Origin of the sequence: Rhodococcus sp. 2G (genome assembly GCF_001886355.1) — a bacterium.
In the GTDB taxonomy this organism is placed as follows: domain Bacteria; phylum Actinomycetota; class Actinomycetes; order Mycobacteriales; family Mycobacteriaceae; genus Rhodococcus; species Rhodococcus pyridinivorans.
In genome coordinates this window covers 1,493,523-1,608,865 of sequence record NZ_CP018063.1, presented here as the reverse complement: position 1 = coordinate 1,608,865, position 115,343 = coordinate 1,493,523, and the positions used below count along the sequence as shown (strand labels likewise).

At 69.2% G+C, this 115,343-nt stretch carries 96 protein-coding genes, 2 pseudogenes and 1 riboswitch (1 of these 99 only partly in view); of the genes and pseudogenes, 33 read left to right on the top strand and 65 right to left on the bottom strand.

The genetic code is table 11. From position 1 onward, the window contains the following. The 6 genes from BO226_RS07540 to BO226_RS27990 form a co-directional block, all read left to right on the top strand. Positions 1–873: the 3' portion of an SDR family oxidoreductase gene (locus tag BO226_RS07540; RefSeq protein WP_071934914.1), read on the top strand. 597 nt of this gene lie to the left of the window's left edge; the window shows 873 of its 1,470 coding nt (coding positions 598–1,470); its start codon lies beyond the left edge, outside the window; it ends in the stop codon at positions 871–873. A 123-nt stretch (positions 874–996) separates the two neighbouring features. Then, entirely contained in the window at positions 997–1,365 is a 369-nt protein-coding gene (locus BO226_RS07535; protein WP_071934913.1) for a universal stress protein, read from the top strand. Between the two features lie 61 nt (positions 1,366–1,426). Next, positions 1,427–1,807: a DUF2784 domain-containing protein gene (locus tag BO226_RS07530; protein ID WP_024100850.1), complete on the top strand. Its 381-nt coding sequence runs from the start codon at positions 1,427–1,429 to the stop codon at positions 1,805–1,807. A 14-nt stretch (positions 1,808–1,821) separates the two neighbouring features. Beyond that, positions 1,822–3,057 (top strand): saccharopine dehydrogenase family protein, encoded by a 1,236-nt coding sequence (locus BO226_RS07525; RefSeq protein ID WP_033096643.1) that lies wholly within the window; start codon positions 1,822–1,824, stop codon positions 3,055–3,057. Positions 3,058–3,350: 293 nt separating this feature from the next. After that, positions 3,351–4,388 carry a sulfite exporter TauE/SafE family protein gene (locus BO226_RS07520; protein WP_006551542.1) on the top strand — a complete coding sequence of 346 codons (1,038 nt, stop codon included), beginning with the start codon at positions 3,351–3,353 and terminating at the stop codon, positions 4,386–4,388. Positions 4,389–4,684: 296 nt separating this feature from the next. Next, positions 4,685–4,942: a hypothetical protein gene (locus BO226_RS27990; RefSeq protein ID WP_024100846.1), complete on the top strand. Its 258-nt coding sequence runs from the start codon at positions 4,685–4,687 to the stop codon at positions 4,940–4,942. Between the two features lie 164 nt (positions 4,943–5,106). On the opposite strand, the gene BO226_RS07505 is transcribed toward BO226_RS27990, so the two are convergent. The 4 genes from BO226_RS07505 to BO226_RS07490 form a co-directional block, all read right to left on the bottom strand. After that, positions 5,107–5,451 (bottom strand): lysoplasmalogenase family protein, encoded by a 345-nt coding sequence (locus BO226_RS07505; RefSeq protein WP_071934912.1) that lies wholly within the window; start codon positions 5,449–5,451, stop codon positions 5,107–5,109. Between the two features lie 126 nt (positions 5,452–5,577). After that, positions 5,578–6,627 carry a methylmalonyl Co-A mutase-associated GTPase MeaB gene (meaB, locus tag BO226_RS07500; protein ID WP_006551539.1) on the bottom strand — a complete coding sequence of 350 codons (1,050 nt, stop codon included), beginning with the start codon at positions 6,625–6,627 and terminating at the stop codon, positions 5,578–5,580. Between the two features lie 7 nt (positions 6,628–6,634). After that, positions 6,635–8,881: a methylmalonyl-CoA mutase gene (scpA, locus tag BO226_RS07495; protein WP_006551538.1), complete on the bottom strand. Its 2,247-nt coding sequence runs from the start codon at positions 8,879–8,881 to the stop codon at positions 6,635–6,637. Continuing rightward, complete coding sequence (locus tag BO226_RS07490) at positions 8,882–10,747, bottom strand: methylmalonyl-CoA mutase family protein (RefSeq protein ID WP_071934911.1); 1,866 nt, start codon at positions 10,745–10,747, stop codon at positions 8,882–8,884. 278 nt (positions 10,748–11,025) lie between these two features. Between BO226_RS07490 and BO226_RS07485 the strand changes: the two genes are divergently transcribed. Beyond that, positions 11,026–11,697, top strand: coding sequence for a TVP38/TMEM64 family protein (locus tag BO226_RS07485; RefSeq protein WP_006551536.1), 672 nt, complete (start codon positions 11,026–11,028; stop codon positions 11,695–11,697). Here the strand turns inward: BO226_RS07485 and BO226_RS07480 are convergent. Continuing rightward, positions 11,676–25,424, bottom strand: coding sequence for a non-ribosomal peptide synthetase (locus BO226_RS07480; RefSeq protein ID WP_071934910.1), 13,749 nt, complete (start codon positions 25,422–25,424; stop codon positions 11,676–11,678). The genes BO226_RS07485 and BO226_RS07480 overlap by 22 nt on opposite strands. A gap of 577 nt (positions 25,425–26,001) precedes the next feature. On the opposite strand from BO226_RS07480, the gene BO226_RS07475 reads away from it, so the two are divergent. From BO226_RS07475 to BO226_RS07465, 3 genes are all read left to right on the top strand, one after another. Beyond that, positions 26,002–26,706, top strand: a complete 705-nt coding sequence (locus BO226_RS07475) for a DUF6875 domain-containing protein (protein ID WP_006551533.1) — start codon at positions 26,002–26,004, stop codon at positions 26,704–26,706. An 81-nt stretch (positions 26,707–26,787) separates the two neighbouring features. Next, a complete protein-coding gene (locus tag BO226_RS07470; RefSeq protein ID WP_033096639.1) occupies positions 26,788–27,369 on the top strand; it encodes a SatD family protein in 582 nt (193 codons plus the stop codon). Then, complete coding sequence (locus BO226_RS07465) at positions 27,366–27,881, top strand: hypothetical protein (protein WP_071934909.1); 516 nt, start codon at positions 27,366–27,368, stop codon at positions 27,879–27,881. Before BO226_RS07470 ends, BO226_RS07465 begins: the two co-directional genes overlap by 4 nt. A gap of 17 nt (positions 27,882–27,898) precedes the next feature. Here the strand turns inward: BO226_RS07465 and BO226_RS07460 are convergent, their stop codons facing one another. Together BO226_RS07460 and BO226_RS07455 are read right to left on the bottom strand one after the other, a co-directional pair. Further along, positions 27,899–28,108 (bottom strand): DUF2945 domain-containing protein, encoded by a 210-nt coding sequence (locus tag BO226_RS07460; protein ID WP_006551530.1) that lies wholly within the window; start codon positions 28,106–28,108, stop codon positions 27,899–27,901. A gap of 74 nt (positions 28,109–28,182) precedes the next feature. After that, positions 28,183–29,504 (bottom strand): annotated as a pseudogene (locus BO226_RS07455) (DUF2254 domain-containing protein). Between the two features lie 132 nt (positions 29,505–29,636). Then, positions 29,637–29,726, top strand: a riboswitch (glycine riboswitch). Positions 29,727–29,868: 142 nt separating this feature from the next. Here BO226_RS07455 and BO226_RS07450 point away from each other — a divergent pair. Then, positions 29,869–30,936 (top strand): DMT family transporter, encoded by a 1,068-nt coding sequence (locus tag BO226_RS07450; RefSeq protein WP_071934908.1) that lies wholly within the window; start codon positions 29,869–29,871, stop codon positions 30,934–30,936. Between the two features lie 77 nt (positions 30,937–31,013). Here the strand turns inward: BO226_RS07450 and BO226_RS07445 are convergent, their stop codons facing one another. The 4 genes from BO226_RS07445 to BO226_RS07430 form a co-directional block, all read right to left on the bottom strand. After that, positions 31,014–32,255, bottom strand: coding sequence for an SPFH domain-containing protein (locus BO226_RS07445; protein WP_024100834.1), 1,242 nt, complete (start codon positions 32,253–32,255; stop codon positions 31,014–31,016). Between the two features lie 2 nt (positions 32,256–32,257). Beyond that, a complete protein-coding gene (locus BO226_RS07440; RefSeq protein ID WP_006551526.1) occupies positions 32,258–32,698 on the bottom strand; it encodes an NfeD family protein in 441 nt (146 codons plus the stop codon). A 224-nt stretch (positions 32,699–32,922) separates the two neighbouring features. Then, complete coding sequence (locus BO226_RS27985) at positions 32,923–33,306, bottom strand: hypothetical protein (RefSeq protein WP_232238072.1); 384 nt, start codon at positions 33,304–33,306, stop codon at positions 32,923–32,925. 23 nt (positions 33,307–33,329) lie between these two features. Further along, the gene (locus tag BO226_RS07430; RefSeq protein WP_006551524.1) at positions 33,330–34,163 is read right to left on the bottom strand and encodes a DUF3097 domain-containing protein; all 834 of its coding nucleotides are present in this window, start codon (positions 34,161–34,163) and stop codon (positions 33,330–33,332) included. Positions 34,164–34,245: 82 nt separating this feature from the next. Between BO226_RS07430 and BO226_RS07425 the strand changes: the two genes are divergently transcribed. Next, entirely contained in the window at positions 34,246–35,055 is an 810-nt protein-coding gene (locus BO226_RS07425) for a hypothetical protein (RefSeq protein ID WP_033096634.1), read from the top strand. A gap of 35 nt (positions 35,056–35,090) precedes the next feature. Here BO226_RS07425 and BO226_RS07420 read toward each other — a convergent pair whose 3' ends face one another. After that, positions 35,091–35,921: a class I SAM-dependent methyltransferase gene (locus tag BO226_RS07420; RefSeq protein ID WP_024100830.1), complete on the bottom strand. Its 831-nt coding sequence runs from the start codon at positions 35,919–35,921 to the stop codon at positions 35,091–35,093. A 169-nt stretch (positions 35,922–36,090) separates the two neighbouring features. Here BO226_RS07420 and BO226_RS07415 point away from each other — a divergent pair, with 169 nt between their 5' ends. Next, positions 36,091–36,771 carry a winged helix-turn-helix transcriptional regulator gene (locus tag BO226_RS07415; protein ID WP_024100829.1) on the top strand — a complete coding sequence of 227 codons (681 nt, stop codon included), beginning with the start codon at positions 36,091–36,093 and terminating at the stop codon, positions 36,769–36,771. Positions 36,772–36,784: 13 nt separating this feature from the next. Here the strand turns inward: BO226_RS07415 and BO226_RS07410 are convergent, their stop codons facing one another. From BO226_RS07410 to BO226_RS07375, 8 genes are all read right to left on the bottom strand, one after another. Continuing rightward, positions 36,785–37,861 carry a ferrochelatase gene (locus tag BO226_RS07410; RefSeq protein ID WP_006551520.1) on the bottom strand — a complete coding sequence of 359 codons (1,077 nt, stop codon included), beginning with the start codon at positions 37,859–37,861 and terminating at the stop codon, positions 36,785–36,787. Positions 37,862–37,883: 22 nt separating this feature from the next. Further along, positions 37,884–38,690, bottom strand: coding sequence for an NADH-dependent enoyl-ACP reductase InhA (gene inhA / locus BO226_RS07405; protein WP_006551519.1), 807 nt, complete (start codon positions 38,688–38,690; stop codon positions 37,884–37,886). Positions 38,691–38,736: 46 nt separating this feature from the next. Beyond that, positions 38,737–39,486 (bottom strand): 3-oxoacyl-ACP reductase FabG1, encoded by a 750-nt coding sequence (gene fabG1, locus BO226_RS07400; RefSeq protein ID WP_024100828.1) that lies wholly within the window; start codon positions 39,484–39,486, stop codon positions 38,737–38,739. Between the two features lie 65 nt (positions 39,487–39,551). After that, complete coding sequence (locus tag BO226_RS07395; protein WP_006551517.1) at positions 39,552–40,532, bottom strand: VWA domain-containing protein; 981 nt, start codon at positions 40,530–40,532, stop codon at positions 39,552–39,554. After that, positions 40,529–41,488, bottom strand: a complete 960-nt coding sequence (locus BO226_RS07390; RefSeq protein WP_071934907.1) for a DUF58 domain-containing protein — start codon at positions 41,486–41,488, stop codon at positions 40,529–40,531. The genes BO226_RS07395 and BO226_RS07390 overlap by 4 nt, the downstream gene beginning before the upstream one ends. Further along, a complete protein-coding gene (locus tag BO226_RS07385) occupies positions 41,485–42,765 on the bottom strand; it encodes an AAA family ATPase (RefSeq protein ID WP_033096632.1) in 1,281 nt (426 codons plus the stop codon). The genes BO226_RS07390 and BO226_RS07385 overlap by 4 nt, the downstream gene beginning before the upstream one ends. Before the next feature lie 171 nt (positions 42,766–42,936). Continuing rightward, positions 42,937–44,928 (bottom strand): NlpC/P60 family protein, encoded by a 1,992-nt coding sequence (locus tag BO226_RS28380; RefSeq protein WP_071934906.1) that lies wholly within the window; start codon positions 44,926–44,928, stop codon positions 42,937–42,939. Positions 44,929–45,294: 366 nt separating this feature from the next. Next, entirely contained in the window at positions 45,295–45,843 is a 549-nt protein-coding gene (locus tag BO226_RS07375) for an Rv1476 family membrane protein (protein WP_232238070.1), read from the bottom strand. A 341-nt stretch (positions 45,844–46,184) separates the two neighbouring features. Here BO226_RS07375 and acnA point away from each other — a divergent pair, with 341 nt between their 5' ends. Continuing rightward, entirely contained in the window at positions 46,185–48,989 is a 2,805-nt protein-coding gene (acnA, locus tag BO226_RS07370) for an aconitate hydratase AcnA (protein ID WP_071934904.1), read from the top strand. Between the two features lie 105 nt (positions 48,990–49,094). After that, positions 49,095–49,661: a TetR/AcrR family transcriptional regulator gene (locus BO226_RS07365; protein WP_016691734.1), complete on the top strand. Its 567-nt coding sequence runs from the start codon at positions 49,095–49,097 to the stop codon at positions 49,659–49,661. Positions 49,662–49,678: 17 nt separating this feature from the next. Here BO226_RS07365 and BO226_RS27970 read toward each other — a convergent pair whose 3' ends face one another. Next, positions 49,679–49,930 (bottom strand): helix-turn-helix domain-containing protein, encoded by a 252-nt coding sequence (locus BO226_RS27970; protein ID WP_026061044.1) that lies wholly within the window; start codon positions 49,928–49,930, stop codon positions 49,679–49,681. Between the two features lie 120 nt (positions 49,931–50,050). Continuing rightward, the gene (locus tag BO226_RS07355) at positions 50,051–51,682 is read right to left on the bottom strand and encodes an ABC-F family ATP-binding cassette domain-containing protein (RefSeq protein ID WP_071934903.1); all 1,632 of its coding nucleotides are present in this window, start codon (positions 51,680–51,682) and stop codon (positions 50,051–50,053) included. Positions 51,683–51,848: 166 nt separating this feature from the next. Between BO226_RS07355 and BO226_RS07350 the strand changes: the two genes are divergently transcribed. Next, a complete protein-coding gene (locus BO226_RS07350; protein WP_071934902.1) occupies positions 51,849–52,964 on the top strand; it encodes a lycopene cyclase family protein in 1,116 nt (371 codons plus the stop codon). 97 nt (positions 52,965–53,061) lie between these two features. Continuing rightward, positions 53,062–54,096 (top strand): non-homologous end joining protein Ku, encoded by a 1,035-nt coding sequence (gene ku, locus BO226_RS07345; protein WP_019289299.1) that lies wholly within the window; start codon positions 53,062–53,064, stop codon positions 54,094–54,096. A 56-nt stretch (positions 54,097–54,152) separates the two neighbouring features. On the opposite strand, the gene BO226_RS07340 is transcribed toward ku, so the two are convergent. From BO226_RS07340 to BO226_RS07310, 7 genes are all read right to left on the bottom strand, one after another. Further along, positions 54,153–54,572 carry a metal-sulfur cluster assembly factor gene (locus BO226_RS07340; RefSeq protein WP_006551506.1) on the bottom strand — a complete coding sequence of 140 codons (420 nt, stop codon included), beginning with the start codon at positions 54,570–54,572 and terminating at the stop codon, positions 54,153–54,155. Next, on the bottom strand, positions 54,572–55,063 hold the full coding sequence (gene sufU, locus BO226_RS07335) for a Fe-S cluster assembly sulfur transfer protein SufU (protein WP_026061042.1): 492 nt from the start codon (positions 55,061–55,063) through the stop codon (positions 54,572–54,574). Before sufU ends, BO226_RS07340 begins: the two co-directional genes overlap by 1 nt. Positions 55,064–55,067: 4 nt before the next feature. Continuing rightward, entirely contained in the window at positions 55,068–56,321 is a 1,254-nt protein-coding gene (locus tag BO226_RS07330; RefSeq protein WP_064060314.1) for a cysteine desulfurase, read from the bottom strand. A 4-nt stretch (positions 56,322–56,325) separates the two neighbouring features. Then, on the bottom strand, positions 56,326–57,114 hold the full coding sequence (sufC, locus tag BO226_RS07325; RefSeq protein WP_016691727.1) for a Fe-S cluster assembly ATPase SufC: 789 nt from the start codon (positions 57,112–57,114) through the stop codon (positions 56,326–56,328). Between the two features lie 51 nt (positions 57,115–57,165). Continuing rightward, complete coding sequence (gene sufD, locus BO226_RS07320) at positions 57,166–58,377, bottom strand: Fe-S cluster assembly protein SufD (protein ID WP_071934901.1); 1,212 nt, start codon at positions 58,375–58,377, stop codon at positions 57,166–57,168. Next, positions 58,378–59,823, bottom strand: coding sequence for a Fe-S cluster assembly protein SufB (sufB, locus tag BO226_RS07315; protein ID WP_024100815.1), 1,446 nt, complete (start codon positions 59,821–59,823; stop codon positions 58,378–58,380). It lies immediately after the preceding gene. 115 nt (positions 59,824–59,938) lie between these two features. Then, positions 59,939–60,757, bottom strand: coding sequence for a helix-turn-helix transcriptional regulator (locus tag BO226_RS07310; protein WP_064851633.1), 819 nt, complete (start codon positions 60,755–60,757; stop codon positions 59,939–59,941). A 73-nt stretch (positions 60,758–60,830) separates the two neighbouring features. Between BO226_RS07310 and mptB the strand changes: the two genes are divergently transcribed. The 4 genes from mptB to BO226_RS07290 all read left to right on the top strand — a co-directional run bounded on the left by mptB (position 60,831) and on the right by BO226_RS07290 (position 65,342). Beyond that, positions 60,831–62,558 (top strand): polyprenol phosphomannose-dependent alpha 1,6 mannosyltransferase MptB, encoded by a 1,728-nt coding sequence (gene mptB / locus BO226_RS07305; RefSeq protein WP_371850703.1) that lies wholly within the window; start codon positions 60,831–60,833, stop codon positions 62,556–62,558. Positions 62,559–62,569: 11 nt separating this feature from the next. Next, entirely contained in the window at positions 62,570–63,514 is a 945-nt protein-coding gene (locus BO226_RS07300; RefSeq protein WP_071934900.1) for an ABC transporter ATP-binding protein, read from the top strand. Continuing rightward, positions 63,511–64,308: an ABC transporter permease gene (locus tag BO226_RS07295; protein WP_071934899.1), complete on the top strand. Its 798-nt coding sequence runs from the start codon at positions 63,511–63,513 to the stop codon at positions 64,306–64,308. The genes BO226_RS07300 and BO226_RS07295 overlap by 4 nt, the downstream gene beginning before the upstream one ends. 68 nt (positions 64,309–64,376) lie before the next feature. Then, positions 64,377–65,342, top strand: a complete 966-nt coding sequence (locus BO226_RS07290; RefSeq protein ID WP_024100811.1) for a COX15/CtaA family protein — start codon at positions 64,377–64,379, stop codon at positions 65,340–65,342. 71 nt (positions 65,343–65,413) lie between these two features. Here BO226_RS07290 and BO226_RS07285 read toward each other — a convergent pair whose 3' ends face one another. Then, the gene (locus tag BO226_RS07285; protein WP_006551494.1) at positions 65,414–65,755 is read right to left on the bottom strand and encodes a hypothetical protein; all 342 of its coding nucleotides are present in this window, start codon (positions 65,753–65,755) and stop codon (positions 65,414–65,416) included. A 23-nt stretch (positions 65,756–65,778) separates the two neighbouring features. Here BO226_RS07285 and BO226_RS07280 point away from each other — a divergent pair, with 23 nt between their 5' ends. Then, positions 65,779–66,744, top strand: coding sequence for a quinone oxidoreductase family protein (locus BO226_RS07280; protein ID WP_006551493.1), 966 nt, complete (start codon positions 65,779–65,781; stop codon positions 66,742–66,744). 64 nt (positions 66,745–66,808) lie between these two features. Here BO226_RS07280 and BO226_RS07275 read toward each other — a convergent pair whose 3' ends face one another. Further along, a complete protein-coding gene (locus BO226_RS07275; protein ID WP_006551492.1) occupies positions 66,809–67,786 on the bottom strand; it encodes a heme o synthase in 978 nt (325 codons plus the stop codon). A gap of 212 nt (positions 67,787–67,998) precedes the next feature. Here BO226_RS07275 and tkt point away from each other — a divergent pair, with 212 nt between their 5' ends. From tkt to pgl, 5 genes are read left to right on the top strand one after another with little or no spacing between them, the layout of a single operon-like run. After that, positions 67,999–70,101: a transketolase gene (gene tkt, locus BO226_RS07270; RefSeq protein ID WP_006551491.1), complete on the top strand. Its 2,103-nt coding sequence runs from the start codon at positions 67,999–68,001 to the stop codon at positions 70,099–70,101. Positions 70,102–70,105: 4 nt separating this feature from the next. Continuing rightward, entirely contained in the window at positions 70,106–71,251 is a 1,146-nt protein-coding gene (tal, locus tag BO226_RS07265; RefSeq protein ID WP_071934898.1) for a transaldolase, read from the top strand. 2 nt (positions 71,252–71,253) lie between these two features. Continuing rightward, positions 71,254–72,795, top strand: coding sequence for a glucose-6-phosphate dehydrogenase (gene zwf, locus BO226_RS07260; RefSeq protein WP_006551489.1), 1,542 nt, complete (start codon positions 71,254–71,256; stop codon positions 72,793–72,795). After that, positions 72,792–73,700 carry a glucose-6-phosphate dehydrogenase assembly protein OpcA gene (gene opcA, locus BO226_RS07255; protein WP_024100808.1) on the top strand — a complete coding sequence of 303 codons (909 nt, stop codon included), beginning with the start codon at positions 72,792–72,794 and terminating at the stop codon, positions 73,698–73,700. The genes zwf and opcA overlap by 4 nt, the downstream gene beginning before the upstream one ends. After that, positions 73,693–74,454, top strand: coding sequence for a 6-phosphogluconolactonase (pgl, locus tag BO226_RS07250; RefSeq protein ID WP_071934897.1), 762 nt, complete (start codon positions 73,693–73,695; stop codon positions 74,452–74,454). The genes opcA and pgl overlap by 8 nt, the downstream gene beginning before the upstream one ends. Before the next feature lie 370 nt (positions 74,455–74,824). Here the strand turns inward: pgl and BO226_RS07245 are convergent, their stop codons facing one another. Next, complete coding sequence (locus BO226_RS07245) at positions 74,825–76,594, bottom strand: GMC family oxidoreductase N-terminal domain-containing protein (RefSeq protein WP_033096622.1); 1,770 nt, start codon at positions 76,592–76,594, stop codon at positions 74,825–74,827. Continuing rightward, positions 76,595–77,383: a hypothetical protein gene (locus BO226_RS07240; protein WP_232238069.1), complete on the bottom strand. Its 789-nt coding sequence runs from the start codon at positions 77,381–77,383 to the stop codon at positions 76,595–76,597. It lies immediately after the preceding gene. Positions 77,384–77,471: 88 nt separating this feature from the next. On the opposite strand from BO226_RS07240, the gene BO226_RS26930 reads away from it, so the two are divergent. The 3 genes from BO226_RS26930 to BO226_RS28645 all read left to right on the top strand — a co-directional run bounded on the left by BO226_RS26930 (position 77,472) and on the right by BO226_RS28645 (position 78,853). Further along, a complete protein-coding gene (locus BO226_RS26930; protein WP_156895127.1) occupies positions 77,472–77,750 on the top strand; it encodes a hypothetical protein in 279 nt (92 codons plus the stop codon). Positions 77,751–78,162: 412 nt separating this feature from the next. After that, positions 78,163–78,651 carry an SRPBCC domain-containing protein gene (locus BO226_RS07230; protein WP_019289288.1) on the top strand — a complete coding sequence of 163 codons (489 nt, stop codon included), beginning with the start codon at positions 78,163–78,165 and terminating at the stop codon, positions 78,649–78,651. Between the two features lie 79 nt (positions 78,652–78,730). Further along, positions 78,731–78,853, top strand: coding sequence for a DUF2235 domain-containing protein (locus BO226_RS28645; protein ID WP_198040614.1), 123 nt, complete (start codon positions 78,731–78,733; stop codon positions 78,851–78,853). A 250-nt stretch (positions 78,854–79,103) separates the two neighbouring features. Here the strand turns inward: BO226_RS28645 and BO226_RS07220 are convergent, their stop codons facing one another. The 17 genes from BO226_RS07220 to rpe all read right to left on the bottom strand — a co-directional run bounded on the left by BO226_RS07220 (position 79,104) and on the right by rpe (position 97,103). Then, complete coding sequence (locus BO226_RS07220) at positions 79,104–80,354, bottom strand: RNA polymerase sigma factor (protein WP_071934893.1); 1,251 nt, start codon at positions 80,352–80,354, stop codon at positions 79,104–79,106. Between the two features lie 3 nt (positions 80,355–80,357). Then, complete coding sequence (locus BO226_RS07215) at positions 80,358–80,696, bottom strand: YciI family protein (RefSeq protein WP_019289286.1); 339 nt, start codon at positions 80,694–80,696, stop codon at positions 80,358–80,360. 88 nt (positions 80,697–80,784) lie between these two features. After that, entirely contained in the window at positions 80,785–83,547 is a 2,763-nt protein-coding gene (ppc, locus tag BO226_RS07210) for a phosphoenolpyruvate carboxylase (protein WP_071934892.1), read from the bottom strand. A gap of 64 nt (positions 83,548–83,611) precedes the next feature. Continuing rightward, complete coding sequence (gene secG, locus BO226_RS07205) at positions 83,612–83,845, bottom strand: preprotein translocase subunit SecG (RefSeq protein ID WP_006551479.1); 234 nt, start codon at positions 83,843–83,845, stop codon at positions 83,612–83,614. Between the two features lie 161 nt (positions 83,846–84,006). Continuing rightward, the gene (tpiA, locus tag BO226_RS07200) at positions 84,007–84,792 is read right to left on the bottom strand and encodes a triose-phosphate isomerase (RefSeq protein WP_064256299.1); all 786 of its coding nucleotides are present in this window, start codon (positions 84,790–84,792) and stop codon (positions 84,007–84,009) included. A gap of 5 nt (positions 84,793–84,797) precedes the next feature. Further along, positions 84,798–86,009: a phosphoglycerate kinase gene (locus BO226_RS07195; protein ID WP_006551477.1), complete on the bottom strand. Its 1,212-nt coding sequence runs from the start codon at positions 86,007–86,009 to the stop codon at positions 84,798–84,800. 26 nt (positions 86,010–86,035) lie between these two features. Beyond that, positions 86,036–87,052, bottom strand: coding sequence for a type I glyceraldehyde-3-phosphate dehydrogenase (gene gap / locus BO226_RS07190; protein ID WP_006551476.1), 1,017 nt, complete (start codon positions 87,050–87,052; stop codon positions 86,036–86,038). Positions 87,053–87,175: 123 nt separating this feature from the next. Continuing rightward, complete coding sequence (gene whiA, locus BO226_RS07185) at positions 87,176–88,159, bottom strand: DNA-binding protein WhiA (protein WP_006551475.1); 984 nt, start codon at positions 88,157–88,159, stop codon at positions 87,176–87,178. Then, positions 88,150–89,217, bottom strand: a complete 1,068-nt coding sequence (locus BO226_RS07180) for a gluconeogenesis factor YvcK family protein (RefSeq protein WP_071934891.1) — start codon at positions 89,215–89,217, stop codon at positions 88,150–88,152. Before BO226_RS07180 ends, whiA begins: the two co-directional genes overlap by 10 nt. Continuing rightward, positions 89,214–90,128 carry an RNase adapter RapZ gene (gene rapZ, locus BO226_RS07175; protein WP_006551473.1) on the bottom strand — a complete coding sequence of 305 codons (915 nt, stop codon included), beginning with the start codon at positions 90,126–90,128 and terminating at the stop codon, positions 89,214–89,216. Before rapZ ends, BO226_RS07180 begins: the two co-directional genes overlap by 4 nt. Before the next feature lie 23 nt (positions 90,129–90,151). Continuing rightward, positions 90,152–92,365, bottom strand: coding sequence for an excinuclease ABC subunit UvrC (gene uvrC / locus BO226_RS07170; protein WP_064256301.1), 2,214 nt, complete (start codon positions 92,363–92,365; stop codon positions 90,152–90,154). A 9-nt stretch (positions 92,366–92,374) separates the two neighbouring features. Then, entirely contained in the window at positions 92,375–92,929 is a 555-nt protein-coding gene (locus BO226_RS07165; RefSeq protein WP_071934890.1) for a PH domain-containing protein, read from the bottom strand. Continuing rightward, complete coding sequence (gene ribH / locus BO226_RS07160; protein WP_006551470.1) at positions 92,926–93,408, bottom strand: 6,7-dimethyl-8-ribityllumazine synthase; 483 nt, start codon at positions 93,406–93,408, stop codon at positions 92,926–92,928. The genes BO226_RS07165 and ribH overlap by 4 nt, the downstream gene beginning before the upstream one ends. Then, positions 93,408–94,658: a bifunctional 3,4-dihydroxy-2-butanone-4-phosphate synthase/GTP cyclohydrolase II gene (locus BO226_RS07155; RefSeq protein WP_006551469.1), complete on the bottom strand. Its 1,251-nt coding sequence runs from the start codon at positions 94,656–94,658 to the stop codon at positions 93,408–93,410. Before BO226_RS07155 ends, ribH begins: the two co-directional genes overlap by 1 nt. Before the next feature lie 74 nt (positions 94,659–94,732). Next, positions 94,733–95,338, bottom strand: a complete 606-nt coding sequence (locus tag BO226_RS07150; RefSeq protein ID WP_024100797.1) for a riboflavin synthase — start codon at positions 95,336–95,338, stop codon at positions 94,733–94,735. A gap of 65 nt (positions 95,339–95,403) precedes the next feature. Further along, entirely contained in the window at positions 95,404–96,423 is a 1,020-nt protein-coding gene (ribD, locus tag BO226_RS07145) for a bifunctional diaminohydroxyphosphoribosylaminopyrimidine deaminase/5-amino-6-(5-phosphoribosylamino)uracil reductase RibD (protein ID WP_071934889.1), read from the bottom strand. Continuing rightward, on the bottom strand, positions 96,420–97,103 hold the full coding sequence (gene rpe / locus BO226_RS07140) for a ribulose-phosphate 3-epimerase (protein ID WP_006551466.1): 684 nt from the start codon (positions 97,101–97,103) through the stop codon (positions 96,420–96,422). Before rpe ends, ribD begins: the two co-directional genes overlap by 4 nt. A gap of 170 nt (positions 97,104–97,273) precedes the next feature. On the opposite strand from rpe, the gene BO226_RS07135 reads away from it, so the two are divergent. Further along, positions 97,274–97,831, top strand: coding sequence for a VOC family protein (locus BO226_RS07135; RefSeq protein WP_071934888.1), 558 nt, complete (start codon positions 97,274–97,276; stop codon positions 97,829–97,831). Positions 97,832–97,862: 31 nt separating this feature from the next. Here BO226_RS07135 and BO226_RS07130 read toward each other — a convergent pair whose 3' ends face one another. From BO226_RS07130 to BO226_RS07090, 9 genes are all read right to left on the bottom strand, one after another. Further along, the gene (locus BO226_RS07130; RefSeq protein WP_006551464.1) at positions 97,863–98,792 is read right to left on the bottom strand and encodes a 1-phosphofructokinase family hexose kinase; all 930 of its coding nucleotides are present in this window, start codon (positions 98,790–98,792) and stop codon (positions 97,863–97,865) included. Positions 98,793–98,837: 45 nt separating this feature from the next. Beyond that, the gene (locus tag BO226_RS07125) at positions 98,838–100,073 is read right to left on the bottom strand and encodes a glycerate kinase family protein (protein ID WP_071934887.1); all 1,236 of its coding nucleotides are present in this window, start codon (positions 100,071–100,073) and stop codon (positions 98,838–98,840) included. A 79-nt stretch (positions 100,074–100,152) separates the two neighbouring features. After that, on the bottom strand, positions 100,153–101,655 hold the full coding sequence (locus BO226_RS07120) for an SLC13 family permease (RefSeq protein WP_071934886.1): 1,503 nt from the start codon (positions 101,653–101,655) through the stop codon (positions 100,153–100,155). Next, complete coding sequence (locus BO226_RS07115; protein ID WP_006551461.1) at positions 101,652–102,314, bottom strand: response regulator transcription factor; 663 nt, start codon at positions 102,312–102,314, stop codon at positions 101,652–101,654. Before BO226_RS07115 ends, BO226_RS07120 begins: the two co-directional genes overlap by 4 nt. After that, on the bottom strand, positions 102,311–103,900 hold the full coding sequence (locus BO226_RS07110) for a sensor histidine kinase (RefSeq protein WP_071934885.1): 1,590 nt from the start codon (positions 103,898–103,900) through the stop codon (positions 102,311–102,313). Before BO226_RS07110 ends, BO226_RS07115 begins: the two co-directional genes overlap by 4 nt. Then, positions 103,890–104,294, bottom strand: a complete 405-nt coding sequence (locus tag BO226_RS07105) for a hypothetical protein (protein WP_232238068.1) — start codon at positions 104,292–104,294, stop codon at positions 103,890–103,892. The genes BO226_RS07110 and BO226_RS07105 overlap by 11 nt, the downstream gene beginning before the upstream one ends. A gap of 105 nt (positions 104,295–104,399) precedes the next feature. Then, entirely contained in the window at positions 104,400–105,881 is a 1,482-nt protein-coding gene (locus BO226_RS07100) for an RsmB/NOP family class I SAM-dependent RNA methyltransferase (RefSeq protein WP_071934883.1), read from the bottom strand. Beyond that, positions 105,878–106,798, bottom strand: a complete 921-nt coding sequence (gene fmt, locus BO226_RS07095) for a methionyl-tRNA formyltransferase (RefSeq protein ID WP_071934882.1) — start codon at positions 106,796–106,798, stop codon at positions 105,878–105,880. The genes BO226_RS07100 and fmt overlap by 4 nt, the downstream gene beginning before the upstream one ends. Positions 106,799–107,008: 210 nt before the next feature. After that, positions 107,009–108,040 (bottom strand): esterase/lipase family protein, encoded by a 1,032-nt coding sequence (locus BO226_RS07090; protein WP_006551456.1) that lies wholly within the window; start codon positions 108,038–108,040, stop codon positions 107,009–107,011. A gap of 344 nt (positions 108,041–108,384) precedes the next feature. Between BO226_RS07090 and BO226_RS27965 the strand changes: the two are divergent. Both BO226_RS27965 and BO226_RS27960 read left to right on the top strand, forming a co-directional pair. Continuing rightward, positions 108,385–108,600, top strand: a pseudogene (locus tag BO226_RS27965) (hemerythrin domain-containing protein); the annotation flags it as partial. A 124-nt stretch (positions 108,601–108,724) separates the two neighbouring features. Further along, positions 108,725–108,931, top strand: coding sequence for a hypothetical protein (locus BO226_RS27960; RefSeq protein ID WP_232238155.1), 207 nt, complete (start codon positions 108,725–108,727; stop codon positions 108,929–108,931). 37 nt (positions 108,932–108,968) lie between these two features. On the opposite strand, the gene BO226_RS07080 is transcribed toward BO226_RS27960, so the two are convergent. The 6 genes from BO226_RS07080 to mihF form a co-directional block, all read right to left on the bottom strand. Further along, entirely contained in the window at positions 108,969–110,987 is a 2,019-nt protein-coding gene (locus BO226_RS07080) for a primosomal protein N' (protein WP_071934881.1), read from the bottom strand. A 17-nt stretch (positions 110,988–111,004) separates the two neighbouring features. Next, complete coding sequence (gene metK / locus BO226_RS07075) at positions 111,005–112,219, bottom strand: methionine adenosyltransferase (protein ID WP_024100789.1); 1,215 nt, start codon at positions 112,217–112,219, stop codon at positions 111,005–111,007. A 134-nt stretch (positions 112,220–112,353) separates the two neighbouring features. Then, the gene (gene coaBC, locus BO226_RS07070; RefSeq protein ID WP_071934880.1) at positions 112,354–113,637 is read right to left on the bottom strand and encodes a bifunctional phosphopantothenoylcysteine decarboxylase/phosphopantothenate--cysteine ligase CoaBC; all 1,284 of its coding nucleotides are present in this window, start codon (positions 113,635–113,637) and stop codon (positions 112,354–112,356) included. Further along, complete coding sequence (gene rpoZ, locus BO226_RS07065) at positions 113,634–113,936, bottom strand: DNA-directed RNA polymerase subunit omega (RefSeq protein WP_006551452.1); 303 nt, start codon at positions 113,934–113,936, stop codon at positions 113,634–113,636. Before rpoZ ends, coaBC begins: the two co-directional genes overlap by 4 nt. A 76-nt stretch (positions 113,937–114,012) precedes the next feature. Next, on the bottom strand, positions 114,013–114,564 hold the full coding sequence (gene gmk, locus BO226_RS07060; protein ID WP_041803328.1) for a guanylate kinase: 552 nt from the start codon (positions 114,562–114,564) through the stop codon (positions 114,013–114,015). A 64-nt stretch (positions 114,565–114,628) separates the two neighbouring features. Then, a complete protein-coding gene (mihF, locus tag BO226_RS07055) occupies positions 114,629–114,949 on the bottom strand; it encodes an integration host factor, actinobacterial type (protein ID WP_006551450.1) in 321 nt (106 codons plus the stop codon). Between the last annotated feature and the right edge of the window lie 394 nt (positions 114,950–115,343).

The following is a 115,343-nucleotide window of genomic DNA, read 5'->3' as shown; positions in this document are numbered from 1 at the left end:
AGCGGCGACTGGCTGCACCGGCTGCGCATCGTCGGCATCGACCTGCGTGATCCCGCCCAGGTGGTCGCCCTCGCCGACGATGTGGCCGCGCAGGGTCCGCTGGACATCCTCATCAACAACGCCGCGCAGACGGTGCGCCGCTCCCCCGGTGCCTACTCGGCGCTGGCCGAGGCGGAGGCCGATCCGCTGCCCGCCGGTCCGCGCCCCGAGGTCCTGACCTTCGGCAAGCCCTCGGACGCCCATCCGGCCGCTCTGGCCGGGTCGCTGCCGGCCGAGTTGTCGGCGCACTCGTTGACCTCGCTGGCACTGGTGGCCGGATCGGCGACACCCGAGCGGGTCGCGGCCGGCGTCGCCGTCGACGCCGGTGGCCTGCTGCCGGATCTCGTGCACACCAACAGCTGGGTCCAGACCGTCGGCGAGGTCGAGCCGCTGGAACTGCTCGAGGTGCAGCTGTGCAACTCGGTGGCGCCGTTCATCCTCGTCAACCGTCTGCGTCCGGCGCTCGCCGCGTCCCCGGCCCGCCGCAAGTACGTCGTGAACGTCTCCGCGATGGAAGGGCAGTTCGGGGGTCGCCGCTACAAGGGCGCCGGGCATCCGCACACCAACATGGCCAAGGCCGCGCTGAACATGCTCACCCGCACCAGCGCCGAGGAGATGCTCACCGACGGCATCCTCATGACCGCCGTCGACACCGGGTGGATCACCGACGAACGGCCGCACCACACCAAGATGCGGCTGGCCGAGGAGGGATTCCACGCCCCGCTCGATCTCGTGGACGGCGCCGCCCGCGTCTACGACCCGATCGTCCAGGGCGAGGCCGGCACGGACCTGTACGGATGCTTCCTCAAGGACTTCCGCCCGGCACCCTGGTGATCCGGACCCGGTGATCCGGACCCCGTGATTTGGGGAGACCGGTTCCACACCGTGGATCGTGGCCCACTCTCCGGGCCGCGGCGATAATGGATAACGTCCCCGCAGGCCCGCACGAGGAGAGTCATGACTGTCGCTGTCGTTCACGCCGATACCCTCGAAGGCCGGATCGCTCTGCAGGCCGCGGTGCGGGAGGCCGCCGACCGGCAGCAGTCGCTGGTGGTGCTCCACCCGCTCGACGAACCCGACGAGGTGGAAGGCGTGCGGGCACAGGTGAGCGAGGTGGCCGGTACCGACGGCTGGGAGTTGCTCTCGGCCGTCCACGACGGCGATCCGGTCGGCACGACCGTCGAACTGCTTGCGCGCAGCGGCGCCGAACGCGTGGTCATCGGCAGCCGCGGGCGCACCGCGACCGGCAAGTTCCTCGTCGAGCGGGCGGTGCAGCGGCTGATCACCGAGTCGTCGGTGCCGGTGCTCGTCATCAAGGCCGGCTGAGGCACCGCCCGCCCTCCGGCAACCGCGTTCGTTCCGAGGCCGTTCGTTCTACCCTGGGCACATGGCGTTCCGGGTGGTCGCCGACCTCACGGCCTTCGTGCATCTGCTCTTCGTGCTCTACGTCGCGTTCGGTGGTTTCCTCGCGTGGCGGTGGCCCCGCACGATCGTCGCGCACGTCGTCGCGGTGGTGTGGGGAGCGACCTCGGTGGCCGTGGGGTTCGACTGCCCGCTGACCGCGGTGGAGAACTGGGCACGCCGCGAGGCCGGCCAGGAAGGTCTGCCGCCGAGCGGATTCATCGATCACTACCTCACCGGGGTGATCTACCCGGAGTCCGCGCTCGGCGCGGTCCGCGCCCTCGCCGCGCTCGCCGTACTCATCTCGTGGGTGGTGCTGTGGCGCCGGATCCGTGTGACGAAGGTCGCCCCCGAGACTTACTCCTGAGTAGGGTGAGGGGCATGACTGTCTCCCGGGATCTCGACATCGTTATCTACGGCGCCACCGGCTTCGTCGGGCGCCTCACCGCCGCCTATCTCGCCGAGAACCTCCCCGACGGCGTCGCCGTCGGACTCGCAGGACGTTCACGCACCAAACTCGAGAAGCTCGCCGCCGACCTCGGAACCGACTGGCGGCTGATCGAGGCGAACGCCGACGATCCCGCCTCGCTGACCGCGCTCGCCGAGTCCACCCGCGTGGTGATCACGACCGTCGGTCCCTACGCCACGTACGGGCTGCCGCTCGTGCAGGCGTGCGCCGAGGCCGGCACCGACTACGTCGACCTCACCGGCGAGGTGCTCTTCCACCGCGAGAGCATCGACCGCTTCGACGACGTGGCCCGGCGCACCGGCGCCCGCATAGTCCACTCGTGCGGTTTCGACTCCGTCCCGTCCGACCTCGGCGTCCATGCGCTCTACCGCGCCGCGGAGGCCGACGGCAACCTGCCGCTCACCGACACGACCTTCGTGCTCGGCTCCTTCCGCGGCGGGGTGAGCGGCGGAACCATCGATTCGCTCCGGCAACAGCTCGACGCGGTCCGCAAGGATGCCGCCGCACGGAAGATCGCCGCGCGCCCGTACTCGCTGTCCCCCGATCGGGCTCGGGAACCCGATCTCGGTCGCCAGAACGACTTCGCGTTCGTCGACGGCAAATCCGTGGCGCCGGAGATTTCGGGGCGGCTCGCACCGTTCGTGATGGCCTCCTACAACACCCGCATCGTGCGACGCAGCAACGCGTTGCGCGACTGGGCCTACGGACGCCGGTTCCGCTACCGGGAGGTGATGAGTGTCGGCTCCTCACCGCTCTCCCCCGTCCTCGCCGGGCTCGTCGGACTCGGCACGGGAGCCCTCGCCGCCGGCCTGTCGTTCCCGCCCACGCGGTTCGTCCTCGACAAGCTCCTGCCCGCGCCCGGTGAGGGACCGTCGGAGGAGACCCGCGAGAACGGTTACTTCACGGTGGATCTGTACGCTTCGACCGAATCGGGAGCTCGCTACACCGCGCGGTTCTCCGCGCAGGGCGACCCAGGTTACAAGGCCACGGCCGTGATGCTCGGCGAGTCCGCCCTCTCGCTCGCCCTCGGCGGCGCGGCCCTGCACGCCGGTGGCGGTGTCCTCACCCCCGCGGTGGCCTTCGGGGACGTGCTGACCGAACGGCTCCGCACGGCCGGTTTCGAGATCTCCGCGCGCCGCCTCGGCTGACCTCGCCTCCGGCGCGCCCGATCGGCGCGCCGGGCCCGCCGAGTGTGGCTCCGTCGCTTCGACGGGCTATGCTCGACCGGACCGAACGATCCGCGCGCGGAACGAGACCTGAGGACGTGACCATGGCTGCGACGAGTACCGAGATGGCTCCGGCCGCTCGTCTCGCGCTCATGCCGTTCTGGCCGACCCGTCGCGGCGCCTGCTTCGATTGTCTGTGTTGCACCCGGGAGTGTTGCTGAGCGCTTCGCCGCTCGTCCAACTTTTCGGGTTCTTCCAGCTTTCGGAGCCAACGCATGTTCAATCTGCTCATCTTCACGCTCGTCGGTGTCGGCGCACAGCTCGTCGACGGCGCACTCGGCATGGCCTTCGGTGTCACCGCGACCACCCTGCTGCTGTTCAGCGGTGTCGGTCCGGCGCACGCGAGCGCCGCCGTGCACCTCGCCGAGGTCGGAACCACCCTCGTCTCCGGTGCCTCGCACTGGCGGTTCCGCAACATCGACTGGAAGGTCGTGCTGCGACTCGGTGTTCCCGGTGCCATCGGCGCCTTCCTCGGCGCGACCGTGCTGTCGGGACTGTCCACCGAGGCCGCCGAACCGGTGACCGCCGGAATCCTTCTGGCCATCGGCGTATACGTCGCGTTGCGCTTCTCGGTACGACCCCCTGCGGTCGCCCACGCCCGCACCTCCCCGCACACCGCGAAATTCCTGTCGCCTCTGGGCTTCTTCGGCGGCTTCATCGACGCGAGCGGTGGTGGCGGCTGGGGACCGATCACCACCAGCACCCTGCTCTCCCGCGGTAAGACGGCACCGCGCACCGTGATCGGTTCGGTGAGCGCGTCGGAGTTCCTCGTCGCGGTCGCGGCGAGCGTCGGCTTCCTGTTCGGGCTCGGCCACGACTCCCTCGGCAATCTCGTTATCGTCGCCGGTCTCGCGCTCGGCGGTGCCCTCGCGGCGCCGGTCGCGGCCTGGCTGGTCAGCCGCGTCCCTGCGACGCTGCTCGGTACCGGCGTCGGCGGTGTCATCGTGCTGACCAACGCGCACAAGCTCGCCAAGACTGTCGACCTCTCCGGCGCGGCGCTGGCGGTGCTCTACCTCGCCATCGTCGCTGCGTGGCTCACGCTGCTGATCGTGTCCTGGAAGCGTTCGCGCCTCACCCCCGCGGAGAAGAGCGGTTCGCTCGAACCGCTGGCGCAGCCGACGCCGGCGGCACTGCTCGAAGGTACCGACGCGACGCCTCTCCCCGGGGCCCGTCCGGAGCCTCGGGAGGTGCCCGGACACAACGAAACTCGCCTGAATTCCACCACGTCACCACGGACTCCCGACGGGGCCTGATATCGCGGTTATGCCCGCGTGCGGTGGTGCTTCCCGATCCCGCCATCGAAGCGGCCGGCGGATTCGCGCACAGCATGCCGATCGACATGGCCCGGCACCGCCTTCACCGCGGCCGGCGTCGAACTCCCCCAGGCATGCGTGTCGATCACCGTCGGCGGCCGCGATGCCGCGATGGTCCTCGATCCGGCAGTGCCGTGACGGTCGCCAAGCAGCTTCTCGGGCTGTAACGCACGCTGTCGCAGCCCTCGACCGCCCGGGCAGAACCAAGATCACGTACAACTCGTACGGACGCTACGATGCGCCGTGGGAATCTGCCCCGATACGCCGTCGCATCCGCGACCCTCGCCGGCGCCCTGCTCCTCGGAGCGTGCTCCTCCGGCGACGACGCCACCTCCGACACCGCCTCGGACGCCGACTCCGCAGCCTCCGACACCACCACCTTCGACGCCGACACCGTCAGCGAACCGACCGGCCTCGGCAGCGACATCCTCGCCCGCTTCGACTCGTGCGACGATGTCGCGCCCGCCGTCGCCCCCTACATCGAGCGGCACTGAGCCTGCGCTCCTCGAGCGGCGTGGACGAGTACAGCGTCTACTGCGCATGGGAGACCCCGGACAGCGTCACCAACCTCGACGAGATCCGGTCGGTGGAGATCGTCCTGCCACCGGGATCCGGCAACGTCCCGTCGGCGAGCGACCTCGAAACCGGCGGTCTCGAACTACTCCCCGACGCACGACGCGTAGATCGCCACCGGGACGACGAGAATCCCTGCCGCCGAAGCGCACACGGCGACCATGGCGAACACTGCGAAGGTGTAGAGACCGACCACCCATGGGCGGGTCCGCAGCACGCTCGACCGCCGGTGCGGCCGGAACGCGACGATGTAGGTGAGCTGGGCGCACAGGACGAGACCCACCAGCACCAGGAACGCGGCATCACCGTCGACGAGGTCGGGTGCGCTGTCCCCCAACCATGAGACTCCCAGTGCCACAAGCGTGCCCACGACCAGCCGGTCGCGCGGTGCGGACGTGACGAGAACGAGTCCGAGCGCGAGCAGCGGCATGAGGAACCACTGCGAAACGTCGGTGAACGCCGAATCGGGCGCGAGAACCTGAAAACGAGATGAGCCGCCGCGACGATCGCGAACGCACCGAGAACGGTGACGGCGATCGTGCGGCGGCTCACGGGATCAGGAGTCCTCGCCGGACGTTCCTGGGTCGTGCACCCCGTCGAAGGCGTCGAGCAGGCGTTGCGCGGCGAGTGCGGCGGTCAGCGAACCGTCGCGCACCCCGGCCTCGACGTCCTTGCGGATCGCCCGCACGCGCGGGGAGGTCTCGAGACGACGCAACAGCTGGTCGTGCACCATCGTCCACGTCCAGTCCACCTGCTGACGGCGCCGGTTCTCGTCGAACATGCCCGCCTCGGTGAGCACTTTCTTGTGCTCGAGCACAGTGTCCCAGAAGGTGTCCAGACCGTTGCCGGTCATGCCGCTCATGGTGATCACCGGCGGCTTCCAGATCGCGTCGTGCGGATGCACCATGCGCATCGCGCCGGCGAGTTCGCGGGCGGCGACCCGCGCGTCGCGTTCGAACTCCCCGTCGGCCTTGTTGACGGCAACGAGGTCGGCGAGTTCGAGCACGCCCTTCTTGATGCCCTGCAGCTGGTCGCCGGTGCGGGCCAAGGTCAGGAAGCAGAAGGTGTCGACCATGTTCGCGACGGTCACCTCGGACTGTCCGACACCGACGGTCTCGACGAGGATCACGTCGAAACCGGCAGCCTCGAGCAGCACCATCGTCTCGCGGGTGGCCTTCGCGACCCCGCCGAGCGTGCCGGCCGAGGGCGACGGGCGGATGTAGGCGTCCCGCTGCACCGCGAGCCGCGCCATCCGTGTCTTGTCGCCGAGGATCGAACCACCCGTGCGGGTCGACGACGGGTCGACGGCCAGCACCGCGACCCGATGCCCCTGCTCGAGCAGATGCATGCCGAGCGCGTCGATGAAGGTCGACTTGCCGACACCGGGCACACCGGTGATACCGACACGAATCGCGTTGCCCGCGTTGGGAAGCAGGCGCAGCAGCAACTGCTGCGCCCGCTCCCGATGGTCGTCGCGGGTCGACTCGACCAACGTGATGGCCCGCGCGAGGCCGGCCCGCTCGTTGGCGAGCACGGCCTCGGCGAGGGCGTCGACGTCGATCTGCCGTCGGCGGGTCTGCGCGGCGCCGACCGAGGAGTCGCTCATGCCGCCGTCAGCCTCCGAGGTGGTGGCCGAGCTGCGCGGCGAGCTTGGTCAGCAGACCGGTCGCCGCATCCGCGATCACGGTGCCGGGCGGGAAGATCGCCGCCGCACCCGCCGCGTAGAGCTCGTCGAAGTCGCCCGGCGGGATGACACCACCGACGACGATCATGATGTCCTCGCGGCCCACCTCGGCCAGCGCCTGCTTGAGGGCAGGGACCAGCGTCAGGTGACCCGCGGCCAACGACGACACGCCGACGACGTGCACGTCGTTGTCGGCCGCCTGCTGGGCGACCTCTTCGGGGGTCTGGAACAGCGGTCCCACGTCGACGTCGAATCCGAGGTCGGCGAAGGCCGTGGCGATCACCTTCTGGCCTCGGTCGTGACCGTCCTGGCCCATCTTCGCGACGAGGATGCGGGGGCGACGACCCTCCTCCTCGGCGAACTTCTCGACCAGTTCGGTTGCGGCGGTGATGTTGGTGGCCTTGCCGGCCTCGTCGCGGTACACGCCGCTGATCGTACGGATCTCGGCCTGGTGGCGGCCGTAGACCTTCTCCAGGGCGTCCGAGATCTCACCGACGGTGGCCTTCGCGCGGGCCGCGTCGATGGCCAGCGCGAGCAGGTTGTTGTCGAGACCCTGGCTCTGCGCACCGGCGGCGCGGGTGAGCGCGTCGAGGGCGGCGCGGGTGGCCTCCTCGTCCCGGTCGGCGCGCAGTTGCTCGAGCTTGGCCAGCTGCTCGGCCCGCACACGCGAGTTCTCGACCTTGAGGACCTCGATCTCGTGGTCCTCGGTCACCTGGTACTTGTTGACGCCGATGACGGGCTGACGACCGGAGTCGATGCGCGCCTGGGTGCGGGCGGCCGCCTCCTCGATGCGCAGCTTCGGGATGCCCTCCGAGATCGCCTGCGCCATACCGCCGGCGGCCTCGACCTCGGCGATGTGGGCGCGGGCCTTGTCGGCCAGCTCGTGGGTGAGCCACTCGACGTAGTGCGAGCCGCCCCACGGGTCGATGGGCCGCGTGGTGCCCGACTCCTGCTGCAGCAGCAGCTGGGTGTTGCGGGCGATGCGCGCCGAGAAGTCGGTGGGCAGTGCCAGCGCCTCGTCGAGCGCGTTGGTGTGCAGCGACTGGGTGTGGCCCTGGGTCGCGGCCATCGCCTCGACGCACGTGCGGGCGACGTTGTTGAAGACGTCCTGTGCGGTGAGCGACCAGCCGGAGGTCTGCGAGTGGGTGCGCAGCGATTTCGACTTCGGGTTCTTCGCCCCGAACTTCTCGACGAGCTCGCTCCACAGCAGGCGACCTGCGCGCAGCTTCGCGACCTCCATGAAGAAGTTCATGCCGATCGCCCAGAAGAACGACAGGCGCGGCGCGAACTTGTCGACGTCCATGCCGGCGTCGAGTCCGGCGCGGATGTACTCCATGCCGTCCGCGAGGGTGTACGCGAGCTCGAGGTCGGCCGTCGCGCCGGCTTCCTGGATGTGGTAGCCGGAGATCGAGATCGAGTTGAAGCGCGGCATCTTCGCCGAGGTGTACGCGAAGATGTCGGAGATGATCCGCATCGACGGCTTCGGCGGGTAGATGTAGGTGTTGCGGACCATGAACTCCTTCAGAATGTCGTTCTGGATGGTTCCGGCCAGCTGCTCGGGCTTGACGCCCTGCTCCTCCGCCGCCACGACGTACAGCGCCAGGATCGGCAGCACCGCGCCGTTCATGGTCATCGACACAGACACCTGCGACAGATCGATGCCGTCGAACAACTGACGCATGTCGAGGATCGAGTCGATCGCGACACCGGCCATACCGACGTCACCCTGTACACGCGGGTGATCGGAGTCGTAGCCGCGGTGCGTGGCCAGGTCGAAGGCCACCGACAGGCCCTTCTGACCGGCGGCGAGGTTGCGCCGGTAGAAGGCGTTGGACTCGGCGGCGGTGGAGAAGCCGGCGTACTGCCGGATGGTCCACGGCTGGTTCACGTACATCGTCGGGTACGGCCCGCGCACGAACGGGGCCAGACCCGGGTAGCTGCCGAGCGGGTAGCCCTCGGCGACGACGGCGTCGCGGTCGGCCTTGGTGTAGACCGGCTTGACGTCGATGCCCTCGGGCGTCGACCACACGACGTCCTCGGTGCTGTAGTTGTTCGCCTCGGCGACGGACTCGACGAGCGCGGCGGCCTGCTCCGCGGTGGGAGCGGTGGGCGCCGGCGCGGCCGGGTCCGTCAACGGGACGTCGGCGAAGCTGCCGATTTCGTGTTCGATGCTCACTTACGCTCCCAGAGTGTTCAGCAGGTCGGTGAGGGCGGCGACGGCGTCGATGCGCGCGGTGAGGAAGCCGTCCGGACGATCGTCCCCCTGCGCGTCCTTCACGGCCTTCTCGGGTCCGGCCAGCAGCACCGTCGTGATCCCCGCCGCACGCAGCGCAGAGGTGGCCGTACCGGCCTGCTCGCCGTAGCGGGTGTCGGTGCCGCACAGCACGGCGACGGACGTTCCGGTGTCGCCCACCAGGGACGACAGGTCGGCGTCGAGATCGAGCGGTCCGGGATTGACCGCTTCGATGCCACCGGCGGCGAGCAGGTTCGTCGCGAAGGTCGCCCGTACGTTGTGTTCGGCGATCGGCCCGAGCGGGGCGAGCAGCACCCGCGGGCGGGCACCGTGCGAGGCCAGGTAGGTGTCCGAGCGGTCGCGCAGCGCCTCGAACGGTGCGGCGTACCGCGCGGGGGACGCGCCGGCCTCGGCGACACCGACCGGCAGCGGCTTCTCGGCCAGGTTCGGGAACTCGTTGACCCCGGTCACCGAGAACGTGCGGTGCGCGATGTCGGACTCGCGGCGGGCACGCGTCTGCGCGACACGCTCGGCGATCAGCCCTGCCTCGAGAGCGGCGCGGTAGCCACCGGCCGCCTCGATCTCCTGGAAGAAGCCCCATGCCTTCTCTGCGATCTGCGCGGTCAGTTCCTCGACGTACCAGGAACCAGCGGCGGGATCGAGAACGCGCCCGAGGTTGGACTCCTCGAGCAGCAGCAGCTGGGTGTTGCGGGCGATCCGGGCGGAGAACGCCTCGGACACCTCGAGCACACCGGCCGGCAGTGCGGAGTCGAACGGCAGGACCGTGACGGCGTCGGCGCCACCGACACCCGCGCCGAACGCGGCGAGGGTCGTGCGCAGCATGTTCACCCACGGATCGCGCTGGGCCATCATCGCCGCGGAGGTCACGGCGTGCTGCGGAGCGTTGCCGGCCTCGGGGGCACCGGCGACCTGGGCGACGCGCGCCCACACCTGACGACCCGCGCGGAACTTGGCGATGGTCTGGAACTGGTCGTCGGTCGCGGCGAGACGGAACTCGAGCTGACCGAGCGCGGCCGCAACGGGAACCCCGGCGTCGACGAGTGCTCGCACATAATCGAGGCCGGCGGCGATCGCGGCACCGAGTTCTTCGGCGTCGGACGAACCGGCGTTGTGGAAGGCGGTGCCGTCCACGGTGAGGGCACGCATCGCTTCGGTGCGGTCGGCGGCGGCCCGTGCCAGCTCGACGGCCTCGTCGAGAGATACGTCGGGACGCTCGGAGAACGCGCTGGTGAGCGGCGCTGCACCGAGGAAGATGCGCACGGCGGCGCGGTCCTCGATATCGGTGCGATTGTCGAGCACGGAGTACACGGCGGTGGTCGCTGCGACCGCGTCGGCACCGGCGTCGAGACGGACCGGCGCGAGGTCGAGGAGCACACCGTTGAGCGCGGTGTCGAGCGCGTCCACGGGGACCGCGCCGGCGCCGAGACCGAGCCACACCGAGCTGACGCCGTTGTTCAGCGCGTCGAGGATGCGCTCGTTGACCGAGGCCGCGTCGGTGCCGGTGAACCGGACGTCGACGAGCCAGCCGGTGTTGACGTCGCGCGTGGACGAGCCGCCGCGGACGAACGGGAACTCACCGGGCAGCGGCGCTTCGTCGCGCTCGTCGCGGACGCCGTACAGCGGCGCGACGGTGACGTCGTCGTAGGTCGTGGTCTCGAGCAGACGCTGCGGCTCGGGTCCGAGTTCGGCCGGGTCGACACGTCGGGACTTGGCCAGCACCCCCGCCACCGCGTCCTGCCACTGCGCATATGCGCGCGCGGCATCCTCGGCTTCTGCAGCTAATGACACGGGCGATTCCTCCTACTGCGGGTTTGCAGGCTTTGTACGGACGGCGTTGTCGGCCGGAGGTGGGCGACCTCGAAATGGGTAGGTTGCCTTCGGTGTGATGCTATCCCCGCACATCGCGCGATCGTTGTGGGGATCACCACAGTTTTTCTAGCGCTCGATAACGACGTCCTCGATCGGAACGTTATCGTGCCGCCTTCGTCACTCTGCTCGCGGGGATGCAAGAGACCGCCCGGCCGGTAGTGTGGACGCTCGTGACGAGGCTTGCCGCAGACCGCAGAGTGCTCGGCATCCTGGGCCTGGTGGCGGCTCTCGTCGTCGTAGCTCTCGTGGTGCCGCATCCGACGATCGCCCAGATCCGGGAGTGGTCGGAATCGGTGCACGGCCCGGCAATTGTCCTGGCGTTCTTCGCCGTCCACGCCCTGGTCACGATCGCCCCGATTCCGCGCACGGTGTTCACCCTCAGCGCCGGCGTGCTGTTCGGCAGTGCCGTCGGTATCGGCGTAACGGTCGCCGCCTCCACGGTCAGCGCCGTCCTGGCGTTCCTGCTCGTGCGGGCCGTCGGACGCAAGGCCGTGGAATCGCGCCTCACGCACCCGGCGGCGAAAGCGATCGATCTGCGGCTGGCACGCCGCGGATGGCTCGCGGTCGGCTCCCTGCGGCTGATCGCCGCCGCCCCGTTCTTCGTCGTGAACTGTTGCTGCGCCGTCTCGGCGGTCCGTCTCGTCCCCTACACACTCGCGACGGTCGTGGGCATCCTGCCGGGCACCGTGGCGGTCGTACTCCTCGGCGACGCCCTGACCGGGCAGACCGATCCGCGGCTGATGGTGATCACCGGGGTGTGCATCGCGCTCGGTCTCGCCGGGCTGTTGCTCGAGGCTCGACTCCCCGAGCCCGCCGGTTCGGCGCTCGACGCCGTCGTCGAGCCGGATCAGGATCCGGCGACGAGATAGTCGGCCAGAATCGGGCCGAGGACGGCGAGCACGGCCGGGGTCATCATCTCCAGATGGTCGCAGTCGATCGTGTGCTCGGTGATCGTGCCGGACACCCACGGCCGCCACAGGGCCGGTGACGCACCGTCGTCCGTGCCGAGCGATCGCGCCGCGGCGACGAACAGCAGGTCGCCGTCGAAACATCGCAGATCGAGTGTCGGCGCGGCCCGATGGACGTGCGCGTAGGCCGTGAGGATCCGCTCCAGGTCGGCGGTGGACAGTCCGGTCTCGTGCCCGAGACTGCGGTTCACCGCGTCGAGCAGCTGTTCGGAGGTCATCTCGTCCGGCGTCGCGCTGGGCAGTTCGATGCCCAGGCCCGCCAGCAGTTCCGCGTGGGTGTGGACACGTCGTTCGCGTTCGAGGGGGTAGTAGTCGAGGACGACCAGGTCGACGGTCTCCCCCGCGGCGCGCAGTTCGACACCCATGTGGTGGGCGATCAGTCCGCCCTGGGACCAGCCGAGCACGGTGTAGGGACCTTGCGGTTGCACGGCCCGCATCTCCTCGACGTAGCGGTGCGCCAGTTCGGCGGGCGTCGCGTCGAGGGGTCCGCCCGAGAGGTACGGCAGTTGCAGCCCGTACACCGGCCGATCCGGCAGGTGGCGCAGCAGTCCCGCGTACACCCAGGACAAGCCGATCGCGGGATGTACGCAGAACACCGGTGGGCGGTGACCGTGCCCTCGCAGGGGGATCAGCACATCGAACATCCCGGTCGTCGGGGCAGTGGTCGCCGTCGGCTCGTCGAGGCGATCCGCGAGGCCGGCCGGTGTGGGGTCGAGGAAGACCAGGGACAGGGGAACTTCCCGGCCCAGCTCGCTGCGCAGCTTCGATGCCACGGCGGTCGCGGCGAGCGAGTTGCCGCCGAGGTCGAAGAAGTTGTCGTCGATCCCGATCCGGTCGCGTTCGAGGACGGAGGCGAACGCGCGGGCCACGGCACCTTCGGTCGGTGTGCGCGGCGCCCGGTAGGCAGCCCCGACCGGCGCGGCCGCCGGTAACGCCGACCTGTCCACCTTCCCGCTCGGGGTGACGGGCAGGCCCGGTAGCACGACGATCACCGACGGGACCATGTACCGCGGCAGCCCGGTGGCCGCGAAATGCAGGATCTCGGGCGCCTCGATCGGAACGGTCCCGGTGGGCACCACATATCCGACCAGCCGGTCGCCGCTACCGTCGTCACGCACCATGACCACCGCTTGGGCGACGGCCGGATGCCGGAGCAGTGCCGCCTCGACCTCCTCGAGCTCGATGCGCAGACCGCGCAGCTGGATCTGGAAGTCACTGCGCCCGACGTAGACGGGCTCGGCGCCCGCCGCGGTGCGGGTCCAGCGCATCAGGTCCCCCGTGCGGTACATCCGGCGCCCCGGTGCGCCGAGGGGGTCGGCGACGAAACGCGTCGCGGTCAGGCCGGGTTGTCCCGCATACCCTCGCGCCAGACCCGGTCCGGCGAGGTACAGCTCCCCCACCGCGCCGCCGGCGACGGGTTGCAGGTACGAGTCCAGCAGGTACTCGTCGAAACCGGGCATCGGCGGTCCCACGGTGGGATTCTCGCCGGGGACGAGCGGATCGAGCAGGTTCGACATCACCGTGGCCTCGCTCGGACCGTAGCCGTTGACCATGTGACGGCTCCGGGCCCACGTCTCCACCAGGGACGGCGGGCACGCCTCGCCACCGACGCTCACGAAGGTCAGAGCCGGCAGCGCGTCCCGATCCAGCGTCGCCAGCACCGCGGGTGTGGTGTACAGGTGCGTGATCTCCTCGTCGGCGAGCACACGCTCGAGGTCGTCGCCGGCGGCGATACCGGGTGGCACCACGACGAGCCGCGCCCCGGCCGAGAACGCGACGATCGTCTCCAGCAACGAGGCATCGAACACCGGAAGCATCGACTGCGCGACACGCGACTCGCGGTCGGCGACCGTCGAAAGCCGATCGACCAGCTCGGCGATACCGCGATGCGTCACGGTCACCGCCTTCGGCGTGCCCGTCGATCCGGACGTGAAGATCACGTACGCCGCGTTGTCGGCGCGCACCGGCGCGCGGCGGTTGATATCCGGCACCGGCGTTGCCGGCGCACCGTCGAGGTCGAGGTCCCGGACGGGCACGACGGATACCCCGTCGGGCACCGCCGCTTCGGGTCCGTCGACGAGCACGCAGAGCGGTGTGACCGTCCGGATCATCGCGGTGACGCGGTCGCGGGGTTGGTCGGGGTCGGCGGGCGCGTAGACGGCACCGGCGCGGACGACGGCGAGCATCGCGACGACCCGCAGGAACGATCGCCGGAGCGCCACCACGACCGTGGTCTCCGGTACTGCTCCGCGGGAGACGAGCAGATGCGCGAGCCGCTCGACCCGCTCGTCCAGCTCCGCGTAGGTCCACTGCCTGCCCGCATCGACGACGGCGACGGACTCCGGGGACCGTGACATCCAGTCGTCGAGGATCTCCGTCCACATCCGTGAAGGGGCGGTGCCGGGAGCGGACACGACCGGCACCTCGTCCCCGAACAGGCGGAGGCGGCCGAGCGGCACCTCCGGCCGGTCGACGACGGCCTCGAGGACCTGGGCGACCTGCGACACGATCGCGTCGGCCGCGGCCCCGTCGAACAGGTCCGGACGGTAACTCAGTCGCAGCTGCAGCGCGTCGTCGACGTGTGCGATGAGGGTCAGCGGATAGTGGCCGGAATCGTGTCCGGTGACCTCGCGCACCTGCATGCCCGCGATGTCGACCGCGCCGGACAGAGCCGCACGGTCGACCGGATACGACTCGAACACCGTCAGGGTGTCGAACCCGGCGGCAGGTCCGGCGACCTGCTGGATCTCGGTGAGGCCGAGGTGATGCCGGTCGAGCAGCGCGGTCTGCTCGGCACGGATTCGCTCGACGAGCACGGCGAGCGTCTCGTACGGGTCGAGCCGGACCCGCACGGGAACCGTGTTGACGAACAGGCCGATCATCTCCTCGACCCCGTCGACCTCCGCGGGCCGCCCGGAGACGGTCGATCCGAACACGACGTCGCGCTGCGAGGTGAGCTTCGCCAGCACGATCCCCCACGCGACCTGCACCACCGTGCCGACGGTGAGTCCGCGGTCCCGGACGAAGGCCTCCAGGCGCCGGGTGTCCGCAGGATCGAGCGCCCGTGTGGTCTCCTCGGACAGGGCCTGCACGGAGGACTGCTCGGCGTCCGGGGCGACCAGCGTGGGCCGATCCGGACCGGCCAGATACCGCGACCAGGCGTCGCGGGCGGGCGCCGGGTCCTGCTGCACAAGCCACCGCACGTAGTCCCGGTAGGGACGTACCGGCGGGAGAACCCCGGTGTCCGCCTCGGTGCCGTACAGCACGAGGAGTTCCTTCAGCAGCAACGGCGCCGACCAACCGTCGAGCAGGATGTGGTGGTTGGTGAACACCAGCCGGTGATCGTCCGGTCCCATCCTGATCAGGCTCAGGCGCACCAGCGGTCCGTGCGCCGTGTCGAAACGCTGCGTCCGGTCCTCGGTCTGCAGTCGGACCAGTGCCACCACACGATCCTCGGGGTCCAGATCGCTCAGATCCCGCTCACACAACGGCAGTTCGACCGACGCCTGCACGACCTGCACGGGCGGGGACTCCCCGTCGAAGACGAAGTTCACCCGCAGGTTCGGATGCCGCGCCGCCAGGGCGGCCACCGCCCGCCGGAGGCGTCGCGGATCGACGACACCGCCCAGGTGCAGGGTCAGTTGCACCGTGTACGCGTCGATCGAATCGTTCCGGAGGGCATGGAACAGGAAGCCGGTCTGCAAGGGGGTGAGAGGCCACACGTCCTCGAGGCCGGGATAACGGCGCTCGAGCTCGTCGAGGCGCTCCTGGCTCAACGGGACCAGCGGCAGATCCGACGGGGTGTGCCCTCCCGCGCCCGGTTCGGCGACGTGACGGGCGAGGCCGCTCAGCATGCGTCGCCACCGTTCGGCCAGATCCGACACCTCCGGGCGGGCGATCACCCCGGTCGCATAGGCGAGATCCGCGCGCAGCACCGGACCGTCAGCGGTGTCGACGACCATGGCGTTGACGGAGATCACCGCCGGTACCGGCTGAGCGGGATCGAGGCCACCGCCGAAGTCGATGTCCGTGACGGCGTCCGGCAGCGTGCTCCGGCCGTGGAAGTTGAAGGCGAGCCGGGGTGCCGGCAGGGGCTCGAGCGCGGCGCGGCCCTCGTCGTCGAGATACCGCAGCATCCCGTATCCGATCCCATGGTCGGGAACGGCACGCAGGTGTTCCTTGACGGTCTTGATCGCGGTTCCCGCTGCGGTGCCGCCGCGTTCCACGGCCTCCACGTCGATACCGGTCAGGTCCAGTCGCACCGGATAGGCCGCGGTGAACCATCCGACCGTCCGGGACAGATCGGCTCCCGGCACGACCTGCTCCTCCCGGCCGTGCCCTTCCAACGCCACGAGCACCCGAGCGAGGTCGATCCCGCGCTCGGCGCGCTGCGCGACGACGGCTCCGGCCAGGGCTGCGAGGAGACCGTCCACGATGCTCCCGTGGAAGGCCACCGGGAGGACGCTCAGCAGCGCGGTGGTCGCGGGAGCGGGAACCTCGACGGTGACGGTGTCGACGGTGGCCCCGACGTCGACCGCGGGGTCCAGCTCTCTGGCGCCGAGCAGCGCATCCGGACCCGACAGGGTCGAGATCCAGAACGGTAGTTCGGCCGCGCGCGTGCCGCGGCGGGTGACCTCGACGAGACCGTGCGCCCAGCGGCGCATCGAGGTGCCCGTCGGTGCGGGATCCGGGTCGAGTCCGTGTTCGAGTCGAGCCGCCGCAGCAGCGAGGTCGCCCAGCAGGATCCGCCAGGAGACACCGTCGATCACGGCATGATGTGCCACGAGCAACAGCCGCGACGCGGGTCCCGCCTCGAATCGCACCGCCTGCAACATCACTCCCCTGCCGGGATCCAACCGTCCGGTCGCGGCAGCGTGCTCGGCGGCGGCGATCGCGGTGAACTCGGGCCCCGCCAGATCGTCCACCTTGACGCGACGCAGGAACGACGACGCCGAGACGGATCCGATCGCCCGTGTCTCCAGGCGCAACTCGTCAGGCGCTCCGGGCTCCGCGTAGAGCCGCGCCCGCAGCATGTCGTGCCGATCCACGACCGCCTGCAGGGCCTCGAGAAGGTCGGCCTCGCGGAGTCGGTCCGGCAGCGGAACCGACACCGATTGGCAGAAGCGCGGATACGTTCGGCCGTGCCCGACCAGCCACCGCAGTATCGGGGTGAGCGGAACGTCGCCGACGCCACCGCCCGGCAGTTCCTCGAGCGTCGGCGCGGCCCGTCCGGCCAGGGTGACCGCCGCGGCGAGCGCTGCAACGGTCTTGTGTTCGAACACATCTCGGGGCGAGAGCACCAGTCCCTCAGCTTTGGCCCGCGCGACCAGCTGGATCGACATGATCGAATCGCCGCCGAGAGCGAAGAACGAATCCTGTGTTCCCACCCGGTCGACGCCGAGCACGTCGGCGAACACCCGAGCGAGGGCCCGTTCGGTGTCGGTGGTCGGTGCGATGTAGCTGTCGCTCCGCGTCGCGACCTCCGGGGCCGGCAGCGCGCGGCGGTCGAGTTTGCCGTGCACCGTCACCGGCAGGTCGGCCATGTGGACGAACGCGGCCGGAACCATGTAGTCGGGCAACCGCTCTCGGACGAAGCGACGGACGTCGTCGAGTCGCTCCTCTGCGGCGGGGTCGTTGACATAGCGGGCGAGGCTGCCGATGTCATCGGCCGGACGGTACACATCGGTCAGCGCTGCATCGGCCTTGTCGTCCGGGTCGTCGCGGAAGACGATCACCTCCATCGATCCCGGTTCCTGCGACCACGTCACGGCGACCCGGTAGCCGAGTTCGGCGCCGAGCAGATCGAAGTCCGCAGGACTGATGCCGTCCGATCGTGGCCGGAGGTCCGGTTCCGGTACGAGCGTGTGGCCGGGCATCGCATCGAGGGAGGTCGTCGCGGCGATCACGGACTGCAGGGCGGTGTGCGGTACGCCGGTCACGCGCAGGGCGTCGGGACGGTCGGTCCGTAGCCGGTCGGCGAACGCGGCGAGTGTTCCGAATCCCGCCCAGGTCCGGCACGGAACATCGGCGAGCGACCTGGGTCCGGTACCGGTGTGCAGCACCACGCTGTAGCGGTACAGGCCGAGTTCGTTGGCCGTCCGCATCCGGCCGAGTTCGATGTCGACCCCGGTGACACCGGGCAGACGACGGAGCAGACCGGTGAAGAACTCGGGGGCGAGCAGCAGTTCCCGTTCGGAGAGCGCGGCACGGCGGACGCGTTCGCGGATCGTGTCCGCGGTCTCGGTGCCGTCGGCACGGGCGAGTTCCACGGAGGCGGCGAAGTACGGCAGCAGCGCCAGGTTCCGGACATCGCCGAGATGGATCGATCGGCCGGGTGCGAGCAGCGGCAGGATCTTCCGGAGCACCTCGAGCAGATACGCCGCATCCGGGAAGTACTGGATCACAGAATTGAGCACGACGGTGTCGAAGTACCGCTGGGGCAACCCCTCGGTCGCGTGCGCCGGTTGCGTCCTCAACGTCACCCGATCGGCCCACGGCTGCGATCGCACGGCGGAGTGCAGCGTCTCGAGCGTCGGGGCCGAGAAGTCCGTGCCCCAGTACTCGGCACAGTCGGGGGCCAGTTCTCGGAGCAGGAGACCGGAGCCCACGCCGATCTCGAGCAGACGCCGGGGCCGGAGCCGCCGCACGGCCCGCACTGCGGCGTCGCGCCAGTCCCACATCTGCTCGACCGGGATGGGCTGCCCGGTGTCGGTGGCGTTCCAACCCGCGAAGGCGCCGGTGTCGCCGCTGTCCTCGGGCGGCGGCGCGGAGTACACGTCGTCGTACAGTGCCCTCCACCGCTCGACGGTGCCGGTCGCGCGGGTCGGGTCGGCGAGCAGTGTCTGTTCCCGGTCGAGCACCACATACGCGACCAGTCGTCCGGTCTCGTGGTGGCCCGGAGTCTCCCGCACGACCACGGCGGCGCGGGCCACCGCCGGATGCGCACCCAGGACCGCTTCGATCTCACCGGGTTCGACCCGGAAGCCGCGGACCTTGACCTGATCGTCGCAGCGGCCCACAAATTCCAGGTGCCCACCCGGGCCCTCGGCATCGCTCGTCGAGCGGATCCACCGCACGACGTCGCCGGTGCGGTACATCCGCTCCCCCGGCCCGCCGAACGGAGATGCCACGAATCGTGCCGCGGTCGTGGCCGGACGACCGGGATATCCGCGGGAGACCCCGTCCCCGGCGATGTACAACTCGCCGGGGACACCGGGAGGCACCGGCAGCAGTCCGGCGTCGAGGACGAGGACCGCCACTCCCGAGATCGGCGTGCCGATCGGGACCGACGCGCGGTCTCCTCGGGCGAACGCGTCCTCGACGAGGTACATCGTCGCGCACACCGTCGTTTCCGTCGGTCCGTACGCGTTGACGAGCAACGTCGAGGGATGCGATTCGTGAAAGCGGCGTGCGACCTCCGGGGACAGCACGTCACCGGCCGTGACCACCTGGTCCACACCGTCCCACACCCGCTCCGGAACGACGGCGGGGTCGGCGAGGGCGTGGAACAGCGGTGTCGGGACGAACATCGTCGTCACACCGTGTTCGGAGATCATCCGCGCGACCGTCGACGGATCGAGCAGACCGGGTGGCGCGAGCACCAGTTCGGTACCGCCGATCAGGGCGGGCCAGATCTCGTACACCGACGCGTCGAAACCCGGTGAGGACACCAGCGACATCCGGTGTCGCGGTCGCGAACCGGTCCATCCGTGCTCGACGAGGTGCACGAGATTCCGATGCGTGACGGCCACGCCCTTCGGGACACCCGTGGAACCGGACGTGTAGATCGTGTACGCGGTGTTCGACGGGTGCAGCAGCGCGATCCTGTCGAAGTCGGTGAGCGGTCGCGCATCGTCGGGCAGGGCGTGGGACGTCGGGCGGCCCGCCTCGTCGACGACCACGACGACGGCGGGGGTCGCATGTGAGGTGAATCGACTGTCGGTGACCAGCACGCGGGGCGCGGCGTCGGCGAGGACGAAGGCGGTGCGTTCGCTCGGATAGGCGGGGTCCAACGGCAGATAGGCGCCACCCGCCGCCGACACCGCGAGAAGAGCGACGACCAGTGCCGGGGACCGATCCAGGGCGACGACCACCACGGACTCGGGCCCCACACCCAACTCGACAAGCAGACGAGCCAGCCGGTTGGCCCGGGCATCGAGGTCGCGGTAGGTCCATCGGCCGGCGACGCTGGTCAGCGCCGGTGCGTCCGGTGTCGCCGCGACCCGTTCGGCGAGCACGGCCGGAACCGTCCGGTCATCGGTGGTGGCAGCCGGGCCGTTCCACGCGTCGAGGAGCAGGTCGCGCTCCGATCGATCGAGCAGGTCGACAGCGTCGACCCGTCGGTGCGGCGATCTCACGAGGGAGTCGAGGACACGGAGATACCGGTCCGCGAATCGTTCGACGGTGTCGCGCTCGAACAGATCGCTCGCGTATTCGATGCTGCCGAGCAGCCCGCCGTCCTCGGCGGACGCGCGCTCCGACACGCTGATGTACAGGTCGAACCGCGCGATGTCGGTCGCGACGGGCAGCATCTCGACGTGGATGTCCGGATGGTCCAGGCTCGGCAACGGGTTGTTCTGCAATGCGAATGCGACCTGGAACAGCGGGTGATGGGCGGTCGAGCGCGCCGGGGCGAGCAGTTCCACCAACCGTTCGAAGGGCGCGTCCTGGTTCTCGTAGGCGGCCAGCGCCTTGGCCCGCACGCGGTCGAGGACATCGGCGAGCGTCCATCGTCCGGTGATGCCGTCCACGCGCAGCACCCAGGTGTTGACGAAGAATCCGACGAGATCGGCGAGAGCCTCATCGGTCCGCCCGGCCACCGGACCACCGATCGTGATGTCGTCTCCCGCACCGAGCTTGTGCAGGAGCACCACGAGTGCCGACTGGAAGACCATCGACGCGGTGGCCCCGTGCTCGGCAGCCAGGTCGTCCGCCGCGAGGCGCAGCTCCGCGGGGATCGTGAACTCCACCCGGCCACCGCGGAAGGACTGCACCGCGGGGCGGGGACGGTCGAGCGGAAGAGAAAGGCATTCCGGGACCTCGGCGAGTTCTTCTCGCCAGTAGGAGAACTGCCCGTGCAGGATGCTTCCCGTCTCGTCCTCGTCCCCCAGCACGTCCCGTTGCCACAGGGTGTAGTCGGCGTACTGCACCGGCAATGGATCCCACCGTGGTTCGGTCCCCGCCGACCGGGCCGCGTATGCCAGCAGCATGTCGCGCACCAGCGGCACCATCGACGCGCCGTCGCCGGCGATGTGGTGCAGCACGAGCACCAGCACGTGGTCGTCGGAACCGGTCCGCAGCAGTGTGGCCCGCACCGGAATGTCGGTGGACAGGTCGAAGGGCCGCCGCGCCTCGGCGCGCACGGCCGCGTGCTCCTCGTCGGCGGTCACTGCCTGCACAGGCAGCGACAATGAGGTCCGCTCGACCGGCAGGATGCGCTGGAAGGCGACTCCGTCGGATTCCTCGAAGACCGTGCGCAGGGACTCGTGGCGTGCCACGACATCGGCGAACGCCGCCCTCATCGCGTCGATGTCCACCCGTCCGGTCAGGCGTGCCGCCATGGGGATGTTGTAGGTCGGCGACGGACCTTCGTAACGGTGGATGAACCACAACCGGGACTGCGCGTAGGACAACGGGATCCGGTCCGGCCGGCGTCGGGATGTCAACGGCGTCCGGGCGACACCGCACTCCGCGAGGCGCGGTGCCAACTCGGCGATCGTCGGTGCTTCGAAGAGCATCCTGATGGGTGCTTCGACGTGCAGTGCGGACCGGATCCCCGCCACGACGCCGGTCGCCGACAGGGAATCGCCTCCGAGTTCGAAGAAGTTGTCGTCGACGCCGACCCGATCCGGGGACAGATGCAGAACGTCCGCGAAGACCCCCGTGAGAGTCCGTTCCAGCCCCGTGCGCGGAGGACGATGGAGTACGCCCCGGCGGTCCGGGGCCGGCAGCGCGGCACGGTCCAGCTTGCCGTTGGCCGTGATCGGCATAGTTGCCAGCGGCACCACCGCAGCCGGGACCATGAAATCCGGGAGTTCCGCCGCGAGCGCATCACGAATCGTCGAGGCATCCGGGACCGAACCGGTGCGCGGCACCACGTACGCCACGACCCGGTCGGATCCGGTCTCGCGCCGGACCACCGCCGCGGCCTGCTCGACGTCGGGGTGGCGGAGCAGTGCTGCTTCCACTTCGCCGAGTTCGATGCGCCGCCCCCGCACCTTGACCTGCAGGTCGGCGCGCCCCGCGTAGATCAGCCGCAGACCCGAGGTGGCCGCTGCGCTGTCGTTCTCTGCGCTGTCGTCGTTCGTCGACCACCGCACGAGATCGCCGGTGCGGTACATCCGCGACCCCGCCGGCCCGAACGGGTCGGCGACGAACCGCGTCGCCGTCGTCCCCGGTCGCCGGTGGTATCCCCGCGCCAGGGCAGGTCCTGCCGGATACAGCTCGCCGATCACCCCGGGCGGCACCGGATTCAGGCGTGTGTCGAGCACGACGGACCGGAATCCGGGTCCGAGAGTGCCTGCGGTGACCGGTCTGCCGGGCACGAGGTCCTCCGACGCCATCTGCACGGTGATCTCGCTCGGCCCGTACCCGTTGACCATGCGGCGGCCCGGCGCCCATTTCTCCACGAGCCATGCCGGGCAGTCCTCACCGCCGACGCTCACGAAGGACAGGTCCTCGGGGACCGCCGGATCGATCGTTGCAAGGACCGCAGGAGTGGTGCAGAAGTGGGTGATCCGCTCGGCGCGCAATGCATGTGCGAGGTCGTCACCGGCGGACGCATCGGGCGGGCCGATCACCAGGTGCGCCGCCGAGCCGAACGCCACGAGCAACTCCAGTACCGCCAGGTCGAAGCTCGGGGATGTCCCGTGCCAGACCCGCGCGTCGTGGTCGGCGAGGGTGCGGGTGTGCGCGACGAGGTTCGACAGTCCCCGATGGGTGACGACCACGCCTTTCGGCTGTCCCGTCGATCCGGAGGTGTAGATGAGGTAGGCGGGTTGATCCGAACGCGCGGGCGCGCACCGGTCCGCGTCGGTCACCCGAGACGCGGCGTATCGCGTCGTCTCCGCGACCACGTCCGGATCGTCGACCGCCGTCCACGGCACGGTGCCCGGAAGCAGCGGCCGTTCGCTGGTTGTGGTGAGTCCGAGCACGGCGTCGCAGTCGCGCAGCATGTACTCGATCCGGGCGGGCGGATAGGCGGGGTCCACCGGGACGAAGGCCGCGCCCGTCTTCGCCACGGCCCAGATAGAGACGATCGAGTCGACGGACCGGGCCATGCCGATCGCGACGAAACGTTCCGGTCCTGCGCCGCGCTCGGCGAGCATGCGGGCCAGCCGATTCGATCGTTCGTCGAGTTCCCGGTAGTCGATCCGGGTCTCGCCGCACGACACTGCGGTGGCCGCGGGGGTGCGGAGTGCAGCGTCGGTGAGGATTTCCGGCAGCAGGCGTTCGGTCACCGGCGGCGGACCCGTCACGGGAGCGAGTGCGGTCCGTTCGGCTGCGTCGAGCAGATCGATGTCGCCGACCCGTATCTCCGGATCCTCTTCGACCGTCAGGAGGATACGTTCCAGTCGGCGGGCGATGCGCTCGACGGTCGGCGCGGTGTAGACGTCCGTGGCGTATCGGATGCGGAGCACGTCCGTGGACGTCGACTCGCGCCCGGCACCGTCGCCGGATCGCGGACGCTCCAGATCGATACGCAGGCCGACGTCGCCGAGGACGGCGTTCTCCACCTCCCTGTCCGCATCGCCCCGTCCTTCGACGGTGACGCGGAAGAGTGGGGCGCGCGATCCGTTCCGTGTCGGCGCCAGCGCGTCGAGCAGTGTCGCGGCAGGTATGTCGGCGTGTGCGAGAGCGTCCCGAGTCCCCCGGGAGATGTCCTCGAGGAGATCTCGGAACGGCTCGTCGAGGCGCACCCGGGTGCGTAGGGGCAGAACCGTGCGAGCAGGAGCGGTACCGGCCGGGGCAGGGACACCGAGGACGACGTCGTCGGTACCACTCGACCTGGCGACGAGGATCGCGGTGGCAGCCTGCAGGATCGGGACACGATCGTCGGCACATTCGGCGCTCGCTCGACCCGATCCGATGCCGAGGGGATGGACGAACTGCGCCCACGCCGAAGCAGATCCCGCGTTGCCCGCCCGTCCACCGGCAGGTGCCTGCGTGGACGGTGACAGGGCGGGCGGGGTAGGTGCACCGGCCAGAAGGTGCCGCCAGTGATCGAGCACGGTGTTCCGCCGGTAACGAGGTGCGGCCGCTCCGGCGCTCGGCGGGTGGATCGAACCGACCGGCGTTCGAGGGTCGGCTGCGACGAACTGCTCGAGGATCTCGGTGAAACAGATGCACTGCGCCTGTATCTCGTTCTCCTCGTATCGGTTCGGATTCGCCCGGAACTCGATCGCGGTGCCGACCGGCACACTGCGGCGGTGGACGGTGATCAGCCGGTCCCCGACGGGCCCGCGCGACAGGACATGTGGTGTTCCCACGATGTCGCCCAGTACGGGTTGCTGATCGAACAGCATGACGTTGACCAGGGGGACCGAGAATCGGGACACCGGTTCGGATGTCGCCCGGCGGATGTCGTCGAGTCCGCACGCCTGGTGTCGGAGGGCTCCGACGAGCTCGACCTGCATCCGCCGGACGAGATCCTCGACGGGTTCGCTCGGATCCACCCGGATCCGCAGGGGAACCACGTTGACGAGCATTCCGGCGGACCGTCGCAGCTCGGCCGTCGTCCGCGCCGACACCGGGATGTTCACGAGCACGTCGTACCGTCCCGACCGCCGCGAGAAGAAACAGGCGGCGGCCGCGAGTACCACTGCGGCCGAGGAGGCGTCCCGCGGCGGCGGGGACCCCGACAGGTAGACGTCCGCAGTGTCCGACAGATCCGTCTCCGCCGTGATGGTCCGGACCGCCGGGGGCACCTCGGTGGTGTCGACATGGGGCAGGTCGCGGATCCGCTCGCTCCAGTACTCACGGTCCGCGACGAATCGGTTCGACGCGCGATACTGCCGGTCCTTCTCGTACAACGTCCGCAGATCCGCCGGCGGCTTGTCCGGCGGCGGCTTGTCCGGCGGGGCCCCGTCCTGGCCGGAACTCCGGGAGGCGAGTGCCCTGGAATAGAGTTCGGCTCCCCTGCGAACGATGATCATCGCTCCGAACCCGTCGAGCGCGATGTGATGGGCTTTGACGTACACGAGGCAACTGGCATCACCTGTGCGCAGAACCACTATGCGGCACAACCGGTCTGCCATCAGGTCGACGGGTGCTTCCACATCCCGCCGGAGCCACTCCTCGGCCACCCCCCGCGGATCGGATTCGTCACGGAGGTCGACGACCTCGGTGGGTACATCGAGGTCCCGGTCGACGACCTGGTACGGACGGCCGTCCACGTCGACGAGGCGCAGGAGGACGGTCTCGAACTCCCGACCGGCGGTCGTCGACGCCCACTTCAGCAACTCGAGATCGAGTTCTCCACGGAACTCCACGTATTGGGCAATGACGAAAGGGACTTCGGGTACGAGTTGCTGGGCGAGCCAGATACCGTACTGGGCCGGAGTCAGCGGAAACGCACCCGCGCGCGCGTCGTCGGAGTTCTGCGCGGTGCCTACGACGGGAGTGGCCACAGCGCCCCCTTCACGAGGATGTGTGCAGCGGCAGCGGCGAACGGGAGCGCCTCGTCGAGCCGGATGCCCTCGAGCATCGTGCACAGCTCGCGAGCGGGAACGACCGAGTCTGCACGCCGCTTCGAGAATGTATGCGTCAGCGTAGGACGGGGACGGGGTTGCTGCAATGCCGTGCAGCAGAACGAGATCGAGATGCGACCAGGACATCTCGCAGAGGACGACGCTCGCACATCCCGACATTCGGCATTTTCACACCATAAACCTTAGGTTTGTTTGATGGGATGGATAGAAACCTTCTGTCCGCGCTATGCTCGTTTTACAAACTTAGAATGCAAAACTCTCGGTAAACTCCGGACGAAGGGGAATTCACGCCCGGCCCGACGGTCGCACGAGTACTGAATCCACGAGAGCGGACGATGCACGAGGCCGGACCGGTGCAGTCGATTATGTTGCACTGCAACAATTTCCACTTCTTTCATGTCTATTGCTCGAAACAGCCTTCCGACAATCCTTCCCGGGAACCCTCCCCAGTTCCCACGAACACGCGACATCCATCCCCTGGAGGGAGGAAGCGCAGATGCCGATCCAGAGACGAATCGGACCTCGTTCGGGCACGGTCTGGGTGGACCTGTTCGGTGAAACCTCCGAGTACGCAGACGAAGCGAGCGCCCACCTGTTGAGAAGGTGGGCGAGCGGGTATCTCACCGAACCCAACCCCGACCTCGGCCGCAGCGGGCCCGTGTGCCCGTTCGTTCGCCCGTCGATCGGCAAGCAGCTCTTCGGAGCTGCATTCGTCCACGGATCCGGAATCGACGCCGGGGCACTCGGCACGATCGTGGAGGACCAGTTCGACCTGTACACGACGCTCTCACGCGAGGACGATCGCGACCGGAGCCTGAAGACGCTCGTGACCGTACTGCCCGACCTCACCGGCTTCGAGGTGATCGACGTCGTCCACACGGAATTCAAGTCGCGGTTCGTCGAACACGGTTTCATGCTCGGCCAGTTCTACCCGGGCTGCACCCAGCCGGGTCTGTGGAATCACGACTTCCATCCACTCGACGCCCCGTTGCCGATGCTGGTCGCCCGCCACATGATGACGACCGATTTCCCGTTTCTCGTTGGTCGCCAGGAATGGCTGTGCGCCTACTTCAAGAAGTTCGCCCCGGCACTGCCGTCGACGCTCCGCCTCACCATCGCGAAACGGATGAAGTACGACGGCGATGCGGTGGACGCGATCACCGCCCATCATGAGCTGACGGGGAACGAGCCGGGCCGATAGGCTGTACGCGTCCCTGTCCCACATTCCGGTCGTCAAGCTTCAGGTCTTGATTATCGACAATCAAGCCCTCACACTTGACGCATGTTCGTCTTGACGGTCGACCAGCGGAGCAGCCGCCGAGACATCGACCGCGTGGCGGACCTCCTCACCGAACTGCAGGATGTTCCGCTGGTACGGCCCTTCGATCGCACCGCGGGCGACGAGGTCCAGGCCGTCGCGGACGATCCCGCCCTCGTCGTCGATCTCGTCCTCGACCTCCTCCGGAGGGAACGCTGGAGTATCGGGGTGGGAATCGGCCCGGTAGAGACCCCGCTCCCCGAACAGACACGCGCCGGCCGCGGACCCGCCTTCGAACACGCCCGCACCGCCGTCGAACGCGCCAAGAACGCCCCTGGGCAGGTCGCGGCCGAAGGCGACGACACCGAGGCCACCGCCGACGTCGACGCCGCGCTCACCCTGCTCGCCACCGTCGTCCTGCGCCGCACAGACCAGGGGCACGAGGCGGTCGACCTCGCTCGTCAGGGCCTGTCGCAGGCGCGGATCGCCGAGCGTCTCGGCATCAGCAAACAAGCGGTGTCCCAGCGCCTCGCCACCGCCGGGTGGCAGGCCGAACTGGCCGGACGCGAACTCGTGCGGCGACTCCTGGAAAGGGCCGACCGTTGACCGTCCTCTCACTGGTGTGCCTGGCCGTGGCTGCTCTCGGACCCGCACTCGCGCTGCGCCCGAGCATGCCGGTGTGGCCGGCCGCCTCGTTGAGCATTGCGGGTCTCGCCGGTTCAGCCCTCGCCGCCACCGCGACCACACCGGTTCAGGGAGTCGCGCTCGCGGCCACGCTGATTCTCACCGCCACGGCGGCGATCACCGGGGGCGGACCCGCGGTCCTCGTGGCGTTCCGGATCGCGCGCCGGCAACCCGATGCCGGTCCCGAGCCCACCCCTCCCCCTGGCCCGCTCCGCGGCGGACGCGTCATCGGCGTGCTCGAACGCGGAGCGGTCACCGCCTCGATCCTCGCCGGATGGCCTGAAGGGATCGCCGTCATCATGGCGGTGAAGGGTCTCGCCCGTTATCCCGAACTACGCGAGCCGAACGCCTCCGAACAGTTCATCATCGGCACGTCCACCTCGGTGCTGTGGGCGGTCGCGGTGTGCGGAGTCGGGCAGGCGCTGATCACCTGACGCCGGGATCTCCACCGTCAGGTCTTCTTCAGCGCACTCCCCTTGTGCATCGCGACGTGATCGGTCTTGTCGCTCCGGATCTCGTACTGCGGCTCGTCCTCGCTGCACCGCCGCGTGCGCCCCTTGAACTCCACGTCCTCCGTGTGCTTCGCGATGATCACACCCTCGACGTATCCGGCTTCGGAGTTCCATCGGACGTGGTCACCGACAGAGAAGTGGGTCGCCATGTCGTCCTCCCGATCGGCTCGCTTCCTGTGGCAGTCGGATAGCCGTCTCCCATCGGTCCTACACCCCAGGACGATCAGTCCGTCCGATGCTCCGCGGGATCCGCGGACCCCTCGGCGACGGCACGGAAACGTTCGAGGTCCTCCGGACGGAACTCGGGCCGGGCGACCACCGCGTCGACGAGCAGACGCAACTGGTGCTGCAAGGCCGGCACCGACCCGGTGCGCCCCTGCTCGGAGAGATGATCGATGAGCATGCGCAGCACCCGGGCGAGCGCCGTGGCCACGTGCAGCTGCGCCGAGCCGGCCTGCCGGATCTGTTCGAAGGCGTGCTCGATGTACTCGTCGGGCGACAGGATCCACGGACGCAGCAGAATCCGGCCGTCCGCACCCCCGATCGCCGGCACGGACTGTCGGTGACCAGCAGGGTGCGCAGCAGACTGCCGAGCCGGAGCACCACCTCGGTGGCGGTCGTCGGGTCGTTGATCGTCTGGCTCAGTGCGCGCAGCGCGATGTCGACGAGTTGCCGCAGCGCGAAGTCCACGTCCTGTTGCATGGTGCGTATTCGAGATCTCCACGGCCGCCTCGAGCCGCCGCAGGACCACCGCCCGTTCCGGCTTCGGATGGATCCGTAGCAGCGGTTCCCCGCAGTGAATGTACGCGCCGGGACGCGTCTCCATCCGCACGACCGAACCCGGCGGTACCACGGCGAGAACGAGCTCGGCCGGCGCCTGGGTCACCCAGCCGTCGCGCCGGGCGTACACCGTCGCCCCCTCGGTGAAATCCGGCTCCGGCACCCGGTCGACGTGGATCTCGCCGCGCGAACTCCGGCTCGTGTTCGAGATGACCTTCTCGGCCTCCGAGGCGATGCTGCGCACCACCTCCCGACCTGCAGACCGTGGGCCAGCCGGTTGAGATAGGCGATGATGAGCACCACGGTCGACACCGCGAGGACCACAGCGAGGGTGGTCGACAGTGTCGGGGCAGGTGCGGCGTCGTCCGCGCCGATGTGGCGCAGTGTCGGCACGCAGTAGACGAAGGTCGCCACCAGCACCCCGATCACCGTCTGGCTGGCCCGATCCCGGATGAAGGACCGCATCACCCGCGGCGAGAACTGGCTGCTCGCCAACTGCAGGCTCACGACGGTCAACGAGAAGACGACACCGGCGGTGGTGATCGTGGCACCCGCCACGGTGCTCAGCAGCCAGATCGCGGCGTTGCTGTTCATCTTCATGCCCCACGCGAAGGGGCCGAAGGCCCGATCGATGTAGCCGCTCACCTCCGCGAGCACGGCTCCGGCGACGACGACCAGCGCGGGCAGCGCGGGCAGACTCTCCCGGAATCGGTATACGCCCGCGGCGATCCGCAACTGCATCCACGGTCTCGGCAGAGCACTCATGTCGACCAAGCTAACCATCCGGTCTCCGCACCGCGGGCACTCGCAGCGAACTGTGGGCACGCGCACCGGATGTCCCCTGCGGCGCGGTCACGACGAGTCCATGAGATACTCGACGGACAATTGAACAGCCACCGAACCGCGGCGGGAGAGTCCCGCACACAGCGGGCGCCGAAGGAGCAACCTCCCCGGGAATCTCTCAGGCCCCCAGACCGCCGCGGCGAGGCTCCTCTGGAAAGTAACTCTTCCGGGTTCACCGAAGGTGTAAGCGGCTCCGTCCGCGAAAGCTCTCAGGTCCGATGACAGAGCGGGGAACGACAACACCCGCTGGTGCTCGTTTCGTGCACCCTGGACCCGAGGTAGACGTGTGACCGTTTCCCTGGGCGCGCCCCTGCGCGCCGATGATGCCCTGGGCGCGCCTTCGCGAGCCGATCATGCCCTGGATGCGCCTTCGCGAGCCGATCATGCGCTGCTCGAGCAGCGCGCCGAAATTGCACCGACCGAGTCGCGTGGCACTGTTCTCCCTTCCTCCCCCGCCCCGAAGTCGCCGCCGCGTACGAACCGGCGACTCGGGATCGCCGCGATCGTGCTGTCCGCGACCGCGATGGGCGCCGCAGGATTGTTCGGCCGCAAGGCCACTCCCGAAGGCGCGGTGCTCGGTGAAGCACTGACGCTCGGGCGGATGGCGGTCGGAGCGATCGGCATGCTCGTCCTGATCGCGCTGTCCCGCCGCCTCGGACAGTTGCGCCGGACCCGCCTGTCCTGGTCGGTCGTCGGTGGCGGTGTGCTCCTCGGACTGTCCCTCGCGACCTATCTGTCCGCCACGGTGTTGACCGACCTGTCCCGTGCCGTGGTTCTCCATTACCTCGGCCCCGTCGTCGCGACGGCCCTCGCCCGGGTGTTCCTGAAGGAGAGGGTCGGTCGCCTCGACGCCCTGTCGATCGGCACGGCGTTCGCCGGCATGTTGCTCGCCGCCGGCCTGGTGGGCGGTGAATCGTCCGGGGGCGAGCACGAGACGCTGGGTACCGTGCTGGGCGCTGCCTCGGGAGTCTTCTACGGCGGGGCCCTGCTGTGCTACCGCTATCGCACCGACATGCCGTCCGACGTCCGGTCCCTGTGGAACTTCGTCTTCGGCGCCGTCGCGGCAGGTGGGATGGTCGCGGTGACTCGACCCGACCTGTCGGGGATGACCGCGACGCACTGGTTGTGGGCCGGTGGGTTCTTCGTCGTCTGTGGTCTGTTCGCGCTGGGGTTGCTCGTCGTCGCAGGCAAGCACCTCCGCGCCGCGGAACTGTCCGGCCTGTCCTACCTCGAAGTCGTGGTCGCGCTGATGATCGGCATGGTCGCCTTCGGAGAGTCCGTGACCGTGCTCGCCGCCGCGGGCGCCGGTCTCATCGTGGTGGCGATGGCACTGCCGATGCTCGGCCGCCGATGACACTGCCGATGCTCGGCCGCCGATGACGAGTGGGAGGGCGCGCCGGTCGGCGCGCCCTCCCACTGAACCGGTTTCCGTTACTGCTGTTGCGGCGGCTCGGCCGGCTGCTCGGATGCGTCGTTCGTCATCCAGCGCTGCGCCGGCGGCGTTGCGGGCAACGCCGACTGTCCTTCACCGGCACCCCCCTGCGTCCCCTCCGTGGCGAGACCCGTCCGCACTGCGGGGTCGACCGGCTTGCGCGCGACCGCCTCGGCTTCGGCGACGGCCTGGGCCACCTCGGGGTCGCGTTTGGTCGCGAACCAATCCTCGACCTCGGCACTGTCGTCCTCGGGTCGTTGCAGTTCCTCGTCGACAGGACTCGGCTCGAAGCGGAAGACGCCGTCCTCGCCGGGCGCGCCGAGCGTCCGCGCGAATCCTTCGAGCGCCTTGCCGAAGTCGCTCGGCACCACCCACATCTTGTTCGCATCGCCCTGGGCCATCTGCGGCAGGGTCTGCAGGTACTGGTAGGCGAGCAGCTCCGGAGTGGGCTTGCCGGCCTTGATCGCGGCGAAGACCTTCTCGATGGACTTCGCCTCGCCCTGGGCCTCGAGGTAGCGCGCCGCGCGATCACCCTGCGCGCGCAGGATCCGCGACTGCCGGTCGGCCTCGGCTTCGAGGATCGCGGCCTGCTTCGCACCCTCGGCGGAGAGGATGCGCGACTGCTTGTCGCCCTCGGCGGTCTTGATCGCGGATTCACGGTGACCCTCGGCCGTGAGGATCATCGCGCGCTTCTCGCGGTCGGCCTTCATCTGCTTCTCCATCGATTCCTGGATCGACGGCGGCGGATCGATGCTCTTGAGTTCGACCCGGGCGACACGCAGGCCCCATCGGCCGGTCGCTTCGTCGAGCACACCGCGGAGCTGACCGTTGATGGAGTCGCGGGAGGTGAGCGTCTCCTCGAGGGTCATTCCGCCGACGACGTTGCGGAGCGTGGTGACGGTGAGCTGCTCGACCGCGGCGATGTAGTTGCTGATCTCGTAGACCGCCGCCTGCGGGTTCGTCACCTGGAAGTACACGACCGTGTCGATGCTCAGCGTCAGGTTGTCCTGGGTGATGACCGGCTGCGGCGGGAACGAGACGACACGTTCGCGTAGATCGACCTTCGCGCGGATGCGGTCGACGAAGGGCACCAGGAAGGTGAGCTGACCCGACGCCGTCCGGTAGTACCGGCCGAGACGTTCGATGACCGCGGCCTCCGCTTGCGGTACCAGCGATACCGATTTGGCCACGACCACCACGACCAGTGCCACCACTACGGCGAGCACGATCAGAGCTTCCATCCTCAGACACCCCTCCACACGACGGCAGTCGCGCCGTCTATCTGCATCACTGTCACTGTCGTTCCCGGCCCGTACACCTCGGTGGCGTCCAGCGGCCTGGCGGTCCACACCTCACCGTCGATCTTCACGCGCCCGGAATGCTCCCCCACCTGCTCGAGGACCAACGCGTGCTTGCCCGGGAGAGCGTCGATCCCGGTGGGCAGAGCGGGCGGCTGGGAGTACCGGCGCCTCAGCATCGGCCGGACACCGAGCAGCAGAACCAGCGAGGCCACGGCGAAAATCACCGCGTCGATCCAGACGGGCAGATCGGTCACCGCGGAGACACCGCCGGTGACGAGCGCTGCACCGCCGAGCATCAGCAGCGCGAAATCGCCCGTGAGCGCTTCGCCGGCCGCCAACGCCACTCCGGCGATCAACCAAATCAATGCGGCCACGATCACCATCGAACCACAAATCGGACATCCTGGCAGATGCCCTGGTGGAGGAAGCGGTCTTGGTCCCTCGTCCTCGAGGCTGCTTTCCGCAGGGAAGATCTCAGGTCGGTAATTCTATATTCTTCGGCTTTCCGTCCCGACCGGAATGTCACCCCGGCTTCATAAGTGGAGGCAACCGAAACGCATCCTCTTGCCGTTGTGAAATCGGTGATACCGTCCCCGAACTACCGGCATCACCCCCGCGCGTTCGCTCCTCTTGGGAGCTCGATCAGCTCGTCACGCGGTTCCACGCGGCCATCGACGACATCGAGGACCCGTACGAGCGCGCCGTCGAATGGATCGTCGAAGCGGTCCGCACCGTTCGCTACCACCCGGTCGCACGACGATTCGTCGACAACGAAGCCGCCCTCCCCCTCCACCGACAGCTGATGTCCGCATCCGTTCCCCAGGCTTCGCACCCGAGGAGTCCGGCAATGGAAGTCACTCCCGCACAGCGCGTTCGCGCAAACATCGAGGACGATGTACCCGTCGCCGACCGCACCTTCGTCCGGTCGCCGGCAGACCGCCGCATCCGGCCGATGTTCCTGTTCCGGGCGCTGTCGCTCCATGGCACCCACCCCACCGTCATGGTTGCGCTCGGTCAGCCCTCGTCGGGTTCGGTGACGAAGTCGACGAGGCGCTCCACGGCGCCGATGAGGTGCGATTCGAGATCGCGGAAGGAGTTCACGGCGTTGTAGACGCGCCGCCAGCCGTCCTGCGGCGTGCCCCAGCCGAGTTCACGGCAGACGCCGGTCTTCCAGTCCTGTCCGCGCGGAATGGAGGGCCAGGCGTCGATGCCCACGGCCTTCGGTTTCACGGCCTGCCACACGTCGATGTAGGGATGGCCGGTGACCATCACGTGCGGACCTAGATTCGCGGTGAGATGCTCCTCCTTGGACCCGGTGACGAGGTGGTCGGCGAGCACACCGACGCGTCGGCCCGAGCCGGGTTCGAACTCGGCCAGCCTGGCGCCGAGATTGTCGAGGCCCTCGAGTTGTTCGACGACCACGCCTTCGACCCGCAGGTCGTGCCCCCACACCCGTTCGACGAGGGCGGCGTCGTGCACGCCCTCCACCCAGATCCGGCTTCCCCGCGCCACGCGTGCGCGCAAACCCTCCACCCGGGTGGATCCCGAGGCGGATCTCGTCGGTGCGGAGGCGGGACGGATCTTCGGTTTGACGAGGGTGACGGGTGCTCCGTCGACCAGGAAGGCCGCGGGGCGCATCGCGAACAGACGGGTGCGTCCCTGCGCGTCCTCGAGCCGCACGAAGTCGCCGTCGTGGGTCTTCTCGATTCCCACGATCGCGCCGCACCAGCCGGATGCGGCGTCCTCGACGACGACGCCGCGCTCCGCTGCGAGTTCGGGAACGGCCTTCTTCTTGGTGCGGGCGTGACCGGCGTAGATGTCGCCGCCGTAGATATCGCGTGGGCTCACGCCAGTCCACCCTAGGACATTGCGCGGGACCGCTCGCGCTGCCACGCCGGACCGCCGTGCGCGGTCGCCGTATGCTTTCGGGGTGAGTTCTCCGAGCCTGACGCTGACCGTGTGGGCGGGGTCGTGGCTGTCCGGTCACGCCTCCCCCGACGATGTGATCGATGCGCTGCACGAGTGGGCGCCGATGCATCTCGTGGGTGCCCACGATGCGGCGACGGCCTCCGCGGCGGATCTGCCCGACAAGGGTGTCGCCGACGGTGCCGCCCTGCTGCTCACCCTGATCCGCCGCGTCGATTCCGCCGCCGGCGCCGGTCTGCATCTCGTCCTTCCCGCCCCGGGCGACGTCCGCGCGTTGCCTGCCGGTACGGCGTTCGCCTCCGCGGCGCTGGCTGCCGGTGAAGGCGTCGTCGTGGGAGCGCCCGGAACCCCGGGGCTGGGTCTGGTACCCGTGATCGAGGGTCCGGACGTCCTACGGTGGAACGTCTTCACGCTGCCGGCGGTACCCGAGATCGCGGTCGACGGTGGTCTCGGTGCGGCCGAGTTCGCGATCCGCGAGGCCGTTCGTGATGCCGCCTCCGCGTTGAGCGGAATCCCGACGGTGGGCACCGACGGGCGCCGCACCGATCCGCGGACGGAGATCGCCGAGAAGGTCGCCGAACTCGCGCGGCACCGCTATCCCCCGTCACTGCCCGCACGTGCCGTGCGCGTCCTCGACACCGCAGACCAGGTCGCGGCGATCCTCACCGTGGCCGGTCGCGGAGGGGGTCTGCGGGCCGGTTCGGTGTCCGCCGCCACCGGCCGCGAGGGCGCGCTGCAGCCGCTGTGGGCCGCGGTCCGCGAGGCCCGCACCGGTGCGGTCGCGGCGGCTCTGCGGGCCGAGCACCATCACTGACCGCGGCCGACAGTGCGCGTCGACTCCAGTGCGCGTCAACTCCGTTGCGCGGTGACCAACAGGTACTCCCAATTCATCGCTCCCCCACCGAGATCGTGACGTTGGGCGAGTTCGAGCAGGTCGAGATCGAGAGCCGCGACCCGATCGTGGTCGTCCGCGATGTTGCGGTACACCGCGATGGTGGGGCCGTAGGCGGACTTGAAGAACTCGCGGAAGTCCTCCCCGGTCGCGAAGCGTTCGACGCGCAGGTTCTCGGTGCGTGCCTGCAGGTCGGTGACACGGTCGCCGATCAGCTCGCGCACGTGCACCTCGTCGCCCCACAGCGGCGGCGGCTGTGCACCCGGCGGGGGCGGTGGCGCATACGGTTTCATCGTCGCGAACATCTGCCCGATGAAGCCGGTGGGGGTCCAGCCCAGTAGCCCGATACGTCCGCCCGGGCGGGTCACCCGGAGCAGTTCGTCGGCCGCGGCCCGGTGGTGGGGCGCGAACATCACACCCACGCAAGAGATCACGGCATCGAAGCTCGCATCGTCGAACGGGAGCGCTTCGGCATCGGCTTCCTGCCAGTCGAGCGTCGCACCTGCCGCTTCGGCGTCACGGCGGCCGACCTCGAACAGTTCCGGGGTCAGGTCGGTCGCGAGCACCGTCGCACCGGTGAGCGCGGCGGGGATCGACGCATTGCCCGATCCGGCGGCGATGTCCAGGACACGGTCGCCCGGACCGATTCCGGTCGCGGCCACGAGAGCGGGGCCGAGTTCGGCGATGACCTCGGTCGCCACCGCTGGATAGTTGCCGAGTGCCCACATCGCCCGGTGCTTGGCCTTCAGGGCGAGATCGGCGTCGTGTGTCGTGGAGATGTCGGTCATCAGAGGATTCCTCCTGTCGAGGGACCCGGCTTCGGCACCGTCTCGGAAGCGGCCCGGGTCACAAATCGACTGTAGGAACGCGGACGCGGTGTCCTCCAGTACACAATCTGTACTGCACCGCCGCTCATCCGTGCTGGTCGCGGCGGTCCGACCGGCCTACGATCCGATCATGGGCCCGCCCTACCACCAGTTCTGTCCCGTCGCCAAGGCGATGGAGTTGTTCGACGAGAGGTGGACGCTGCTCGTGGTGCGCGAACTCGTGCTCGGCAGCGAACGGTTCAACGACCTCCGACGCGGCCTGCCCCGCATGTCGCCGACGCTGTTGTCGAAGCGGATGCATCAGCTCACAGCGGCGGGCATCGTGCAGCGCCTCGAGGACGGAAACGACGTCCGATACGTGCTCACCCCGGCGGGACGCGATCTCGAGACCGTCGTCGACGCACTCGGTGCGTGGGGCACGCGGTGGACCGGGAAACTCGGCGAGGTCGACCTCGATCCGCGACTGCTGATGTGGGACATGCACCGGCACGTCGACCATGCGGCCCTGCCGGAATCCCGGGTGGTCGTGGAGTTCGTCTTCCCGACGGTCACTCACGCGTCGCGCCGGTGGTGGATGGTCATCACGCCGCACGACGTCGACGTGTGCGACGAGGACCCGGGATTCGAGGTCTCGATCCGGGTGACGACGGGACTGCGGGAGCTGACCGAGATCTGGCGTGGCGAAGCGACCTGGCCGGACGCGTTGCGCTCGGGCGCCGTAGTCGTCGACGGTCCGAGCGCCCTGCGCCGATCGCTGCCCCGCTGGTTCGACTCCCCTCTGGCCTCACCGGCCGGGCACTCCGCCCGGTGAGGCTCGGAGGCATCTATCCGTTCGCGGCGGGCCGGGACGGGCGTTTCGGCGGCTCACAGCACCCGACGGCGCACAGGCTCCCGTTGCACGCGGACCCGAGCAGCGGTTCGGTGCCGCAGCGACGGGCGGTGACCCCCTCCCGCTGTTCCTCGACGAGCTCGCGGACGAGTTGCGCGAAGCGCGGGTCGGTTCCGGCCGTCGCCGCACGAGAGAAGCCCATGCCCAGCTCAGCGGCCCGATCGCGAGCCTCGGTATCGAGATCCCACACGACCTCGAGATGATCGGAGACGAACCCGACCGGCACGACCACGACGGCTCGGACTCCCCGTTCGTGCAGCGCATCGATGTGGTCGACGATGTCGGGTTCGAGCCACGGCACCTGCGGCGGACCGGACCGCGACTGCCACACCAGGTCGTAGTCGCCCTCGCCGAGCGCCTCGGCCACCAACCGCGCCGCTTCGGCGACCTGCCGGCTGTAGAGACGGCCGCCCTCCTCCGGCGGACCACCGGTCGCGTCGAAGGAGGTCGGAACGGAGTGCGCGGTGAACACCACGCGCGCGGAATCGCGCACGTCGTCGGCGAGTTCGACGCGGGCCGCGCGCACGGCGTCGGTGACGGCATCGAGGAACAGCGGGTGGTCGTAGAAGTGCCGCAGCTTCGTCAGCTGCGGGGCGTCCTCGACGGCGTCCCGCGCCCGCGCGATGTCCTCGTGGTACTGCCGGCAACCCGAGTAGCCGCCCCAGGCGGAGGTCGCGAACACCAGGGCGTTACGGATCCCTTCGTCGCGCATCCGCGCGACGGTGTCCTCGACCATGGGATGCCAGTTGCGGTTGCCGAAATAGATCGGCAGATCGATACCGTGCACGTCGAACTCCGCGCGGACGGCATCGATGATCGCCCGGTTCAAGGCGTTGATCGGCGAGACACCCCCGAAGTGCAGATAGTGCTGCGCGACCTCGTCGAGTCGTTCCGGCGGGATCCCTCGTCCGCGGGTGACGTTCTCGAGGAACGGCCGCACGTCGTCGGGTCCTTCCGGTCCGCCGAACGACAGCAGCATCAGCGCGTCGTACGCCCCGGGGGTGTTCGTCATGGGAGTGCCTTCCGTCGTACGGTCAGCTGCCGAAGCCGACCTGGGAGTGGAAACCACCGTCGACGTAGACGATGGATCCCGTTGTCCCGGGTAGCCAGTCGGACAGCACCGCACACACGGTCTTCGCCACGGGCGTCGGATCGTCGACGTCCCAGCCGATCGGGGACGCCGCCGACCAACCCTCGTTCAGACGGTTCATCTCCGCGCCCGGGCCGGTCGCGTCGCCCGCGATGGCCTTGGCCGCGAGCGTCTTGATCGGGCCGGCGGCGACGAGGTTCGAACGGATACCGCGCGGGCCGACTTCCTTGGCCACGTAGCGGTTCACCGACTCGAGCGTCGCCTTGGAGACACCCATCCAGTTGTAGAACGGCACGGCCCGGGACGGGTCGAAGTCCATTCCGACGATCGAACCGCCCTCGTTCATGACGGGTAGGACGGCCTTGGCGAGCGCGCCGTAGGAGTAGGCCGACACCTCGAGCGCCACCGCGACGTCCGTCCAGGGCGCGTCGAGGAACGGGCTGCCCAGGCAGGACCGGGGTGCGAAACCGATGGAGTGGACGACACCGTCGATCCCCTCCGGTGCGAGTTCGCGGATCTTGTCGGCGAGACCGTCGAGATCCTCCTGGTTCTGCACGTCGAGGCAGATCGCCGGCGGCACCGGCTGCGGGAGACGCTGCGCGATCCGGTCGATCAACCGGAGTCGCTCGAAGCCGGTGATGATCACCTTCGCGCCCTGTTCCTGCGCGGCCTTCGCGGTGTGAAAGGCGATCGAGGCATCGGTGATGATGCCGGTGACGAGAATGGTCTTGCCCTCGAGCAGTCCGCCCATGAGTGTGTCGGTCCTCCAGTGAGATTCGGATGTGGTCGCGAGACCGTCAGTGGCCCATGCCCATGCCGCCGTCGACCGGGATCACGGCGCCGGAGACGTAGGCGGAGTCGTCGGAGGCCAGGAAGCTGACGACGGCTGCGACGTCCTCGGGCTTGCCGAGTCGCTGCAGCGGGATGAACTTCTTCGCCGTGTCGCGCAGGTCGTCTGACAGATCCGCAGTCATGTCGGTCTCGATGAAACCGGGAGCGACGACGTTGGCCGTGATCGATCGCGAACCGAGTTCGCGGGTGACCGAACGGGCGAGCCCGATGACACCGGCCTTCGAGGACGCGTAGTTGATCTGACCGGCCTGACCGGCGAGGCCGACCACGGAGCCGAGGAAGATCATGCGGCCCCAACGGGCACGGAGCATCGCACGGTTGGCGCGCTTGGCGCACCGGAAGGCGCCGGTGAGGTTCGCGTCGATCACCGAGCTGAACTGGTCCTCGGTCATGCGCATCAGCAGGGTGTCGTCGGTGATGCCCGCATTCGCGACGAGCACCTCGACGGGACCCTGATGCTCCTCGACCTCCTTGAACGCGGCGTCGACCGAGTCGGCGTCGGTGACGTCGCACCGCACACCGAACAGGTCGTCGGGCGCGCCCGAACCGCGGTGGGTCACGGCGACCCTGTGGCCGTCCGCCTGCAGGCGACGGGCGACGGCGAGGCCGATCCCGCGGTTTCCACCGGTGACGAGGACGGATCGGGGGGTGGCACCCGCGCGCGTGGACGCTGCGGCACTATCTGCGTCAGTCATGCATTCCAACCTATCTGGTTGCCTGGCCGGGACGGAAAACGCTCCGTGAGCGTGCACAAGGTGGATCAGGGCAGCCGCTGGCGCAACACCATCGCCGCGCCGAGCCCCGCGATCACCGAGAGCGCTCCGAGCATGAGCCACGGACGGCTGGCGTCGCCGCGGGTCGTCTCGAAGCCGATCTGCTCCTCGAGCGTGTTGTAGGCGTCCTCGAGTTCTTCGAGGCTTGCCGCCGTGAAGAAGCTCCCGCCCGAGAGATTCGCGATCTCCTTGAGCGACGGATCGTCGACGGGCACGGGGATCCGATCATCCTCGATGGTGACGGTGCCCGTCTGGGTGCCGAACGAGATGGTCGAGACCGGGATTCCCTTCTCCGCCGCCTGCCGCGCCGCGGTGAAGCCCCCGCGGGGATCGTCGGGACTCTCGGGGACGGTCTGTTTGCCGTCGGACAGCAGCACGATCCGCGCGGGCGGCGCCTGGTCGCTACCGCCGAGCACGGCGGCGAGCGTGTCGATCGACTGCATCGCCGTGAAGATCGCCTCGCCGGTCGCAGTGCGCTCGCTGAGCTGCAGGTTGTCGATCGCGGACTTGCTCGCCTCCCGGTTGGTGGTCGGCGAGACCAGGACCGAGGCGGTACCCGAGAACGCGACGAGACCGAGGTTGATGCCGGGCGTCAGGTCGTCGGCGAACTGCTTGGCCGCCTCCTGTGCGGCGGCGAGTCGTGTGGGCGCGACGTCCGTGGCCTCCATCGACAACGACACGTCGATGACAAGCACGACCGTGGCCCGGTTGCGCGGCACCCGCTGTTCGGCGGTCGGGCCGGCGAGCGCCACGGTGAGGAAGACGAGCCCGACGAGCAACAGTGCGACGGGAATGTGCCGAGCGCGTCCTGGGCGGGCGGGCGCGACCTTCTCGAGCAGCTCGAGATTGGTGAAGCGCAGCGTGTTCGTCTGGCGCCGGCGCTGGACCAGCACGTATGCGCCGCCGAGGGCGGCGACGACGAACAACAGCAGCAGCCACCACGGTGAAGTGAAACCGGACAGGCTCATCGTCCCCCCTGCCGTGCGGGTGCGCCGAAGCTGTGCCGCCGGGCCGCGACGAATCGGACGACATCGCCGATCCAGTCGCGGTCGGTGCGCAACGTCAGCACCGGTGCACCTGAACTGCGCAGCGCCTGGTGCACGGCCGCGCGATGCTCGACGGCGGCCTGCGCATAGTCGGCCCGCAGTTCGGGAGTAGTCGTGAATTCACGGGTGCGGCCCGTTTCCGGGTCGTGCAGCACCACGTCGCCCAGATCGGGCAGTTCGAGGTCGCGGCGATCGACGATCTCGACAGCGAGCAGTTCGTGCCGGCCGGACAGTGCCCGCAGGGAGCGCTCCCAGTCGAGAGGGCCGAGGAAATCGCTCACCACGACCGCCAGACCGCGGCGGCGCTGGGGACGTCGCAGCGACTCGACGAGCCCCTGGAGATCACCGCGGGTCCCGTCGGGTGCGTGCGGGGTTGTCGCGACGGTACGCAACAACGATTGGGCGTGCAGCCGCCCACCACGCGCGGGGACGCGGGCCGTCTCGTTGCCGGTGGAGATCACCGCGCCGATCCGATTCCCGCTGCCGGTGGTCAGATGCGCGAGCGCGGCCACCGCTGCGATCGCCAGGTCGCGCTTCTCACACATGCCGGTACCGAAGTCCAGGCTGGCCGAGAGGTCGACCGCGAGCCACGTCTCGAGTTCCCGGTCGGCGACGGTCTGCCGCACGTGCGGGTGCGTCGTGCGCGCGGTGACCGACCAGTCCATCTGCCGCACGTCGTCACCCGGCTGGTACTCGCGGGCGTCCCCCGGCTCGGAACCGGGGCCCGGGATCAGACCGAGATGGTCGCCGTGCAGGACGCCGTCGAGACGGCGCCGCACGGTGAGCTCGAGGGTGCGGAGCGCGGCGGTGAGCGCGGGATCGCGCAATTCACCGGTCCGGAACCGCGGTGGCGACCCGTCGTGAGGACGTGTGCTCACCGCGCGCCCGCACCTCCCTGCGGATCAGGTGCACCGATGGGCGCCTGCTGACCGGCAGCGGCCCGCGGATCGGCAGGCGCCGGGCCGGGGGTCGCGGTCGGCACGGGTGCGTTCGCCTGGGGCGCGACCTGCGGAAGACCCACGGTCTGCAGGATTCGGGTGATGATCTGGTCCGGGGAGACGTCGTCCGCGAGCGCGTCGTAGGACAGCACCAGGCGGTGGCGGAGCACATCGGGGATGACGTCGACGATGTCCTGCGGCACCACGTAGTCGCGACCGCGCACGAGCGCCAGGGCACGCGCCGAGGAGATGATGCCGAGCGTCGCGCGGGGCGAGGCGCCGTAGGCGATCCAGCCCTGCACGTCGTGCAGGCCGAGCTCGGCGGGCCGACGCGTCGCGAAGATGACCCTCACCACGTAGTCGACGAGCGCGTGGTGCACGAACACACGGCCGGCGATCTTCTGCAGGCGCAGGAGCTGCTCGTTGTCGAGCACCTGCTTCGGCTCGGGAGCGGCGACACCCATCCGGTAGACGATCTCGCGTTCCTCCTCCACCGACGGATAGTCGACGAGGACCTTGAACAGGAAACGGTCGCGCTGCGCTTCCGGCAGCGGATAAACGCCCTCGTTCTCGATGGGGTTCTGCGTCGCCATCACGAGGAACGGCTCGGGCATCGGGAAGGTCTTGCCACCGATCGTGACGTGGCGTTCGGCCATCACCTCGAGCAGCGCCGACTGCACCTTCGCCGGGGCGCGGTTGATCTCGTCGGCGAGCACGAAGTTCGCAACGACCGGTCCGAGTTCTGTGTCGAACTCCTCGCGTCCCTGCCGGTAGATGCGGGTACCGACGAGGTCCGTCGGCACGAGGTCGGGAGTGAACTGCACGCGGGAGAACGACCCACCGACGACCTTCGCGAAGGTCTCGACGGCCAGCGTCTTCGCGACACCGGGAACGCCTTCGAGCAGCACGTGTCCGCGCGCGAGCACACCGACCAGCATCCGCTCGACCAGCAGGTCCTGGCCGACGATCACGCGCTTGACCTCGTAGATGGCCCGTTCGAGGAGACGGACGTCGTCGGCGGGGTCGTACGCCTTCGCAGGAGCGTCGCCGGGTTTCCGCATGTTCGCGCCGGACACCTGCGGAGCCGGACCGTTCGCACCGGCCGCCTTCGGCGCCGGCGCGGCACCCGCCGCAGCCTGGTTGTTCTTGCGTCCGTCGTTACCGCCCTGGTCGCCCGGCGTCGCCGAACCGGACGTCCCACCCTCGCGTGAGGTCACCAACAATCCACCGCTTTCGCCTACGTCGCTCCGCTGGAAACACCTGCTGCACCACTATTGCAGGTGCCGGCTCGGTGTGTCGTCGCCCCTGCACCGACCGGGAGACGGCACCCGGAAACGACCGGATGGCACCCGTCCTCGGTGGTACGAGGGCCGCGGCAAACCTCGCCCTCACGACACCATGCGCACCACGTACGGTGTCATGCCGCCCCAGCGTACCGGCGAGATCTTCACGAACGATCCCGACTGCGGCGCCTCGAGCATCTGCCCGTCGCCGAGATACAGCGCGACGTGCTGGCTGGCGTTGGGCCCGTAGAAGATCATGTCGCCCCGTCTCATCTGCGACGACGGGACCTGCGTGCCGGCCGTGTACTGGTAGCCGGTGTAGTGCGGCAGCGAGATGCCGATACCCGCGAACGCGTAGATCATCAGTCCCGAACAGTCGAAGCCGACCTTGGCGTAGTCGCCGTGGACGTCGGCGACGCCGCCGTCGCGGATACCGCGGGTCGGGCCGTTCTCGTTGCCACCACCCCAGGCGTACGGGACGCCGATCTGGGACATCGCGCGGTCGATGACGATCTCCACCGCAGCGGGACCGGTGACGGACGGACGCGACGGGGTGCTCGGCGTCGAATTCGGTGTCGAGGGGCGGGAACCCGATCCCCCGGTACCCGATCCGGGAGTCTCCACGACGGGGTCGCCCGGATCCGGGTTGTCCCAGTCGATGCCACCGTCGCTGCCGCTGTCCTCGTCTTCGTCCTCGTCGGGGATCGTGCCGCTGTCGGTGTCATCGGGGACGGTTCCACCGTCGGTGTCATCGGGGACGGTTCCACCGTCGGCATCGTCCGGGACGGTTCCGCTGTCGGTGTCGTCGTCGGTGTAGTCCGGGACCGTTCCGCTGTCCGTGTCCTCGAGAACGTCGTCCAGGACGCTTCCACGGTCGCCGTAGTCCGGGACCGTGGCGTCGTCGGTGTAGTCCGGTGCAGCCGTGTCGGTGCCACTCGTTTCGGTGCCACTCGGAGCGGTGTCACTGCTCTCCGGCGCTCCGGATTCGGTGGTGACCTCACTCGGTGAGGCGACATCGCTGTCGCCCGCCGACGGAGACTCCTCGATCAGGGTGTGGGGGCGACGGCCGTTGGCGAGTTCCGCCGCGCGTTCCCTGGCGGCGGCATCGGCGGCGACACGCTCGGCCGCCTCCGCTGCCGCGACCCGTGCCGCCTCGGCGGCCGCCGCGGCAGCTGCTTCCTCGGCTGCACGGCGGCGCTCCCAGTCCTGGTACTGCGCGCGTTGCCCCTCCAACCCCGCAACGTTCACGCGAGCACGATCGAGTTCGTTCTGCGCGTTCGCGCGTTCCTGCTCGATACGCGACTTCTCGGCGGCCTGCCGACCGAGTTCTGCTCGCGCGACGGCGATCGCGGCCTCGGCCTCAGCCCTGCGCTGCTCGGCGGCTTCCGCTGCCGCATCGGCCTCGAGCTTGGCTGCGCGTGCCCGCGAATGGGAGTTGGCCTCCTGTGCCCGGGCGCGCTGGAGCGCATCGAGCACCGCGGTGCGCCCGGCCGAAAGCAACCGCATGACCTGGGCGCGGTCGAGCAGATCGTCGGGTCCGTCGACGTCGAGGAAGGCCGCGAGGGAGACCGAGTTGGCGCCGCGGGTGTAGCTGTCGCGGACGAACGCGTCGAAGTTCTTCTGAGCGGCGGCGATCCGGTCGGCGGCGTCGTCGAGCGCGCGGCGGGAATCCACGACCACCCGCTCGGCGAGATCCGCCGCGTCGCGCGCGCTCTGAAGGTCGACGAGGGCGCGGTTGACGTCCTCGCGGCGGATGGCGACCTGCGCGTCGAGCTCGGAGAGCTGCTGATCCGCGTCGGCGACCCGGACGATCAGCTGCCCGACCCGGTCGATGTTGGCCGCGACGGCCGCACCTGCGCGGTCGATCTCGGCGTCCGAGGGGTTCGGCGGCGGGGGCGGTGCGGCGGACGCCGTCGTGGTCACGGTGAGGAGCACGGCTGTGACCAACCCCAAACCGGCGAGGAGCGTGCCGGTGCGCGTCCGCGGGGCGCGACCGGGCGTCGGACCGTCGGGTCGACGGCCTGCAGTGAGCGTCGTGGCGGTGCCGTCCGGCCCCGACCGTCGCGGAATCCCTCCGTGGATACCGAACCGTCTCACTTGCGTCTCCCTCGGTCGCACGTGGTGGCCGAGACATCCGGCCGGACGACCCGAGGAAGGCAGGCAGCATCCGCTCGCCGTGGGTGCCCCACGGCTCACGCGCTTCAGTCGTACACCGGCTGTGGACAGCGTCCCCACGAGCCGGGTTGTGACACACCTTCCCCAAGAGCGTCATGAGAACCGTACGACACCACAGGGGTATGTCGCATGACAGTCACGAAGATCGGCGGAAAGAACGCCGAAAGAGCACGGTGAGGACACCGAGAAAGACCGTGAGGATGCCGAACGATCTTTCCTGCCGGATTCCGTCACGATCGAGGCGCCGAAGGCCCGGAATCCCTCTCCGGGGGTGACGGGAAAGAGACCTCAGAGGTCCTTGGACGATGACGATCCGTTACCTCCGGCAACGGTCGGCTCACCGTCCGCACGGCGACGTTTGGCGAGATAGGTCGCGCCCGCCGCGAGGGCGACCACAGCGACGATCAGCAACGTCATCAGCGTCCAGGGCGGCGACGGCTCGAGCACCGAATCCACGAAGTTGCGTGTGGAGACCACCGGGTCACCGGTGTAGGTGCGGTCCTGGGCAGCCTCGAGAGTGACCCTGTCGAGGTCCTTACTGAACGTCCCGACCCATCCGGGGCTGAGAACCAGCACCGTCCCACCGTCCTCGGCTCCGACCTCCGTCGCGAGGTCGCGCAGCTGCGAATCCATACGCGGGTCCCGGTCGAGCACGACCACGCTGAGGTCGATCCCGTTCTCCTGCGCGCGCTGCACCTCGGCGACGAGGTCGTCGACGTACTGCGAGGGCGCCGCCACCTGGTCGTCGGCGAGATCGGCGAGCACTTTTTCGACCGAGACCCCGGCGGGAAGATCCGTGAGCGCAGGGCCCGGTATACGAAGCAGTGGCGCAGACATCTCTCTCCGGTGGTGCTGGGGCAGAAGCCGGGCGATACGGCGATCCGGCCGTGCGGAGACGACACGAAGAGCCACACCCGTGGGCAAGGGAGAACATTACGCGATCGCGCGACGGCGGCTCGAAGCACTCGTCGCGAGCAGGACCGATGCCGGCGGGACGCTTCGTCGACACGACGGACCCGACTTCGGTTCAATACAGGACAAGCGTACTGTTAGAATCGAGGGCGAGACGCCACGACTACTGCATCCGGGCCACGGGCCGCGGGCGGACGTCGTGTGCCTCGCTTCAGCCGTCGACACAGCCCCGTCGGCGGCCAGCCGAAACGACGAGTGGAGCTGACGTGAGCACCAGTAGTGATTCGTTCGGCGCCAAGGGTTCGCTGCAGGTCGGAGACAACTCCTACGAGATCTTCCGCCTGTCGGCCGTCCCCGGCACCGAGAAACTTCCTTACTCTTTGAAGGTCCTGGCCGAGAACCTGCTGCGCACCGAGGACGGTGCCAACATCACGGCCGATCACATCCGGGCCATCGCCAACTGGGATCCCTCCGCCGACCCGAGCATCGAGATCCAGTTCACGCCCGCGCGCGTGATCATGCAGGACTTCACGGGCGTCCCCTGTGTCGTCGACCTCGCCACCATGCGTGAGGCCGTGACCACCCTGGGCGGCGACCCGAACAAGGTCAACCCCCTCTCCCCCGCCGACATGGTCATCGACCACTCGGTGATCCTCGACTACTTCGGTCGCGCCGACGCCCTCGAGCGCAACGTCGACCTCGAGTACGAGCGCAACGGCGAGCGCTACCAGTTCCTGCGCTGGGGCCAGGGCGCCTTCGACGACTTCCGCGTCGTCCCCCCGGGCATGGGCATCGTCCACCAGGTCAACATCGAGTACCTCGCCCCGACCGTCATGGTCCGCAACGGGCAGGCCTACCCCGACACCTGCGTCGGCACCGACTCGCACACGACGATGGTCAACGGCCTCGGCGTGCTCGGCTGGGGCGTCGGCGGTATCGAGGCCGAGGCCGCGATGCTCGGCCAGCCGGTCTCCATGCTCATCCCGCGAGTGGTCGGCTTCAAGCTCACCGGTGAGATCCAGCCCGGCGTGACCGCGACCGACGTCGTGCTCACCGTCACCGACATGCTGCGCAAGCACGGCGTCGTCGGCAAGTTCGTCGAGTTCTACGGCGCCGGCGTGGCCGAGGTCCCCCTCGCCAACCGCGCGACCCTCGGCAACATGAGCCCCGAGTTCGGTTCGACCGCAGCGATCTTCCCGATCGACGGCGAGACCATCAACTACCTGCGCCTGACCGGCCGCAGCGACGAGCAGCTCGCTCTCGTCGAGGCGTACGCCAAGGAGCAGGGCCTGTGGCACGACCCGAGCCGCGAGCCCGAGTTCTCCGAGTACCTCGAGCTCGACCTGTCGACGGTCGTCCCGTCGATCGCCGGCCCGAAGCGCCCGCAGGACCGCATCCTGCTGTCCGAGTCGAAGGTCGCCTTCCGCAAGGACATCCACAATTACGTGGAGGAGAACCTCCCGGCCGAGCACACCAAGCTCGACGAGGCCGTCGAGGAGACCTTCCCGGCGTCCGACCCGGCCGTGCTGTCCTTCGCGGACGACGGTGCCGTCGACGTCCACTCGGCCGCCAACGGCGCCCACGGACGTCCGTCGAAGCCGGTCAAGGTCGTCTCGGAGGAGCGCGGCGAGTTCGTCCTCGACCACGGCGCCGTCGTGGTGGCGGGCATCACCTCCTGCACCAACACCTCCAACCCGTCGGTCATGCTCGGCGCCGCGCTGCTCGCCCGCAACGCCGTCGAGAAGGGCCTGTCCACCAAGCCGTGGGTCAAGACCAACATGGCTCCGGGTTCGCAGGTCGTCGACGACTACTACGAGAAGGCCGGCCTGTGGCCGTACCTCGAGAAGCTCGGCTTCTACCTCGGTGGCTTCGGTTGCACCACGTGCATCGGTAACACCGGCCCGCTGCCCGAGGAGATCTCGAAGGCCGTCAACGACAACGACCTCTCGGTCACCGCGGTGCTCTCCGGCAACCGCAACTTCGAGGGTCGTATCTCCCCCGACGTGAAGATGAACTACCTGGCCTCGCCGCCGCTGGTCATCGCGTACGCGCTCGCGGGCACGATGGACTTCGACTTCGAGACCGACGCGCTGGGCAAGGACAAGGACGGCAACGACGTCTTCCTGAAGGACATCTGGCCTTCCGCCCAGGAGATCGACGACACCATCAAGTCGGCGATCAACCAGGACATGTTCCGCAAGTCCTACGCCGACGTCTTCAAGGGCGACGAGCGCTGGCAGAACCTCGAGACCCCCGAGGGCGACACCTTCGCGTGGGACGAGGACTCGACGTACGTCCGCAAGGCTCCGTACTTCGAGGGCATGACGATGGAGCCGGACGCGGTCAGCGACATCAAGGGCGCTCGCGTCCTCGCGCTGCTCGGCGATTCGGTCACCACCGACCACATCAGCCCGGCCGGTCCGATCAAGCCGGGTACACCGGCCGCGCAGTACCTCGACGCCCACGGTGTCGAGCGCAAGGACTACAACTCGCTCGGTTCGCGTCGTGGCAACCACGAGGTCATGGTCCGCGGCACCTTCGCGAACATCCGTCTGCAGAACCAGCTGCTCGACGGGGTCTCCGGTGGTTACACCCGCGACTTCACCCAGGACGGTGCTCCGCAGGCGTTCATCTACGACGCCTCGCAGAACTACCAGAAGGCCGGCATCCCGCTGGTCGTCCTCGGTGGCAAGGAGTACGGTTCCGGCTCCTCGCGTGACTGGGCCGCCAAGGGCACCCGCCTGCTCGGCGTCAAGGCCGTCATCACCGAGTCCTTCGAGCGCATCCACCGCTCGAACCTCATCGGCATGGGCGTCATCCCGCTGCAGTTCCCGGCGGGCGAGTCGGCCGCGTCGCTGGGCCTGACCGGCACCGAGGTCTTCGACATCGAGGGCATCGAGAAGCTCAACGAGGGTGTCACGCCGAAGACCGTCAAGGTCACGGCGACCAAGGACAACGGCGAGAAGGTCACCTTCGACGCTGTCGTCCGCATCGACACCCCCGGTGAGGCGGACTACTACCGCAACGGCGGCATCCTGCAGTACGTGCTGCGGAACATGATCCGCGGCTGAGAGCAGTGCTCGTGACCCGATCGGTCACATCCGTGTGAAGCGGCGGGCCCGGGACGAGACTCGTCTCGGGCCCGCCGTCTCCATCGAGCCGAAAGGAAGTGGCGCGTGCCCAAGGTCAGTGAGGACCATCTCGCCGCGCGGCGCAGGCAGATCCTCGACGGTGCCCGTCGCTGCTTCGCCGAATACGGTTACGACGGCGCGACCGTGCGACTGCTCGAAGATGCCACGGGTCTGTCCCGTGGCGCGATCTTCCACCATTTCAAGGACAAGGACGGACTGTTCCTCGCCCTCGCCCAGGAGGATGCGAGACGGATGGCCGACGTCGCGGCCAACGAGGGTCTCGTGCAGGTCATGCGCGACATGCTGTCCTCCCCCGACCAGTTCGACTGGCTCGGGACGCGGCTCGAGATCACGCGTCGCCTCCGCACCGACCCCGAGTTCGCGAAGGCGTGGATGCAGCATTCGGCCGAACTCACCGAGGCCACCGTCGGACGTCTCGAACGGCAGCGGGAAGCGGGCCGGCTGCGCGACGACGTACCGACGGAAGTCGTCCTGGGTTATCTCGACCTCGTGCTCGACGGGCTCGTCGCCCGCCTCGCTTCAGGCCACACCGAACAGGACCTCGTCGCGGTTCTCGACCTCGTCGAGGAATCCGTGCGCCGCCGCGACTGACGCGCCGGATCCGTTCCTCACGCCTTCTCGTCGCTCGCTGCCGCCCGACGACGGTTCGGGCCGCCGCGGCCCCTCAGCCGCACCTGCGACTCCACGAGAACGTTGTGCACGAAACCGTAGGATCGACCGGTTTCCTGGGCAAGCCTCCGAATGCTCGCGCCCTCCTCGTAGCGGCGCTTCAGATCCTCTTGCAAGCGGTCCCGCGATTCCCCTGTAACTCGGGCTCCCTTCGCGTAGGTCGTCTCTCCACCACCGGAATTTCGCGCCATCGGATCCTCCCTGCGCCCTCGCCAAAGGTCCCTTTCCCAGGCTAGAGGACTGTCAGGTTGCGCGGACGCAGATCGGACCAGCGGGAGCGGATCAGGGGGCGGATCCGACCGGGAGCCCGATCAGGCGAGCTGGATGAGCTCGAGGTATTCGTGCGACCAGTGGTCCTCGGTCCCGTCGGGAAGCAGGATCACACGTTCCGGGTCGAGGGCCTCGGCCGCACCCGGATCGTGGGTGACCAGCACGACGGCACCCTCGTAGCTCCGCAGCGCGTCGAGCACCTGCTCGCGCGAGACGGGATCGAGGTTGTTGGTCGGTTCGTCGAGGAGCAGCACGTTCGCTGCGGACGAGACGAGGCCCGCCAGGGCGAGTCGTGTCTTCTCACCGCCGGAGAGTGTTCCGGCCGGCTGCTCGAGCTGCGGACCGGTGAACATGAACGCGCCGAGCAGTCCGCGCAGGTCCTGTTCACCGGCGTCCGGAGCGGCGTGCCGGATGTTCTCCCACACCGTCGCCGAGTCGTCGATGGTGTCGTGCTCCTGCGCGAAGTAGCCGATCTTCAGACCGTGGCCGGGCACGAGTTCGCCGAGATCCGGCTGCTCCACACCGGCGAGCAGTCGCAGCAGCGTCGTCTTGCCGGCACCGTTGAGGCCGAGGACGACGACGTGGCTGCCCCGGTCGATCGCGAGGTCGACGCCGGTGAAGATCTCCAGGGAGCCGTAGACCTTGGTCAGTTCCTTGGCCATCAGCGGGGTTTTTCCGCAGGCGGCCGGCGTGGGGAACCGGATCTTGGCCACCTTGTCGGCGACGCGCACGTCGTCGAGGTCGGAGAGCAGCTTCTCGGCACGCTTGGCCATGTTCTGGGCGGCCGTGGCCTTCGTGGCCTTCGCGCCGAGCTTCGCGGCCTGCTTCTGCAGGGCGGACGCCTTCTTCTCGGCGTTCGCACGCTCGCGCCGGCGCCGCGCCTCGTCGGTCGCGCGTGCGTCGAGGTACTTCTTCCAGCCCATGTTGTAGACGTCGGCCTCGCCGCGCACCGCGTCGAGGAACCACACCTTGTTCACCACATCGGCGAGCAGGTCGACGTCGTGGCTGATGACGATGAGCCCACCGTCGTGGTTCTGCAGGAAACCGCGCAGCCAGGTGATCGAGTCGGCGTCGAGGTGGTTGGTCGGCTCGTCGAGCAGCAGCGTGGTGTCGGACTTCCCGCCGGAGCCGTCCGAGGCGGCGAACAGGATGCGGGCGAGTTCGACACGGCGGCGCTGACCACCCGACAGCGTGTGCAAGGGCTGGCCGAGGACCCGGTCGGGCAGGCCGAGGCTGTGGCAGATGCTCGCAGCCTCGGATTCGGCGACGTATCCGCCGAGCGTCGCGAAACGCTCTTCGAGCGAACCGTACTTGCGCACGGCGCGGTCGCGGATCTTCTCGTCGACAGCCTCCGCCATGAGCGCCTGCTGCTTCTCCATGCTGCGCATGATCTCGTCGAGACCTCGCGCCGAGAGCACCCGGTCCTTGGCGAGGACGTCGAGATTGCCCTCCTTGGGATCCTGCGGCAGGTAACCGATGTCGCCGGAACGGATCACGGAGCCGGCGTAGGGTTCGCCTTCACCCGCGAGGATCCGCAGGGTCGTGGTCTTGCCGGCACCGTTGCGTCCCACGAGGCCGATACGGTCCCCGGCCTGCACCCGCAACCCCGATCCGGGGGCGGAGAGCAGTGTCCGCACGCCGGCGCGGACTTCGAGGTCGGTAGCGGTGATCACGCACGGGCTCCTAGAACGAAAGACGATGGATGAGTGCCATGGTGGCAAACAGCCGGGCACACGAACCACTCATTTTACCGTGACGGCCCCTCTCCCCCACGGTGAGATTCGCTACCCTCGCCACGCACGGCCGGGTCCTCCCCTCGCGCGACCTAGGCTGACGCCCGTGACCCACCTTCCCCCCACCGACCTCGTCGTGGCCGGACTCGGCCCTGCGGGCCGTGCGCTGGCGTTCCGAGCGGCCGCGGCCGGGTTGTCGGTGACGGCCGTCGATGTGCGCCCGCAGCGCCGATGGACCGCGACCTACGCGGCGTGGGCCGACGAACTACCCACCTGGCTGCCCGACGTGGTGGTGGCAGCGCACATCGACAGGCCCGCAGCGTGGACGACCGGGCCCCACGTCGTCGATCGCGCCTATCGGGTGCTGGACACGGCGGGACTGCAGGACTTCCTCGCCCTCGACGCCGTCACGGTGGTCACGGGTCGGGTACGCGATGTCGATGTGGACGGCGTGGTCCTCGGGGACGGCCGCCGTATGCCTGCCCGCTACGTCGTCGATGCCCGCGGGGTTCCCGCCGAACCGGAACGCGCCCAGCAGACGGCGTTCGGGCTGATCGTCGACGATGCGACCGCGGCTCCGGCACTCGACGGCCACGACGCCTGGTTCATGGACTGGCGCCGCGACAACGGCACGGACCCCGACGACGTGCCGTCCTTCCTGTATGCGGTGCCGGTCGGTGACGGACGCACGATCCTCGAGGAGACCTGCCTCGTCGGCCGTCCGGCACTCGGATTCGGCGAACTCGAGCGGCGCCTGCACATCCGCCTCGCAGCGCGAGGCGTGCGCACGACCGGCGACGAGCAGGTCGAACGGGTGCGCTTCGCCGTCGAGGGCGCACCGACGGCCCCCGGGGTGATCGGTTTCGGCGCTCGCGGTGGTCTGATGCATCCGGCCACGGGATACGCGGTGGCCACCGCCCTGTCCACCGCGGATCCGGTGGTCGACGCGATGCGCCGCGGCGACGATCCGCAGCGCGTCCTGTGGTCGGTCCGCGCCCGCTCGGTAGCGACGCTGCGGCAGATGGGGCTGCGGGTCCTGCTGCGACTCGACGCACGCGGAGCGATCGAGTTCTTCGACGCGTTCTTCGCCCTTCCGGTCGAGCAGCAACGCGCCTACCTGTCCGGTCGCGACGACGCGACCGGCGTGGCGGCCACGATGTGGCGGTTGTTCCGGGTGCTGCCGATGGGTGCGCGCACGACGATTCTGCGTTCACTCAGCTGATCCGCCGGGTGCGGCGTGTGGCGAACGTCTCGGCGAACCGCCCGGTGAGTTTCGCAGCTTTCCAACGTGGTCCCGAGGTGTCGATCATGATGGACACATGCGGTCGATCTGGAAAGGCTCACTCGCGTTCGGCCTCGTCAACGTGCCGGTGAAGGTGTACTCGGCGACCGAGTCGCACGACATCTCCTTCCACCAGGTGCACGCGAAGGACGGCGGGCGGATCAAGTATCAGCGTGTGTGTACCGAGTGCGGTGAGGTCGTCCCCTACCAGGAGATCGACAAGGCGTACGACTCCGAGGACGGCGAGCGGGTCGTGCTCACCGACGAGGACTTCGAGAAACTTCCGGCTGCCGAGAAGCACGAGATCCCGGTGCTGCAGTTCGTGCCGACCGAGCAGATCGACCCGATCCTGTTCGAGAAGTCCTACTATCTCGAACCTGATTCGTCGTCGCCGAAGGCCTACGGCCTGCTCGCCGCCACTCTCGAACAGAGCGACCGGACGGCGCTGGTGCACTTCACCCTTCGTCAGCGCACCCGGCTGGCCGCCTTGCGCACCCGCGACGGGCTGCTCATCCTGCAGACCCTGTTGTGGCCCGACGAGGTTCGCGCAGCCGAGTTCGAGTCGCTCGACGACATCGAGAAGCCGAAGCAACGCGAACTCGCGATGGCAGAGACCCTCGTCGAGTCGATGTCCGACGATTTCGATCCCACCGAATTCACCGACGAATACCAGGTGGAACTGCGCACGCTGATCGACGAGGCCCTCGCTCGCGGCGGCGAGAAGGTCTTCCAGGTCGCCGAACACGACACCGGCGAAGAGGACGCCGAGGTGCTCGACCTCGTGGCGGCCCTGCAGCGCAGCGTCGACGCGGCGGGCAAGAAGGTCCCGTCCGGTTCGTCCTCCGGCGGGAAGAAGTCCTCGAAGAATGACGAGGATGAAGACGAGGACGCGAAGAAGGCCCCCGCGAAGAAAACGGCGTCGAAGAGTTCGGCGGCCAAGAAGAGTCCCGCCAAGAAGAGCACGGCGAAGAAGACCGCGTCCAAGAGTTCGGCGTCGAAGAGCACGGCGAAGAAGAGTCCCGCCAAGAAGACGGCCGCCAAGAAGACCTCCGGCGAACGCAAAGGCGCCTGACCTCCGACGAGAAGTCGAAGATCAGGCGCCGAGGCTCGGAGCCGGAGACAGCCGGATCAGACGGTGAAGCCGAGTGCGCGCAGCTGCTCGCGTCCGTCGTCGGTGATTTTGTCGGGACCCCACGGCGGCATCCACACCCAGTTGATGCGCAGCTCGTCGCAGAGGCCGCTGCGCACGAGTGCGCCCTTGGCCTGCTCCTCGATGACATCGGTGAGGGGGCACGCCGCCGAGGTGAGCGTCATATCCACGGTCACGGTCTCGTCGACCTCGGAGATCCCGTAGATGAGACCGAGATCGACGACGTTGATGCCGAGCTCGGGGTCGACGACGTCGCGCAGCGCTTCCTCGAGTTCGTCGAGGCGGCCCGGATCCAGCGGCGGGGCCGTGGCCGCGACCAGCGTCGAGGTCTCGTCCGCGCCGGCGTCGGCCGTCGGATTCTCGTCGGTGTTCACGGTGCCCGGTGCGGGTTCGGTCATCAGTTCTGTCCTCCGCTCGAAAGGGTGTGCGCGCCGCCCGCCAGGTCGGCGGGGGCTGCGTCCACGGTCTGCGCGACCGCGTCCTTGAAGGCCATCCAGCCCAGCAACGCGCACTTCACGCGCGCCGGGTACTTCGCGACGCCGGCGAACGCGATGCCGTCGCCGATCAGGTCCTCGTCGCCTTCGACAGTGCCGCGACTGCCGACCATCTCGACGAACCCCTCGACGATCTTCAGTGCATCGCCGAGCGGAACGCCGATCACCTGGTCGGTGAGCACGGACGTCGACGCCTGGCTGATCGAGCAGCCCTGCCCGTCGTAGGAGACGTCGGCGACGGTGTCACCGTCGATGTGCACGCGCAGGGTCACCTCGTCGCCGCAGGTCGGGTTGACGTGGTGCACTTCGGCGCCGAACGGTTCGCGCAGTCCGCGATTGTGCGGGTGCTTGTAGTGGTCCAGGATCACTTCCTGGTACATCTGCTCCATCCGCATCGGATCACGCCTCCCCGAAGAACTTCTGGGCGCGCCGGATCGCCGCGCCGAGAGCCTGCACCTCGTCCGGCGTGTTGTACACGGCGAACGATGCGCGGGCGGTCGCGGCCACCCCGAAGCGGCGGTGCAGCGGCCAGGCGCAGTGGTGTCCGACCCGGATCTCCACGCCCTCGTCGTCGAGGATCTGGCCGAGATCGTGCGCATGGATTCCGTCCACGACGAACGACACCGCCCCGCCCCGCTGTTCGGCGGTCGTGGGTCCGATGATGCGCACGCCGTCGATGCCGCCCAGCTCGGCGAGCGCAGCAGCGGTCAGCTCGTGTTCGTGTGCAGCGACGGCGTCCATCCCGATGTCCTGCAGGTAGCGCACGGCGGCACCGAGGCCGACGGCCTGCGAGACCATGGGCGAACCGGCCTCGAATCGCTGCGGCGGTGCGGCGAAGGTCGTGGCCTCCATCGTCACCGTCTCGATCATCGAGCCACCGGTGATGAACGGCGGCACGTCGGCGAGCAGGTCGCGGCGACCGTAGAGAACGCCGACACCGGACGGACCGAACATCTTGTGTCCGGAGAAGGCGGCGAAGTCGACTCCGAGGGCGCGGAAGTCGACGGCCATATGCGGCACCGACTGGCACGCGTCGAGCACGACGATCGCGCCGATCTCCTTCGCGCGTCGAACGATCTCCTCGACGGGGGCGACCGCGCCGGTCACATTCGACTGGTGCGTGAACGCCACGACCTTCACAGCGTCGGTCAGCGTCAGCGAATCGAGGTCGATGCGACCGTCGTCGGTGACCCCGTACCAGCGCAGGGTGGCACCCGTCCGCCGCGCGAGTTCCTGCCACGGAACGAGATTCGCGTGGTGCTCGAGCTCGGTGACGACGATCTCGTCACCGGGTCCGAGCCGGTGCGGGAACCGGTCGTCGGCGAAGGCGTACGCGACGAGGTTGAGCGACTCGGTGGCGTTCTTGGTGAACACCACCTCGTCGACGTCGACCCCGACGAAGGACGCAATGACGGCGCGGGCGTCCTCGTACGAGTCGGTCGCCTCCTCCGACAACGCATGCGCACCGCGGTGCACGGCCGCGTTCCGCGTCGCCAGGAACTCACGCTCGGCGTCGAGCACCTGTACCGGACGCTGGGAGGTGGCCCCCGAGTCGAGGTAGACCAGGGGTTTGCCGTCGCGCACCGTGCGCGCGAGGATCGGGAAATCCGCCCTGATCCGGGCGATGTCCAAGGTCCGCACCGGCACCGTCATCCGATCACGCTCCTTGCGTTGCTGCCTGGGTGAAACGAACGTAGCCGTTGGTCTCGAGTTCGTCGGCGAGCTCGGGGCCACCGGACTCGACGACGCGGCCACCCACGAAGACGTGCACGAACTGCGGCTTGATGTAGCGCAGGATGCGGGTGTAGTGGGTGATGAGCAGGACGCCGCCGTTCTCGTTCTCCTGGTAGCGGTTCACGCCCTCGGAGACGACGCGCAGCGCGTCCACGTCGAGGCCGGAGTCGGTCTCGTCGAGGATGGCGATCTTCGGCTTGAGCAGACCGAGTTGCAGGATCTCGTGGCGCTTCTTCTCGCCACCGGAGAAGCCCTCGTTGACGCTGCGCTCGCCGAAGGCGGGATCGATGTCCAGCTCGGACATCGCCTGCTTGACCTCCTTGACCCAGTGGCGCAGCTTGGGGGCCTCGCCGCGCACGGCGGTCGCGGCGGTGCGGAGGAAGTTCGACATCGACACGCCGGGCACCTCGACCGGGTACTGCATGGCGAGGAACAGGCCGGCGCGGGCGCGCTCGTCGACGCTCATCTCGAGCACGTCCTCACCGTTGAGGGTGATGCTGCCCGAGGTGATCTCGTACTTGGGGTGGCCGGCGATCGCGTACGACAGGGTGGACTTGCCGGAGCCGTTGGGGCCCATGATGGCGTGCGTCTCACCCGAGCGGACCGTGAGGTTCACGCCCTTGAGGATGTCGATCGGCTCGGCGTTCTCGTCGGTCTGTGCGACGCGGACGTGCAGGTCCTTGATCTCGAGGACGTTCGAAGGTGTGGACATCGAAATGCGTTTCCTTAGTGAGGTATCGGGAGTACAGGGAGGCAGGACCGGTCAGGCGCCGACGGCGGCGAGTTCCGCCTCGATGGCGGCCTCGAGCCGGTCGCGGACCTCGGTGACCGTGATGCGCTCGAGCAGTTCGTGGAAGAAGCCGCGGACGACGAGGCGACGCGCTTCCTCCTCGGGGATGCCACGAGCACGCAGGTAGAACAGCTGCTCGTCGTCGAAGCGGCCGGTCGCCGACGCGTGTCCGGCACCGACGATCTCACCGGTCTCGATCTCGAGGTTCGGCACCGAGTCGGCGCGCGCACCGTCGGTGAGCACCAGGTTGCGGTTGAGCTCGAAGGTGTCGGTGCCCTCGGCCTCGGCGCGGATGAGCACGTCGCCGATCCACACGGTGTGCGCGTCGGGCTTGCCGGAGGCCGGATCGCCCTGCAGCGCACCCTTGTACACGACGTTCGACTTGCAGTTCGGCTGCGAGTGGTCGACGAGCAGGCGCTGCTCGAAGTGCTGGCCGGCGTCGGCGAAGTACAGGCCGAGCAGTTCGGCATCGCCGCCGGGGCCGTCGTACTTGGTGGTCGCCGACACGCGCACGAGATCGCCGCCGAGCGCCACGGTGAAGTGGCGCAGCACGGCGTCGCGTCCGAGTCGGGCGTGGTGCGCGGCGACGTGCACGGCGTCGTCGGCCCAGTCCTGCACCGCGACGACCTTCAGCTGTGCGCTGTCGCCGAGCACGAACTCGATGTTCTCGGCGTAGGTGCCGCTGCCACGCTGGTCGATGACGAGCGTGAGGTTGGCGAACGCCTCGAGCCGGATCTGCACGTGCCCGTAGGCGACGGCGCCCTCGCCCGGTCCCGTGATCGTCACGGTGACGGGCTCGGCGACCTCGACCTCGCGGTCGACGGTCAGGACGGTCGCGGTCTCGAACGACGAGTACGCCTGAGCTGCGATCCGGTCGAACGGCACACCGGCCTGCCCGAGTCGCGCGTCGTCGCGCGCCACGGTCTCGACCTGCACGCCGTCGACCGGGGTGACCTCGACGGTCGCGGTGCCGGTCGCGGGAGCGGTGCCGTCGTGCAGACCGCGCAGGCGGCGCAGCGGGGTGAACCGCCACACCTCGTCGCGACCCGACGGAATCTCGAAGGCGTTCACGTCGAACGACGTGAAGACCTCACCCTTGTTGACGGCCGGCACCCGGTTCTCGGCACGCACGGCATCCTGCACGCCCGTCGCGGTAGCCGGCGTGTTCTTCGCTTCCGCAGTCATTTAGCCGACTGCCCCTTCCATCTGCAGTTCGATCAGGCGGTTGAGTTCGAGGGCGTACTCCATCGGCAGTTCCTTGGCGATGGGCTCGACGAATCCGCGCACCACCATGGCCATGGCCTCGTCCTCGTCGAGTCCGCGGCTCATCAGGTAGAACAGCTGGTCGTCGCTCACCTTCGAGACGGTCGCCTCGTGACCCATCGTGACGTCGTCCTCACGGATGTCGACGTACGGGTAGGTGTCGGAACGGCTGATCTGGTCGACGAGCAGCGCGTCGCACTTGACGGTCGACTTCGAGCCGTGGGCGCCCTTGTTGACCTGCACGAGGCCGCGGTAGGAAGCACGTCCACCGCCGCGCGCTACCGACTTCGACACGATGGTCGAGGAGGTGTGCGGCGCCAGGTGCAGCATCTTCGCGCCGGTGTCCTGGTGCTGGCCCTCGCCGGCGAAGGCGACGGAGAGCACTTCACCGCGAGCGTGCTCGCCCATCATCCACACGGCCGGGTACTTCATCGTCACCTTGGAACCGATGTTGCCGTCGATCCATTCCATCGAGCCGCCGGCCTCGACCTTGGTGCGCTTGGTCACCAGGTTGTAGACGTTGTTCGACCAGTTCTGGATGGTCGTGTAGCGGCAGTGGCCGCCCTTCTTGACGATGATCTCGACGACCGCGGAGTGCAGCGAGTCGGACTTGTAGATCGGGGCGGTGCAGCCCTCGACGTAGTGCACCGAGGCGCCCTCGTCGACGATGATCAGGGTCCGCTCGAACTGGCCCATGTTCTCCGTGTTGATGCGGAAGTAGGCCTGCAGCGGAATGTCGACGTGCACACCCGGCGGGACGTAGATGAACGAGCCACCCGACCACACCGCGGTGTTCAGGGCGGAGAACTTGTTGTCGCCGGCCGGGATGACCGTGCCGAAGTACTCCTTGAACAGCTCGGGGTGCTCGCGCAGGCCCGAGTCGGTGTCGAGGAAGATCACGCCCTGGCTCTCGAGGTCCTCGCGGATCTGGTGGTAGACCACCTCGGACTCGTACTGGGCGGCGACACCGGCGATGAGGCGCTGCTTCTCCGCCTCCGGGATGCCCAGCCTGTCGTAGGTGTTCTTGATGTCCTCGGGGAGCTCGTCCCAGCTCGCGGCCTGCTTCTCCGTCGAGCGCACGAAGTACTTGATGTTGTCGAAGTCGATTCCGTCGAGGTTCGAGCCCCACACCGGCATCGGCTTCTTGTCGAAGGTGCGCAGCGCCTTGAGGCGGATATCGAGCATCCACTCGGGCTCGTTCTTCTTGGCGGAGATGTCCCGCACGACCTCTTCGGACAGGCCGCGCTGCGCCGTGGCGCCCGCGGTGTCGGGGTCCGCCCAGCCGTATTCGTAGTGGCCGAGAGAATCGATCGTCTCTTCCTGCGTCAGCGGCGCGGTTCCGGACGTCTGATCCGATGCGACGGTCATGCGAGCTCCTTCCGGAGTCTGGTGGGCGTCGGCGCGGGCTGTGCGTCGACGGTCGACGGGTGGGTGGATGTCTTCCTGATGTGCCCTGGTTCGCGGAGCACTCGCGGTGGGATCGTCACGTAGGCGGCTCCGGACGGGGCGCGTCCGCTTTGGAGAGAACGGGCACGTGTGTCGTGCAGAAGGCGTCGCCGTTCGCGATCGTCGCCAGGCGTTGCACGTGGGTTCCGAGGATCCGCACGAAGGCCTCCTGCTCCGCCTCGCACAGTTCGGGGAACTGCTCCGCGACGTGCGAGACCGGGCAGTGGTGCTGGCAGATCTGCACGCCGGTGCCGACGCGGCGGGTCGAGGCGGCGAAACCGGAGGCGGTGAACGCCCCGGCGATCTCCTCGGCGACGCTCTCGACGTCGTCGAGGTTCTCGTCGGCGGGCGCGATGGTACCGAGGATCGAGTCCACACGGCGGCGTGCGAAGTCCTCCACGGCAGCGTCGCCGCCGAGTTCGCGGAGGTGCCGCATGGCGGCGGTGGCGAGATCGTCGTAGGAGTGCCCGAGGCGGGCGCGTCCGACGGCGGTGAGCTGGAAGCGGCGGGCGGGGCGGCCACGACCGCGTCCTTGCCTGCGCGGCGGCGCGGCGGCCTGCGCCTCACCGGACTCGATGAGCGCGTCGAGATGGCGTCGCACGCCCGCGGCGCTGAGCCCCAGACGCTCGCCGATCTCCGGCGCGGTGATGGGACCTTCTTCGAGCAGCAGCTGCACGACGGCGGCGCGGGTCTGACCCTCCGGGATCTCGCGGCCCGTCGAAGCAGGACTCTTGCGGGTGTCCTCGACGCGCGACGCCGTCGCGGCAGGTGCGTGACCTGCGCGTTCTGCGGTGTCGGTGGTGTCGGACGGGTATTTCACAACACCAGTGTGACGGAATTCGGAAGGACGGTCCACCAAGGGTGCCCTTTGTTACACCTCGTGACGGAGCCGTCGGAGACCACCCTCGTCGTCCCGTTACGCTTCTGACGTGCCGTCGACTCCTCCCCTGTCCGCCCCGCACACGACGTCTCCGTCGCCGGGCCGATCCGGGGTCCGCGAACGGCTGCACGTGTGGATCCGACGCGCTCTGGGCCTCGACGCCCCGGGACCACACGCCGATGTCTCGGTCGTCCTGCACGGCGACGAGATCGAAGGTCGCGGACTCGACGCGATCGAGAACGTCTACCTCCACCGCATCCGGCTGCTCGGCGCCACCGGTGCCGTCCTCATGGCAGTCGGGGCACTCGGCGCCGGCGCCCAGCCGGTCCTGCAGAACCCCGTGCAGGGCGTCCGCGCCCTCGGACTGGCGGCACGCATGCCGAGCGCCGCCCTCACGACGACCATGATCGGCACGGCGCTGGTGATCCTCGCCTGGTTGCTGCTCGGCCGGTTCGCGATCGGCCGGGGCGCACCGGACGGTCCCGTGCGCCGACTGTCCCGGTCGCAGCTCGACCGCACCTTGCTGCTGTGGATCCTTCCGCTGGTCGTCGCTCCGCCGATGTTCAGCAAGGACGTCTACTCGTATCTCGCGCAGAGCGAGATCGCCGCGCGCGGGCTCGATCCCTACGCGATCGGTCCGGCCGGCGCGCTGGGGGTCGACCACGTCCTGACCCGGACGGTGCCGAACATCTGGCGCGACACCTCGGCCCCCTACGGCCCGGCCTTCCTGTGGATCGGCGAGAAGATCACGTACCTCACGGGCGAGAACATCGTGGCCGGCATCTTCGTCCACCGGCTGCTCGCGCTCGTGGGTGTGGCCCTGATCGTGTGGGCGCTGCCGCGGCTCGCCCGCCGGTGCGGCGTTGCGTCGGTGAGCGCGTTGTGGCTCGGTGCCGCGAACCCGCTGTTGCTCTTCCACCTGGTCGCGGGCATCCACAACGAAGCCCTGATGCTCGGGCTCATGCTCGCCGGTGTCGAGCTCGCGCTGCGGGCCGTCCACCCGGACGACGAGGCGGCCTCGCGCCTGCGTCTCGCGGGGTGGCTCGCGGCCGGCACCGCGCTGATCGCCCTGTCGTCGATGATCAAGGTGCCCTCGCTGCTCGCGCTCGGATTCGTCGGCATGGCCCTTGCCCGCAAGTGGGGTGGCGGCTTCCGCGCCGTGCTCGCCGCCGCCGCGATCCTCGGCATCGGGACCTGCGTCGTCATCGGCGCTGTGAGCTGGGGCAGCGGCCTGGGCTTCGGCTGGACGAAGACCCTGGGCACCGCCACGGAGGTCCGCAGCTGGATGTCGATCCCGACCCTGCTCGGCATGGGTACCGGCCTCGGCGGCGTGCTGCTCGGTCTCGGCGACCACACGACGGCCGTGCTGTCCATCACGCGCCCTATCGCAGCGCTGGTGGCCGCTTTCGTCACGATGCGCATGCTGCTCGCGGTGCTCATGGGACGGATCCATCCGGTCGGTGCGCTGGGGGTCTCGCTGGGCGCGATCGTGCTGCTCTTCCCGGTCGTGCAACCGTGGTACCTGCTGTGGGCGGTGATCCCGCTCGCGGCCTGGGCGACCCGTCCGGTCTTCCGGATCCCCACCATCGCGTTCTCGTCGGTTGTCGGCATGATCCTCATGCCCAACGGCAGCGAATACCAACCGTTCATCATCGTCCAGGCGTCGATCGCGACCATCGTCGTGGTCGGTCTGATCATCGTCGCCACACGCTCCCGGCTGCCGTGGCGGCTGCAGGAGCGCACACCACCGCGTCCGGCGGAAACCGCGGACGCCTAGGCTGGAACCCTGTGACCCCGAGTTCTCCCGCCGGTGCGGTACCGGCCGTGCGCCTGGACGGCGTCGTCAAGACCTACGGGGGCGTCACCGCCGTGAACGGTCTCGATCTGACCGTCGAACGCGCCCAGGTGCTCGCCCTCCTCGGCCCGAACGGCGCCGGTAAGACCACCACCGTGGAAATGTGCGAGGGGTTCGTCACTCCCGACATGGGCACAGTCCGCGTCCTGGGGCTCGATCCCGTCGCCGATTCCGACGCCCTCCGCCCCCGGATCGGCGTGATGCTGCAGGGTGGCGGCGCCTATCCGGGTTCGCGGGCCGGTGAGATGCTCGACCTGGTGGCGGCGTACTCGGCGGATCCCCTCGACCCCGACTGGCTGCTCCAGCGTCTCGGGCTCACCGACGCCCGCCGCACCCCCTACCGCCGATTGTCGGGCGGACAACAGCAACGCCTCGCGCTCGCATGCGCGCTGGTGGGGCGCCCCGAACTGGTGTTCCTCGACGAACCGACGGCGGGTCTCGACGCACAGGCCCGGCTGCTCGTCTGGGAACTGATCGACGCACTGCGCCGCGACGGTGTGAGCGTGCTGCTCACCACCCACCTCATGGACGAGGCGGAAGAGCTCGCCGACGAGATCGTCATCATCGATCACGGGCGGGTGGTCGCCGCAGGGACACCCGACGAAGTCACCCGCGACGGCGCCGAGGGCCAGCTGTGGCTGTCCGCGCCTCCGGGCCTCGACCTGAGTGCCCTGCAGTCCGCCCTGGCCGGCACCCACCGGATCCGGGAGGACAATCCCGGGCGGTATCTCGTCGAGGGCACGATCGAACCGTCCGTCGTCGCGGCGGTGGCGACCTGGTGCGCGAATCTGGGCGCACTGGCAACCGAGATCCGGGTGGATCAGCGCAGCCTCGAGGACGTCTTCCTCGAGTTGACCGGTCGGGAGTTGAGAGGGTGAGCGTGACCCACGATCGTCTGGCGAACAACCGGTTCGCGGAAGGGACCTTCACCCCGCGACCGCAGCCGAACTCGCCGTCGAAGATGCTCGCGGCGCAGACCGCCATGGAACTCAAGTTGCTGCTGCGCAACGGCGAGCAGCTCCTACTGACCATGTTCATTCCGATCACGCTGCTGATCGGCCTGTCGCTGCTACCGATCGGCGATCTCGGCGACTCGCGGGTCGACAGCGTGCTGCCAGCGGTGATGATGGTGGCCGTGATGTCGACGGCGTTCACCGGTCAGGCGATCGCCGTGGGCTTCGACCGCCGCTACGGCGCCCTCAAGCGGATCGGCGCGACCGCGCTGCCCAAGTGGGGAATCATCGCTGGCAAGAGCGCGGCGGTGGGCATCGTCGTCGTCCTGCAGGCCGTGTTGCTCGGTGCCATCGGGCTGGCCCTGGGCTGGCGCCCCTCCCCCGTCGACCTGCTCATCGGGGCGGTCGTCATCGCCTTGGGCACGGTGATGTTCGCGACACTGGGGCTGCTGCTCGGTGGAACCCTGCGCGCCGAGATCGTGCTCGCCCTCGCGAACATCGTGTGGTTCGTGCTGTTGGGCATCGGCAGCGTCGTGGTGCTCGGCGACGTGATCCCCGAAGCGGTGGTCCACCTGCTGCGGATCGTGCCGTCGGGGGCGTTGACGCTCGCGCTCGAGAACGCCACGTCGGGTGTGTTCGACTGGTTGTCGATCGTCTCGCTGCTCGTGTGGACGGTGATCGGCGGCACCACCGCGGCGCGCTGGTTCCGCTTCACCTGAGTCGTGGGCGGCCCGATCGGGCACGACCCAACTACAGCGTGTAGTGGTTCACGCCGTACCATCGAACCGTGTTGTATCGCGGCTACCTGAGCCTTGTCGACCGTCTCCCCCTGCCGTCGCTGCGGACGCAGAAGATCATCGCGTTCCTCACGATTCTCACCCAGGGCGGCATCGCAGTGACCGGCTCGGTCGTCCGCGTCACCGCCTCCGGACTGGGTTGCCCGACCTGGCCGCAGTGCTTCCCCGGGTCGCTGGTCCCGGTGGGTGTGTCGAGCGGGGTGAACACCCTGCACCAGGTGGTCGAGTTCGGCAACCGGCTGCTGACCTTCGTGGTCGTGGCCGTCGCAGCCGCGATCGTCCTGGCCGTCACCCGTGCGCGGCGCCGCAAGGAGGTCATCGCCTGGGCGTGGTTGATGCCGGCAGGCACCGTGCTGCAGGCGATCATCGGCGGCATCACCGTCCTGGCCGGTCTCGCCTGGTGGACGGTCGCGATCCACCTGCTCGCATCGATGCTCATGGTGTGGCTGGCGACAGTGCTCTACGCGAAGGTGAGCGAGCCGGACGACGGCACGGTGGTGCAGGTATTGCCCCAGCCGCTGCGCCGGCTCACCGCCTTGTCGGGTGTCGCGCTCGCCGTGGTCCTCGTGCTCGGCACGATGGTCACCGGCGCCGGCCCGCACGCCGGAGACAAGAGCGTCGACAGACCCGTCCCGCGCCTCGCGCTCGACATCACCAATCTCGTCCACCTGCACGCCGAAGCGCTCATCGGCTATCTCGCGCTGCTGATCGGCCTCACCTTCGCCGTCTACGCGGTCCATGCACCCCGAGCCGTCACGCTGCGTCTGAAGGTCGTCCTGGCCCTGGTGGTCGCACAGGCCGGCATCGGCCTCGTCCAGTTCTGGACGGACGTGCCTGCCGTGCTGGTCGTCTTCCACGTCGCCGGCGCCGGACTGTGCACGGCGGCGACCGCCGCGGTCTGGGCGGCCGGACGGACGCGCACGACCGCACCGGATCGCGAGCCCGTTCCGGCCTGACCGTTCGACGACGCGGCCCCTCCCCGGACTTCCGGGAAGGGGCCGCGTGTCGTCGTACGGATGTCGGGCGGTCAGCGCTCGTTGCGGGCCTTGGGGAACTTCGTCTGACGTGCCACCCAACCGGCCATCTTCGCCCAGTGACCCTTCTGCGGGTTGGCGATGCTGGTGACCTCGCGGTCCCACTCGGAGACGGTGACGTCGGGGATCTCCTCGACGATGGCGCGCGCCGTCGGGAGGTCCTTCGCGACGCGGTCGCCGAGGGTGCCGTCGGCGGCGACCACGGTGATCCGGACGCCGGACAGACCGATCGGCTGCAGCACGGCCTTCCCGGAACCTCCGTGCTCGGCGACGAAGCTGCGGATGGACGAGACGATGTCGGCCGGTGCGGCCACGACCTGTGTTTCGACGCTCATGTCTGCAGAATACTGTGAGCGCTATGCACGCAATCGAAGTGGCACAGCACGGAGGCCCCGACGTCCTCGTCCCCGTCGAACGACCCGACCCCTCGCCCGGACCGGGTGAGCTGCTGGTTCGCACCGATGCGATCGGCGTCAACTTCATCGACACCTACTTCCGCACCGGCCTCTACGGCACGGAGCTGCCGTACATCCCGGGCTCGGAGGGCACGGGCACGGTCGTCGCCCTCGGCGAGGGTGTGCGGGACACGGCGGTAGGCGACCGAGTGTCGTGGTGCGAGGCACCCGGCTCGTACGCCGAACTGGTCCGCGTCCGCGAGCAGGTCGCCGTGCCGGTCCCGGACTCGGTGCCGGCCGAGCAGGCCGCCTCGGTCCTCCTGCAGGGCATGACCGCGCACTACCTGCTGAACTCCGTCCACCCGGCACAGCCCGGCGAGACGGTGCTCGTCCACGCAGGTGCCGGTGGTGTGGGGCTGATCCTGACGCAACTCGCCGTCGCGAAGGGCGTGCGGGTGATCACCACCGTGTCCTCCGACGAGAAGGAGGCCCTGTCGCGGGAGGCCGGCGCCGCGGAGGTGCTGCGCTACGGCGACGACCTCGCCGAGAAGGTGCGCGAGCTCACCGACGGCGAGGGGGTGGCCGCAGCCTACGACGGTGTCGGTGCCGCGACCTTCGAGGCGTCGCTCGCGTCCGTCCGCGTGCGCGGCACGGTCGCGCTGTTCGGTGCCGCGAGCGGACCCGTCCCGCCCTTCGACCTGCAGCGGCTGAACCCGGCGGGTTCGCTGTTCGTCACGCGGCCGACCCTCGTGCACTACACCCGAGACCGCGAGGAGCTGCTGTGGCGGGCGGGCGACGTGCTCGCGGCGCTCGCCGACGGGTCGCTGAAGCTCCGCGTGGGAGCGAGCTATCCCCTCGCCGAGGCCGCCCGCGCCCACGCCGATCTCGAAGGACGCCGGACCACCGGATCGATCGTCCTGATCCCGTGATCTCCGGACCCGGCACGACGAACGCCCCGGCCGCTCGGCCGGGGCGTTCGTCGTGAAGCGTGGATCAGAAGTACGAGCCGATCGTCGGCAGTGCGAGCACGGAGTCGATCGCCAGGCCCAGGCACACCACCGCGAGGTAGTTGTTGGACTGGAGGAACAGCTTGAGCGGCTTGACCGACGCCCCGCCGCGCACACTGTTGAACAGCTGGTGCGCGACGATCAGGAACCAGGCGCCCGCGAGCAGCGCGACGGCCGCGTAGATCACACCGGCGGCCGGGACGATCACCAGCGTCGCGATCACGGTCGCCCAGGTGTAGAGCACGATCTGCTTCGTGACGTGCTGCTCGGTGGCGATGACCGGCAACATCGGCACGCCGGCTGCCTTGTAGTCCTCCTTGTAACGCATCGCGAGCGCCCAGGTGTGCGGCGGCGTCCAGAAGAAGATGACCAGGAACAACACGATGGGTTCCCAGCTCAGCGAACCCGTCACGGCGGCCCAGCCGACCATCACGGGCATACATCCGGCAGCCCCGCCCCAGACCACGTTCTGCCAGGTCCGGCGTTTGAGCACCATCGTGTACACGAGCACGTAGAACGCGATCGTCGCCACGACCAGCAGTCCGGCCAACAGGTTGGCGCGCCACCACAACCACGCGAAGGACGCGATGCCGAGCAGCATGCCGAAGACGAGGGCGTTGCGTGTCGGCACCGTCTGCCGGGCGAGCGGACGCAACGCCGTGCGTTTCATCACCTTGTCGATGTCGGCGTCGACGACGCAGTTGAGCGAGTTGGCGCTCGCCGCACCCATCCAGCCGCCGAACAGGGTGCTCAGGATGAGCACGATGTCGACGTTGCCGCGGTCGGCGAACAGCATCGCGGGAATGGTCGCGACCAGCAGGAGTTCGATCACCCGCGGCTTGGTCAACGCTATGTAGGCGAGGACGGTGCCGGAGATCCGGCCCCACGCGGTGTCGGGGCGCGGGGCGCTCGGCGCTTCGGGGGCGCCGAAGCCGTGTCCTCCCGGCCGTCGCCCTGCCCGCACACTGTCTCCTTGTCCCACGCGGATCCGCACCTTCGTTTCGCCCGTTCACGGTCGCCCGGTTCCGGACGCTCCTCTACTACGAACGATGGTAGACCGGACCGTTGCCCGGACCGAATCGACCCGTTCGGAGCAGCGCATTAGTCTGAAGTAGCGCGCGGGCCGACTTCCACCCGCCGGGACCCCGTACACCCATGTCAGGAGACTTCAAGCTCGTGTCGATCACAGACGAGATCCGCACCCTCACCCAGCCTGCGCATCCTGCCGACTGGACCGACCTGGACACCAAGGCCGTCGACACCGCGCGCGTGCTCGCCGCCGACGCCGTGCAGAAGGTCGGAAACGGGCATCCCGGTACCGCGATGAGCCTCGCTCCCCTCGCGTACACCCTTTTCCAGCGTGTGATGCGCCACGATCCGACCGACCCCGAGTGGGTCGGCCGCGACCGCTTCGTGCTCTCGTGCGGACATTCGAGCCTGACGCTGTACACCCAGCTGTACCTGTCCGGCTACGGACTCGAGCTCGCCGACCTCGAAGCGCTGCGCACGTGGGGTTCGCTCACCCCGGGCCACCCCGAGTACGGCCACACCGCCGGCGTCGAGATGACCACCGGCCCACTGGGTCAGGGTCTGGCCTCCGCCGTGGGCATGGCAATGGCCGCCCGCCGCGAGCGCGGTCTGTTCGATCCCGAGGCGCCCGCCGGCTCGAGCCCGTTCGACCACTACGTCTATGTGATCGCGTCCGACGGCGACATCGAGGAGGGCGTGACCTCCGAGGCGTCCTCGCTCGCCGGTGTCCAGCAGCTCGGCAACCTGATCGTCTTCTACGACGACAACAAGATCTCCATCGAGCACGACACCGCGATCGCTCTCGGTGAGGACGTCTCCAAGCGCTACGAGGCATACGGCTGGCACGTGCAGACCGTCGAGGGCGGCGAGAACGTCACCGCCCTGCTCGAGGCCGTCGAGGCCGCGAAGGCGGTCACCGACCGTCCGTCCTTCATCTCCGTCCGCACGATCATCGGCTACCCGGCGCCGACGAAGATGAACAGCGGCGACGCGCACGGTGCCGCGCTCGGCGTCGACGAGGTCGCCGAGATCAAGAAGATCCTCGGCTTCGACCCCGAGAAGAACTTCGACGTCGACCCGGCCGTGATCGAGCACGCCCGGCAGGTCGTGACGCGCGGCACCGAGGCACGCGCCGCATGGCAGGCCGACTTCGACGCGTGGGCCGCCCGCGAGCCGCAGCGCAAGGAACTGTTCGACCGCCTGCACGCCGGTGAGTTCCCGGAGGGCTGGGTCGACGCACTGCCGACCTACGAGCCCACCGAGAGCGGTCCCGCGACCCGCTCGGCGTCCGGCAAGGCCCTCGCCGCGCTCGGACCGGTACTGCCCGAGCTGTGGGGCGGTTCCGCCGACCTCGCCGGCAGCAACAACACGACGATTCCCGGTTCCGACTCCTTCGGTCCCGAGTCGATCTCCACGAAGGACTGGAACGCGCAGCCCTACGGACGCACCCTGCACTTCGGCGTCCGTGAACACGCGATGGGATCGATCCTCAACGGCATCGCCCTGCACGGCCCGACCCGCCCCTACGGCGGCACCTTCCTCGTCTTCTCCGACTACATGCGGCCCGCGGTGCGTCTCGCGGCCCTCATGCAGACCCCGGCGATCTACGTGTGGACGCACGATTCGATCGGTCTCGGTGAGGACGGCCCGACGCACCAGCCGATCGAGCACCTCGCGGCGCTGCGCGCGATCCCGAATCTCGCCGTGATCCGCCCGGCCGACGCCAACGAGACGTCGTTCGCGTGGAAGGCCGCGCTGGAGAACCGCACCGGCCCGACCGCTCTGGCGCTGACCCGTCAGAACGTGCCGGTGCTCGAGGGCACGCGGGAGAAGGCCGCCGAGGGTGTCGCCCGCGGTGCCTACATCCTGGCCGAGGCCTCGTCGGGCACCCCGGAGGTCGTGATCCTCGCGACCGGTTCCGAGGTCCAGCTCGCCGTTGCCGCCCGCGAGACCCTCGAGGCCGACGGTGTGCCCACCCGCGTCGTCTCCGTGCCGGTGCTCGACCGGTTCCTCGAGCAGGACCAGGCCTACCGCGACGAGGTGCTGCCCCCGTCGGTGCGCGCCCGCGTGTCCGTCGAGGCCGGTCTCGCGATGCCGTGGTACCGCCTCATCGGCGACGCCGGTGAGCCGGTCTCGCTCGAGCACTACGGCGCCTCCGCCGATTACAAGACCCTGTACCGCGAGTTCGGCATCACTGCCGAGGCCGTCGTCGACGCCGCGCGTCGCTCGCTGACCCGAGTGAAGGGATGATCCGATGACCCAGCAGACCTCCACGCAGAACGCTGCGCTGGCCGAACTGTCCGCCCAGGGTGTCTCGGTGTGGCTGGACGACCTGTCCCGCGACCTCATCGACTCCGGCAAGCTCGCCGAGCTCGTCGCGACCCGCAGTGTCGTGGGTGTGACGACCAATCCGTCGATCTTCCAAGCCGCCCTGTCGAAGGGCCATGCCTACGACGCGCAGATCCGCGATCTCGCCGCCGCCGGTGCCGACGCCACCGAGGCGATCCGCACCGTCACCACCGACGACGTGCGCGCGGCCTGCGACGTCCTCGCGCCGGTGTTCGAGGCCACGGACGGCCTCGACGGACGGGTGTCGATCGAGGTCGACCCGCGTCTGGCGCACAAGACGGACGAGACCGTCCAGCAGGCCCTCGAGCTGTGGCGCATCGTCGACCGCCCGAACCTGTTCATCAAGATCCCGGCGACGGTGGCGGGTCTGCCGGCCATCGCCCATGTGATCGGTGAGGGTGTCAGCGTCAACGTCACGCTGATCTTCTCGGTCGAGCGCTACGAGCGGGTCATCGAGGCCTACCTCGACGGTCTGACCGCGGCGAAGGCCTCCGGTCACGACCTGTCGAAGATCCGCTCGGTCGCGTCGTTCTTCGTCTCGCGTGTCGACACCGAGATCGACCCGCGCCTCGAGGAGATCGGCACCGACCGGGCGCTGGCTCTGCGTGGCAAGGCCGGTCTCGCCAACGCGCGACTCGCGTACGGCGCGTACCAGCGCGCGTTCGAGGGCGGGACGCGGTTCGAGCAGCTCGCCGAGGCGGGTGCCGTTCCCCAGCGTGCGTTGTGGGCGTCGACGGGTGTGAAGAACCCCGATTACCCCGACACCCTCTACGTCACCGAGTTGGTCGCGCCGAACACCGTGAACACGATGCCGGAGAAGACCCTCGAGGCCGTCGCCGACCACGGTGAGGTCACGGGCGACACCGTCACCCGCAACATCGCCTCCTCCCAGCAGGTCTTCGACGCGCTGGCATCGGTCGGTGTGGATCTTCCCGACGTCTTCCGCAAGCTCGAGGACGAAGGTGTGGAGAAGTTCGTCGTGGCGTGGAAGGACCTGCTCGCGGCGACGGCGGAACAGCTCGCGGCTCACGCGCCGGGCGCGGAGGGCTGAACGTGCCCGAATCCGGTGCGGCGGAGTGGGTGAATCCGCTCCGGGACAACAGAGATCGCAGACTGCCCCGTATCGCCGGCCCGTGCGCGCTGGTGATCTTCGGCGTGACCGGCGATCTGGCCCGGCGCAAGTTGATGCCCGCCGTCTACGATCTCGCCAACCGCGGCCTCCTGCCGCCCGGATTCGCGCTCGTCGGTTTCGCCCGGAGGGATTGGGCCGACGAGGACTTCGGTCAGGTGGTCCACGACGCGGTGCGTGAGCATTCGCGTACCCCCTTTCGCGAGGAGGTCTGGCAGCGCCTCGCGGAGGGGATCCGCTTCGTGCAGGGCACCTTCGACGACGATGCGGCGTTCGCGGAGCTCGCGACGACCCTCGAGAAGCTCGACCGCGAACGCGGTACGGGTGGCAACCACGCGTTCTACCTGTCGGTTCCCCCGGACGCCTTCCCCGTGGTGTGCGGGCAGCTGTCGCGTTCGGGTCTGGCCGCGGAACGCGGCGGCTCGTGGAGCCGCGTCGTGATCGAGAAGCCGTTCGGGCACGACCTCGAGAGCGCGCGCGAGCTCAATTCGGTTGTCGGTGAGGTGTTCTCCGAGGAATCCGTCTTCCGCATCGATCACTATCTCGGCAAGGAGACGGTCCAGAACATCCTCGCATTGCGTTTCGCGAACCAGATGTTCGAGCCGGTGTGGAACGCGCACTACGTCGACCACGTGCAGATCACGATGGCCGAGGACATCGGCCTCGGTGGTCGCGCCGGCTACTACGACGGCATCGGCGCGGCCCGCGACGTCATCCAGAACCATCTCCTGCAGCTGCTCGCCTTCACCGCGATGGAGGAACCGGTGAGCTTCGCGGCGTCGGAGCTGCACGCGGAGAAGATCAAGGTGCTGTCGGCGACCCGGCCGGCGGAGCCGTTCGACGAGACCACCGCGCGCGGCCAGTACGCATCCGGCTGGCAGGGCGGCGAGAAGGTCGTCGGACTGCTCGAGGAGAAGGGTTTCGCGGCGGATTCGACCACCGAGACGTACGCGGCCATCACCCTCGAGGTCGACACCCGCCGCTGGGCGGGTGTGCCCTTCTACCTGCGCACCGGCAAGCGCCTCGGCCGCCGCGTCACCGAGATCGCGGTGGTCTTCAAGCGGGCCCCGCACCTGCCGTTCGACAAGACCATGACCGAGGAGCTCGGTCAGAACGCGTTGGTGATCCGCGTGCAGCCCGACGAGGGCATCACGATGCGCTTCGGGTCGAAGGTGCCCGGCTCCGAGATGGAGGTCCGGGACGTGAACATGGACTTCAGTTACGGCCAGGCATTCACGGTCTCCTCCCCCGAGGCCTACGAGCGTCTGATCCTCGACGTGCTCCTCGGCGTCCCGTCACTGTTCCCGGTGGACGAGGAAGTCGAATTGTCCTGGAAGATCCTCGATCCGGTGCTCGAGCACTGGGCGGCGAACGGGCGACCGGAACCCTACGAGTCCGGCACCTGGGGTCCGCAATCGGCCGACGAGATGCTGCGGCGTACCGGCCGGGAATGGAGGCGTCCGTGAGGCTCCAGTTGCGCAACACCTCCGCGAATGCCATCAGTCGCAAGCTGGTGGAGCTGCGACGGTCGAGTGGAATGGTCACGCAGGGCCGTGTTCTCACGTTTATCGTGTGCGCCGGCGACGCGCGAGGCCTCGACGCCGCGATCACGGCCGCCACCGAGGCGTCGAAGGAACATCCCTGCCGCGTCATCGTCGTCGGTCGCGGACGACAGGACGGTCCGTCGCGGCTCGACGCGGAGATCCGGGTCGCCGGTGAAGCGGGTGCCTCCGAGGCATTGATCCTCGCCCTGCACGGCGAACTCGGTGAACATCAGGAATCGGTCGTGGTGCCTTTCCTCCTTCCGGACACCCCCGTCGTCGCGTGGTGGCCCAACCAGGCCCCCGCGGTCCCGGCCGAGGACCCGGTGGGTCGTCTCGCCGTCCGCCGCATCACCGACGTGACCAACTCCGACGACCCGCGTGCCGATCTCGCGACCCGCCTGTCCGGTTACCGGCCGGGCGACACGGATCTGGCCTGGGCCCGCATCACCTACTGGCGGGCGCTGCTGGTCTCGGCACTCGATCAGCCGCCCTACGAGCCAGTGCTCTCGGCACGCGTGTCGGGGCTGCGGACCGAACCGGCCGTCGATCTGATCGCGGGGTGGCTCGCGAGCCGTCTCGACTGCCCCGTCGAGCGATCCGTCGGCGAACTGAGGGTGGAACTGCGCACGGCGTCGCAGACGATCGCCCTGGAACGCCCGCAGGAAGGTCGCGTGGCGACCCTCGAACGCACCCACAAGCCCGATTCGCTGATCAGCCTGGCGCGCCGGAACTCGGCCGAATGTCTCGCCGAGGAACTGCGTCGCCTCGATCCCGACGAAGTCTACGAAGCCGCGTTGTCGGCCCTGCCGAAGGTGGATTATGTCTGACACGGCCCGCACTCCGTCCGAGATCCGGCGTTTCGCCGACGCCGACGAGGTCGCCCGCGCCGCGGCGTCCGCCTTCGTCGATGCCGTCGTCGCCGCGCAGCGCGAGCGGGTGCAGGCCAACGTCGTGCTCACCGGCGGCGGTACCGGTATCGCGATGCTCGAGCACGTGCGTCGCGACCAGGGCGCCATCGACTGGTCGGCGGTGAACGTCTACTTCGGCGACGAGCGTTTCCTGCCGCCCGGCGATCCGGATCGCAACGAGGTGCAGGCCCGTGGGGCTCTGCTCGACCACGTGCCGATCGACCCGGCACGCATCCACACCATGCCGGCGCTCGGCGAGGACGGGTGCAGCACACCGGAGGACTCGGCCCAGCGGTACGCCGAACTCCTCGCGGCGCACTCCCCCGACGGCACCGTGCCGGTCTTCGACGTGCACCTGCTCGGCATGGGCGGTGAGGGACACATCAATTCGCTGTTCCCCCACACCGACGCGGTGCGCGAGTCGGAGCGTTTCGTGGTGGGTGTCGACGACTCCCCGAAGCCGCCGCCGGCCCGGGTGACGCTGACGCTGCCCGCCGTGCAGCGGGCGCGGCAGGTCTGGTTGCTGGTCACCGGTGCCGCCAAGGCGGAGGCCGTCGCGGCGGCCGTGGGCGGTGCCGCACCGGAGGACTTCCCGTCCGCGGGCGCCCACGGCACCGAACGCACCGTGTGGTTCCTCGATCCGGCTGCCGCAGAGCAACTCCCGGCGCAGTGACCGGGCGGAGCGTCGGGAGTCCGACGCCGTGATCGGCGATCCGGCCGTCATGCGCCCGCGCCGTCGAAGTCGGGATCGTCGGCGTCGTCCGTCTCCACACGGCGCCCCTCCGAAGTACCGGCGGTGTCGCCGTCGTCGACACCGGTTCGCACACACCGCATCCGATTCATCGATCGCGGACCTGCCGTCGAGCGCAGTGCGCGCAACGGTGATCGGCCCGGGACACATCGCACCGTTCGTGGGTCCATGCCGGTGAGCTCCTCCCGTCGTGGACCGTTGTCGTCACGGCCCTCTGTCTCGTTCGACGCGCCGAGACGCCCGACGGTTCCACTCGGGACGAAATCGGCCGGTCCGATCCGGGATCGAGCGGTCAGATACCCCGTTCGATCACCGCGGCGGTGACGCGGTCGTCGATCGACGACACCGGGTTCTCCCGTGCCACCCAGGGGTCACCGTCGAAGTACTTCGCGAAGATCTTCTCGGCCGTGCGGGTGGCGATCGCCTGCGTCGTCAACGTCGGGTTCGGACCTCCGAGACTGTTGGCGAGCGCCGAGTTGTCGGCGACGAACAGTCTCTTCACCCACCGGGCCTCCGCGTCGGCGTCGAGCACCGAATCCCGGTCGCTCACTCCCATCCGCATGCTCGACTGCGAGTGCAGGATCAGCGGTGGCCAGTCGCAGCGATGCACCCTCTTCGCGCCCGCCGCTCTCATCAACTCGACGGCCTTGCGGGTCGCGTGGTCACGATTGCGGCGGGTACGCGCCGAGCGCCGACGATGCTGCACGGTCACCCGCGGCGCCAGACCTGCTTCGTCCGGGTACAGGATCGGCGAGAGCGTCACGCGGTTGTCCGGTTCGACGTCGTCGTCCGAGATGACGAGCGCCGCGAGGACCCGGTCGGCGTCGGCCATCGTATCGAGCAGGTCGCGTCCGACGAGCCTCCCCACGCTGTCGGCCCCCGCGGAATCGACGACGCCTCCGGCACGTCCGTACCCGTGGATGCCGGAGTCGCTGAAGTTCAGCGCGTACGCGATCAATGCCGGGGGCAGTCCGACCTGCTCGATCCCGCCGTAGCCGGGCAGATCGACGCGCGCGTTGGAACCCGGGCCGCGCGTCTGCCCGGTGTACTCGTCGAAGACGCCGAAGACCGCGTCCATGTGGTGGTCGGTGAGGCCGCGGCCGACCCAGCCGTTCGGATTCGGCAGCGCCGAGTTCAGCCACAATCGTGGGCTCTCGATGCACCCGGCCGCCAGCACCACCACCGGGGCGGTCGCTTCGTGCTCGTCCTCTCCCGTCGTGAACCGCACTCCGCGCGCCACGGTCTCCCCGTTCACCTCCTCGACGAGGATCTCGAAGACCACTGCATCGGCGATCAGGGTGACGGCACGCCCCTGGGGGGACCACGCGTCCGCGGTGAGCATCATCGGGACGTACGAATTGTCGGTGGAGCGTCTGGCCTTGAGATTCCGCGGCGCCCCCAGCGGCAGATAACAGCCCTGATAGCAGTGCCCGCACATCGTGCAGCCCCGCGCTTCGGGATGGTGCAGACGCGCACGGTCGCGGGTGCGGCCGGCGGTACCACCGGGTTGGAGGATCGCGTTCTGCTGTGCGCGGTGGGCGGCCACGGTGGTATCGAGCGAGGTCTGGTGTGGCAGACCCATGGCCGCTGCTCCCCGCAGGAACAACTGCTCCTTGGCGCCCATCGGGGCAGTCTGCACCGGCAGCGTGGCCTCCACCCACTCGTAGTAGGGACGCAGTTCGTCGTATCCGAAGGGGAACAGGTGCGCCGTGTCGTACATGTCGCGGTCGGCGCCGTCGTATCCGGAGAATACGCCGGGTGCCGCCCGCGGCGAGTTGCCGAAGAAGTGGAGCGTGGTGCCACCGACGCCGGATACCTGCCACACGAACGAATTCTGAGGCAGATCTCGGAGCCACGGCGTGCCCGAGCGGTCTCCCGGTCCGTGACGGAACAGCCCGGTGATCGGATTGTTGAGGTCGTCCTCGAAATGGGTCCACTCGTTCTCCGGGTCGGCGAAGCGGGGACCTGCTTCGAGAACGAGCACGTCGAGCCCGCGCGCCGCGAGTTCCTTGGCCACGACGGGTCCGCCACCCCCGGCGCCGATGACGATGACGTCGGTCATCTATCCCTCCACCTCGTCGATTTCGCCGTAGTAGCCCAGGAACTCGTCCCACCCGTCACTCGGCCCTGCATAGCGGCTCAACTCCCAGCCGACCGGCCGCCCCGTGAGCTCGCGCCGAGTACGGTTGTACGCGGAGACCTCCGAGAACGCCGCGAAGGCCGCCAGCGTGGGAATCGCGTTGACCACGAATTTCAGCACCAGACCTTCGAAACGCGGGTCGGTGTCGAGCCATTCGAAGACCTGCGCCTTCGCGGCATGACTCAGGTTCGCGAACGGCGCTGCGAACGGACCACTCACCGAACGCGGGTCGGCGGTGACACCGAAAGTGTTGAGCAGCACCGCGATCGCCGCGGCGCCGGGCAGGTTGCCCGCCTCGGGTCCGAGCAGCGGCATCGGCGAGGCCTGGTCCAGGGTTCGCTCGAGGGATTCCGCGGTGCCGGCGGTGACGCCGCCGGGCCGGTCGGTCCACACGCCCTGTTGGTGCGAGTACGGGTCGTTGCCGGGTGCGACGAACGCGAGCACCCCGTTGATGGTGTCGCGTACGGGCGGCGTCTCGTTCAGCGGACTCGCGTCGGCTTCGCTCGCGAGCACCCCTGCGGTGCCGATCAACGCCGCCATCGTCGCGGCCGTCCCGGCGAGAAAACGCCGCCTGTTCCAGTACCCGTGCTGCGGGTCGTCCACGTCGCCCCCTCGTCGTTGCCGTGGTGCAGCGTACGAGATGTCGTGGAACGATTGCGGAATGTCGTCCGGATCGTCCGGCGGGTCGCGCGGACCGGTGGAGCGATCCACGGAAATCGGGTAGCTCGCTACCCGTGCCGTCCGCGCCCGGGGTGTGCAGGATTCGAACACGGCCGATCGGTGCGACGGGGTGGGAATCATGTTGCAGAAGAGGGAGAGCAACCGGTTCGCGTCCGTCCTGGAGGCACTCCGAGACCGGGACGATGCTCCTGCTGATCGTCCCGGCGACGAACGTCGCGCCGGCGTTCTTGCGCCGGCCTCGGACACGGCACCTGCCGGACTGCGCAATGCGACGCCTTCGCGATTGCACATCACCGACGCGGACGGCCGGACGCTCGCGTGCGCACCGCTCGAACGTCGCGTGCCGACCGACCCGCAGCGGCAGTGGCCCTGGGAGGGGCTGATCCGCCACGGATAGGTCGTCCCCTCCGCGCCACAGCGGAGACACATCTCGGCGGCACCGAGGCTCGTTCCCGCCGCCGTCTGCACACTGTCACGTTGTGGTGCATGCTCGTGACCAGCGTGGCGGTGCCGGTGGCGGCTTTCGCCACTGGGCTGGTGAGGATCGCGGAGGCTCCCGTCGTCGGTGAACCGGTATCCGTGAGGACCGAAGTGCCGGACAACGACCTCCACGACTGCCGCGATCCGAGTTCGAGGATCTCGTCCCTGTACCGACGGTTCACCCCGCCGTGCCGGATCGGGACGATCCTGTGAACGGATTCGAGCAGCGCACTACACAGCGGGAGGACTCATCGCGGTGAAACGGACCGCACCGGCAGCCGGATGCAGGACAATTTCGATAAGGCGAGCGCCCATCGAGAGGAGCCGTGATGAGCACGCCGAGGACGATCACAGGCGAAGTGAGCCCGGAGCGCGATTGCCCGAGCGACTCGTCGCTGGTGCGGTTGATCTACCACCGCAACTTCCTGCTCCCGATCGGTGAGGTCTGGGCGGCACTCACCGATTCGGAGAAGCTGGGCCGTTGGTACGGCACGTACATCGGCGACCCCGCTACGGGCCGTGTGCTCCTGACCATGACGGACGACCACGATTCGGCCACCACCTACGTCGACATCCTCCGGTGTTCTCCCCCCGAGGGATTCGCCGTCGACGTGGACGGGTGGCAGCTCGAGGTGGTGCTGCGTCAGGTCGGGAAGGTCACCACCCTCGAGTTCACACACCGGCACGTCCCGCGCTCGGAGGCCGGAGAGATCGGGCCGGGGTGGCAGTACTACCTCGACCGCCTCGACGCAGCACTGGCCGGCACCCGCCCGCCGTTGTGGGACGACTACCTCGACCTGGTCGACGAATACCGCTGACCGGCGCCTTTCGCTGCAGTGATCCGCCCGACGAGCACCACCGGAAATCTCCATCGACGAGTACCGCAGGCCGTACAAGGTGGACGAGGTCGCCAACGACCGGATCGAGGAGGTCTGGTTCGCGGGTGTCCACTCCGACGTCAGCGGTGGATTCGAGGACTGCCGGAACAGACGAGCGCGACGGCGACGCCGACCCGGATGAGCCGCATCTGGTGGCTCATCGGGCGAGGAACTCGTGAGATCCTCGGCGGGGCACGATCGCCCGAAGGACTGAAGATCCACGAGAGCGTCGAGCTCCGGGAGGACGGTCTGGCGACCCGGCTACGGAATCCGCACTGGGTCGATCCGGAGTGGTACACGCCGAAGCGCTACGACCTCGAGGTATCCGGCCATACGAACCGCCGGACCGCGCCGCTCCGCCCCCATCGGAGGTCTCGGCGCACCGGGGTCGGTCACAACTCCCGTGGACGCGACAGCTCCGCCGACCTCGCCCTGAGGTGGCGCCGCTCGGGTTCGGTACCGGCGAGCTCGAGCGCCCGCCGATACGCTTCGGCCGCTTCACCTTTCCGGCCGACCCGAGCCAGCAACTCGGCTCGTGCCACCACGTACGGTCCGTAGTCGCGGATACTCGGCTCGTCGGCGAGTCCGTCGAGGAGTTCGAGTCCGGCCGCGGGCCCGTCGCGCATCGCGACCGCCACGGCGCGGTTCAGTGCGACGATCGGTGACGGGCTCAGGGCGGTCAGTACGTCGTAGAGGGCGACGATCTGCGGCCAGTCGGTGCTGTCGACGTCGCTCGCCTCGTCGTGCAACGCGGCTATCGCGGCCTGCACCCCGTACGGGCCGGGTGGTCGTCCGGTGAGTGCGGCGACCACCAATGCGCTGCCCTCCTCGATCATCGCGCGGTCCCATCGGGTGCGGTCCTGCACGTCGAGCAGCATGACGGCGCCGGTCGGGTCGGTGCGTGCGTCCCGGCGGGCATGGACGAGCAGCATCAGCGCGAGCAACCCGCTCACCTCCCGTTCCGTCGGCATCAGACGGTGCAGGATGCGGGTGAGGCGGACCGCCTCCTCTGCGAGGGCAAGGCGTTGCAGATGTTCACCGCTGCTCGCGGCATAGCCCTCGGTGAAGATCGAGTACAGCGCCGCGAGCACCACCGGCAGGCGCTCCGGCAGCTCGTCCGTTCCGGGTACCCGGAACGGGATGCGGGCACCGCGGATCTTCTTCTTGGCCCGCACGATCCGCTGGGCCATCGTCGGTGACGGGACGAGGAAGGCCCGCGCGACCTCGTTCGTCGTGAGACCACCGAGGCAGCGCAGGATCAGCGCGACGCGGTCGTCCGCCGCGAGGGCGGGGTGGGCGCACGTGAAGAACAGTTCGAGGCGGTCGTCCGTCAGTTCTCCGGCATCGGGCGGTTCGTACGACGCGCGACGTTCGGTGTCGACGGCGAGTTCCGCCAGTCGCGTCGCATACACGCGGTCGCGGCGCACCCGATCCAGCGCTCGGCGCCTGGCCGTGGTGAGCAGCCAAGCGCCCGGACGCTCGGGCACACCGTCGACCGGCCAGTGCACGAGCGCCGCCTCGAGTGCCTCCGATGCGACCTCCTCGGCGAGGTCGAGGTCGCCGAAGCGATGGACGAGCGCGGCGAGGAGCCGGCCGTGTTCCTCGCGGAACACCGACTCGACGGCCGAGGCCGGCTCCCCCATCGCTCAGTCCCCGAAGTCGGCGATCGGCCGCACGACGACCGTGCCGCCGTCCCGCGATCCGGGACAGCGTGCCGCCCAGTCGAGTGCCTCGTCGAGGCTGCCGACGTCGATGACGTCGTATCCGCCGAGCACCTCGCGGCTCTCGCCGAACGGTCCGTCGGTCACCGTGCGTCGTCCGTCCGCGTCGACCTGCACGGTCGTCGCGGTGACGAGATCCTGCAGGGCGTGCCCGGACACGAGGACACCCGCGTCGCGCATCGCCTTCTCGTAGTCCTGCCAGTCCTCGACGGTGCAGGTGGCCTCGTCGGTCGTGGATGCGTAGATCAACAGCATGTACTTCATGGCGGTCGCTCCCGTCTGTGTGGTGTTCGTCCTACACCATCACGACGAACGGACACCTGCCGGATCGACGCCCGACGAGAAATTTTTTCTAACCGCTGTTGCGCAACGCCGTGGCGAGACCGTTCATCGTGATCTGGATACCGCGCCGGACACGGTCGGTGTCCTCACCGGCACGGAACCGGCGCAGCAACTCGACCTGCAGGTGGTTGAGCGGTTCGAGATACGGGAACCGGTTGTGCAGCGACCGCTCGAGCGCCGGATTATCCGCGACGAGCGAGTCGTAGCCCGTGATCTGCCGGTAGGCGTCGACTGTACGGGCGTGCTCGTCGACGATGCTGCCGAACACCCGCTCGCGCAGTTCGGTGTCCTCGACGAGTTCGGAGTACCGGGCGGCCAGGCCGAGATCGGACTTGGCGAGCACCTGCGCCATGTTCGACAGCACCGAACGGAAGAACGGCCAGCGACGGTAGAGATCCTGCAGGGTCGCCAACCGGTCCGGATCACCGGCCACCCAGTCCTGCACGGCCGTTCCCGTGCCGTACCAGCCGGGGAGCATCACGCGGCTCTGGGTCCACGAGAGCACCCACGGGATGGCCCGCAGGTCGCTGATCGCCTTCGTCTGCTTGCGGGAGGCAGGACGGCTGCCGATGTTGAGGGCACCGATCTCCGAGACCGGCGTCGCGGTGGTGAAGTACTCGACGAATCCCGGTGTCTCGTGCACGAGCCGGCTGTACGCGGCGCGAGCGAGGTCGGCAAGTTCGTCGAGGATGCGGTAGGCCTCCGGCGCGTCCTTCCCGAGGCCTTCGACATCGAGCAAGCTCGACTCGAGGGTCGCCGAGACGAGCGCCTCGAGGTTGCGGCGGGCGAGCACCGGTTCGCGGTACTTCGCGGCGATGACCTCGCCCTGCTCGGTCAGACGCAACGAGCCCTGGACCGCGCCGGGAGGCTGGGCCAGGATGGCGTCGTAACTCGGTCCGCCACCGCGACCGACGGTGCCGCCGCGACCGTGGAACAGGCGCAGCCGGATCCCGGCGGTGCGCGCCGCCTCGACGAGATCGAGTTCCGCGCGGTAGAGCGCCCAGTTGGCGGTGAGATAACCGCCATCCTTGTTGGAATCGGAGTAGCCGAGCATGATCTCCTGCAGTCCGTCGTGTCCGTCGACGAGGCTGCGGAACTCGGGCACGGCGAGGGCGGCGGTCAGCGTGGCGGCACCGCCGCGCAGGTCGTCGATCGTCTCGAACAGCGGGATGACCTGCACCGTGCTGCGCGGATAGCCGCGGTCGAGGTCGAGCAGCCCGACCTCCTTGAGCAGGACCTCGACCTCGAGCAGGTCGGACACCGAGGTGCACATGCTGATGATGTAGTGCTCGATGGCGGCCGGTCCGATGCGACGGACCACGTCGGCGGCAGCACGCAGGATGCCCAGTTCCTTGGCTGTCTCGTCCGACAGGTGGGCGTCGGGGGTGGTGAGCGGGCGGCGGATCCGCAACTCCGCGGTGAGCAGCGCGACCTTGTCGTCCTCCGGCAGGTCGCGGTAGCGGTCGGTCACTCCCGCCCAGGAGAGCAGTTCGGCGACGACGTTCTCGTGGACCTCGGAATTCTGACGCAGGTCGAGTGGCGCGAGGTGGAAGCCGAAGACCTCGACTGCGCTGCGCAGGTGCGCGAGTCGATCGTCGGCGATCACGGTCGCTCCGCCGGCGCGCAGCGAGGCGTCGACGATGTTCAGGTCGGTGTGCAGGCGGGCCGGGGTGGCATAGGGCTCGCACGGGATACGCACCGTGTGGGGCAGACCCACGCCGGGCAGCAGCCTGTCCGCGGTGGCGGTGAGGCGAGCGCGGATACCGTGTACGGCGCGTCGGTACGGCTCGTCGCTGTGGGCGGGATTGTCGTCGCCCGAGTCGTCGGCGAGCTTTTTCAGGGCGCTGCTGATGGTCGCGGTGCGTTCGGACATCGACAGTTCGCGTTCGAGCGCGGCGAGTTCGGTGAGGTGATGTCGCAGCGCGGTCTCACAGGCGCGATTCGCGGCCGTGGTGACGACCTCGCCGTCGACGTTGGGGTTGCCGTCGCGGTCGCCGCCGATCCAGGTTCCCGGCCGGACCAGCGGTTCGGTGAGCACCGCCGCGTCGGGCCAGCGTCGCCGGAGTTCGCGTCGCACTTCGGCGTTGAGGGCGGGAACGACGTCGAACAGTGCGAGGTCGTAGTAGCGCAGACCGTTGTCGACCTCGTCGATGATCCTCAGGCGCGCGAGCCGGATGAGCGCGGTGTCCCAGAGGGTCAGGATGTGCCGGTACAGGGCGCGGTCGATTTCCTCGAGCGCGGCGGGTTCGTCGGTCCTCTCCCGGCGCCGCATGAGTTCGGTGACGGCGGTCTGGACGTCGAAGACGGTGCGTCGGCGGGTCTCGGTGGGATGAGCGGTGATGACGGGGGCGACGAGAGCCGACGCGAGCGCGTCGGTCACGGTGTCGGCATCGAGGCCCGGACCGGCGGCGTCGAGCTTGGCGTAGGTGGCGGCGAGGCTGCTGTCCTGCGGTGGGTCGCCTGCGCGCACGTGCAGGGCTCGACGTCGTTCGCGGTGCAGATCCTCGGCGAGATTGGCGAGCAGACCGAAATGGCTGAACGCCCGGGCGACAGGAATCAGGTCGTCGGTGGCGACGCCGGCGAAGCGTTCGGCGAGTTCGGTGCGGTCGATCTCGGAGCGCCGGATCCGGAAACTCTCCACCCGGGCCGATTCGACCAGGTCGAAGGTCTCGGGTCCTGCCTGCTCACGGATGACGTTGCCGAGGATGCCGCCGAGCAGGCGGATGTCCTCGCGGAGGGGTTCGGTAGCAGAGGCAGGCACAGTGTCCGTCATACGGCCAGTATCTGTGCCCGGCGGCCGGGGCGCGACCGCGGCAGCGTCCGTGCACGTGCGGGGATCAGCTGAACTTGATCTGCAGTCCGATGCCGAGGATCGAGATCACCCAGATGATGCCGGTGAAGACGGTGAGACGGTCGAGGTTCTTCTCCGCCACCGTCGAGCCCGAGAGATTGGACTGGACTCCGCCACCGAACAGGCTGGACAGACCACCGCCCTTACCGCGGTGCAGCAGCACCAGCAGGATGAGCAACAGGCTCGTGACGATCAGGAGGATGTCCAGGAACAGTTCCATGTCGGTGTTCGATGTCCTTCGGATGGTGGGCGACGTCGGCGTCAGCTTACCCGCTCGTCCTGTGGGGACGCTGCGGGTGTGCCGGGGACGCCGGGTGGGCGAAATGCGGGCGGGGTGCAGCATCTCGTCGAGATCCTGCACCCCGCCCGATGCCGGTCGCTCTAGAGGAGCGGACCGCCTGCGGCGATCGCCGACAGCTGAGCGAATTCGTCGGCCTTGAGGGAAGCGCCTCCCACGAGGCCGCCGTCGACGTCGCTCTGAGCGATGAGCTCACCGACGTTCTTGGCGTTGACCGACCCGCCGTACAGGACTCGGACCGACGCCGCGACCTCGGGCGAGGCCAGTTCGGCGAGGGTACTTCGCACCGCGGCGCACACCTCCTGCGCGTCGGCCGCCGAAGCGACCTTGCCCGTGCCGATGGCCCAGACCGGCTCGTACGCGACGACGATCTTTGCGATCTCGTCGGCGGACAGGCCGGCGAGCGAGTTCTTCAACTGCTCGACGTTGTACTCGACGTGGTTGCCGGCTTCGCGGACGTCGAGTCCTTCGCCGATGCACACGATCGGAGTGAGACCGTGCCGCAGCGCGGCCTTGGTCTTGTCGCGGACGATCTCGTCGGTCTCACCGTGCAGGGTGCGACGCTCGGAGTGCCCGACGATCACGTAGGTGCAGCCGAGCTTCGCGAGCATCGCGCCGGAGATCTCGCCGGTGTAGGCGCCGGAGTCGTGGACCGAGATGTCCTGGGCTCCGTAGGTGATGCCGAGCTTGTCGCCCTCGACGAGGGTCTGCACCGAGCGGATGCCGGTGAACGGCGGGATGACCGTCACGTCGACCTTCTCGAGGTACTTCTCGGGAAGGGTGAACGCGATCTTCTGCACCAGGGCGATGGCCTCGAGGTGGTTGAGGTTCATCTTCCAGTTGCCCGCGATGAGCGGTGTCCGTGCCATGACCGTCAGCCCTCCAGAACTGCGATGCCGGGCAGTTCCTTGCCCTCGAGGTACTCGAGGGAGGCGCCACCACCGGTGGAGATGTGGGAGAAGCGGTCCTCACCGAGTCCGAGCGACCGCACGGCCGCAGCGGAGTCGCCGCCACCGACGACGCTGAACGCGCCCTTGCCGGTGGCCTCGATGATCGCTTCCGCTACACCCTTCGTGCCCGCCGCGAAGTTCTCGAACTCGAACACGCCCATCGGGCCGTTCCAGAACACCGTCTTCGCCGAGCCGAGGAGCGAGGCGAAGCGCCGCACGGACTCCGGTCCGATGTCGAGGCCCATCCATCCGTCGGGGATGGAGTCGGCCGCGACGGTCTGCGACTGTGCGTCGGCCGCGAACTTGTCGGCCACCACCACGTCCTGAGGGATGTGGATGACGTCGCCGAAGCGTTCGAGCAGTTGCTTGCAGGTGTCGATCATCGACTCCTCGAGCAGCGACGTGCCGACCGAGTAGCCCTGTGCCGCAAGGAAGGTGAAGCACATGCCGCCACCGATTACGAGCGTGTCGACCTTGGGCGCGAGCGCCTCGATGACCCCGAGCTTGTCGGAGACCTTCGAGCCGCCGAGCACCACGGCGTACGGACGCTCGGTGTCGGTGGTGAGCTTGGCGAGCACGTCGACCTCGGCCGCGACGAGACCACCCGCGTAGTGCGGGAGCAGCGTCGCGACGTCGTAGACCGACGCCTGCTTGCGGTGCACGACACCGAAGCCGTCGGAGACGAATGCGCCGTCGTCGCCGACGAGCTCGACGAGCTCACGGGCGAAGGCGAGCCGCTCGGCATCGTCCTTGCTGGTCTCGCGAGCGTCGAAGCGGACGTTCTCGAGCAGGAGGATGTCGCCGTCGGTCAGCCCTTCGGAACGCGCCAGCGCATCCTGGCCGACGACGTCGGAGGCGAGCTGGACGTTGCGGTCGAGCACCTCACCGAGTTTCGCTGCGACGGGCGCGAGCGAGTACTTCGGATCCGGCTCGCCCTTGGGGCGGCCGAGGTGCGCGGTCACGACGACCTTGGCCCCGGCCTCCGCGAGCGTGCGGATGGTGGGCGCGGACGCGAGGATGCGGCCGGCGTCGGTGATCGTGTCGCCGTCGAGCGGGACGTTGAGGTCGGAGCGCACGAGTACGCCCCGACCCTCCACACCTGCGTCGAGCAGATCCTCGAGGGTCTGAACTGCCACTGTTCAAATGTCCTGTTCTACGAGTTTCAAAGAGACTTGCCGACGAGACCGACGAGGTCGGCAAGACGATTCGAGTAGCCCCACTCGTTGTCGTACCACGAGACGACCTTGACCTGCTCGTCGATGACCTTGGTCAGAGGCGCGTCGAAGATCGACGAGTGCGGGTCGGTGACGATGTCCGAGGACACGATCGGATCGGTGTTGTACTTCAGGATGCCCTTCAGCGGACCCTCCGCGGCAGCCTTCAGTGCGGCGTTGACCTCATCGGCGGTGGCCTTCTTGGTGAGGGTCGCGGTGAGGTCGGTGACCGAGCCGGTCGGGACCGGGACGCGCAGCGCGTAGCCGTCGAGCTTGCCGAGCAGCTCGGGGAGCACGAGGCCGATGGCCTTGGCGGCGCCTGTGCCGGTGGGGACGATGTTCAGGGCGGCAGCGCGGGCGCGACGCAGATCCTTGTGCGGTCCATCCTGCAGGTTCTGGTCCTGGGTGTACGCGTGGATCGTGGTCATCAGGCCCTTCTCGATGCCGAACTCGTCGTTCAGCACCTTGGCGAGGGGGCCGAGGCAGTTCGTGGTGCACGAGGCGTTGGAGATGATGTTCTGCGTGCCGTCGTACTTGTCGTGGTTGACGCCCATGACGATGGTGATGTCCTCGTCGGTGGCAGGCGCCGAGATGATGACCTTCTTGGCGCCGGCGTCGATGTGCCCCTTCGCCTTGGCGGCGTTGGTGAAGATGCCGGTGGACTCGACGACGACGTCGACACCGAGGTCGCCCCACGGAAGAGCGGAGGGGCCCTCCTTGATCGAGAGGGCCTTGATCTTCCGATCGCCGACGACGATGTCGTCGCCCTCGACATGCACGTCCTTGTCGAGGCGCCCCAGGATCGAGTCGTACTTCAGGAGCGTCGCGAGGGTGTCGTTGTCGGTGAGGTCGTTGACGGCAACGATCTCGATGTCGGTGGTGCCGAGTGCCTTCTGTGCCTCGACCGCCCGGAAGAAGTTGCGCCCGATGCGTCCGAATCCGTTCACGCCTACGCGGACAGTCACAATGAAGCTCCTTTGCCCAGTATTCCGATGGTCGTACTTGTGTGACCTTCACCCTAGTGGGGTTCGGTCGTACTGTGGGGAGCCGCCCGGCCGTGGCGCGAACTCCCTTGCAAGCCTGCCCCGCTATGCCTCGTCCAGCAACTCAGCGGTGACGGCCGACTCCGTATCGGGGATCCCGAGTTCCTTCGCGCGACGATCCGCCATCGACAGCAGGCGGCGGATCCGTCCCGCGACGGCGTCCTTGGTCATCGGCGGATCGGCGAGCTGGCCGAGCTCCTCGAGGGACGCCTGACGGTGCTGCACGCGCAGCGCGCCGGCGGCAGCGAGGTGGTCGGGCACGTCGGCGCCGAGGATCGCCAGCGCCCGCTCGACCCGCGCGGCGGCCGCCACGGCGGCGCGTGCGGACCGGCGCAGATTGGCGTCGTCGAAGTTGGCGAGGCGGTTCGCGGTCGCCCGCACCTCCCGGCGCATGCGGCGCTCCTCCCAGACCAGCCGGGTGTCCTGCGCGCCCATGTGGGTGAGCAGCGCGCCGATGGCCTCGCCGTCGCGGATCACCACCCGGTCGGCGCCGCGCACCTCACGCGCCTTGGCAGTGACGCCGAGCCGGCGGGCGGCGCCGACGAGCGCGAGGGCGGCCTCCGGGCCGGGGCAGCTCACCTCGAGCGCCGAGGAACGGCCCGGTTCGGTGAGCGAGCCGTGGGCGAGAAACGCCCCGCGCCACGCCGCGGCGGAGTCGGAGACGCTGCCGCCGACCACCTGTGCCGGCAGTCCGCGCACCGGTCGTCCGCGACCGTCGAGCAGACCGGTGCGGCGGGCCAGCGCCTCACCGTCCTTCCCGACACGGACGATGTACCGGGAGCTCTTGCGCAGACCACCCGCACCGAGCACCTGAATCTCCGCGGGATAGCTGTAGAGCTCGAAGATCTCGCGGCGGAGGCGACGTGCGATCGATCCGAGGTCGACCTCGGCCTCGACGACCACTCGCCCGGCGACGATGTGCAATCCCCCGGCGAAGCGCAGGAGGGCGGACACCTCGGCCTTGCGGTTGCTGATCCTGGTGACCGACAACCTGCTCAGCTCGTCCTTGACCTCCGCTGTCATTGCCACGAGACGCTCTCCCTCCCACCCCCGCGCGTGGCACGGACTCCACCGCGCGAGGACAGACATGTTTCCAGTGCCCCCGCCAACTTGGCGGGGTCGTGTCGATGCGTACCGGTCTCGGCGACGTCGACGAACGAGACGTCCGCTCCGAATCGGGCCGCGGACCGGCTCAGGTGCTCGCGCTCGCGTCCTTCCGGTACCGAGGCAGCATCCACGACGACGTGGTCGACACGGAAATCGGGGGCGTGCTGGGCGAGAACGTGCAGGTGGCGTTCCGCGGAGAAGCCTGCGGTCTCCCCCGGTTCCGCCGCGAGGTTGAGCACGAGGACCTTGAGCGCCGTCGTGTGGACCAGCGCCTCGTGCAGGTCCGGGACGAGCACGTGCGGGATGACGCTCGAGAACCAGGATCCCGGGCCGAGCACCACGAGATCGGCCTCGCACACCGCGTCGAGCGAAGGCGGGCAGGCCGGCGGATCGGCGGGAATCAGCCGGACCCGGCGCACCTTGCCCGGGGTGGTCGCCACCGCGACCTGCCCCCGGATGCAGCGGCTCACCCGCGGGTCGGATTCGAGTCCCGACACGTCGGCCTCGATGTCGAGCGGGATCGGCGACATGGGCAGCACACGGCCGCGCACGTCGAGGACGCGGGCGAGCATGTCGAGGGCGGTGACGGTGTCGCCCGCGACCTCGGCGAGCCCGGCGAGGATCAAGTTGCCGACCGAGTGCCCGGCGAGGGCGCCCGTGCCCCCGAAGCGGTGTTGGACGGTCTCGGTCCACACCCGGACCTCGTCGTCGCGACCGGCGAGCGCTGCGAGCGCCATGCGCAGGTCGCCGGGTGGGACGACGCCGAGTTCGGCGCGCAGCCGTCCCGAGGACCCTCCGTCATCGGCGACGGTCACCACGGCGGTGACCCGGTCGGTGAGGCGCCGGACGGCACTGAGCGTCGCGTACAGGCCGTGTCCGCCACCGAGAGCAGTGATCGCGGGGCCGGGCACCGCCCCGGAGCTCGGAGCGCTCTCGGAGTACGGCGTGCTGTCGGAGTCGGGAGTCTCGGCGGCGGTCACTCGCGCCCCAGATCCCGGTGCACCACGTTCACCGTCAGATCCGGTGCCTGCTCGAGGCGTGCAGCGAGGGCCTCGGCCATCGCCACGCTCCGGTGTTTCCCTCCGGTGCAGCCCACTGCAATCGTCATGTAGCGCTTCCCCTCCCGACGGTAACCGGCGGTCGTCAGATCGAGCAGCCGGTGATAGGTGGCGAGATAGTCCTCGGCACCGTCGCGGGAGAGTACATAGTCGCGCACCGCCGCGTCCTGCCCGGTGTGCGGCCGCAATTCGGCGATCCAGTGGGGGTTCGGCAGGAACCGCACGTCGCACACGACGTCGGAGTCCATGGGCAGGCCGTACTTGAAGCCGAACGACTCCACGGTCACCCGGATGGTGTCGGATGTGGCGTCGCCGAAGGCCGCCTCGATCTTGCGACGCAGATCGGGCCCGGACAGCGCGGACGTGTCGATGACGAGGTCGGCCGCGGCCTTCACGGGAGCGAGCTGCTCGCGTTCGACGGCGATGCCGTCGGTGAGCGTGCGATCGGCCGTGTCGGACTGCAGCGGATGACTGCGGCGTACCTGCTCGAACCGCCGGACGAGCACCGAGTCGGCCGCTTCGAGGAACAGCACCCGGGTGTTGACCGGGCGGGCCGCCAGATCGGTGACGACGCGTTCGAGGTCGCCGGTGAACAACCGGCTGCGCACGTCCATCACCACGGCGAGACGTTGCAGCGGAGGTTCGGCCTGCACCGCGAGATCGATCATCGACAGCACCAACTGGGGCGGGAGGTTCTCCGCGACGTACCACCCGAGATCCTCGAGGGCGGTCGCCGCAGTACTCAGTCCGGCTCCGGACAGTCCGGTGACGACGATGACCTCGGCCTGCGCCGGCCGTTCACCGTCGACACCCTGTTCCGAACCGTCCGCCATCCCCGGGATCCGACCCACTTCGGTCACTGTTCCGACTCCGCTCGTACTCCCGACACGCCGACGGAGCCATCATCGCCTACGGGCGTGTCGCCCGCATCCGCGGCCGTCGGGTCACCCGCAGGTGCCGCAGCCGGATCGCTCGCATCCGCGACGGTCGGGGCGTCGGTGTCCTGCGGCGACTCGGCCGGAGCCGGTACGTCGCCCCGCAGCGCCTCGAGGACGGCTTTCGCCGTGGCCTGCCCGATCCCGGGCACCGCGGTGATCTCCTCGACGCTCGCCTCGCGTAGCCGCGCGACCGACCCGAAGTGGGTGACGAGCGCCTTGCGTCGGGTGTCGCCGAGACCACGAACCCCGTCGAGAGCGGAGGCGGTCATGCGCTTGGACCGCTTGCTGCGGTGGTAGGTGATCGCGAAACGGTGTGCCTCGTCGCGGATACGCTGCAGCAGGTACAGCGACTCGCTGGTGCGCGGAAGGATCACCGGGTCCTCCTCCCCCGGCACCCACACCTCCTCGAGACGCTTCGCGAGCCCGACGACCGCGACATCCGTGATACCGAGTTCGTCGAGAACCTCGGCCGCGGCCGCGACCTGCGGCGCACCACCGTCGACGACGAACAGGTTCGGCGGGTAGGCGAACCTGCGCGGACGGCCCGTCGCCGGGTCCAGTGCTGCTTCGGGCGCGAGGTCCCCGCCGTCGCCACCCTCCGGAACGGATCCGTCCGAATCGGCCTGTCGGGCGAGGTCGCGGTTGTGGCGGAGGAAACGCCGGCGGGTGACCTCGGCGATCGAGGCGACGTCGTCGGAGTGCCCGTCGCCCGCGGCGTGCTTGATGGCGTAGTGCCGGTAGTCGGACTTGCGGGGCAGTCCGTCCTCGAAGACGACCAGCGATGCGACGACGTCGGTGCCCTGCACGTGGCTGATGTCGACACACTCGATACGCAGCGGCGCCGAGTCGAGGTCGAGGGCGTCCTGGATACCCTGCAACGCCGCCGATCGGGCATTGAAGTCGCCCGCGCGCCGCAGCTTGTGCTGGGCAAGTGCTTCCTTGGCGTTGCGTTCGACCGTGTCGGCCAGTGCCTTCTTGTCGCCGCGCTGCGGGATGCGCAGACGCACGGGACCGCCGCGCAGACGCCCGAGCCAGCGGCTCATCTCATCCGGGTCGGGCGGCAGGGCGGGGACGAGCACCTCGCGCGGCACGGCACTGGTGGCGTCCGCGTCGTCGGTGCCGAGCGCGGCCTCCTCGCCGTAGAACTGGGTGAGGAACTGTTCGACGAGCAGCGAGAGTTCTTCGGCGTCGTCGGTCCCCTCGGCGGCCTCGACGCCTTCGATGTCGCGGTCCTCGGGACGGTCGAGCACGTCGCCGGACTTCTCGACGACCCAGCCGCGTTGACCCCGCACCCGACCGCCGCGCACGTGAAAGACCTGGACGGCCACCTCGAGGTCGTCGCCGGCGAACGCCACGAGGTCGGCGTCGGTACCGTCGCCGAGCACGACGGCCTGCTTCTCGAGTGCCTTGCGCAGTGCCCCGAGATCGTCGCGCAGGCGGGCTGCGGTCTCGAAGTCGAGTTCCTCCGCGGCGGCCTGCATCCGCTTCTCGACATCGCGGACGAGTTTGTCGGTGCGACCGGCGAGGAAGTCGCAGAAGTCCTCGACGATGCGGCGGTGTTCGTCGGCGGAGACGCGTCCGACACACGGCGCGGAGCATTTGTCGATGTAGCCGAGCAGGCACGGGCGGCCGATCTGCGCGTGCCGCTTGAAGACCCCGGCCGAGCACGTGCGCGACGGGAACACCCGCAGCAACAGGTCGAGGGTCTCGCGGATCGCCCAGGCATGCGAGTAGGGACCGAAATAGCGCACGCCCTTGCGGCGCGGCCCCCGGTAGACGAACAGACGGGGGTATTCCTCGTTCAACGTGACCGCGAGCATCGGGTACGTCTTGTCGTCGCGGTAGCGGACGTTGAACCGCGGATCGAACTCCTTGATCCAGTTGTACTCGAGTTGGAGTGCCTCGACCTCGGTGCGCACCACCGTCCACTCGACCCGGCCCGCCGTGGTCACCATCTGACGGGTGCGCGGATGCAGCGAGGCGATGTCGGCGAAGTACGAGTTCAGGCGGGACCGGAGATTCTTCGCCTTGCCGACGTAGACGACCCGGCCGTGCGGGTCGCGGAACTTGTAGACCCCCGGCTCCGTGGGAATGGAACCGGGGGCTGGGCGATATGTCGAGGGGTCGGGCACAGGTCCAGGCTAGTCGTCGCCCCTGACGGCTCCGCCGTCGTCGTTGCGCCTGACGGCTCCGCCGTCGTTGTTGTCGCTGACGGCTCCGCCGTCGTCGTTGTCGCTGACGGCTCCGCCGGTGTAGCGGGACTCCAGTTCGCGGAAACGCTCGAGCGCGTCCACGGCGCGTTCCCCGTCGCGCGCCTGGATGGCGACGACGGGCACGTACTCGTCGAACGGCAGTTCGAGGCGGGCCCAGGGGGCGCCCTGGTCGAAGAACAGCCCGCGCACGTCGGTCCACGGGATGTGTCGTTCGGCGACCACGTTGCGGACGGAGACGCCGTCGGCACCCGCCCGCAGCCGTGGGCGGGTGAACAGCAGGACGCCTCCGGTGAGCACGACACCGATGGCGAGGATCGCGATCTGGTCGACGACCCGCAGGTTCACGCCGGTGTCGCCGCCCCCGCGGAGCACGAGCGCCGCGAAGATGTGGATGGCCATGACGACGACCGCCGCCACGACGACCCAGCGCCGCATCTTCTCCGGGCGTACCTCGAGATCCCAGCCGGTCTCGTCGCGGGTCAACGCGCCGCCTTCCGCAGCCGCCGCAGGGTCACGGCGGTGTCGAGCGCGGCTGCGCAGGCCTGGCCGCCCTTGTCTTCCGCGGAGCCGGGCAGACCGGCGCGGTCGCGGGCCTGCTGTTCGGTGTCGGTGGTGAGAACACCGTTGCCCACGGGGGTGCCCTCGTCGAGCGCGATCCGGGTGAGGCCGTAGGTCACGGCGTCGCACACGTACTCGAAGTGCGGTGTGCCGCCGCGAATCACCACGCCGAGCGCGACGACCGCGTCGTGGGTGCGGGCGAGCTGCTGCGCGACGACGGGAAGCTCGATCGCTCCGGCGACCCGCTCGAGGGTGACGTCGGTGACACCCGCCTGCTCGGCGACACGCTGTGCGCCTGCGATGAGGGCGTCGGAGATCTCGGTGTGCCAGCTGCCGGCGACGATCGCAAGGCTCAGCCCTGCGGCGTCGGCGAGCTGCAGGTCGGGCAGGCCTTCGCCGCTCATCAGGCGTCTCCCTCGTCGAACTCGTCGAGACCGATCAGGTCGTGGCCCATGCGATCGCGCTTCGTGCGCAGGTACGAGATGTTCTCGCGGTTCGCGCGCAACGGCATCGGGACACGTTCGGTGATCTGCAGGCCGTAGCCGTCGAGACCGACGCGCTTGGCCGGGTTGTTGGTCAGCAGCCGCATCGACGAGATACCGAGGTCGACGAGGATCTGAGCGCCGATGCCGTAGTCGCGGGCGTCGGCGGGCAGGCCGAGTTGCAGGTTGGCGTCGACGGTATCGGAGCCGGAGTCCTGCAGCTGGTAAGCCTGCAGCTTGTGCATCAGGCCGATGCCGCGTCCCTCGTGGCCACGCATGTAGAGCACGACGCCGCGGCCTTCCTCGGCCACCATCTCGAGGGCGGCGTCGAGCTGCGGACCGCAGTCGCAGCGCAGCGACCCGAAGACGTCGCCGGTCAGGCATTCGGAGTGCACACGCACGAGCACGTCGGAGCCGTCGCCGTCCGGGCCGGCGATGTCGCCGCGGACGAGCGCGACGTGTTCGACGTCGTCGTAGATGCTCTGGTAGCCGACGGCCGTGAAGTCGCCGTGCCGGGTGGGGATGCGGGCCTCGGCGACGCGCACGACATGCTTCTCGTGCTTGCGGCGCCACGCGATGAGATCCGCGATCGAGATCAGGGCGAGTTCGTGTTCGTCGGCGAAGACCCGCAGTTCGTCGGTGCGCGCCATCTCGCCTTCGTCCTTCTGCGAGACGATCTCGCAGATGACGCCGGCCGGTCGCAGGTCGGCCATGCGCGCGAGGTCGACGGCGGCCTCGGTGTGCCCGGGCCGGCGCAGGACGCCGCCCTCCTTGGCGCGCAGCGGCACCACGTGACCGGGACGCGTGAAGTCCTGGGCGGTGGAGTTCGGGTCGGCGAGCAGCCGCATGGTGGCGGCGCGGTCGGACGCGGAGATACCTGTGCCGATGCCTTCCCTCGCGTCGACGGTGACCGTGTAGGCGGTGCCGTGCTTGTCCTGGTTGACGCTGTACATGGGAGGCAGACCGAGACGGTCGCAGTCCTCGCCGTCCAGGGGCACGCACAGGTACCCGGACGTGTAGCGGACCATGAACGCCACGAGTTCCGGCGTTGCCTTCTCCGCGGCGAAGATGAGGTCGCCCTCGTTTTCACGGTCTTCGTCGTCGACCACGACGACCGCCTTACCGGCGGCGATGTCGGCGACCGCGCGCTCGATGGTGTCGAACCTCGTCACTTCCCTGGACTCCAACTCTCGTATCCGGACGACTCGTGCTCCGCGTCCACTGTCGATCTCCACAGTACGACGCGTCAGCGCGCGTTCTGCAGGCGCTCCACGTACTTGGCGATCACGTCGACCTCGAGGTTGACGAGGGTGCCCGGCTCGGCGGTGCCGAGCGTCGTCAGCGACAGAGTGGTCGGAATGAGCGAGATCTCGAACCACTCCTGTCCGCGTTCCCCTCCGAGACCCGAGACCGTCAACGAGACACCGTCGACGGTGATCGATCCCTTTTCGACGACGTAGCGGGAGATTTCGGCCGGGAGCGAGATGCGCACCACAGTCCAGTTCTCCGAGGGTGTGCGGGAGACGACGGCTCCGGTGGCGTCGACGTGGCCCTGCACGAGGTGGCCGCCGAGGCGACTGTTCAGCGCGGCGGCGCGTTCGAGGTTGACGGAGCTGCCGAGCGTGAGCTGTCCGAGCGACGACCGGTTCAGCGTCTCCTGCATTACATCGGCGGTGAAGGACCCGCCGTCGAGGACGTCGACGACCGTCAGGCACACCCCGTTGACCGCGATCGAATCGCCGTGCTCGGCGTCGGAGGTGACCAGCGGTCCGCGCACGGTGAAGCGTGCCGAGTCGGCGAGGTCCTCCTTCGCGACGATCTCACCGAGTTCCTCGACTATGCCGGTGAACATGTTCCGCTCCTTAGCTCCCGATCCGCGACCGGGTCCGATTCGGTTGTCCCGGTCCGGGACGAGTGTCAGTTGTCCCGGTCCGGGACGAGTGTCAACAGAATGTCCGAGCCGACGGTCTCGACCCGTTCCCGGCGGAACCGTAGCGCGTCGGAGATCGTGCCCACCCCGGCATCCTCGACGGCGGCCTCGCCGGCTCCGAGCACGACGGGCGCCAGGTATGCCTGGATGCGGTCGACGCAGCCCGCTGCGAGGAAGGCGCCCGCGAGCCGGGGGCCGCCTTCGAGCAGCACGTCGGGTCGGTCGCCGAGCGCGTCGAGCACCTCCCCGATGTCGTGGGTGCGCAACACCAGCGTCGGCGCCGCGTCATCGAGAACTCTTGCGGAGGTGGGGATCTCACGCATACCGATAACGACCCTCAGCGGCTGGTGCGGCGCGAGTTCGCCGTCGGGCAGACGGGCGGTCAACCACGGGTCGTCGGTGAGGACGGTGCCGGTTCCGACGATGATGGCGTCGAGCCGGCTGCGCTGGTCGTGCACGCGCGCACGCGACTCGGGACCGGAGATCCACTTGCTCGTGCCGTCGGCGGCCGCGCTGCGACCGTCCATCGACGCGGCGTACTTCCACGTCACGTGCGGCCGGCCGGTGTATTGCCGGTGCAGCCATGCCCGCAGCGGGCCGCGGGCGACGGTCTCGGCACCGAGACCGGGATGCACCGTGATGCCCGCGGCGCGGAGGGTGTCGGCGCCGCCCCCGGCGACGGGATTCGGATCGGCGACGGAGTAGTACACCGTCGCGATCCCCGCCTCGATGAGGGCCTGCGCGCACGGGCCGGTGCGGCCGGTGTGGTTGCACGGTTCGAGGGTGACGACGGCGGTTCCGCCGCGCGCGCGTTCGCCCGCGGCCTCGAGTGCCCGGACCTCCGCGTGTGGACCGCCGGGTGGTGCGGTGGCCCCGACACCTGCCACCGCGCCGCCCGCGTCGAGGATCACCGCTCCGACAGGCGGGTTGGGGCTGGTCGTGCCCCGCACGGCCTCCGAGGCGTCGAGCGCGAACTGGAGGGCTTCGGCGATCTCGGGTGCGGTCACGGCGCGAGCGTCAGGTGCGGGGACGCAGCCCCGGCCTGCGCCCGCAGTTTGCGGACCGCCTCACCGGGATCGGCGGCGCCGTAGACGGCGGACCCGGCGACGAAGCAGTCCACACCGGCTTCCGCGGCGGCCTCGATGGTGTCGGTGTTGATGCCACCGTCGATCTCGACGAGCAGACGCAGTTCACCCGAGTCGACCAGGCGACGCACCTGACGGGCCTTGTCGAGGACGTCCGGGATGAAGGACTGACCACCGAAGCCCGGCTCGACACTCATCACGAGCAGCGTGTCGAATTCCTTCAGGATCCCGAGATAGGGCTCGATGGGGGTGCCGGGCTTGACGGACAGCCCGGCCTTGCCGCCGGCCGCGCGGATGTCGCGGGCCACGGCGACCGGGTCGTCGGTCGCCTCCGCGTGGAAGGTGACGTTGTGGGCACCGGCTTCGGCGTAGGGCGGAGCCCATCGACCGGGGTTCTCGATCATCAGGTGACAGTCGAGCGGGATGTCGGTCGCCTTCAGCAGCGACTCGACGACCGGGAGACCGAGCGTCAGGTTCGGAACGAAATGGGCGTCCATGACGTCGACGTGGAGCCAGTCGGCACCGGCGACGGCCTGCGCCTCGTCGGCGAGACGAGCGAAATCCGCGGACAGGATGGACGGAGCGATCATCGGGTGGGCCACAACCGACGAGTCTAGTCGGCGCCCTCCACCGGGTCGGACCTGCGTCGCACCCGCCGCACGCAGCCGAACCCGGCCGGGAATCTCCGATCTCGAGCGCATTGGTGCCATCAAGTGGCCGCAATACCCGGAAGGCTGGCAGTCACCTACGAACTACGAACTCGAGGATCATCGTGACCGATCTCCATCACCGCGAATCCCTCCCTCCCCGTCCGGACGGATCGAACACCGTCGACACCTTCCTGATCTCCGACGGAGCAACCGAACTCGTCGACTTCCTCGTCGCCGTCTTCGAGGCCGAGGAGGTGCCCGAAGCGCGCACCCTCGACCACGACGGGCTCCTCCTCCACTCGGAGGTGCGGGTCGGCGACTCCGTGCTCGTGGTCGCCGACCGGAAACCGGACTGGCCCTTCACCCCCGCCTTCGTACGGGTCCACGTGCACGACGTCGATGCCGTCCTCGAACGCGCCACGCAGCACGGCGCGGCGATCGTCACACGGCCTACGGACTTCTTCGGCGATGTCCTCGCCCGGTTCTCGGATCCGTCCGGCAATCTCTGGTGGATCCAGCGGCACGATCCCGGCGCCGACACATCCGCGTGGACGGACGATGCGGCAGCGGACGAGTCGCCGGACTGGTCGCACATCGCGAGTCCGGAACTCGGGTACATCCACTCGACACTCACCGAAGCCGTTCGTACCCTGCGGGATCCACGGTCTCGCGCAGTGTGACCGGCGGTCGCCGGACCGGCGCCGCGGGTCGTCAGACCAGGCGGGCGAGGGCGTCGAAACGATCGATGTCCTCGCGGTGGCAGACGTGGCTTCCGGCGGTGAGCAGTGCCGCGGTGCCGCAGGCGATCCCGAGAGCAAGCGCGTCCCGCAACGATCGTTCCTGCAGCAGTCCGACGACGAGTCCGGCGACCATGCTGTCGCCGGCGCCGACGGCGCTGCGCACCTTGGCCGCCAGGGCCGGCACCCGCACGGCCTCGTCGGCGGTCACCATGATCGCCCCGTCTGCGCCGAGCGAGACGACCACGATCTCCGTGACACCGGAGGTGACGAGTTCGCGCGCGGCCGCGATCTGCTCGTCGTCGGTGGCCAGCTCCCGCCCGGTCCACTCGCACAACTCGTCCAGGCTCGGTTTGACTAGGTAGACACCCGAATCGATGCTGGTCAGCGCATCGCCCGACGAGTCGAGGACGAACCGCGCGCCGGCCTCGTGCGCCGCCGCCGCGATGCGTCGGACGAAGGTGCCGGGTACACCGGGCGGGAAGCTGCCGCTCGCCACCACGTACTTCGCGCCTTCGGCGACCTTCTCGAGTGTCGCGAGGCAGCGTTCCTGCTCCTCGTCCGTCAGCTCGGGACCGGGTGTGACGAAACGGTATTCCTGACCGCTGCGACGGTCGATCGCCGTGAAGCACTCTCGGGTGGACCCGGTGATCGGGACGATGTGTTCCTCGACGTCGTCGTCGTCGAGCAGACCGCTCATCTGTTCACCTCGCGCACCACCGGCCGGATAGACGGCGGCGGCCGAGGCACCGAGCACGCGCGCGACCTTCGCGACGTTCACTCCTCCCCCGCCGGCGTCGTAGAACGGTTCGTCGCAGCGGAGCTTGCGGGTGGGCACCACCGCGTCGGTGAAGGTCGTGACGTCGAGTGCCGGGTTCATGGTCAGGGTGACGATCTCGGGCATGACCGGAACCCTATTCGGCCCCGGCCGGCCGCGCGCGGAACTGCATCACGCCGCCGCCCGGTGCTTGCGCTTCTTCGCCCGGCCCTTGCTGCGACTCGCCACGGCGGAGCCGAGCATCAGCAGACGCATGGACCGCGCGGCGGCGTCGACGAGCAGGTCGTGACCGTTGGCGACGGCGTCCTCGAGGCGCATCGGGACGGGGATGATCGACGCGATCGCGCCGATTCCGACGTCGTGGACGTCGCGCGCCCCCTCGCCGAGCGACCCAGCGATGGCGAGCACCGGCACCCCGGCGCGCTGGGCGCGGCGGGCGACCTCCGCGGGCACCTTGCCGCGCGGGGTCTGGACGTCGATGCTGCCCTCGGCGGTGATGATCAGATCGGCGCGCGCGATCAGGGAGTCGAGATCGATACCGGACAGGCCGCTGTCGAGCAGCACGTCGAACCGGGAGGCGATCCGGGCGCCGATGCCCGCGGCCAGACCGGCACCGAGGCCGCCTGAGGCGCCGGTGCCCGCCCCGAACCGCACATCCAGCCCGTGTGCCCGCCCGTCCCGTTCGAGCACCTTCGCCCAGCGCTCCAGAGCGGCGGACAGCTCCTCGACCTGCGCGGGTGTCGCGCCCTTCTGCGGGCCGAAGGCCCGAGCGACACCGGTCGGCCCACACAGGACGTTGTGGACGTTGCAGGCCAGGACGATCTCGGTGTCGGCGAGCGCCGGGTGCAGATCGTCGAGATCGAGACGCGCGGCGCGCGCGAGGTGCCGTCCCCCGTCGGGCAGTTCGTGGCTGTCGGCGTCGAGGATCCGGGCGCCGAGTGCTCGCAGTGCCCCGGCTCCGCCGTCGCTGGTGCCCGAGTCGCCGCAGCCGATGACGATGCGGCGGATGCCGTCGTCGAGTGCCGCGGCAACGAGTTCACCGACCCCGCGGGTGGTGGTGGCACCGGGATCACGGCGATCGGTGGGCACGAGACGAAGGCCGGCGGCCGAGGCCATCTCGACGACCGCCGTCCCGCGGGTGACACCACCGAGACGCGCCCAGCTCGCCCGCACCGGCTCGCCGACGGGACCGGTCACGGTGACCGGGACGAGCGTGCCGCCGGTGGCCTCGGCAAGGATCTCGGCGGTGCCCTCCCCACCGTCCGGAACAGGCACGAGGTCGACGGCAGCGCACGGCAGAGCCCGGCGGACTCCCGCACCGATCGCAGCGGCGACGCTGCGCACATCGAGACTCTCCTTGAAACCGCTGGGTGCGACGAGCACGCGATGAGGAACCTTCAAAGCCATGACGACTCCGATCGTGAAACGGGACAGACCGTGGAACGGGACAGACCGTGAAACGGGACAATGGGGGAGGGAACAGGGATCAGACGAACAGCGACAGGCCGAGCAGCGGCCAGACGAACCACGCGAACAACAGGACCAGCGCGGCGAGGAGCGGGCCGAGCCGCGCTGCCAGGCGCAACAGGTCGGAGGTCGAGTAGGTGGATGTGCCGGGCACGTCCGCGAACAGCGTCACGGGCTTGGCCGACGACGGCAGGGTGTGGCAGAAGCCTGCGGCGGCCGTCGAGACGAAGGCCGCGGCGAGCGGATCGACACCTGCGCTCGGGGCGAGTGCCACCACGACGGGAACGAGAACGGCGGAACGGGCCGAGCGCGACTGGATGACCAGGTGCGCCGCAGCGGAGATCACGACCACGACGACCACGAACAACGGACCGGCATCCTCTCCGCGCGAGGTGAGCGGGCCGAAGGCCGTCGATGCGAGCCAGTCCGCCGCGCCGCTCGTCGTCAGCGCGGTACCGATCGACAGCGTTGCCGCCATGAACAGCAGCAGAGGCCACGGCACGGTCTTCAGCGCAGGCGCGAGACGCACGGAGCCGTACCGCGGGGAGGTCGCGACGAGCGCACCGAGCAGCGCCACCACCGCCGGGTGGATGCCGTGTACGGGTTCGGTGCACCACAGCACCATCACCACGACCAGCAGAAGGGCGGCGCGGGATTCGGCGACGGAGAGCGGCCCGCAGACCGGGGTGTCGGCCTGCGCGCCGATGTCGGCGGCGGTGACGGTGCGGCGTCCGCGCCGATCGTCGGTGGAGGTGAACAGCAGCAGCACCAACTCGGCGGCGGCGTGCGACGAGACGATCGCCAGCGGCAGGCCGAGGATCATCCAGGTCGCGAAGTCGAATCCGGTGCCGGTCGCCGTGACGAGGATCTGCGAGGTGATCAGGTGCGCACCGGCGCCGAGCAGCGACGCCACCGCCGACAGCAGGATCACCGTGGGGAAGAGCAACGCGAGTGCCCGCACCAGTCGTGGCCGGTCTGCGAGGACCGTCGCGAGCGCGACGAACACCGGGAGCACCAGTGCGGCGCGACCGGAGGTCGACGGGACCGCGAACGCGGTGACGATCAGCGCGGCCGTCACCAGGTGCACGAGCGCCCGCGGGCTGTGCGCCCCCGTCACCAGGAAGGCCGCGCCCCGCGTCGCCAAACCCGAGGACGCGACACCGGAGGCGATCACGAAAGCGGACAACAGGAGCCACACGACGTCGTCGCCGAGGGTCGCGAACAGTGCCTCCGCGTCGATGACCCCGACGACCGTGAGGGCCGCGGCAGCGCCGAGCGCCACATAGGTGTCGTCGATCCTCGTGAACACCCACAGCCAGACGGCCACGACGAACACGATCATGGTGACGGCGGCCGGTGGCGTCAGGTCGGGGTCGGTGCGCGTGAGATACACGAGGAGACCGACGGTGCCGGCGAGTATCCCGACCGCGACGATCCGGCCGGGCGTCGGGGCGGTGTGTCTGCGCGGCGGACGCTGCTGTGGCGCAACGGAGCTCGGCGGGACGGTGGCGTGGAAGGTCATCGCAACCGGTACCCCGCTCCGCGGATCGTCTCGACCCGGTCTCCCCCGATCTTGTTGCGCAGTGCGCGCACGTAGACGTCGACGACGTTGGACGCGGGATCGAAGTCGTATCCCCACACGTGCCCGAGGATCTGTTCGCGGGAGAGCACCTGCCCGCGGTGACGCAGGAAGACCTCGAACAGGGCGAACTCGCGGCTGGTGAGATCGGCGCTCTCCCCTGCGATCTCGGCGCGTCGGGCCCGCAGGTCCAGAGCCATGTCGCCGTCGCGGATCACCGCTGCCGGATCGGCAGCCGAGCTGCTGTCGCCGATGCGCAACCGGATGCGGGCGAGCAGTTCGGCGAACTGGAACGGTTTGCTCACATAGTCGTTGGCACCGCCCTCGAGCCCCGCGACGGTATCGGTGACGCTGTCTCGCGCGGTCAGCACGATCACGGGGGTCCGCACACCTTCACCGCGCAACCTCTCGAGGACGGTGAAGCCGTCCATGCGGGGCAACCCGATGTCGAGGATCACCAGATCGAAGGCGCCACTGCGAGCGAGCATCAGGGCGGTCTCGCCGTCGGTGGCGTCGGTGGTGGTGTATCCCGCTGCGCGCAGCCCCTTCTCGAGGAAGGCGGTGATGCGGGTGTCGTCTTCGGCGATGAGGATTCTGCTCACTGCGATGCGGTCCTTCGAGTCTCGGCTGTACCGGGGGAACCGGCCGTGCCGGTCGTGCCGGTGGTTCCTGCGGGGTCTCGTAGGGGGAGGTCGATGCCGAAGGTCGCGCCGTGCCCGACCGCGCTCTCGACCCAAGCCGAGCCGTGGTGCGCGTCGGCGATGGCGCGGACGATGGCGAGTCCGAGGCCCGCCCCGCCTCGTTCGGCGGCGGGTCCGTGCCGGTCACCGGGGACGGTGCGTCCGCGGCGGAAGCGTTCGAAGATGCGTGCCGCGTCGTCCGGAGCGACCCCGGGTCCGGTGTCCCGGACCCAGATCCGGAGGTGCTCGGTGCCGTCGTGCTCGACGAAGACGGATCCGAGCTGGATGACGTCCCCAGGGTGGGTGTGCGTGACGGCATTGGTTGCGTACTGCAGCACGGCCTGGGTGACGCGTTGGGCGTCGATGTCGGACATGCCCTCGGCGATCTCCATGAGCTGCCAGTCGCGGGTGCCGAGCATCTGCGCCTTGGCCTCGACGTCGAGCATGAGGTCGGTGACGTCGACCGGTCGTCGCTGCACGAAGTCGGGGCGCTCGGCCTTGGCGAGGACGAGCAGGTCGGTGACGATCCGCGCCATCCGGTCGAGTTCGTCCTCGACGAGCCGGATCGTCTCCTCGCGCGTCGCGTCGTCGGCGTGACCGAGATCCATGAGTTCGAGGTGCCCGCGGATCACGGTGATCGGTGTCCGCAGTTCGTGGCCGGCGTCGTCGACGAACTGCTGCTGCGTGGTGTAGGCCTGTTCGAGGCGGTCGAGCATCGAGTTGAAGGTCTGTGCCAGTGCGGCGATGTCGTCGCGTCCGTGCACGGGCACCCGACTCGTCAGATCCTTCTCGCCGATGGCGGCGGCCACCTCGCGCACCTGGCGGATCGGGGCGAGGATCTGTCCCGCGACCAGCCAGCCGATGATCGCCGTGAGACCGAGGCCGCCGATCGCGACCAGTCCGATGGTGCGGGCGGTGTCGGCGACCTTCGCGCGCTGCTCGGCGGTGAACACGGCGACGATCAGCGCGCCCCGGTCGTCGCCGGAGGTGACGTCGGCGCGGGCCCAGCGCATCTGTCCACCGTCCACCTCGTGGACGCCCGAGCCGGTGGGGGCGTTGAGGATGCGCTCGAACATCACACCGTCCTCGGTGAGGTTCGCCGGCAGGTCGGGCCGGTCCACCGCGATACGGCGGTCGAAGAGCAGCGAACCGTCGACGACGCCGACGATCACCTCGCCCTCCGAGGTGTGCTGGCGGTTGAGATAGACCTCGAGCATCCGCTCCACGGAGGTGAACGGGAACGTCGTGGTGGGGTCGACGCCCTCGGCGGCGAATGCCCGGAATTCGTCGATCTCCTGAGTGATGTCGGCATTCGCATCTCGGTCGACGTGGTTGAGGAGCAGCACCCGCGCGGTGACGACGACGGCGACGAGCGCGACGGCCGTGGTCAGCAGGATCCAGCTGAGGATGCGCCACCGGGCAGGGAGAGCGGATCCGCGACCGGGGTGAGGGATGCGGAGGTGACCGGTGCGCTCCGTCCCGGCCGGCTTCCCGGACTCAGCCGTCATCGTCGTCCCAGTCGTCGTCCCCACTGTCGTCGCCGTCGTCGTCCCAGTCGTCGTCCCACTCGACCTGAGGGGTCGGCAGGGGCTGACGCGCGACGTCGGACCAGCCCGGATCGGGAACCGGGGCCGGCACGACGGCAGGCGGGGATGTCTGCGTGCCGGGGACCGACGGTGCGGACGCCGACTCCTGCTCGGGTTCGGGTCGTACCTCGGGCGCCTCGGCCCCGGGGGACGGCGCCGCGGGCTCGGTCGTGGTCGGCACGACGGAGACGGTGACCGATGCATCACCGATCTCGGGGGAGCCCGCCGGTCGTGTCAGGGCCTGGCTCCCCCACGCGAGGGCCGCCGGGATCAGCAGCAGCGCTGCGATCACGAGCATGCGTTTCATCACCGGCATGGAGAACAGCATCCTGCACCGGAGTGAATCGATCGTGAAGACCGGATGAGAAGACTTTCATCTTCCCCGGCGCCGGACACGACGATCCGTGTCCGGCGGTCGCGATCAGCGCTCGGGTTTACGCAGCGCAGCCATGAACATGGCGTCGGTGCCGTGGCGGTGCGGCCAGAGCTGGACTCCCGGCCCCTCCCCGACCTGCGGCACGCCGGGGACGAGTTCGCGGGTGTCGAGCTGTTCGACACCGTGGCGGCGCACCGCGTCGGACACGACGGCGACGGTCTCCGAGACGTGCGGTGAACACGTCGAGTAGAGCACCACACCACCGGGACGCAGCAGTCCGATCGCCGATGCGAGCAGTTCCTTCTGCAGCCGCACGAGTTCGGCGACGTCGCCGGGTTGCCGTCGCCACCGCGCCTCGGGACGCCGACGCAGCGCGCCGAGACCCGTGCAGGGTGCGTCCACGAGGATCCGGTCGTAGCCCGGTTCGAGTCCGGGCTCGCGCCCGTCGGCGATGTGCACGGTCACCGGCAGGTCGCGGGCGGTCTTGCGGACGAGTTCCGCGCGGTGGTCGACCGGTTCGACCGCGTCGACGGCGAACCCGTCGATCGCGGCGATGGCGCCGAGCAGCGCCGCCTTTCCGCCCGGTCCCGCGCACAGGTCGAGCCAGCGGCCCCGGTCCTCACCGACGAGGGGTGCGAGGGTGAGGGCACGTGCGACGAGCTGGCTGCCTTCGTCCTGGACTGCGGCCATGCCTTCCCGGACGGGTTCGAGGCGGCCGGGGTCGCCGTGCTCGAGGTGCACCGCATAGGGCGACCACGGTCCGAGCTCACCGCCGGTGACGAGCGCGAGTTCCTCCGCGGTGATAACCCCGGGCCGGGCGACGAGGTGGACGATCGGGCGCGCGTCGTCGGCGGCGAGGACGTCGGCGAGTTCGGAGGCATCCGATCCGAGCGCGTGGGCGAACGCTTGCGCGATCCACAGGGGGTGCGCGTACCGGAAGGCCAGGTGACCCACCGGGTCGCGGTCCGGGTCGGGGGCGAGCAGCGTGATCCACTCCTCCTCCGAACGCTCACCCACACGACGAAGCACCGCGTTGACGAAACCTGCTCGGCCCGATCCGAATTCGGCCCGGACGAGGTCGACGCTCGTGGCGACGGCGGCGTGCGGGGCGACGCGCGTGCGCAGCAACTGGTAGGCACCCAGACGCAGTACGTCGAGCAGCGCGCCGTCGATCTCGTCGACGGGACGGTTCGCGGCGTCGGCGATCACGGCGTCCAGCAGGCCTCGCGCGCGGGCCGCGCCGTAGGTGAGCTCGGTGGCCAGGGCGGCGTCGCGCGCGTCGAGATGCCGCTCCCGGAGCAGCGACGGGAGAACGAGATTGGCGTAGGCGTCCCGTTCGCGCACGGCGCGCAGCACGTCCCGCGCGGCGACGCGTGCGGGGTCGGCGGGAGGCTTCCACGGTCGGGGGGCGTGTTCGGACGCCGGATTGCGGTTCGGCTTCCCACCGCCGCTGCGTCTCCCGCGACCTGCGGGGTTCCGTCCTCCGGCATTGCGCTTGCCCCGCGGGGGCCTGCCGGATTCGCTCATCGCGCACGCACCTTCGGGTCGAGACGGGCGCCGCGCGCCCAGTCCGTGGCTGTCATCGCCTTCTTCCCGGGCGGTTGCACCGTCCCGAGCCGGACGGCAGTGGTAGCGGTACCGACGAGCACGCCGTCCTTGCGGATGTCGAGCTCACCGGGTTCGAGGGTCTCGTCGGTCACCGTCACGGGACCGATCTTCACGCGCAGGTCGCCGATCATCGTCCACGCACCCGGAGCGGGCGTGACGGCGCGAATTCGCCGGTCGACGACGTGTGCGGGGAGTGTCCACTGGACCTGGGCGGCCTCGACGGTGATCTTGGGCGCGTGCGAGACACCGTCGGCCGGCTGCGGTGCGGGCGTGAGGATGCCGTCTTCGAGGCCGTCGAGGGTGGATTCGAGCAGCGTCGCACCGGCCTCGGCGAGGCGGCCGAGCAGGTCGCCGGCGGTGTCGGTGGGACGGATCGTCTCGGTGACGACGCCGTAGACCGGACCGGTGTCGAGGCCGGCCTCGAGCCGGAAGGTGCTCGCTCCGGTGATCTCGTCACCGGCAGCGATCGCCGCCTGCACGGGCGCCGCGCCGCGCCAGGCGGGCAGCAGCGAGAAATGGAGGTTCACCCATCCGTGCACAGGGATGTCCAGGACGTCCTGCGGGATCAGGGCGCCGTAGGCCACCACGGGGCAGCAGTCGGGTGCGAGTTCGGTCAGTCGCGCGACGAACTCGGGGTCGCGCGGCGAGCGCGGCGTGAGGACCTCGATGCCGTGTTCGTCGGCGATCTGCCCCACGGCGGATCGCACGACCTTCCGGCCGCGACCGGCGGTGGTGTCGGGGCGGGTGACCACCGCGACGACCTCGTGGCGTGACTCGATGAGGCGGAGCAGCGACGGGACGGCGGGTTCCGGTGTTCCCGCGAAGACCACGCGCATGTCAGAGCACCGCCGAGCAGGAGGTGGGGTGCGCTGCGTGTGGACTGTGCGGGGATGTCACGGATGCTGCTCCAGTTTTCGACGGCGATGACCTCTCACAGTCTAGGGAGTCGACGTCGTGCGACCTGCATCACCGCGCCGGGCGGTCACCTCGCGGAGGCCGGCACCGGAGAGCATGGAGCTCAGGCGTCGGAGCCCGAGCGCCCGCGCTCAGGTGTTGGACTGGAGGATCAGTTCGGGGATACCGGTGCCGAGCGCGACGGTGGTGCACTCCCCGATCGCGTACCGGTCGGGGTCGAGCGCGTGCCGCGCGAGCTGCAGCGAGAAGGGGTCGTAGACCATGTTGAAGTGGCCGGTCAGATCTTGCGGGCACAGCTCCTGGATCACGTGATTGACGGCGCCCTCACCATGGAGTGCGACATTGCCGGCGGGCTGGATGACCTCGTCGACCTCGCTACCGATGGTCGTGTAGCGCACGCCGGGCACGGTGTCGGTGGGTGTGTTGAGTTCGGTGAGCAGTTCCGACCCCTGAAGCTGCTGCACGAGGGCGACGGAGAACTCGCCCTCGACGATGTCGGTCGCTCCGGGCAGCGCGGCGACGGCGGCCCCGATGCCGTAGAAGGTGCCTCCGTAGCTCGGCGACGCGATCCCCACCCACCGGTCGACGACCTCGCCACCCCCGAGTTCGTTGATGTAGTAGCGGGCCACCGTGGCTCCCTGTGAGTAGCCGACGACGTCGACCTCCTCCGCACCGGTGGCGTCGAGGACCTCGGTGACGAACTCACCGAACTGTGCTGCGGAGACGCGGATGTCGCCCGTGCCGTAATCCTCGGCACCGTCGGCGAACCCGTAGTTCAGGGCGAATACGCACCAGCCTGACGCGGCGAGCAGCGGCGAGAGCGCAGCGAAGTCGGAGTAGGCGTTGGAATCGGTGCCGTGCGCGAGCACCACCGGATGAGGGCGCTCCTCGGACGGCACGCACGCGAAGTCGTTGCTACCGGCGGGGGCGACATCGGGGTTGTTCTCGGCGTATTCGGCCGCTTCGGCGTGCCCGGTGGCCACCGGTCCCGCCGGGACGGGCACGCTGCTGTACGACCCTTCCCCGAGACCGAGGATCGGTCCGTCGTCGGACGGGAGCGGCTGCGCCGCCGCTGCGCCCACAGTCAGTGCCGCGGCACCCACAGTCAGCATCGCGACGACACACGCTCCGACGACACCACCGACACTCCGCCCGGCACCCATTCGTCCGCCCTCTCCTCCTGCGCCTACCCGGCACCTACGGAAGTAGATCGGTCACAATCACCGGCTCCGTTACTGTGACAAATAATATCCCCGGCAACGCGTGTCGCTGTCGTCCGTATGTACGGCAGCAGCCGGCGGGTCTTGCTCTCGGTCCACGCCGGATCGACACTGGGAACAGCCTCCGTCGACGGACACTCCACCGATCCCGACGGATCCGCCGATACCCGAATCATGGGAATCGCGCACTCCGCCCTCCGCCGCGACCTCCTCCGCATGAGGTCGCCACCTCGACGAAGACATGGCAGCAGACCCACCGAGTGGCCCTCGCCCACCACGTGTTGTGCATGATGGATTTCCTTCACCATCACCACTGGTCCGAGGACCGTGGACTCTATCCGCGTGTGATGCAGTGCAATCCCGACGCGGCACCGCTCGTGGAGAGGATGAACGCCGACCACCGCACCATCGAGCCTGCGATCGCCCCAGTCGAGGAGGCGGCACGCGATCTCCGCGCCGACCGCCCCGGCTCCGGCGAAGCACTCGGTGCAGCACTGTCCCGCTTGTCCGAGGTTCTGCTCCCCCATCTCGAACGTGAGGAGCGGGAGATGATGCCACTGGTCTCGACCAGCATCACCGACGCGCAGTGGCGCGTGGGACCAGGAGTTCAATATCGAGCCGAAGGGGATGCAGCAGCTCGGCAAGGAAGGGAACTGGCTCATCGACGGTCTCGACGACTCCTCGCGCGATCACGTCGTGCACCTCGTGCCGCCCGTACCGCGTTTCGTCCTGCTGCGCATCCTGGGCATTCGACATCGCCACGACTTCGCGGCGCTGTGGAAGGGTACGGACGCCGCATCCATTCCGTCGCAACCGATTCCGAAAGCGGCCTAGGCCGGCAGCGGAGATCCGCGCCCCCTCCGCGGCCGGGTCAGCCGATACGCGGCGGATCCACCTGAACCCGAAGCGGACCGTCCGCGCGACGCGCCGTGCGGGTGGCCTGGGCGTCGCGCAGGGCGCGACCGAGTGCGCGACCGCGCTCGCGTGCGACCCGCACGATCATCCGGTGCACGTCCTCCGGTTCGGGTCCCTCGGATCCGAACGGCAGTCGTTGCCCCGGCGGGAGCGGCACGGGCCCGAGCACCTCGGCTCCCTCGGGCAGGTGTGTGGCCTCGAGCAGTTCAGCGACCGCCGCGGACGACCCGTCGATCGCGGCCATGTGGACCGCGGGCGGGAAACCGACCTCGGCTCGTTCGGAGACCTCGGACTGGGCGTGTCCCACAGGATCCCAACGCACGAGCGCCTGCACGGTGGGGATCCCGGAATCGGCGACGACCACGACCTGTCCCCCGTCGGCGAACGACCGTACGAGCGCCGATGCGGTGAGCCAGCGGCGCATCGTCTCCTCGGTGGCGCGCAGATCGGCACGGCCGAGCAGGGCCCACCCGTCCAGGAGCAGCGCCGCCCCGTAACCGCCCTCGGCGACGGGTTCGGCGCCCACGGTGGAGACGACGAGCGACGCCGAACCGGGCACGGTGTGCTTGACGTCGTTGCCGCCGGAGGTCACGACCGGCACGCCCGGGAAGGCGCGGCCCAGTTCTTCGGCGGTGCGAGCCGCCCCGACCACCACGGCCCGCAACGAGCGCGCGCCGCACGCGTGGCAGCGGTGACGCGCATCGGCGACACCGCACCAGCGGCATGCCGGGATCGCGGCACCGTCGGGACCGGCCGCCGTGGGCAGTGCGAGCGGGCCGTTGCAGTGCCGGCAGCGGGCGGGTGCCCGGCACTTTCCGCACGCGAGCGCGGGCACGTATCCGCGCCGCGGTACCTGCACGAGCACCGGGCGGTCGACCGCGAGAGCGGATCGGGCGGCGGCGAACGCGATGGCAGGCAGTCGCGCGGCACGCGCGGCCGGATCCCGTGCGAGTGCGTGGTCGCTGTCGGCGAGGGCCGTGACCTTCGGCGCGCACGCCCGTACGACGTCGCGGGGTGCCACGAGATCGTGTGCCCAGCCGGCCTCGACGAGCGCCTGGGTCTCCGCGGTGCGGGCGTGCCCGGCGATCACGATGGCGGCACCGACCGCGTGGGCGCGCAGAGCAGCCACTTCGCGGGCGTGCGGATACGGGGACCGTGGTTCGCAGTGCAGGTCGTCGCCGTCGTCCCATACCACGAGGAGCCCGAGATCGTGGGTCGGCGCGAAGACGGCGGCCCGGGTCCCGACGACGATGCGCGCGGATCCGCGCAGCGCCGCAAGCCAGCGTCGATACCGTTCGGCCGGTCCGAGGCCGGCGGCGAGGCCGACGACGTGATCGGCCCCGGCGACGTCTGCACACGCCTTCACGAGACGGTCGAGGTCACGCTGGTCGGGAACGACGAGCACGGCCGCCTTCCCCGAGGCGAGGGTCAGTGCGGCGAGTTCGGCGAGCCGTCGGGGCCAATCCTCACCGGGCAGCGCCTGCCAGGACGCGCGCGGGGCGCGGCCGCCGCCGAGCGCTTCGAGGAAGTTCTCGCCGTGCCGGTACCGGCCCCACGCGGCAGGATCGATCTCCGGAACAGGCGGAGGTTCCGGTGGGCGCGACGCCTCGGCTTCGACACGTGCGTGTCGCGGAGGTACCGCCAGACGCAGCACGTCGGCCCGGGTCCCGGCATAGCGGGTCGCGACTTCCTCTGCCAGAGCAGCGATCTCGGACGTGAGGACCTGCTCGGACGAGACGACGCGGTCGAGTCGGCCGAGCTTGCCGGTGTGATCGCTCGTCGCGGCGCGTGCGAGCAGGAAACCGTCGACGAGACGTCCGGCGAAGCGGACGCGGACGCGGACGCCCGGGCGGGCGTCCGCGTCCAGGTCGCGCGGGATCAGGTAGTCGAACTCCCGGTCGAGGTGCGGAACCGGTAGCAGCGGGAGAACCCGCGCAACCGGATCGACCTCGGCGGCGTCGAAATCAGCAGCCACCCGGGCCCGATCGGAATCTACAGGCCGGCGGCCGCGCGCAGCTTGTCGGCGCGGTCGGTGTTCTCCCAGGGCAGGTCGATGTCGGTACGGCCGAAGTGGCCGTACGCAGCGGTCTGCGCGTAGATCGGGCGCAGCAGGTCGAGATCACGGATGATCGCGCCCGGGCGCAGGTCGAAGACCTCGCCGATGGCCTGCTGGATGCGGGCCGGGTCGGTCTTCTCGGTGCCGAAGGTCTCGACGAACAGACCCACCGGAGCAGCCTTGCCGATCGCGTAGGCGACCTGCACCTCGATGCGGTCGGCGAGACCGGCGGCGACGGCGGTCTTGGCGACCCAGCGCATCGCGTAGGCGGCCGAACGGTCGACCTTCGACGGATCCTTGCCGGAGAACGCGCCACCACCGTGGCGGGCCATGCCGCCGTAGGTGTCGACGATGATCTTGCGGCCGGTGAGGCCGGCGTCGCCCATCGGGCCGCCGAGGACGAACGATCCGGACGGGTTGACCAGCAGACGCACATCGGCCGTGTCGAGATCGGCCAGGTTCGGGTCGGCGAGCACCGCGTCGACGACGTGGGTGCGCAGATCCGGCGCGAGCAGGTTGTTCAGATCGATGTCGGCGGCGTGCTGCGTCGAGATGACGATCGTGTCGAGACGGACGGGCTTGTCGCCGTCGTACTCGATGGTGACCTGGGTCTTGCCGTCGGGACGCAGGTACGGCAGAACCCCCGACTTGCGGACCTCGGTGAGCCGGCGCGACAGGCGATGTGCGAGAGAGATCGGCAGCGGCATGAGTTCGGGCGTATCGGAGCAGGCGTAGCCGAACATCAGGCCCTGGTCGCCGGCGCCCTGGCGGGCGACCTCGTCGTCGGTGAGCACACCGCTGCGCGCCTCGTGCGAGACGTCGACGCCGCCGGCGATCTCGGGCGACTGCGCGCCGATCGCGATGTTGACACCGCAGGAGTTGCCGTCGAAGCCCTTCGACGACGAGTCGTAGCCGATCTCGAGCACCCGATCGCGGACGATCTTGGGGATGTCGGCGTATGCCGAGGTGGTGACCTCACCGACCACGTGCACCTGGCCCGTGGTGACGAGGGTTTCCACCGCTACCCGGGCACGAGGATCCTCGGTGAGGAGCGCGTCGAGAACCGAGTCGCTGATCGCGTCACAGATCTTGTCCGGATGCCCTTCGGTCACGGACTCACTGGTGAAAAGACGACCGCCGGTCTTGCTCACGAAACTCCCTCTCGACTGTGCGCCAGGCGCTGGACGGACAAACCGTATGGAGCATGCGCTCCCCGATCGGGTCGGCAGGACCCGATCGCAGTGCCGACGCTACTGCTCCGCAGGCGTCGGCGCGAGTATTGAAATCACCCGATTCTGCTGCGTTCCGCCAGCAGAGGTCCCAGCGCGTCGAGCACGCGGCTGGCCATGAGGGCCTTCGACCCGTGGGCGAGGGCGGTTTCCGAACCGTCCGCGGACAGCAACCAGCCGTTGTTGTCGTCGACCTCGAAGGCCTTACCTTCGCCGACGGCGTTGACGACGAGAAGATCGCATCCCTTGCGGGCGAGCTTCTCGCGGGCGTAGGTGAGCACGTCTCCGTGTTCGTCGCCGGTCTCCGCTGCGAACCCGACGATGACCGTCTCGGCGGACAGGCCGCCTTCGGCACGCGCTCGGACGAGACCGGCGAGGATGTCGTCGTTCTTCGTCAGCGCGATGGAATCGGGTTCGCCCTCACCTTTCTTGATCTTGCTGGTCGCGAAGGTGAAGGGCCGGAAATCGGCGACGGCCGCGGACATGATGACCGCGTCGGCACCCGAGGCGTGCTTGGCGACGGCGTCCTGCATCTGTGCGGCCGTCTGGACCCGCACGACGTCGACCGCGGCCGGGTCGTCGAGACCCGCGATGCTGCCGGCGACGAGCGTGACGTCGGCGCCGCGCTGAGCGGCGAGACGGGCGAGCGCGTAGCCCTGCTTGCCGGACGACCGGTTGCCGAGGAAGCGCACCGGGTCGAGGGGCTCACGGGTACCGCCGGCGGACACGACGACGCGGCGACCGGCGAGGTCGCGGGGCAGCGCGTCGGCCCGCTCGAGCAGCAGCGAGGCCAGATTGAAGATCTCGTCGGGTTCGGGCATGCGCCCGGCACCGGTGTCCTTGCCCGTCAGCCGACCCGAGGCCGGTTCGACGACCACGGCACCGCGGCGACGCAGCGTCGCGACGTTGTCGACGGTCGCGGGATGCTCCCACATCTCGGTGTGCATCGCGGGCACGAACATCACGGGGCACCGCGCGGTGAGCAGGGTGGCCGTGAGGAGGTCGTCGGCGCGACCCGCGACCGCCCGCGCCATGAGGTCGGCGGTGGCCGGAGCGATGACGACGAGGTCGGCCTCCTGGCCGAGCCGGACGTGCTGCACCTGCGGCACCTCGGCGAACACACCGGTCTGCACAGGGTTGCCGGAGAGCGCCTCGAAGGTGGCGCGACCGACGAATTGGAGGGCGGACTCCGTCGGGACGACCCGCACGTGGTGTCCGCTCTCGGTGAAGGCCCGGATCAGTGCGCAGGACTTGTAGGCGGCGATGCCACCGGCGACACCGACGACGATGCGGCGGCGCTGCACGGATCCGGCCTCGCCGCTCGAAGCGGGGTTGCTCACTCGCCTTCGGTGTGCTCGAGCAGATCCGAGTGGATCTCGCGCAGGGCGATCGACAGCGGCTTCTCCTGCAGACCCGGCTCCACGAGGGGGCCGACGTACTCGAGGATGCCGTCGCCGAGTTGGTTGTAGTAGTCGTTGATCTGGCGTGCCCGCTTGGCGGCGTAGATCACCAGCGCGTACTTCGAGGAGGCGCGCTCGAGCAGCTCGTCGATAGGCGGGTTGGTGATACCCGTGGGGGTGTCGTAGACCGGAAGGGTGTTGCCCTCGAGGTCGGTCGCGGCTGCCTGGATGCTGCTCACTCGGTGTTCTCCTGAGAGGTCGCGGGATGGGAGGGCGCCGGAACCGGCAGCCGGATGCGCTCGAGGCGCGGACGGATCAGTCGGCTCCGGGTCCAACCAACAAGGATACCAATTCATCGCAGGCCCGGTCGACATCGTCGTTGACGATCACGACGTCGAACTCGTCCTGCGCGGCCAGTTCGCTGCGGGCGGTATCGAGCCTGCGAGCGACGACCTCGTCGGTTTCGGTGCCTCGGCCGGTGAGGCGCTCGACGAGCACCTCCCAACTGGGCGGGGCGAGAAAGACGAGGACCGCGTCCTGCATCGCCGCACGGACGGCCCGCGCTCCCGCGAGGTCGACCTCCACGAGCACCGGATGCCCCTCGGCGAGTGCGTCGAGCACCGGTTTGGCCGGAGTACCCGATCGCTGCAGGCCGCCATGGATGTCGGCCCATTCGAGCAGTTCACCGGCTTCGATCATCCGGTCGAACTCGGCGCGGCCGACGAAGTGGTAGTCCACCCCGTCCACCTCACCCGGTCGCGGGTCCCGGGTGGTGGCCGAGACACTGAAGTGCAGATCCGGGATCCGGCTCCGCAGAAGGCGTACGACGGTCGACTTACCCACCGCGGAGGGTCCGGCCAGTACCACCAGCCGGCCCCTCCGCGTTGCGGGTGCGCTGTCCGTCACGGGTCGTGCGTCAGCTACCACGTGCTCAGGCGTCGAAATCGAACCTGGCGAGCAGGGCCTTGCGCTGACGGTCGCCGAGGCCGCGCAGACGGCGGGTCGGGGCGATCTCCAGCTCGGTCATGATTTCCTGCGCCTTGACCTTGCCGACCTTCGGCAGGGCCTCGAGCAGCGCCGACACCTTCATCTTGCCGAGGATCTCGTCGTTCTCGGCGTCCTTGAGCACCTGCTTGAGGTCGGTGCCGCCGCGCTTGAGGCGCTCCTTGAGCTCAGCCCGGGCACGACGGGCAGCAGCCGCCTTCTCCAGAGCAGCGGCGCGCTGCTCATCGGTCAGCTGGGGAAGGGCCACGGTTCCTCCGTCTCATCGTTGGCTTTCGAGTCTTCACCGCTGTAACCAGCGGCGATAGCGACCGTACTCACGACCACCGACGAATGCGAACCCACCCCCCGGCGATCCGCTCGAAAATCCGTGCGGTAGTGCACGCCGTTCCGGCAGTGGATCCCGCACCCCCCGATCGGCGTCCAGGCATCGCCACGAACTGCCCCAACAGAGAATAACCCCAGGTCACCGGTAATCTGCTGCGACGGAGGGGGACGCATCGGGTCGGGCGGCTCCCCTACTCACCGGCCCACTGTTCCGGCGCCTCGGCGGGCCGAGAAATTTTTTTCCCATTCCGCGTGTCGCGCCACTCCGAGCGCAGGTCAGAGTGCATACGAGTGGTATGTACGACTCGTGCCCGGAC

Excerpts from the sequence above, each read along its gene's own strand:
- BO226_RS07150 (WP_024100797.1), bottom strand. The coding sequence starts at position 95,338 with ATGTTCACCGGCATAGTCGAGGAACTCGGTGAGATCGTCGCGAAGGAG.
- BO226_RS07100 (WP_071934883.1), bottom strand. The coding sequence starts at position 105,881 with ATGAGCGAATCCGGCAGGCCCCCGCGGGGCAAGCGCAATGCCGGAGGA.
- BO226_RS27960 (WP_232238155.1), top strand. The coding sequence starts at position 108,725 with ATGCAGCAGCTCGGCAAGGAAGGGAACTGGCTCATCGACGGTCTCGAC.
- BO226_RS07110 (WP_071934885.1), bottom strand. The coding sequence starts at position 103,900 with ATGACGGCTGAGTCCGGGAAGCCGGCCGGGACGGAGCGCACCGGTCAC.
- tpiA (WP_064256299.1), bottom strand. The coding sequence starts at position 84,792 with ATGGCACGGACACCGCTCATCGCGGGCAACTGGAAGATGAACCTCAAC.
- fabG1 (WP_024100828.1), bottom strand. The coding sequence starts at position 39,486 with ATGACTGACGCAGATAGTGCCGCAGCGTCCACGCGCGCGGGTGCCACC.
- BO226_RS07475 (WP_006551533.1), top strand. The coding sequence starts at position 26,002 with ATGCCGATCCAGAGACGAATCGGACCTCGTTCGGGCACGGTCTGGGTG.
- BO226_RS07125 (WP_071934887.1), bottom strand. The coding sequence starts at position 100,073 with ATGGCTTTGAAGGTTCCTCATCGCGTGCTCGTCGCACCCAGCGGTTTC.
- BO226_RS07520 (WP_006551542.1), top strand. The coding sequence starts at position 3,351 with ATGTTCAATCTGCTCATCTTCACGCTCGTCGGTGTCGGCGCACAGCTC.
- rapZ (WP_006551473.1), bottom strand. The coding sequence starts at position 90,128 with ATGGCGGACGGTTCGGAACAGGGTGTCGACGGTGAACGGCCGGCGCAG.
- BO226_RS07440 (WP_006551526.1), bottom strand. The coding sequence starts at position 32,698 with ATGGTGATCGTGGCCGCATTGATTTGGTTGATCGCCGGAGTGGCGTTG.
- secG (WP_006551479.1), bottom strand. The coding sequence starts at position 83,845 with ATGGAACTGTTCCTGGACATCCTCCTGATCGTCACGAGCCTGTTGCTC.
- meaB (WP_006551539.1), bottom strand. The coding sequence starts at position 6,627 with ATGAGCGACTCCTCGGTCGGCGCCGCGCAGACCCGCCGACGGCAGATC.
- ribH (WP_006551470.1), bottom strand. The coding sequence starts at position 93,408 with ATGAGCGGCGAAGGCCTGCCCGACCTGCAGCTCGCCGACGCCGCAGGG.
- sufB (WP_024100815.1), bottom strand. The coding sequence starts at position 59,823 with ATGACCGTCGCATCGGATCAGACGTCCGGAACCGCGCCGCTGACGCAG.
- BO226_RS07220 (WP_071934893.1), bottom strand. The coding sequence starts at position 80,354 with ATGGGGGAGCCGGCCTCGGCCGTCGAGTCGGTGTTCCGCGAGGAACAC.
- BO226_RS07415 (WP_024100829.1), top strand. The coding sequence starts at position 36,091 with ATGGGCCCGCCCTACCACCAGTTCTGTCCCGTCGCCAAGGCGATGGAG.
- BO226_RS07410 (WP_006551520.1), bottom strand. The coding sequence starts at position 37,861 with ATGACGAACACCCCCGGGGCGTACGACGCGCTGATGCTGCTGTCGTTC.
- BO226_RS07230 (WP_019289288.1), top strand. The coding sequence starts at position 78,163 with ATGAGCACGCCGAGGACGATCACAGGCGAAGTGAGCCCGGAGCGCGAT.
- BO226_RS07120 (WP_071934886.1), bottom strand. The coding sequence starts at position 101,655 with ATGACCTTCCACGCCACCGTCCCGCCGAGCTCCGTTGCGCCACAGCAG.
- BO226_RS07340 (WP_006551506.1), bottom strand. The coding sequence starts at position 54,572 with ATGACCGAACCCGCACCGGGCACCGTGAACACCGACGAGAATCCGACG.
- tal (WP_071934898.1), top strand. The coding sequence starts at position 70,106 with ATGACCCAGCAGACCTCCACGCAGAACGCTGCGCTGGCCGAACTGTCC.
- BO226_RS07375 (WP_232238070.1), bottom strand. The coding sequence starts at position 45,843 with ATGTCTGCGCCACTGCTTCGTATACCGGGCCCTGCGCTCACGGATCTT.
- BO226_RS07395 (WP_006551517.1), bottom strand. The coding sequence starts at position 40,532 with ATGAGCCTGTCCGGTTTCACTTCACCGTGGTGGCTGCTGCTGTTGTTC.
- BO226_RS07530 (WP_024100850.1), top strand. The coding sequence starts at position 1,427 with ATGGCGTTCCGGGTGGTCGCCGACCTCACGGCCTTCGTGCATCTGCTC.
- sufD (WP_071934901.1), bottom strand. The coding sequence starts at position 58,377 with ATGACTGCGGAAGCGAAGAACACGCCGGCTACCGCGACGGGCGTGCAG.
- BO226_RS07525 (WP_033096643.1), top strand. The coding sequence starts at position 1,822 with ATGACTGTCTCCCGGGATCTCGACATCGTTATCTACGGCGCCACCGGC.
- BO226_RS07470 (WP_033096639.1), top strand. The coding sequence starts at position 26,788 with ATGTTCGTCTTGACGGTCGACCAGCGGAGCAGCCGCCGAGACATCGAC.
- BO226_RS07505 (WP_071934912.1), bottom strand. The coding sequence starts at position 5,451 with ATGCCGCTGCTCGCGCTCGGACTCGTTCTCGTCACGTCCGCACCGCGC.
- BO226_RS07460 (WP_006551530.1), bottom strand. The coding sequence starts at position 28,108 with ATGGCGACCCACTTCTCTGTCGGTGACCACGTCCGATGGAACTCCGAA.
- BO226_RS07245 (WP_033096622.1), bottom strand. The coding sequence starts at position 76,594 with ATGACCGACGTCATCGTCATCGGCGCCGGGGGTGGCGGACCCGTCGTG.
- BO226_RS07535 (WP_071934913.1), top strand. The coding sequence starts at position 997 with ATGACTGTCGCTGTCGTTCACGCCGATACCCTCGAAGGCCGGATCGCT.
- BO226_RS07285 (WP_006551494.1), bottom strand. The coding sequence starts at position 65,755 with ATGAGCGTCGAAACACAGGTCGTGGCCGCACCGGCCGACATCGTCTCG.
- BO226_RS27990 (WP_024100846.1), top strand. The coding sequence starts at position 4,685 with ATGCGCCGTGGGAATCTGCCCCGATACGCCGTCGCATCCGCGACCCTC.
- BO226_RS07280 (WP_006551493.1), top strand. The coding sequence starts at position 65,779 with ATGCACGCAATCGAAGTGGCACAGCACGGAGGCCCCGACGTCCTCGTC.
- sufU (WP_026061042.1), bottom strand. The coding sequence starts at position 55,063 with ATGCGGATGGAGCAGATGTACCAGGAAGTGATCCTGGACCACTACAAG.
- ku (WP_019289299.1), top strand. The coding sequence starts at position 53,062 with ATGCGGTCGATCTGGAAAGGCTCACTCGCGTTCGGCCTCGTCAACGTG.
- BO226_RS07105 (WP_232238068.1), bottom strand. The coding sequence starts at position 104,294 with ATGCCGGTGATGAAACGCATGCTCGTGATCGCAGCGCTGCTGCTGATC.
- fmt (WP_071934882.1), bottom strand. The coding sequence starts at position 106,798 with ATGCGCGTGGTCTTCGCGGGAACACCGGAACCCGCCGTCCCGTCGCTG.
- BO226_RS07330 (WP_064060314.1), bottom strand. The coding sequence starts at position 56,321 with ATGACGGTGCCGGTGCGGACCTTGGACATCGCCCGGATCAGGGCGGAT.
- BO226_RS27970 (WP_026061044.1), bottom strand. The coding sequence starts at position 49,930 with ATGGCGCGAAATTCCGGTGGTGGAGAGACGACCTACGCGAAGGGAGCC.
- inhA (WP_006551519.1), bottom strand. The coding sequence starts at position 38,690 with ATGGGCGGACTGCTCGAGGGCAAGACCATTCTCGTCACCGGCATCATC.
- BO226_RS07445 (WP_024100834.1), bottom strand. The coding sequence starts at position 32,255 with ATGGAAGCTCTGATCGTGCTCGCCGTAGTGGTGGCACTGGTCGTGGTG.
- BO226_RS07215 (WP_019289286.1), bottom strand. The coding sequence starts at position 80,696 with ATGAAGTACATGCTGTTGATCTACGCATCCACGACCGACGAGGCCACC.
- BO226_RS07420 (WP_024100830.1), bottom strand. The coding sequence starts at position 35,921 with ATGACCGACATCTCCACGACACACGACGCCGATCTCGCCCTGAAGGCC.
- sufC (WP_016691727.1), bottom strand. The coding sequence starts at position 57,114 with ATGTCCACACCTTCGAACGTCCTCGAGATCAAGGACCTGCACGTCCGC.
- ppc (WP_071934892.1), bottom strand. The coding sequence starts at position 83,547 with ATGACGGACACTGTGCCTGCCTCTGCTACCGAACCCCTCCGCGAGGAC.
- BO226_RS07090 (WP_006551456.1), bottom strand. The coding sequence starts at position 108,040 with ATGGGTGCCGGGCGGAGTGTCGGTGGTGTCGTCGGAGCGTGTGTCGTC.
- pgl (WP_071934897.1), top strand. The coding sequence starts at position 73,693 with ATGTCTGACACGGCCCGCACTCCGTCCGAGATCCGGCGTTTCGCCGAC.
- BO226_RS07130 (WP_006551464.1), bottom strand. The coding sequence starts at position 98,792 with ATGCCCGAGATCGTCACCCTGACCATGAACCCGGCACTCGACGTCACG.
- BO226_RS26930 (WP_156895127.1), top strand. The coding sequence starts at position 77,472 with ATGTTGCAGAAGAGGGAGAGCAACCGGTTCGCGTCCGTCCTGGAGGCA.